The organism is Rhizorhabdus sp. GW822-FHT03C02 (assembly GCF_058801765.1).
This window is the reverse complement of the sequence record NZ_JBXANN010000001.1, coordinates 507917-622372: the sequence shown is the minus strand read 5'-3', so window position 1 is coordinate 622372 and position 114456 is coordinate 507917. Positions and strand designations below refer to the sequence as shown.

Annotated in this window: 98 protein-coding genes (2 of these 98 only partly in view); 48 read left to right on the top strand and 50 right to left on the bottom strand. The window is 66.9% G+C overall.

All coding sequences use genetic code 11. The annotated features are described in order from the left end of the window. Window positions 1–411: the 3' portion of an SDR family NAD(P)-dependent oxidoreductase gene (locus AC1RM6_RS02820; protein ID WP_493098075.1), read on the top strand. The gene continues 288 nt to the left of window position 1, outside the view; the window shows 411 of its 699 coding nt (coding positions 289–699); its start codon lies off the left edge, out of view; the stop codon is at window positions 409–411. Between the two features lie 93 nt (window positions 412–504). Here the strand turns inward: AC1RM6_RS02820 and AC1RM6_RS02815 are convergent, their stop codons facing one another. Continuing rightward, window positions 505–876, bottom strand: a complete 372-nt coding sequence (locus AC1RM6_RS02815) for a hypothetical protein (protein ID WP_493098074.1) — start codon at window positions 874–876, stop codon at window positions 505–507. Between the two features lie 109 nt (window positions 877–985). Between AC1RM6_RS02815 and AC1RM6_RS02810 the strand changes: the two genes are divergently transcribed. After that, window positions 986–3763: a M10 family metallopeptidase C-terminal domain-containing protein gene (locus tag AC1RM6_RS02810; protein WP_493098073.1), complete on the top strand. Its 2778-nt coding sequence runs from the start codon at window positions 986–988 to the stop codon at window positions 3761–3763. Window positions 3764–3916: 153 nt separating this feature from the next. Continuing rightward, on the top strand, window positions 3917–4525 hold the full coding sequence (locus tag AC1RM6_RS02805; protein WP_493098072.1) for a YdcF family protein: 609 nt from the start codon (window positions 3917–3919) through the stop codon (window positions 4523–4525). Between the two features lie 32 nt (window positions 4526–4557). Here AC1RM6_RS02805 and urtE read toward each other — a convergent pair whose 3' ends face one another. The 5 genes from urtE to urtA form a co-directional block, all read right to left on the bottom strand. Beyond that, window positions 4558–5274, bottom strand: coding sequence for an urea ABC transporter ATP-binding subunit UrtE (gene urtE, locus AC1RM6_RS02800; RefSeq protein ID WP_493098071.1), 717 nt, complete (start codon window positions 5272–5274; stop codon window positions 4558–4560). Next, window positions 5271–6020: an urea ABC transporter ATP-binding protein UrtD gene (urtD, locus tag AC1RM6_RS02795; protein WP_493098070.1), complete on the bottom strand. Its 750-nt coding sequence runs from the start codon at window positions 6018–6020 to the stop codon at window positions 5271–5273. The genes urtE and urtD overlap by 4 nt, the downstream gene beginning before the upstream one ends. Then, window positions 6017–7093: an urea ABC transporter permease subunit UrtC gene (gene urtC / locus AC1RM6_RS02790; protein WP_493098069.1), complete on the bottom strand. Its 1077-nt coding sequence runs from the start codon at window positions 7091–7093 to the stop codon at window positions 6017–6019. The genes urtD and urtC overlap by 4 nt, the downstream gene beginning before the upstream one ends. A gap of 12 nt (window positions 7094–7105) precedes the next feature. Then, window positions 7106–7999, bottom strand: coding sequence for an urea ABC transporter permease subunit UrtB (gene urtB / locus AC1RM6_RS02785; RefSeq protein WP_493098068.1), 894 nt, complete (start codon window positions 7997–7999; stop codon window positions 7106–7108). A 136-nt stretch (window positions 8000–8135) separates the two neighbouring features. Beyond that, window positions 8136–9359: an urea ABC transporter substrate-binding protein gene (gene urtA, locus AC1RM6_RS02780; protein WP_493098067.1), complete on the bottom strand. Its 1224-nt coding sequence runs from the start codon at window positions 9357–9359 to the stop codon at window positions 8136–8138. A gap of 207 nt (window positions 9360–9566) precedes the next feature. Between urtA and AC1RM6_RS02775 the strand changes: the two genes are divergently transcribed. From AC1RM6_RS02775 to AC1RM6_RS02740, 8 genes are all read left to right on the top strand, one after another. Then, window positions 9567–10505, top strand: coding sequence for an urease accessory protein UreD (locus AC1RM6_RS02775; protein WP_493098066.1), 939 nt, complete (start codon window positions 9567–9569; stop codon window positions 10503–10505). A gap of 1 nt (window position 10506) precedes the next feature. Continuing rightward, on the top strand, window positions 10507–10809 hold the full coding sequence (locus AC1RM6_RS02770) for an urease subunit gamma (RefSeq protein ID WP_493098065.1): 303 nt from the start codon (window positions 10507–10509) through the stop codon (window positions 10807–10809). A gap of 7 nt (window positions 10810–10816) precedes the next feature. Continuing rightward, window positions 10817–11122 carry an urease subunit beta gene (locus AC1RM6_RS02765; protein WP_493098064.1) on the top strand — a complete coding sequence of 102 codons (306 nt, stop codon included), beginning with the start codon at window positions 10817–10819 and terminating at the stop codon, window positions 11120–11122. A 274-nt stretch (window positions 11123–11396) separates the two neighbouring features. After that, window positions 11397–13106 (top strand): urease subunit alpha, encoded by a 1710-nt coding sequence (gene ureC, locus AC1RM6_RS02760; protein ID WP_493098063.1) that lies wholly within the window; start codon window positions 11397–11399, stop codon window positions 13104–13106. Window positions 13107–13114: 8 nt separating this feature from the next. Beyond that, window positions 13115–13633 carry an urease accessory protein UreE gene (locus AC1RM6_RS02755; protein ID WP_493098062.1) on the top strand — a complete coding sequence of 173 codons (519 nt, stop codon included), beginning with the start codon at window positions 13115–13117 and terminating at the stop codon, window positions 13631–13633. Continuing rightward, window positions 13569–14318: an urease accessory protein UreF gene (locus AC1RM6_RS02750; protein ID WP_493098061.1), complete on the top strand. Its 750-nt coding sequence runs from the start codon at window positions 13569–13571 to the stop codon at window positions 14316–14318. The genes AC1RM6_RS02755 and AC1RM6_RS02750 overlap by 65 nt, the downstream gene beginning before the upstream one ends. Further along, window positions 14315–14950, top strand: coding sequence for an urease accessory protein UreG (gene ureG, locus AC1RM6_RS02745; RefSeq protein WP_493098060.1), 636 nt, complete (start codon window positions 14315–14317; stop codon window positions 14948–14950). Before AC1RM6_RS02750 ends, ureG begins: the two co-directional genes overlap by 4 nt. Further along, window positions 14947–15522 carry a HupE/UreJ family protein gene (locus tag AC1RM6_RS02740; protein WP_493098059.1) on the top strand — a complete coding sequence of 192 codons (576 nt, stop codon included), beginning with the start codon at window positions 14947–14949 and terminating at the stop codon, window positions 15520–15522. Before ureG ends, AC1RM6_RS02740 begins: the two co-directional genes overlap by 4 nt. On the opposite strand, the gene AC1RM6_RS02735 is transcribed toward AC1RM6_RS02740, so the two are convergent. Continuing rightward, a complete protein-coding gene (locus tag AC1RM6_RS02735; RefSeq protein ID WP_493098058.1) occupies window positions 15479–16009 on the bottom strand; it encodes a nuclear transport factor 2 family protein in 531 nt (176 codons plus the stop codon). The two genes, AC1RM6_RS02740 and AC1RM6_RS02735, sit on opposite strands and share 44 nt — an antisense overlap. Window positions 16010–16231: 222 nt before the next feature. On the opposite strand from AC1RM6_RS02735, the gene AC1RM6_RS02730 reads away from it, so the two are divergent. Both AC1RM6_RS02730 and AC1RM6_RS02725 read left to right on the top strand, forming a co-directional pair. Further along, window positions 16232–17290, top strand: coding sequence for an aldo/keto reductase (locus AC1RM6_RS02730; protein ID WP_493098057.1), 1059 nt, complete (start codon window positions 16232–16234; stop codon window positions 17288–17290). 93 nt (window positions 17291–17383) lie between these two features. Continuing rightward, on the top strand, window positions 17384–18037 hold the full coding sequence (locus tag AC1RM6_RS02725) for a YjbE family putative metal transport protein (protein WP_493098056.1): 654 nt from the start codon (window positions 17384–17386) through the stop codon (window positions 18035–18037). Here the strand turns inward: AC1RM6_RS02725 and AC1RM6_RS02720 are convergent. The 4 genes from AC1RM6_RS02720 to AC1RM6_RS02705 are packed head-to-tail and all read right to left on the bottom strand — an operon-like array spanning window position 18021 to window position 23032. Further along, entirely contained in the window at window positions 18021–19064 is a 1044-nt protein-coding gene (locus AC1RM6_RS02720; RefSeq protein ID WP_493098055.1) for an AbrB family transcriptional regulator, read from the bottom strand. The genes AC1RM6_RS02725 and AC1RM6_RS02720 overlap by 17 nt on opposite strands. A 53-nt stretch (window positions 19065–19117) precedes the next feature. After that, complete coding sequence (locus AC1RM6_RS02715; protein ID WP_493098054.1) at window positions 19118–20419, bottom strand: CitMHS family transporter; 1302 nt, start codon at window positions 20417–20419, stop codon at window positions 19118–19120. A 46-nt stretch (window positions 20420–20465) separates the two neighbouring features. Further along, window positions 20466–21950, bottom strand: coding sequence for an OprO/OprP family phosphate-selective porin (locus tag AC1RM6_RS02710; protein WP_493098053.1), 1485 nt, complete (start codon window positions 21948–21950; stop codon window positions 20466–20468). Continuing rightward, window positions 21947–23032, bottom strand: a complete 1086-nt coding sequence (locus AC1RM6_RS02705) for an ABC transporter substrate-binding protein (protein ID WP_493098052.1) — start codon at window positions 23030–23032, stop codon at window positions 21947–21949. Before AC1RM6_RS02705 ends, AC1RM6_RS02710 begins: the two co-directional genes overlap by 4 nt. 110 nt (window positions 23033–23142) lie before the next feature. Here AC1RM6_RS02705 and AC1RM6_RS02700 point away from each other — a divergent pair, with 110 nt between their 5' ends. Together AC1RM6_RS02700 and AC1RM6_RS02695 are read left to right on the top strand one after the other, a co-directional pair. Next, window positions 23143–23796 (top strand): response regulator transcription factor, encoded by a 654-nt coding sequence (locus AC1RM6_RS02700; RefSeq protein ID WP_493098051.1) that lies wholly within the window; start codon window positions 23143–23145, stop codon window positions 23794–23796. Then, on the top strand, window positions 23786–25207 hold the full coding sequence (locus tag AC1RM6_RS02695; RefSeq protein WP_493098050.1) for a sensor histidine kinase: 1422 nt from the start codon (window positions 23786–23788) through the stop codon (window positions 25205–25207). The genes AC1RM6_RS02700 and AC1RM6_RS02695 overlap by 11 nt, the downstream gene beginning before the upstream one ends. Before the next feature lie 44 nt (window positions 25208–25251). Here AC1RM6_RS02695 and rsgA read toward each other — a convergent pair whose 3' ends face one another. Next, window positions 25252–26238 (bottom strand): ribosome small subunit-dependent GTPase A, encoded by a 987-nt coding sequence (rsgA, locus tag AC1RM6_RS02690; RefSeq protein WP_493098049.1) that lies wholly within the window; start codon window positions 26236–26238, stop codon window positions 25252–25254. A 123-nt stretch (window positions 26239–26361) separates the two neighbouring features. Further along, window positions 26362–26562, bottom strand: a complete 201-nt coding sequence (locus AC1RM6_RS02685) for a hypothetical protein (RefSeq protein WP_493098048.1) — start codon at window positions 26560–26562, stop codon at window positions 26362–26364. A gap of 120 nt (window positions 26563–26682) precedes the next feature. On the opposite strand from AC1RM6_RS02685, the gene AC1RM6_RS02680 reads away from it, so the two are divergent. After that, on the top strand, window positions 26683–27540 hold the full coding sequence (locus AC1RM6_RS02680; RefSeq protein WP_493098047.1) for a TauD/TfdA dioxygenase family protein: 858 nt from the start codon (window positions 26683–26685) through the stop codon (window positions 27538–27540). Between the two features lie 104 nt (window positions 27541–27644). Then, window positions 27645–28328, top strand: a complete 684-nt coding sequence (locus AC1RM6_RS02675; protein WP_493098046.1) for an SDR family NAD(P)-dependent oxidoreductase — start codon at window positions 27645–27647, stop codon at window positions 28326–28328. A 336-nt stretch (window positions 28329–28664) separates the two neighbouring features. Here AC1RM6_RS02675 and AC1RM6_RS02670 read toward each other — a convergent pair whose 3' ends face one another. The 4 genes from AC1RM6_RS02670 to AC1RM6_RS02655 all read right to left on the bottom strand — a co-directional run bounded on the left by AC1RM6_RS02670 (window position 28665) and on the right by AC1RM6_RS02655 (window position 31814). Next, window positions 28665–29780, bottom strand: a complete 1116-nt coding sequence (locus AC1RM6_RS02670) for an endonuclease/exonuclease/phosphatase family protein (RefSeq protein WP_493098045.1) — start codon at window positions 29778–29780, stop codon at window positions 28665–28667. Between the two features lie 162 nt (window positions 29781–29942). Next, window positions 29943–30884 carry an alpha/beta hydrolase family protein gene (locus AC1RM6_RS02665; RefSeq protein WP_493098044.1) on the bottom strand — a complete coding sequence of 314 codons (942 nt, stop codon included), beginning with the start codon at window positions 30882–30884 and terminating at the stop codon, window positions 29943–29945. A gap of 7 nt (window positions 30885–30891) precedes the next feature. Further along, on the bottom strand, window positions 30892–31341 hold the full coding sequence (locus AC1RM6_RS02660; protein ID WP_493098043.1) for an EF-hand domain-containing protein: 450 nt from the start codon (window positions 31339–31341) through the stop codon (window positions 30892–30894). A 59-nt stretch (window positions 31342–31400) separates the two neighbouring features. Then, window positions 31401–31814 carry a hypothetical protein gene (locus AC1RM6_RS02655; RefSeq protein WP_493098042.1) on the bottom strand — a complete coding sequence of 138 codons (414 nt, stop codon included), beginning with the start codon at window positions 31812–31814 and terminating at the stop codon, window positions 31401–31403. Between the two features lie 160 nt (window positions 31815–31974). Between AC1RM6_RS02655 and AC1RM6_RS02650 the strand changes: the two genes are divergently transcribed. The 4 genes from AC1RM6_RS02650 (at window position 31975) to AC1RM6_RS02635 (ending at window position 36489) form a co-directional block, all read left to right on the top strand. Next, on the top strand, window positions 31975–32691 hold the full coding sequence (locus tag AC1RM6_RS02650; RefSeq protein WP_493098041.1) for a response regulator: 717 nt from the start codon (window positions 31975–31977) through the stop codon (window positions 32689–32691). Then, window positions 32688–34043, top strand: coding sequence for an ATP-binding protein (locus AC1RM6_RS02645; protein WP_493098040.1), 1356 nt, complete (start codon window positions 32688–32690; stop codon window positions 34041–34043). The genes AC1RM6_RS02650 and AC1RM6_RS02645 overlap by 4 nt, the downstream gene beginning before the upstream one ends. A gap of 95 nt (window positions 34044–34138) precedes the next feature. After that, window positions 34139–35134 (top strand): aldo/keto reductase, encoded by a 996-nt coding sequence (locus tag AC1RM6_RS02640; protein ID WP_493098039.1) that lies wholly within the window; start codon window positions 34139–34141, stop codon window positions 35132–35134. Window positions 35135–35217: 83 nt separating this feature from the next. After that, window positions 35218–36489 (top strand): multidrug effflux MFS transporter, encoded by a 1272-nt coding sequence (locus AC1RM6_RS02635; protein WP_493098038.1) that lies wholly within the window; start codon window positions 35218–35220, stop codon window positions 36487–36489. Here the strand turns inward: AC1RM6_RS02635 and AC1RM6_RS02630 are convergent. From AC1RM6_RS02630 to AC1RM6_RS02610, 5 genes are all read right to left on the bottom strand, one after another. Next, on the bottom strand, window positions 36480–37085 hold the full coding sequence (locus AC1RM6_RS02630; RefSeq protein WP_493098037.1) for a cysteine hydrolase family protein: 606 nt from the start codon (window positions 37083–37085) through the stop codon (window positions 36480–36482). The two genes, AC1RM6_RS02635 and AC1RM6_RS02630, sit on opposite strands and share 10 nt — an antisense overlap. A gap of 25 nt (window positions 37086–37110) precedes the next feature. Continuing rightward, window positions 37111–39309, bottom strand: a complete 2199-nt coding sequence (gene paoC, locus AC1RM6_RS02625) for an aldehyde oxidoreductase molybdenum-binding subunit PaoC (RefSeq protein WP_493098036.1) — start codon at window positions 39307–39309, stop codon at window positions 37111–37113. A gap of 3 nt (window positions 39310–39312) precedes the next feature. Continuing rightward, window positions 39313–40263, bottom strand: a complete 951-nt coding sequence (locus tag AC1RM6_RS02620) for an FAD binding domain-containing protein (RefSeq protein WP_493098035.1) — start codon at window positions 40261–40263, stop codon at window positions 39313–39315. Further along, window positions 40260–40907, bottom strand: a complete 648-nt coding sequence (paoA, locus tag AC1RM6_RS02615; RefSeq protein WP_493098034.1) for an aldehyde dehydrogenase iron-sulfur subunit PaoA — start codon at window positions 40905–40907, stop codon at window positions 40260–40262. The genes AC1RM6_RS02620 and paoA overlap by 4 nt, the downstream gene beginning before the upstream one ends. Before the next feature lie 137 nt (window positions 40908–41044). Further along, a complete protein-coding gene (locus tag AC1RM6_RS02610) occupies window positions 41045–42256 on the bottom strand; it encodes a (R)-mandelonitrile lyase (RefSeq protein WP_493098033.1) in 1212 nt (403 codons plus the stop codon). A gap of 176 nt (window positions 42257–42432) precedes the next feature. Between AC1RM6_RS02610 and AC1RM6_RS02605 the strand changes: the two genes are divergently transcribed. The 6 genes from AC1RM6_RS02605 (at window position 42433) to AC1RM6_RS02580 (ending at window position 53905) form a co-directional block, all read left to right on the top strand. Beyond that, on the top strand, window positions 42433–43326 hold the full coding sequence (locus AC1RM6_RS02605) for a LysR family transcriptional regulator (protein WP_493098032.1): 894 nt from the start codon (window positions 42433–42435) through the stop codon (window positions 43324–43326). Window positions 43327–43459: 133 nt separating this feature from the next. Continuing rightward, entirely contained in the window at window positions 43460–44209 is a 750-nt protein-coding gene (locus AC1RM6_RS02600) for an SRPBCC family protein (protein ID WP_493099510.1), read from the top strand. Continuing rightward, window positions 44206–45075 (top strand): FAD binding domain-containing protein, encoded by an 870-nt coding sequence (locus AC1RM6_RS02595; protein WP_493098031.1) that lies wholly within the window; start codon window positions 44206–44208, stop codon window positions 45073–45075. The genes AC1RM6_RS02600 and AC1RM6_RS02595 overlap by 4 nt, the downstream gene beginning before the upstream one ends. After that, window positions 45072–45557, top strand: coding sequence for a (2Fe-2S)-binding protein (locus AC1RM6_RS02590; RefSeq protein ID WP_493098030.1), 486 nt, complete (start codon window positions 45072–45074; stop codon window positions 45555–45557). The genes AC1RM6_RS02595 and AC1RM6_RS02590 overlap by 4 nt, the downstream gene beginning before the upstream one ends. After that, window positions 45554–48340: a xanthine dehydrogenase family protein molybdopterin-binding subunit gene (locus tag AC1RM6_RS02585; protein WP_493098029.1), complete on the top strand. Its 2787-nt coding sequence runs from the start codon at window positions 45554–45556 to the stop codon at window positions 48338–48340. The genes AC1RM6_RS02590 and AC1RM6_RS02585 overlap by 4 nt, the downstream gene beginning before the upstream one ends. Window positions 48341–48469: 129 nt before the next feature. Beyond that, entirely contained in the window at window positions 48470–53905 is a 5436-nt protein-coding gene (locus AC1RM6_RS02580; RefSeq protein ID WP_493098028.1) for a hypothetical protein, read from the top strand. 125 nt (window positions 53906–54030) lie between these two features. On the opposite strand, the gene AC1RM6_RS02575 is transcribed toward AC1RM6_RS02580, so the two are convergent. Next, entirely contained in the window at window positions 54031–56844 is a 2814-nt protein-coding gene (locus AC1RM6_RS02575; protein ID WP_493098027.1) for a TonB-dependent receptor, read from the bottom strand. Between the two features lie 164 nt (window positions 56845–57008). Between AC1RM6_RS02575 and AC1RM6_RS02570 the strand changes: the two genes are divergently transcribed. Beyond that, window positions 57009–58091, top strand: coding sequence for a phytase (locus AC1RM6_RS02570; protein WP_493098026.1), 1083 nt, complete (start codon window positions 57009–57011; stop codon window positions 58089–58091). Between the two features lie 79 nt (window positions 58092–58170). On the opposite strand, the gene AC1RM6_RS02565 is transcribed toward AC1RM6_RS02570, so the two are convergent. The 6 genes from AC1RM6_RS02565 to AC1RM6_RS02540 are packed head-to-tail and all read right to left on the bottom strand — an operon-like array spanning window position 58171 to window position 62974. Further along, a complete protein-coding gene (locus AC1RM6_RS02565; protein WP_493098025.1) occupies window positions 58171–58578 on the bottom strand; it encodes a YybH family protein in 408 nt (135 codons plus the stop codon). Between the two features lie 24 nt (window positions 58579–58602). Continuing rightward, window positions 58603–59394: a MetQ/NlpA family ABC transporter substrate-binding protein gene (locus AC1RM6_RS02560; protein ID WP_493098024.1), complete on the bottom strand. Its 792-nt coding sequence runs from the start codon at window positions 59392–59394 to the stop codon at window positions 58603–58605. 7 nt (window positions 59395–59401) lie between these two features. Then, entirely contained in the window at window positions 59402–60064 is a 663-nt protein-coding gene (locus tag AC1RM6_RS02555; protein WP_493098023.1) for a methionine ABC transporter permease, read from the bottom strand. After that, window positions 60061–61041 (bottom strand): methionine ABC transporter ATP-binding protein, encoded by a 981-nt coding sequence (locus tag AC1RM6_RS02550; RefSeq protein ID WP_493098022.1) that lies wholly within the window; start codon window positions 61039–61041, stop codon window positions 60061–60063. Before AC1RM6_RS02550 ends, AC1RM6_RS02555 begins: the two co-directional genes overlap by 4 nt. After that, a complete protein-coding gene (locus AC1RM6_RS02545; RefSeq protein ID WP_493098021.1) occupies window positions 61038–62051 on the bottom strand; it encodes an LLM class flavin-dependent oxidoreductase in 1014 nt (337 codons plus the stop codon). The genes AC1RM6_RS02550 and AC1RM6_RS02545 overlap by 4 nt, the downstream gene beginning before the upstream one ends. Next, window positions 62048–62974, bottom strand: coding sequence for an ATP-grasp domain-containing protein (locus AC1RM6_RS02540; RefSeq protein ID WP_493098020.1), 927 nt, complete (start codon window positions 62972–62974; stop codon window positions 62048–62050). The genes AC1RM6_RS02545 and AC1RM6_RS02540 overlap by 4 nt, the downstream gene beginning before the upstream one ends. A gap of 139 nt (window positions 62975–63113) precedes the next feature. On the opposite strand from AC1RM6_RS02540, the gene AC1RM6_RS02535 reads away from it, so the two are divergent. The 3 genes from AC1RM6_RS02535 to AC1RM6_RS02525 are packed head-to-tail and all read left to right on the top strand — an operon-like array spanning window position 63114 to window position 66288. Further along, window positions 63114–65057: a TadE/TadG family type IV pilus assembly protein gene (locus tag AC1RM6_RS02535; protein ID WP_493098019.1), complete on the top strand. Its 1944-nt coding sequence runs from the start codon at window positions 63114–63116 to the stop codon at window positions 65055–65057. Window positions 65058–65059: 2 nt separating this feature from the next. Further along, a complete protein-coding gene (locus AC1RM6_RS02530) occupies window positions 65060–65644 on the top strand; it encodes a TadE/TadG family type IV pilus assembly protein (RefSeq protein WP_493098018.1) in 585 nt (194 codons plus the stop codon). Then, window positions 65644–66288 (top strand): TadE/TadG family type IV pilus assembly protein, encoded by a 645-nt coding sequence (locus AC1RM6_RS02525; protein WP_493098017.1) that lies wholly within the window; start codon window positions 65644–65646, stop codon window positions 66286–66288. The genes AC1RM6_RS02530 and AC1RM6_RS02525 overlap by 1 nt, the downstream gene beginning before the upstream one ends. 81 nt (window positions 66289–66369) lie before the next feature. Here AC1RM6_RS02525 and AC1RM6_RS02520 read toward each other — a convergent pair whose 3' ends face one another. After that, window positions 66370–69063: a TonB-dependent receptor gene (locus tag AC1RM6_RS02520; protein WP_493098016.1), complete on the bottom strand. Its 2694-nt coding sequence runs from the start codon at window positions 69061–69063 to the stop codon at window positions 66370–66372. Window positions 69064–69454: 391 nt separating this feature from the next. Between AC1RM6_RS02520 and AC1RM6_RS02515 the strand changes: the two genes are divergently transcribed. The 8 genes from AC1RM6_RS02515 to qhpE all read left to right on the top strand — a co-directional run bounded on the left by AC1RM6_RS02515 (window position 69455) and on the right by qhpE (window position 80355). Next, complete coding sequence (locus tag AC1RM6_RS02515; protein WP_493098015.1) at window positions 69455–71506, top strand: tetratricopeptide repeat-containing sulfotransferase family protein; 2052 nt, start codon at window positions 69455–69457, stop codon at window positions 71504–71506. Window positions 71507–71866: 360 nt separating this feature from the next. Then, a complete protein-coding gene (gene peaA / locus AC1RM6_RS02510) occupies window positions 71867–73603 on the top strand; it encodes a quinohemoprotein amine dehydrogenase subunit alpha (RefSeq protein WP_493098014.1) in 1737 nt (578 codons plus the stop codon). Next, a complete protein-coding gene (gene peaB / locus AC1RM6_RS02505; protein ID WP_493098013.1) occupies window positions 73600–75048 on the top strand; it encodes a quinohemoprotein amine dehydrogenase maturation protein in 1449 nt (482 codons plus the stop codon). Before peaA ends, peaB begins: the two co-directional genes overlap by 4 nt. Then, window positions 75045–75425: a quinohemoprotein amine dehydrogenase subunit gamma gene (gene qhpC, locus AC1RM6_RS02500; protein ID WP_493098012.1), complete on the top strand. Its 381-nt coding sequence runs from the start codon at window positions 75045–75047 to the stop codon at window positions 75423–75425. The genes peaB and qhpC overlap by 4 nt, the downstream gene beginning before the upstream one ends. Window positions 75426–75514: 89 nt before the next feature. Then, window positions 75515–76630: a YncE family protein gene (locus tag AC1RM6_RS02495; RefSeq protein ID WP_493098011.1), complete on the top strand. Its 1116-nt coding sequence runs from the start codon at window positions 75515–75517 to the stop codon at window positions 76628–76630. A 43-nt stretch (window positions 76631–76673) separates the two neighbouring features. Beyond that, window positions 76674–77711, top strand: a complete 1038-nt coding sequence (locus AC1RM6_RS02490) for a hypothetical protein (RefSeq protein ID WP_493098010.1) — start codon at window positions 76674–76676, stop codon at window positions 77709–77711. A gap of 49 nt (window positions 77712–77760) precedes the next feature. Beyond that, entirely contained in the window at window positions 77761–79470 is a 1710-nt protein-coding gene (locus AC1RM6_RS02485) for an ABC transporter ATP-binding protein (protein ID WP_493098009.1), read from the top strand. Between the two features lie 189 nt (window positions 79471–79659). Next, entirely contained in the window at window positions 79660–80355 is a 696-nt protein-coding gene (gene qhpE, locus AC1RM6_RS02480) for a subtilisin-like serine protease QhpE (protein ID WP_493098008.1), read from the top strand. Here qhpE and AC1RM6_RS02475 read toward each other — a convergent pair. The 7 genes from AC1RM6_RS02475 to AC1RM6_RS02445 form a co-directional block, all read right to left on the bottom strand. Beyond that, entirely contained in the window at window positions 80352–80885 is a 534-nt protein-coding gene (locus AC1RM6_RS02475; RefSeq protein WP_493098007.1) for a c-type cytochrome, read from the bottom strand. The genes qhpE and AC1RM6_RS02475 overlap by 4 nt on opposite strands. 31 nt (window positions 80886–80916) lie before the next feature. Continuing rightward, window positions 80917–81459, bottom strand: coding sequence for a methylamine dehydrogenase light chain (locus AC1RM6_RS02470; RefSeq protein WP_493098006.1), 543 nt, complete (start codon window positions 81457–81459; stop codon window positions 80917–80919). Window positions 81460–81483: 24 nt separating this feature from the next. Beyond that, the gene (locus AC1RM6_RS02465) at window positions 81484–82086 is read right to left on the bottom strand and encodes a thioredoxin-like domain-containing protein (protein ID WP_493098005.1); all 603 of its coding nucleotides are present in this window, start codon (window positions 82084–82086) and stop codon (window positions 81484–81486) included. 10 nt (window positions 82087–82096) lie between these two features. Beyond that, entirely contained in the window at window positions 82097–82633 is a 537-nt protein-coding gene (locus AC1RM6_RS02460; RefSeq protein ID WP_493098004.1) for a MauE/DoxX family redox-associated membrane protein, read from the bottom strand. Window positions 82634–82638: 5 nt separating this feature from the next. Continuing rightward, window positions 82639–83775, bottom strand: a complete 1137-nt coding sequence (locus tag AC1RM6_RS02455; protein WP_493098003.1) for an amine dehydrogenase large subunit — start codon at window positions 83773–83775, stop codon at window positions 82639–82641. A 161-nt stretch (window positions 83776–83936) separates the two neighbouring features. Continuing rightward, a complete protein-coding gene (locus tag AC1RM6_RS02450; RefSeq protein WP_493098002.1) occupies window positions 83937–85205 on the bottom strand; it encodes an MFS transporter in 1269 nt (422 codons plus the stop codon). Window positions 85206–85388: 183 nt separating this feature from the next. Beyond that, window positions 85389–86051: a TetR/AcrR family transcriptional regulator gene (locus tag AC1RM6_RS02445; protein ID WP_493098001.1), complete on the bottom strand. Its 663-nt coding sequence runs from the start codon at window positions 86049–86051 to the stop codon at window positions 85389–85391. Between the two features lie 270 nt (window positions 86052–86321). On the opposite strand from AC1RM6_RS02445, the gene AC1RM6_RS02440 reads away from it, so the two are divergent. From AC1RM6_RS02440 to AC1RM6_RS02430, 3 genes are all read left to right on the top strand, one after another. Beyond that, a complete protein-coding gene (locus tag AC1RM6_RS02440; protein ID WP_493098000.1) occupies window positions 86322–86792 on the top strand; it encodes a c-type cytochrome in 471 nt (156 codons plus the stop codon). Window positions 86793–86917: 125 nt separating this feature from the next. Beyond that, on the top strand, window positions 86918–87388 hold the full coding sequence (locus tag AC1RM6_RS02435) for a (2Fe-2S)-binding protein (protein WP_493097999.1): 471 nt from the start codon (window positions 86918–86920) through the stop codon (window positions 87386–87388). Then, complete coding sequence (locus tag AC1RM6_RS02430) at window positions 87385–89586, top strand: xanthine dehydrogenase family protein molybdopterin-binding subunit (protein ID WP_493097998.1); 2202 nt, start codon at window positions 87385–87387, stop codon at window positions 89584–89586. The genes AC1RM6_RS02435 and AC1RM6_RS02430 overlap by 4 nt, the downstream gene beginning before the upstream one ends. 145 nt (window positions 89587–89731) lie before the next feature. Here the strand turns inward: AC1RM6_RS02430 and AC1RM6_RS02425 are convergent, their stop codons facing one another. Beyond that, a complete protein-coding gene (locus AC1RM6_RS02425) occupies window positions 89732–92998 on the bottom strand; it encodes a glycosyl hydrolase family 28-related protein (RefSeq protein ID WP_493097997.1) in 3267 nt (1088 codons plus the stop codon). Between the two features lie 332 nt (window positions 92999–93330). Here AC1RM6_RS02425 and AC1RM6_RS02420 point away from each other — a divergent pair, with 332 nt between their 5' ends. Beyond that, on the top strand, window positions 93331–93639 hold the full coding sequence (locus AC1RM6_RS02420; protein ID WP_493097996.1) for a hypothetical protein: 309 nt from the start codon (window positions 93331–93333) through the stop codon (window positions 93637–93639). A 9-nt stretch (window positions 93640–93648) separates the two neighbouring features. Here the strand turns inward: AC1RM6_RS02420 and AC1RM6_RS02415 are convergent, their stop codons facing one another. From AC1RM6_RS02415 to AC1RM6_RS02380, 8 genes are all read right to left on the bottom strand, one after another. Then, window positions 93649–96444, bottom strand: coding sequence for a bifunctional diguanylate cyclase/phosphodiesterase (locus AC1RM6_RS02415; RefSeq protein WP_493097995.1), 2796 nt, complete (start codon window positions 96442–96444; stop codon window positions 93649–93651). A 163-nt stretch (window positions 96445–96607) separates the two neighbouring features. Next, window positions 96608–97480, bottom strand: a complete 873-nt coding sequence (locus tag AC1RM6_RS02410; protein WP_493097994.1) for an SDR family NAD(P)-dependent oxidoreductase — start codon at window positions 97478–97480, stop codon at window positions 96608–96610. A 103-nt stretch (window positions 97481–97583) separates the two neighbouring features. Continuing rightward, window positions 97584–98495, bottom strand: coding sequence for an SDR family NAD(P)-dependent oxidoreductase (locus AC1RM6_RS02405; RefSeq protein ID WP_493097993.1), 912 nt, complete (start codon window positions 98493–98495; stop codon window positions 97584–97586). Continuing rightward, a complete protein-coding gene (locus AC1RM6_RS02400; protein WP_493097992.1) occupies window positions 98492–99358 on the bottom strand; it encodes an SDR family NAD(P)-dependent oxidoreductase in 867 nt (288 codons plus the stop codon). The genes AC1RM6_RS02405 and AC1RM6_RS02400 overlap by 4 nt, the downstream gene beginning before the upstream one ends. A 39-nt stretch (window positions 99359–99397) precedes the next feature. Then, complete coding sequence (locus AC1RM6_RS02395) at window positions 99398–99946, bottom strand: nuclear transport factor 2 family protein (RefSeq protein WP_493097991.1); 549 nt, start codon at window positions 99944–99946, stop codon at window positions 99398–99400. After that, window positions 99943–100818 (bottom strand): SDR family NAD(P)-dependent oxidoreductase, encoded by an 876-nt coding sequence (locus AC1RM6_RS02390; protein WP_493097990.1) that lies wholly within the window; start codon window positions 100816–100818, stop codon window positions 99943–99945. Before AC1RM6_RS02390 ends, AC1RM6_RS02395 begins: the two co-directional genes overlap by 4 nt. Before the next feature lie 174 nt (window positions 100819–100992). Continuing rightward, entirely contained in the window at window positions 100993–102831 is a 1839-nt protein-coding gene (locus tag AC1RM6_RS02385) for a flavin-containing monooxygenase (protein WP_493097989.1), read from the bottom strand. After that, complete coding sequence (locus AC1RM6_RS02380; protein ID WP_493097988.1) at window positions 102828–103367, bottom strand: nuclear transport factor 2 family protein; 540 nt, start codon at window positions 103365–103367, stop codon at window positions 102828–102830. Before AC1RM6_RS02380 ends, AC1RM6_RS02385 begins: the two co-directional genes overlap by 4 nt. Before the next feature lie 120 nt (window positions 103368–103487). Here AC1RM6_RS02380 and AC1RM6_RS02375 point away from each other — a divergent pair, with 120 nt between their 5' ends. The 5 genes from AC1RM6_RS02375 to AC1RM6_RS02355 all read left to right on the top strand — a co-directional run bounded on the left by AC1RM6_RS02375 (window position 103488) and on the right by AC1RM6_RS02355 (window position 109784). Beyond that, window positions 103488–104555 (top strand): AraC family transcriptional regulator, encoded by a 1068-nt coding sequence (locus AC1RM6_RS02375; RefSeq protein WP_493097987.1) that lies wholly within the window; start codon window positions 103488–103490, stop codon window positions 104553–104555. A 124-nt stretch (window positions 104556–104679) separates the two neighbouring features. Further along, window positions 104680–105882 carry an FAS1-like dehydratase domain-containing protein gene (locus tag AC1RM6_RS02370; protein ID WP_493097986.1) on the top strand — a complete coding sequence of 401 codons (1203 nt, stop codon included), beginning with the start codon at window positions 104680–104682 and terminating at the stop codon, window positions 105880–105882. Window positions 105883–105927: 45 nt separating this feature from the next. Further along, window positions 105928–107640 carry a class I adenylate-forming enzyme family protein gene (locus tag AC1RM6_RS02365; protein WP_493097985.1) on the top strand — a complete coding sequence of 571 codons (1713 nt, stop codon included), beginning with the start codon at window positions 105928–105930 and terminating at the stop codon, window positions 107638–107640. Between the two features lie 16 nt (window positions 107641–107656). Continuing rightward, complete coding sequence (locus AC1RM6_RS02360; protein ID WP_493097984.1) at window positions 107657–108667, top strand: zinc-dependent alcohol dehydrogenase family protein; 1011 nt, start codon at window positions 107657–107659, stop codon at window positions 108665–108667. Window positions 108668–108806: 139 nt separating this feature from the next. Continuing rightward, on the top strand, window positions 108807–109784 hold the full coding sequence (locus tag AC1RM6_RS02355) for a phosphotriesterase family protein (RefSeq protein WP_493097983.1): 978 nt from the start codon (window positions 108807–108809) through the stop codon (window positions 109782–109784). A gap of 6 nt (window positions 109785–109790) precedes the next feature. Here the strand turns inward: AC1RM6_RS02355 and AC1RM6_RS02350 are convergent, their stop codons facing one another. The 4 genes from AC1RM6_RS02350 to AC1RM6_RS02335 all read right to left on the bottom strand — a co-directional run. Continuing rightward, entirely contained in the window at window positions 109791–111176 is a 1386-nt protein-coding gene (locus tag AC1RM6_RS02350; RefSeq protein WP_493097982.1) for a DUF1501 domain-containing protein, read from the bottom strand. Window positions 111177–111186: 10 nt separating this feature from the next. Further along, a complete protein-coding gene (locus AC1RM6_RS02345) occupies window positions 111187–112872 on the bottom strand; it encodes a DUF1800 domain-containing protein (protein ID WP_493097981.1) in 1686 nt (561 codons plus the stop codon). Between the two features lie 189 nt (window positions 112873–113061). Next, a complete protein-coding gene (locus AC1RM6_RS02340; RefSeq protein WP_493097980.1) occupies window positions 113062–113928 on the bottom strand; it encodes an LLM class F420-dependent oxidoreductase in 867 nt (288 codons plus the stop codon). A gap of 133 nt (window positions 113929–114061) precedes the next feature. Then, window positions 114062–114456, bottom strand: the 3' end of a protein-coding gene (locus tag AC1RM6_RS02335) for a LysR family transcriptional regulator (RefSeq protein ID WP_493097979.1). Its footprint extends 544 nt past the window's final position; 395 of the gene's 939 nt are visible here — the last part of the coding sequence; its start codon lies off the right edge, out of view; its stop codon occupies window positions 114062–114064.

Below are 114456 nucleotides of genomic sequence, written 5' to 3'. Positions count from 1 at the left end.
GCCATGATGTCGCGCGCACTGCTACCGGCGATGAAGACGCGGAACACCGGCCATATCGTCTCGGCCGGGGCCTGTTTCGACGATCGGCCGATCGGCGAATTCGGAATCTGGTCGGGCCAGAGCGCGGGCCACAAGGGGCTCACCAAGGCGCTGTCGAGCGAGGCCGGCGGCAGTTGCGTACGCGTCAGCTATGTCGACGTTCAGGCGGATGTTCATGACGACGATCATGTCGCCGACCGCATCTTCGCGGCGATCACCGATGTCGACCACCATCGCGTCGGTGCGGTGACCGTGACCAGCATGCCAGCGGTCTGGCAGCGGTCCCTGCCGGCGATGGCCACCAGCATCGACCCCCTGCCGTCCTCGGCCTTTGCCGATGCCGACGGGCGATATCAGCCGCATTATCATTAGGGCAGAGAACGCCGGGATCTGAGGCCGGCGCGACCTCGATCGAACATTCCCGCGCCGCCGGACGACCGTCCGCCGCGGCAACGGCGCGGTCGGCTATCGCGCGAAACCGAATCGCTCGAGCAGTTCGGCGCGCGTCGCGGTTTCGCGATCGCCCCCCCGACCCCGCTTCATATGCTCGTAGATGCCGGGGGATATCTGACGCCACCAGGGCAGGTCGATCGGGCCGGCGCGGCGCTCGAGATGGGCGAGATAGGCGTCGAGCGAATCGAACCGCTTGCCGAAAGCATAAGGAAGATTGGCCACCCCATCTTCCGTCCCTGGCTGCCGCGCCACGTCGGCGTCAGCCTGCTTGCCCGGCTCCTCGGCCGGCCGTTTTGCGGTACCGACCCCCTGCCCATCCGCGGGCAGCGGACGAAACGGGGTGCCCATCGCGAGCAGGACATAAGCCGAAGCCATCAAAATCATTGCAAGAATCTGCCAAAAAATGGATCAAATGTCTATTGCGACAAATACGCAAACGTGATCTGCTGACATCGTCTGAACTTTGGGGGGGGAACCCAACAGGGAGGACCATATGACTTCACCTTTCGTTCTGGTCGATGCGGACGGCCTGATCTCGAGCGGGCCCGGCGGCAAGATCAACGCCCATCTGGCGCGCGACCTCCACACCAGCGGCGGCCTGACGGCCGCCCCGCCCAGCGCGATCGCGTCGGAATCCGACACGCGGATCGTCGGCTATCTGGCGGACGACGAAGGCGCCGATGTCATCGCCGTCGATCTGCTGGCGGGTCACACTTATGCCTTCGCCTATCGCGGCACCGCGGTCGATGGCCTCTCGGACCCCTATCTCGGGCTGTTCGACGCCGATTTCGGTTATATCACCGAAGATGACGATGGCGGCCTCGGCCGCTCGTCGCTCATCACCTTCACCCCCGACGCCGACGGCACCTATCTGCTCTACGCATCCTCCTATGACGCGATTTCGAGCGGCGATCCGACGATCGACACCGGCAATTACACGATCGACATCTGGGAGGCCAAGGCGGCCAACGACGTGCCGGGCACGATCGGCGGCGCCGTCGCGATCGAAGAAGGCACGACCTTCGGCTTCCTGGAGGCCGCAGGCGATGCCGACGTCTACCGGATCGATACGGTCGCAGGGAACGTCTACGCGCTGACCTATGCCGGCGGCATTTCGAGCGACGCCGACTGGGACGACGAGCCGGGCGAGAATCTCGGCATCGTCAGCCTGTATGACGCGGGCGGCAATCTGATCGCCGACGCGCTGAACTACGAGACCGGGCTGAACTTCCTCGCGGACTATACCGGCAGCTATTATGTCAAGGTCGAGGCTTATGATCCGGCGATGACCGGCGGCTACACGCTCGACGTCGCCGAACTGAATCCGGCGGATTATGATCCGCTCGATTCGATCGACTGGCGGACCGCGGACAATGTCCCGTTCGTCGACGTCGCGGGAACGCCCACCGCCTATGTCTATTTCGCGCCGGCAGGCGAGAATTTCGGCGAACTGGCCGATGATGGCGTGACCCCGATGACGACCTATGGCTGGCAGCAGTTCCAGATCGACGGCGTCATGACCGCACTCCAGGAATATGAGAAGATCCTCGGCGTCCATTATGAGATCACCACCGATGTCGAGCAGGCCACCTTCCGGCTGCTGACGACCGAATCCGAGGATTATGGCGCCTATTTCTATCCGCAGGACGAGGCCGCCTATGGCGACGCGCAGGGTATCGGCGTGTTCAACCTGCTCAGCGGCGGCTTCACCCTGCCCGAGAGCCTCGAACAGGGCGGCTATTCCTTTGCGGTGATCCTCCACGAATTCGGCCATGCCCATGGCCTCGCTCATCCGCACGACAATGGCGGCGGTTCGGACGTCATGCTGGGGGTGACCGGCACCGATTCGCTGGGCATCTTCGACCTGAACCAAGGCGTCTACACCGTCATGTCCTATAATGACGGCTGGGCGACCGATCCGGACGGTGCCCAGCCCTTCACCCGCGCGACGATCGGCTATGGCTGGTCGGGCTCGCTGAGCGCGTTCGACATCGCCGAACTCCAGATCCGTTATGGCGTGCATGGGGAGAATGGCGGAAACACCGTCTATTCGCTTCCGGACGCCGAGGCGGCCGGCACCTATTTTCAGACGATCTGGGATAGCGGCGGCACCGACACCATCGCCTATGCCGGCACCCGCGACGCCCATATCGACCTGCTCGCCGCGACGCTCGATTATAGCCCGACCGGCGGCGGCGTGGTCTCCTATGCCGAAGGCATCCACGGCGGTTTCACGATCGCCAACGACGTGGTGATCGAAAATGCGACCGGCGGCAGCGGCAATGATCTGCTGCTGGGCAATGCCGCGGCCAACGTCCTGACCGGCGGCAGCGGCAACGACAGCCTGTTCGGCCGCGAAGGCAACGACACGCTGATCGGCGGCGACGGCAGCGACACGCTCGATGGCGGCGACGGCATCGACACCGTGACCTTCGCCGGCGCAACCGCCGCGGTGAAGGTCTCGCTGGAGATCACCACCCAGCAGCGGACCGGCATAACCGCCGATCGCGACACGATAACCGGTGTCGAGAATCTCGTCGGATCGGATTTTGGCGATTCGCTGACCGGCAACGGCGGCGCGAACCAGATCGAAGGCGGCGCCGGCAACGACCGGATCTATGGCCTGGACGGCAACGACCTGTTGTTGGGCGGCGCCGGCAGCGACATCCTCGAGGGCGGTGCCGGCGACGACATGCTGCGGGGCGGTCTCGGCAACGATATATTGATCGGCGGGGACGGCATCGACACCGCCAGCTACGCCGACGTCGCAACCTCGGTCCGCGTATCGCTGGCGATAACCGAGCGTCAATCGACCGGTGGCGGCGCTTTCGACACGCTGACCGGCATCGAAAATCTCGAGGGGTCCGCGGCGGGCGACTATCTCACCGGCAATGCCGGGGCGAACTTCATCAATGGCCGCAACGGCAACGACACGATCACCGGCGGCGGCGGCGCCGACCGGCTGATGGGCGGGGCCGGACACGATAATTTCATCTTCACCTCCGTGGCCGACAGCGCGATCGGTTTCGGGGATACGATCACCGACTTCCACAGCAGCGAGCGCGACCGCATCGACCTGAGCGCCGTCTATTCGGGCACTTTCGCTTTCATCGGCAGCGGCAGCTTCACCGGCCATGCCGGCGAACTCCGCTACCAGACGAGCGGCAGCAACAGCATCGTCAGCGGCGACATCGACGGCGACGGCCTCGCCGACTTCGAGATCAGCCTCCTCGGCGTTCAAAGCCTGCAGGTCGCCGACTTCGTCCTGTAGTCGGGATTGCCCGATGCCGGTCGTTCACAGCCATCGGGCGGAACGATCGGTATCGGGCGCGCGCGAAAACCAAATATGATGCAAGCGGACGCCCTTGTCGCCCGCGATCCGACCGATTAGCCGGGATCGTCCACATCATGGGGCTCGCTGCTCATGGCCAATATTATCGCCGGCCGCGCCGCACGTCTCGCCGGGCGCGGGCTGACATGGTCGATCGGGGCGTTCCTGCTGGCAGCCGGCCTGATCTGCGCCCGGGGTCTATGGGACGATCGGCGCCCGAGCGACGTGGCCGTCGTGCTGGGCAATAGCGTCACTCGCGAAGGCCAACCATCGCCCCGCCTGGCCGCCCGGCTCGACGAGGCGATCCGGGTGTGGAATGCGCACCTGGTCAAGGCGATCATCGTGAGCGGCGGCGTCGATCCCGCAGGCACCGACGAGGCCGCCGCGATGCGCCGCTATCTCTTAGCGCGGGGCGTGCCCGACGCCGCGATCGTCGCCGACCCGCTCGGCATCACAAGCTGGGCTACCGCTCGCAATGCGACGGCGATCATGAAGGCGCATGGCTGGGGTTCGGCGATGGTGATCAGCCAATATTTCCATATTGCCCGCACCCGTCTCGCCTTCGCAAAATGCGGCGTGCGGGAGATCAGATCGGTGCATCCGGCCTATGTCGAATGGCGCGATCTATATTCGATAACGCGGGAAGTCGCCGGATATCCGGTCTATTGGCTGCGATCCTGCAGCAGCGCGCCCCAAATCTGATCCACACCCGCCCTGGGACAGGCCCGCGTACGTCACACATGCACCAGATGCGCGACATCCGCCGCGCTGTCGGTCGCGGTCCGCCCTCCGCGCACGATCCGGCCGCGCTGCATGACGAAATAGCGGTCGGCGAACGACCAGGCGAAGTCGAGATTCTGCTCGACGATCAGGATAGCGACATTGAGTTCGGTGCGCACGCGCAGCAGCGCATCCTCGATCTGCTGGACGATGTTGGGCTGGATGCCTTCGGTCGGCTCGTCGAGGAGGAGCAGCGAGGGCTGGCCGGCAAGCGCGCGGCCGATCGCCAGTTGCTGCTGTTCGCCGCCCGACAGCACGCCCGCCTTGCGGTCGGCGATCTGGGTGAGCTTGGGGAACAGGTCGAACACCATGTCGGGGACTTTCTTCGGCCCGGTGAAGCCTTTGCGCGAAAGCGCCGACAGGCCGACCTCGAGATTTTCGGTGACGGTCAGATGCGGGAAAACGTGACGGCCCTGGGGGACGAAGCCGATGCCGGCACGGGCACGCTGGTGCGCCCCCATCGCGGTGACCTCGTCGCCATTGACGTAGATATGGCCCGACAGCACCGGCAGCTGGCCCATGATCGTCTTCATCAGCGTGGTCTTGCCGACGCCGTTGCGTCCCAGCACGGTCGCCGCCTCGCCCGCCTTCATGTCGAGCGCGACGTCCCACAGCACCTGGCCCTTGCCATAAGCGGCGCTGACGCTGCGCAGGTTGATGAGGTCGGTCATTTCGCCCTCCCCAGATAGATCGCGGCGACCTCCTCGTCCTGGCGGATCGCGTCGAGGGTGCCCTCGCGCAGCAGACGGCCCTGGTGGAGGACGACGACATGGCCGTTCAACTGCGCGACGAAGTCGATGTCGTGATCGATCACCAGCACTGCATGCTTGCCGACCAGCGCCCTGACGATCTCGGCGGTGCGGGTGCTCTCGGCGGCCCCCATCCCCGCGGTCGGCTCGTCGAGCAGCAGCAGTTCGGCGTCGGTGGCGACGACCATGCCGATTTCGAGCCATTGCTTCTCGCCATGCGAGAGATTGCCGGCGAGCGCATCGCGACGATCGTCGAGGCCGACCCGCGCGAGGATATCCTCGGCCTTTGCCCGCGCCTCGTCCTCGCCTGCCCTGGTGAAGCTCTTCCACCAGCGCCGGTCCGTCATCGCCGCGATCGCGAGATTGTCGATCACCGACAGGCCGACCAGCACGCCGGGGGTCTGGAACTTGCGGCAGATGCCCTTGCCGACGATGCGGTGCTCGGGCTCGCGCTGGATAGCCTCGCCGTGGAACAGGATGCGGCCGGCGGTCGGGCGGACCCGGCCGATGATCGTGTCGCACATCGTCGACTTGCCGGCGCCGTTGGGGCCGATCACCACGGTCATGCTGCCCGAGGCGATGGTCAGGCTGAGATCGTCGATCGCCTTGAAGCCGTCGAAATCGACGGTGACATTCTCCATCTGGAGCATGGGGGCGGCCGCAGTCACAGCGTCACCTTCGCCGCGCGGCGGCGGGCGATGATCTCGTCGAGGCGGCGCGGGCGGAAGCGGCTGTCGGCACCGAACTCGCCGGCGACGCCGCGCGGCAGGATCGTCACCGCGACGATGAACAGCGCACCGAGCGCATAGAGCCAGAGTTCGGGCAAAGCGGTCGACACCTTGTCCTTGGCGAAATTGACCAGCAGCGTGCCGACGATCCCGCCCATCAGTACGGTCCGTCCGCCGATCGCCACCCAGATCACCATCTCGATCGAGGGCACCACGCCGACGAAGGTCGGCGACACCACCCCGGCATGGAGGGTGAACATCGCCCCCGACACGCCGGTGAGCATCGCCGCGATCGTGAAGGCGACGACCTTGTAGGGCGCGGGGTCGTAGCCGAGGAAGCGCATCCGGTTCGATCCGTCGCGCGCCGCGCGCAGCAGCTTGCCGTAACGCGTGGCGAGCAGCCAGCGCAGCGCGAAGAAGCTGCCGGTCACCAGCGCGAGGGTGATCCAGTAGATGGCGGTGGTGACGCCCTCGTCGTTGAGATTGAAGCCGAACAGTTCATGATAATCGGTCAGGCCGTTGAAGCCGCCGGTGGTGCCCTGCTGGCTGATCAGCAGGGTCGCGAAGGCGAGCGCGAGCGCCTGGGTGATCAGCGCGAAATAGACCCCGCCGATCCGACGGCGGAACATCAGCCAGGCGAAGCCCGCGCCGATCGCCGCCGGGATCACGAAGACCCCGGCGATCGCCGCGACCGGGCTTTTGAAGATCGCCCACCACCAGGGAAGCGTGGTGACCCCGCTCCACATCATGAAATCGGGCAATTCGCCGCTGCCGAGGCCGTTCAGCTTGAGGTGCATCGCCAGCGCATAGCCGCCGAGCCCGAAGAACACCCCCTGCCCCAGGCTGAGCACCCCGCCCTCGCCCCACAGCAGCACCAGCCCCATCGCGGTCAGCGACAAGGCGAGGAACCGGCCGAGCAGGTTGAGGTCGTAGGAGGAGAGCAGCCAGGGCGCGGCGATGCCGAGCAGCAGGACGAGGTTGCCGGAGATGGTCTTGAGCGGGAGGTTGCGCATGTGCGGGCCTTCCTATTCGGCGTCGAGCGCGCGCGAGCGGATCGCGACGACGCCCTGCGGCCGGAACTGGAGGAAGAGGACGACGAACAGCAGGGTCAGCACCTGGGCGAAGCTGACGTCGACGAAGATCTGCGCCAGCGCCATGAACAGCCCGATCATCACCGCGGCGATGGTGGTGCCGACCATCGAGCCGAGCCCGCCGAGCACGACGACGAGGAAGGCGGTGACGATATAGCTCTGACCGACATTGGGTGTGACGGGTCCGAGCAGCGCGAGCACCACTCCGCCGATCCCGGCGACGCCGGCGCCGAGTGCGAAGATGAAGGCATCGACCTGCCGAACGTTGACCCCCATCGCCGCCGCGGTGGCGCGGTCCTGGTTGACCGCGCGGACCAGCAGCCCGATCCGGGTCAGGCGCAGGAAGAGCGCGAGCCCGCCGAGCACGCACAGGGCGACGAGCAGGATGAACAGCCGCGCCATCGGCAGTTCGATCGGCCCGAGCGCGAAGGCGCCGTCGAGCCAGGCCGGGGCGGTGACCGAAACCCCGGTCGCGCCGAACAGATCGCGCGCGCCCTGCTGGAGGATCAGGCTGACGCCCCAGGTGGCGAGCAGAGTGTCGAGCGGGCGCGCGGTGAGTTTGCTGACCAGGGTCACCTCGAGCAGCCCGCCGAGCAGCCCGGCGCCGACAAAGGCGACCGCCATCGCGGCGAGGATGCCGAGCGGGCCCGGCACGAAGATGATGGTGAGATAGGCGAGATAGCTGCCGACCATCAGGATTTCGCCATGCGCCATGTTGATCACCCGCATCAGCCCGAAGCTGAGCGCGAGACCGAGTGCTGCGAGGATATAGATCGACGCGACGCTGAAGCCGTTGAAGATCTGTCCGGTGAGGAAGACGAAATCCATGCTGTCGGTCCTCTGGCTCCGGTTGCGATGGTCGGTGCCCCCTCTCGTCATCCCGGCGGAGGCCGGGATCTCAGGCGGCAAGGGCGCGCTTCAATCTCCTGAGATCCCGGCCTCCGCCGGGATGACGCACGTTGCGTCAAATCGTGCAGGTCTTCCCCGGGAAGGCGAGCGCGTCATAGGGGTTGGGGTCGATCGTGCCCTTCGAGGTCCACAATATCTTGAACTGGCCCTTGGGATCGGCCTGGCCAATATAGCCGGTCTGGACGAGGCTGTTGTTGGCGGCGAACTTGACGGTGCCGAGCGGGGTCGGGATCGCGTCGAGGGTCACCGCCGCCGCGCGGACCTTGGCGGGGTCGAAGCTCTGCGCCTTCTCGACCGCGGCCTTCCAGATATAGACGTCGATATAGCCATGGACCATCGGATCGGTGACGACCGCGTCGGGGCCGAACTTGGCCTTGTAGGCGGCGACGAACTTGGCGTTCTCGGGATTGGCGACGGTCTGGAAATAGTTCCAGCCGGCATAGCTGCCCTCGACCAGCGCAGGGCCCATCGACTTGGCCTCCTGCTCGCCGATGCTGAACGACATCACCGGCAGCACGTCGGACTTCAGGCCGGCGGCGGCCATCTGCTTGAAGAAGGCGACGTTGCTGTCGCCGTTGAGGGTCGAATAGATGACGTCGGGCTTGGCGGCCTTGATCTTGGCGACGACGCCCGAGAAGTCGGTGCCGCCCATCGGCTGATATTCCTCGCCGCTCAGCGTCAGCTTGTCGCTTTCGATATGCTTTTTCAGGATCAGGTTCGCGGTGCGCGGGAAGACATAGTCCGATCCGACCAGGAAATATTTCCTGAAGCCCTTTTCCTTGCCCCAGTCATAGGCGGGCAGGATCTGCTGGTTGGGCTGCGCGCCCGAATACATGATGTTGGGCGAGCATTCATTGCCCTCGAACTGGACCGGGTACCAGAGCAGGTTCTTGGTCTTCTCGAACACCGGCAGCATCGCCTTGCGGCTCGACGAGGTCCAGCCGCCGAACACGGTGACGACGCCGTCGCTGTCGATCAGCTTCGACGCCTTCTGCGCGAAGGTCGCGGGATCGGACGCGCCGTCCTCGGTCACCGCGTCGACCTTCTTGCCCATCACCCCGCCGGCGGCGTTGATCTCGTCGATCGCCATCTGGGTGCTGTTCTTCACGGTGACTTCGCTGATCGCCATCGTGCCGCTGAGCGAATGGAGTACGCCGACCTTGACGCTGTCGCCGGAAGCCGCCGCGGCGCCCGCATCCTTCTTGTGGCAGCCGCTCACCAGCGCGACGCTCGCCAGCAAGGTGCCGATCAGGATTTTTGCGTGAAGCCGCTTGGCCATTATCGATATCTCCAGTGAAAAGCCCACCTGCCGGCTCCATGTCGATGGGTGTGTCGACAGGTCAGCCAGCGCCGATGAAAGGGTGCTTTGTGGCAGAAATGCACGATATGCGTCATTTGACGTAGGGGCCGGACAGCCGCGCAACCACTTTCCGGCGGTCGACGGCCAATACGTCAAACGCCCCACCCGCCGTCGGGCGGCGTGGCGTTGATCAAGCGGGCCGACTATGCGCTTATTATGGGGATGAAGCAGGCGAACGGACCCGAGATGGACGGCCATGGCGCGGCGCTGTCGGCCCCGATAATCGGCGCGCTTTCCGGCGCCGAAGCCATGCTCGCGACGATTCGCAGCCGCGGCGACCTGCGGCTGGGTTTTGCCGATCATGACGGCCGCACGACGATCGCCGAGGGCTATCAGGGCGGCTGCCTCAAGTTCCGGGTGCCGCGCGTCCATGGCGCCGAGCCGCCGTGCGCGATCCTGCTCAACACCAGCGGCGGGCTGGCGGGCGGCGACCGGCTCAGCCAGCAGATCGCGTGGCGGGCGGGCAGCGCGGCGACGGTGACGACCCAGGCCGCCGAGAAAATCTATCGCGCGATCGGTGGCGAGACCGCGACGCTCGACACGCGGATCGCGATCGACGCCGGGGCCGACGCCGAATGGCTGCCGCAGGAGACGATCCTGTTCGATCGCGCCCGGCTGCGCCGGACGATGGAGGTGCGGATGGCGGACGACGCGCATTTCCTGGGGGTCGAGGCGGTGATGTTCGGCCGCGCGGCGATGGGCGAGACGATGGCGTCGGGGCTGCTCGACGATCGCTGGCGGATCTGGCGCGACGGGCGGCTGGTCTATGCCGACGCGATGCGGCTCGACGGGCCGGTCGACGCACTGCTGCAGCGATCGGCGATCGGCGCGGGCGCACGGGCGATGGCGGTGGTGATCCATGTCTCGACCCGGGCGGCGGCGCTGCTCGGCGCGGTCCGCGAGGCGCTGGCGGATGCCGCGGGGATGGCGGCGGCGAGTTGCTGGAACGGCATGCTGGTCACCCGGCTGCTGGCGCGCGACGGCGCCGCGCTGCGCCACGATCTGCTGCGGGTGCTCGCCGTCCTGCGCGGCGGCCGGGCGATGCCGCGCACATGGAGTTGCTGAGATGAACCTGACCCCCCGCGAAAAGGACAAGCTGCTGATATCGATGGCGGCGATGGTGGCGCAGAGGCGGCTCGATCGCGGCGTCAAGCTCAACCACCCCGAGGTGATCGCGCTGATCTCCGACTTCGTGATCGAGGGCGCGCGCGACGGACGCAGCGTCGCCGATCTGATGGAGGCCGGCGCGCACGTCATCCGCCGCGACCAGGTGATGGACGGGATCGCCGAGATGATCCACGACGTCCAGGTCGAGGCGACCTTTCCCGACGGGACCAAGCTGGTCAGCGTCCACCACCCGATCCGATGAGGCCGCGATGATCCCGGGCGAAATCCTGACCGACGACGGCGAGCATGTGCTGAACGAGGGCCTCGCGGTCACCACGCTGACCGTGGCGAACAGCGGCGACCGGCCGATCCAGGTCGGCAGCCATTATCATTTCGCCGAGACCAACGACGCGCTGTTGTTCGACCGCGCCGCGGCGCAGGGGCAGCGGCTCGACATTCCGGCGGGGACCGCGGTGCGGTTCGAGCCCGGGCAGTCGCGCGAGGTGGCCCTGGTGCCGTTTCGCGGGAACCGGGTGGTGATCGGGTTCCAGGGCAAGGTGATGGGGACGTTGTGATGCGGCAGGATATGCAGCCAGCGGTGCCTGGCTTCTTCTCCCCTCCCTGCAAGGGAGGTTCGTCAGGTCGGGATTGCCCCCGGCAATCCCTAAACCATGCCGGGGGCATGGTTTACCTGACGAAGGGTGGGTGGCGAGCGCCAGCGAGCCTCCGCGCGCTCCGCAAGAGCGACCATCCGGGCATCGAGCCCGGCTGGTCGCAGACCCACCCCTTGCCCCTCCCTTTCAGGGAGGGGAACAAGAAGGCCCTTTCTTGCAGGGAGGGGAATAGATAATGCCCTACCGCATCGCCCGCTCGGCCTATGCCGACATGTTCGGCCCCACCACCGGCGACCGCGTCCGGCTCGGCGACACCGCGCTGATCGTCGAGGTCGAGCGCGATTGCACGATCCTCGGCGAGGAGGTGAAGTTCGGCGGCGGCAAGGTTATCCGCGACGGGATGGGGCAGAGCCAGGTCACCAACGCCGCCGGCGCCGCCGATACGGTGATCACCAATGCGCTGATCCTCGATCATAGCGGCATCTACAAGGCCGACATCGCGATCCGCAGCGGGCGGATCGCCGCGATCGGCAAGGCGGGCAATCCCGACATCCAGCCGGGGGTCGACATCGTCATCGGCCCGGGCACCGAGATCATCGCCGGCGAGGGCAAGATCGTCACCGCGGGCGGGGTCGACGCGCATATCCACTTCATCTGCCCGCAGCAGGTCGAGGAGGCGGTCGCCTCGGGGATCACGACGATGGTCGGGGGCGGCACCGGCCCGGCGACCGGCACCAACGCGACGACCTGCACCGCCGGGCCGTGGCATATCGCGCGGATGCTGCAGGCAGCCGAAGGACTGCCGGTCAACATCGCCTTTGCCGGCAAGGGCAATGCCAGCCGCCCCGACGCACTGGTCGAGCAGGTCCGCGCCGGGGTCGCCGCGCTCAAGCTGCACGAGGACTGGGGCACCACCCCGGCGGCGATCGACTGCTGCCTGGGGGTCGCCGACGCGCATGACGTCCAGGTGATGATCCACACCGACACGCTCAACGAGAGCGGCTTCGTCGAGGACACGATCGCCGCGTTCAAGGGCCGCACCATCCACGCCTTCCACACCGAGGGCGCGGGCGGCGGCCATGCCCCCGACATCATCCGGCTGGCGGGCTTCGCCAACGTCATCCCGTCGTCGACCAACCCGACCCGGCCGTTCACGGTCAACACGATCGACGAGCATCTCGACATGCTGATGGTGTGCCATCATCTCGATCCGTCGATCCCCGAGGACCTGGCCTTCGCCGAGAGCCGGATCCGCAAGGAGACGATCGCCGCCGAGGACATCCTCCACGACATCGGCGCACTGTCGATCATCTCGTCGGACAGCCAGGCGATGGGCCGGGTCGGCGAGGTCGTCACCCGCACCTGGCAGACCGCGCACAAGATGAAGGTCCAGCGCGGCCCCCTGCCCGGCGATCCGGAGCGCAACGACAATCTGCGCGCACGCCGCTATGTCGCCAAATATACGATCAACCCGGCGATCGCACAGGGCATGAGCCATGAGGTCGGATCGATCGAGGTCGGCAAGCTCGCCGACCTGGTGATCTGGAACCCGGCCTTTTTCGGCGCCAAGACCGACCTGGTGATCAAGGGCGGGATGATCGTCTACGCGATGATGGGCGACGCCAATGCCAGCATCCCGACCCCGCAGCCGGTCCATGCCCGGCCGATGTTCGGGATGTACGGGCGGGCGATCGCGGCCACCTGCATCAGCTTCGTGTCGCAGGCGGCGATCGCGGACGACGTCGCCGGGCGGCTGGGGCTGCAGCGGATGGTGCGACCGGTGATCGGCACCCGCGGCATCGGCAAGGCGCAGATGAAGCTCAACAATGCGCTGCCGCATATGGAGGTCGATCCCGAGACCTATGAGGTGCGCGCCGACGGCGAGTTGCTGACCTGCGAGCCGGCGACCGAACTGCCGCTCGCCCAACGCTATTTTCTCTATTGAGGCCGCCTATGCGCAGGATCGTCAGCATCATCACCAAGGGCGTCGAAGATGCCGCCGACACGCTGCTGATCGACCATGATCTGCGCAACCGGCGGCGAATGGTGTTCACCACCACGCGGAGCGAGGAGATCCTGCTCGACATGCCGCGCAGCGTCCATCTGCGCGACGGCGACGGGCTCGCGCTCGACGATGGCCGGGTGGTCCGGGTCGAGGCCGCGCCCGAGGCGCTGATCGAGATCCATGCCCACGACCTGCCGGCGCTGGTGCGGATCGCCTGGCATCTCGGCAACCGCCATCTGCCGACCCAGCTGCTCGGCGACCGGCTGCGCATCCGTGAGGATCATGTCATCGCCGACATGGTCGCGGGGCTCGGCGGCCACACCCACAGGATCATGGCCCCGTTCGATCCCGAGGGCGGCGCTTATGCCGAGGATGGCGGGGTGCCGCAGCTCGGCCATAAGCATGGCCACCATCACCATCATCACGATGACGACGAGCATGACCACGCGCATCACCACCATGGCTGAGGGCGCGCTCTACGACCTGATGTCGTGGCTCTCGCCTTCCTATCCGATCGGCGCCTTCGCCCATTCGAGCGGGCTCGAATGGGCGGTCGAAGCCGGCCATGCGACCGATCGCGCCTCGACCGAAGCGTGGATCGCCGACATCGTCGCGCATGGCGCGATCCGCAGCGATCTGGTGCTGTTCGTCCATGCCCATCGCGCGGCCACGACCCGCGACCAGGACCGGCTGGCCGATCTCGCCATGCTCGCCGCCGCGACGCTCACCAGCCATGAGCGGCGGGTCGAGGCGACCGCGCAGGGCGCCGCCTTCCGCCGGATCGCCGCCGCGACGGTGCCGGTCGCGGCGCTGGCGATGCTCGACGCAGTCGACGATGCCGATCTGAGCTATGTAATCGTCGTCGCCGCGGTCGCCGCCGGCCATGGCATCGCGATCAAGCCCGCGCTCACCGCCTATCTGCACGGGGTCGTCGCCAATCTCGTGTCGGCGGCGCAGCGGCTGATCCCGCTCGGCCAGACCGACGGGCAGATCGTGATGCGCCATCTGCGCGGCCCCATCCTCGCCGCGGTCGAGGCCGCGCTCGCCTTGCCCGACGGCGACCCGTTCGATCTGCTGGGGACCGCCAGTCTCTATGCCGACCTCGCCTGCATGGCGCACGAAACCCAATATACGAGGCTGTTCCGGACATGAGCACATCCATATCCCCCCTGCGCGTCGGCATCGGCGGCCCGGTCGGTTCGGGCAAGACCGCGCTGATGGATGCGCTGTGCAAATATTTCCGCGACGATTACGACATCGCCGCTATCACCAACGACATCTACACCCGCGAGGACGCCGAATTCCTGACCCGGGCGGGATCGCTGACGCCCGACCGGATCATCGGGGTCGAGACCGGCGGCTGCCCGCACACCGCGATCCGCGAAGATGCGTCGATCAACCTCGCTGCCGTCCACCAGCTCCACAAGAGCTTCCCGGGGCTCGACCTGATCCTGATCGAAAGCGGCGGCGACAATCTGGCGGCGACCTTCAGTCCCGAGCTCGCCGACCTGACGATCTATGTCATCGACGTGTCGGCCGGCGACAAGATCCCGCGCAAGGGCGGCCCGGGCATCACCCGGTCGGACATGCTGGTGATCAACAAGATCGACCTGGCGCCGTTCGTCGGCGCGAGCCTGGAGGTGATGGACCGCGACGCCAAGAAGATGCGCGGAGTCCGGCCGTTCGTGTTCGCCAATGTCCGCGCCGGCCAGGGCGTCACCGACATCGCCGAGTTCATCATCGCCAAGGGCGGGCTGCCGCCGCGCAAGGAGAAGCACGCATGACCCGCATCCGCCTGCCCCTTGTCGCCCTCCTGCCCGCCTTCGCGGCGCTGACGCTGGCCGCCTCGCCCGCGCTCGCCCATCCCGGCCATGGCGCCGATCTTGGCTTCGTCGCCGGGCTGCTCCACCCGTTGACCGGGCTCGATCATCTCGCGACGATGCTGATGGTCGGGTTGTGGGCGGGGATCGCCTTTCCGCGCCGCTGGTGGGTGTGCCCGGCCGCATTCGTCGGTTTCATGGCGCTGGGCTTCGTCCATGGCGCGAGCGGCGGCACGATGGCGATCGCCGAGACGCTGATCCTCGCTTCGCCGATCGCGCTGGGGCTGGCGCTGCTGCTGCGGATCGAGGCGCCGATCGCCGCCGCGACCGCGATCGTCGCGACCTTCGCGGTCGCGCACGGTTTCGCCCATGGCAGCGAGATGGCGCCGGGCACCGACCCGCGGCATTTCGCTACGGGCTTCATCGTCACCACGGTCGCGCTGCTCGCGATCGGGCTCGGCCTGTCACGCCTGGTCGGCCGCGTCCGGAAGATCAGTCGCGCGGGCGGCGCGGTACCGGCGGGCGGTGATAGCTGACGTCGTTACGGTCGCGGGTCGCGGGACAGGTTTCGTCGGGCGCATAGGCCGGCGGCATTTGCGCCGCGATCGCGGCGTCGGGCAGATCGAACGTGCCCTCGACGATCGTCACCCGGTTGGCGATCCGCCACTCGCCGTTCCGGCGCTGGAAATGGTCGACATAGCGGCCGGTCGACATGAAGTGCGGCGGCGTCGCGGCGACCCCGGTGAACTGATAATAGGTCTCGGCATAGGCGTCGTCGCCCTGCAGGTCGCAGACATGGTTCATCACCGCATGCTGGGTCGACTGGTACATCAAGGTGACCTGATCGGCCCAGGCGATGAACGGATCGGGCGCGCCGACGAAGCGGCCATGATCCTCGATCGCGTCGTCGAAATAGCAGGAGCGCGCGAGTTCGTTGTCCATCCGGTCGAGCCCGCGGCAATAGCGCAGCAGCACCTGCCAGATCTCGTGCCGGTCGATCAATTCGCGCAATTTCGCGTCCATAACGCGGTCTCTCCCCATTCTGTGATCTGATCGACGTCATGCCATGGACGCGCGCGTTCGGGCAAATGCATCGGTGGCCCCGGCGGATTTGGTCCGCCCGCCGACAGCATGGCGCGCGGGTGAAAGCGTCGGACGCCGCCGGGTCGCCCCGGCCGATTTGCCAGCCCGCGATTTTGCCGCAAAGCTCCGCCGCAACGACAAGCCGCAACCAGGAGACGAACCATGCCCGGCCAGCTCGACCATTATCGCCTGCTCGGCCGATCGGGGCTCAGGGTGTCGCCGCTGGCGCTCGGCACGATGACCTTCGGGCTCGGCATGGGATGGGGCAGCGACGACGACGAGGCGGCGCGCATGCTCGACCTTTATATCGATCGCGGCGGCAATTTCCTCGATACCGCCAATTTCTATGGCAAGGGCGGATCGGAGAGCCTGATAGGCAAGCTGCTCGAAGGGCGACGCGAGCCGATGGTGATCGCGACCAAATATTCGCTGGCGATGCGCCCGGGCGACGCGAACGCCGCCGGCAATCATCGCAGGAACATGGTGCGCGCGGTCGAGGACAGCCTCAAGCGGCTGCGCACCGACTATATCGACCTGCTCTACCTGCATGTCTGGGACTTCCACACCCCGGTCGAGGAGATATTGCGCGGGTTCGACGATCTCGTGCGCGCCGGCAAGATCGTCTATGCCGGGATATCGGACACCCCAGCGTGGCAGGTGTCGCGGATGCAGGCGATCGCCGAGTTGCGCGGCTGGGCGCCGCTGATCGCGCTGCAGATCCCGTACAGCCTCGCCGAACGCACGGTCGAGCGCGACCTGATCCCGATGGCGGCGACGATGGGACTGGGCGTGCTGCCCTGGTCGCCGCTCGCCGGCGGCGCGCTGTCGGGCAAATATAGCCGCGCCGATCTGACCGCGCCGATCGCGGGCAACCCCAACGACACGCGCAAGGGGGTCAACATAGCGTCGGGCCGGCTGAGCGAACGGACGATCGACATCGCCGAGGTGGTCAAGACCGTCGCGGGCGAGATCGACTGCACGCCGTCGCAGGTCGCGCTGGCGTGGACGCTCTTGAATCCGGCGGTGACGGCGCCACTGATCGGCGCACGGACCGCCGCGCAGCTCGAGGACAATCTCGGCGCGCTCGCAATAGGCTTCGACGATGGCCAGGTCGCACGGCTGGCGACTGCGAGCGCGATCGAGCCGGGCTTTCCGCATGGATTCCTGCAGGGCCCGGCCTATGGCCATATGCTGGGGAATGTGACGATAGAGCGCCGCTAAGCTCGTCCATCCTGCGGTGTGCCCCACGCCATGAAAGGTTCATGACAGGCTGTCCTTCTAGGCGGGCGGGGTTTCGCGCCGCTCGGAGGACCCATGAACGACATCTGGCAGCATATCGTCGCCGACTTTTCCGATCTCGGATCACCCGCCGCGCTGGCCGCCTTCGGCCAGGTCGTGCTGATCGACGTGATGCTGGCCGCCGACAACGCGATCGTCGTCGGTGCGCTCGCCGCCGGACTGCCGGCCGCGTCGCGGCGCAAGGTCATCGCGATCGGGGTCGTCGCCGCGCTGATCTTGCGGATCGCCTTCGCGCTGGTGGTGACCCAGTTGATGCAGCTGGTGGGCCTGGTCTTCGCCGGCGGGCTGCTGCTGGTCTGGGTCGCCTGGAAGATGTGGCGCGAACTGCGCGCCGGCGGCGGCGCCGAGGATGGCGAAGCCGTCGCCGGCAAGGCCGCGCCCAAGGGCTTCGCCCAGGCGGCCTGGGCGGTCGCGATCGCCGATGTCAGCATGAGCCTCGACAATGTGCTGGCGGTCGCCGGCGCGGCGCGCGCGCATCCCGGCATCCTGGTGATCGGCCTGGTGCTGTCGGTCGCACTGATGGGCCTCGCCGCCAACCTGCTCGCCCGCGTCATCGAGCGCTATCGCGCGATCGCCTATGTCGGCCTCGCGGTGATCCTCTACGTCGCCGGCAAGATGATCTACGAAGGTTTCGTCGACCCGCTCACCGGGCTCACGACGCTGATCTGAATTTCATCAGGCGGAAGCCGAACGGCGCGCCGATCAGCACCAGCACCACCCGGGTGAGGTGGTGGACGATGACGAAACCGGGTTCGAGCGCCAGGCTGAGCGCGACCATGCTCATCTCGGCGAGGCCGCCCGGCGAATAGGCGAGCGTCAGCAGCACCGGATCGAGGCCGGTCGCGGCACCGATCGTCGCCGCCCAAGCGAAAGTCATCGCCAGCAGGATCGCGGTCGAACCGGCCGCGAGCGCCAGCATCCGCAGCAGCGTCGCGAGCGTCAGCCCGACGAAGCGGCAACCGATCGTGGCGCCGAGGCCGACCTGCGCGGCCGACAGGACCCAGGCCGGGATGCGGAAATCGGCGAGGCCGGTGACATGGACGATCGCGCTCACCGCGAGCGGCCCCGTCAGATGCCAGGCGGGCAGCCGCAGCGCCCGGCCGAGGACGAGGCCGGTCAGCGCGCATCCGACCGCCCAGGCCAGCAGGGTCCATTGGGTCGCGGTGCCCGACACCGCCGATACCGTCGTCAGCGCCGCCGGCGGCAGGATCGCCGGCGAAAGGTCGAGCCGGATCAGGAAGGGCAGGATGAAGACGACCAGGAAGATCCGCGCGGCGTGGATCAGGCCGATCGCGCGCTCGTCGGCGCCGCGCTCGGCGCCCATCACCACCATCTCGGCGATGCCGCCCGGCATGCCCGCGAAATAGGCGGTGACGGGATCGAATTTCGCGACGCGGCGGAAATAGGTCACACAGAGCAACCCGGCTGCGGCGAGGAAGAACGGCAGCAGCGCGAGCGGGACGATCCACGCCTGCACCTCGCCGAGCAGCCCGGGCGCGAAGCTGCTGCCCAGCACCACCCCGATCACCGCCGACATCAGCCGCCGCGCGGCCGCCGAGGCCTGCAGCGGCGCGCCGGCGATGCTGGCGAGCGCGGTCGCCGCCATCGAGCCGAGCACCCAGGGCAACGGCGCATGGCTCCACCAGAACAGCGCGCCCCCGATCGCGCCGACGATCAGCGCGAGCAGGAAGCGCAAGGCCGGTCCCGACCGGGACCCCAGCGCCGCGGCCTCGATCCTCGCCCTCACCCTCAGGCGACGAAGGGAAAGGCTAGCGCGATCATCCCGACGATCGTCATGACCAGGCAGACCAAAGCCGCGGGGAGCAGGGTGAAGCGCTGATGATCGGCGAGGTCGATGCCGGCCAGGCTGACCAGCAGATAGGTCGACGGCACCAGCGGGCTGAGCAGATGGACCGGCTGCCCCATCAGCGATGCCCGCGCGATCGCGATCGGCTCGACCCCATAATGGGCGCCGGCCTCGGCCAGGATCGGCAGCATCCCGAAATAAAAGGCATCGTTCGAGATGAAGAAGGTGAAGGGCAGGCTGAGCAGCGCGGTGATCGGCGCCATATAAGGCCCGAGCGCCGGCGGGATGAAGCCGACCACTTCCTTGCTCATCGCCTCGACCATGCCGGTGCCCGAGAGGATGCCGGTGAAGATGCCCGCGGCGAAGATCAGCGAGACCACCGACAGGACGTTGCCGGCATGGGCCGCGATCCGTTCCTTCTGCGCGGCGACGCCGGGATAGTTGACGATCATCGCGATCGCGAAGGCGATCATCATCAGCACCGACAGCGGCAGCACGCCCCAGACCAGCAGGGTCAGCAGGGCGATGACCAGCGCGCCGTTGAACCAGATCAGGCGGGGCCGGCGCGCCTCGGGATATTGCGACACCGCCATGCCGGTGAAGTCGGTCGGCTGGTTGGCGCGGACATGGCCGAGCCGGCGGCGTTCCTTGCGGCCGAACCAGACCGCGAGCCCGAGCAGGAAGACCAGGCCGGCGATCATGCCGGGTATCAGCGGCAGGAACAGCGTCGCCGGATCGAGCTTCAGCGCGCTGGCCGCGCGCGCGGTCGGCCCGCCCCAGGGAGTGAGGTTCATGATGCCGCTGGTCGCCATCAGCAGGCAGACCAGGTACAGACGGTTCATCTCGAACCTTTTGTACAGCGGCAGCAACGCGGCGATGGTGATGATATAGGTCGTCGATCCGTCGCCATCGAGGCTGACCAGCGCGCACAGCACCACCGTGCCGAGCAGGATCCGCAGCGGATCGCCATGGACCATGCGGATCAGTCGCCCCGCCAGCGGATCGAACAGGCCGGTGTCGGTCATCGTCGAGAAGAACAGGATCGCGAACAGCAGCATCACCCCGGTCGGGGCGAGATTCTTGATCCCGTCGATCATCATGTCGCCGAGGCCGGCGGCCTGGCCGGCGATCACGCCGAACAGCGAGGGAATGACGATCAGCGCGACCAGCGGGGTCATCCGCTTCGTCATGATCAGCGTCATGAAAGTGGCGACCATCAGGAAGCCGAGCAGGGCAAGATTCATCGCTGCGTCCTTGAAACGACGGATGGGGACAAGATCGAAATATGCGTCAGAAGGTGACGCCGACCCGGGCGCTGACGGTGGTGCCGCCGTCGCCGCCGGTGAAGGCGCCGGTGCGGTTGTCGGTATGCCACTGGATGGTGTTGAGCTGGATGCGGGTGAAGCTGTTGAGATACCAGTTCACGCCAAGCGTCGCCGCCCAGCCGTCCCCGCCCAGCAGCAGGTCGGTATAGTCGAGATTCTCGTAGCGCGCGGTCAGTTCGATCGCGCCAGAGCCGCCGTCGAGCAGCGGGTCGAGCACCTTGGGCTGGCCGAAGCTGCCGAGGCGCGGATTATAGGGCGGCAGTTCGCCGGTGAGGAAGAGGCCCCCCGACATGCTCCACGCCTTGCTCTTGAAATCGCCGCGGCCGCCGTCGAGCCGGGCGATGCGCTGCCCGCCCTCGCCCATCAGCCAGAGCGAACCGACATAGCCGCCAAGTTCGACGCCATAGCCGGTGGTCGACTTGCCGCCGAGCAGCGGCCCGCTCGACACCCGCACCGCGCCGTTGAAGCGGCCGCCGATCACCGTGTTGCGGGTGAGCGTGGTCGCCGCCGAGGACAAGGCCTCGTCGAAGCCCCACAGCCCGACATGCAACATCGACCGGTCGGTCCTGATCGGGTTCCAGTGGGCGCGCGCCATCGCGGTGCGGCTGTCGTTGGTCGCCTGTTCACCGTCGACGCGGTCGCCGGTGACGCTGACCGAGGCATGCCAGTTCGGTCCGAAGGCGCGGCCCATGATGCCGATGCCGTAGAAACCGCGCTGGGGGATGATCGCGGTCGCGACCGCGGTGCGTTCGAGGAACGGCGTTGAATCCGATCCGGTGCTGCCTTCGAAGCCGCGATCGTTGAACAGATGGCCGACGCGCACGTCATAATCGAGCTTGCCGCCTAGGCGGTTGCGCCACCCCATGAAGGCGGTGACGATATCGACCTGGTTCTCCGAGAAATCGGTTTCGAACTGGTAGAAGAAATGCGGCCCCACCCCGCCTTCGAGACCCAGCCGCAGCGCGCGCATGCCGGTGGTGGTGGTATTGCGGCCGGCATAGCGCGATCCGAGCGTCGAACTGACGTCGACGAGGATGCGGCCGCGCGGCTTGTAGGTGAAGACGCCGTCGGCCGAGCGGAAGACGGGCAGCCCGGCGCCCCATTCGGTGGTCACGCCCGCCGGATTGGCGGCAACCGCGCGCGCCTGGGCGACGTCGATATCGGCGGGCCCCGGCGGCACGATCTGCGGCGCGAATGGGGCGACGACGAGCGGTGGCGGTACGGGTTGCTGCCGCTCGGCAATTTGCGGCGCCGATGAGGCCTGCGCGACGCCCTGCCCCTCCAGCCGCTCGATCCGGGCCTTCAGCGCGGCGATCTCGGCGGCCTGCGCGCGGACCAGACCGGCGAGTTCGGCATTGTCCGGGGTTTCGGCCAGCGCGGGCGTCGCCGCGATCAGCGCAAGGGTCGCCAGACCAGCATGAAGACTGGGGCGACGGCATCGAAAGATCATGGCTGCTGGGCTCCAAGGGTGAGCGCCGCGCTCCACTCGCGCAGGAAACGCTGGCGCTTGAGGCGGTCGAGATTGACGAGAAGCTGTGGCCCGACCCGGATCGGGCGGGCCTGCTCGGGCGGAAGCCGGCGGGCGCCGACATCGCCGCGCACCGGCCAGAGACTATGCTGCGCGAGCAGCGACTGGCCTTCGCGAGACAGCAGGAAGTCGAGGAACAGTCTGGCCGCGGCCGGGTGCCGCGCCTCGCGGGCGATGAAGGCGATCCGCGAGGTGACGATCGTATAGTCGCTGGGGAAGACCACCCCGATCCGCGGATCGCGCCGCGCCCGTTCGAGCGCATAGGAACCGATGACATTATAGGCGATCGCCTGGCGTCCCTCGGCGACGCCGCGCAGCATCGGTTCGGTGGTGATCGCGAGCACCGGCCGTGTCGCCGCGATCGCCTCGACCAGCGACCGGCTGTCGCGGGTGGTCGCGTAATCCTCCGACAGATAGAGATAGCCGACATTCGACCGCGCCGGATCGAAGGTCGTCACCCGGCCGGTCAGCGCCTTGCGGTCGGTGCGGAGCAGCGCCTCGAGCGCGGCATGGCTGCGCGGCACCCGGGCGGCGGGGATCGCCTTGCGGTTATAGGCGAAGCCGATCGGCTCGGCGGTGACCCCGAACCCCATATTCTTCCACACCGCCGATGCCGGCAGCGCGGGCTTTTCCGGGCTGGCATAGGCCTGGGCATAGCCGTCGTTGATCAGCTTGACCTGAAGGTCCATCGCCGACGACCAGACCAGGTCGGCCGACGGCGCCCGGCCGCGCGTTTCGGCGATGAAGCGGCGATACATCTCGGTCGATCCGAGATCGGAATAGACGACGCCGATGCCGGGATAGCGGCGGTGGAACGCCGCCACCAGCGGCGCCATCTCGGCGGCGTCGGCATTGGCGTAGATCCGCACCTGCCGCTCGCTGCGGGCATCGGCGATCAGCTGGTCATAGGATCGCGGATAGCCCGCCGGCCGCTCCGCGCCCAGCGCCGGCAAGGGTGCGCACAGCAGCGCCAGCCATCCCGTCCAATATCGAAAACACCGCATCGATCCCGCTCCTCGCTTTCCGTCTCTGTGTTCGGATAAGATGCAAGGGTGCGATACGAAGCAAAGCTGTCATCAACCTTTCACGACCGGGTGCCGCCATTCGTATCCTGATGATCGAGGACGACGCGGCGCTGGCCCGCAGCATTTCCGCGCTGCTGCGGGCGGGCGGCCATGCCGTCGACCATGTCGCGACCGGTGAAGACGCCCTCGCGGTGGTCGCGAGCGAACCTTATGCGCTGGTGATCCTCGACGTCGGACTGCCCGATATCGACGGCTTCGCGGTGCTCCAGCAGATGCGCCGCCGGGGCGATCGGGTGCCGGTGCTGATGCTGACCGCGCGCGATGCGCTCGACGACCGGGTGCGCGGACTCGACCTGGGCGCCGACGATTATCTGCGCAAGCCGTTCGAGCCGGTCGAGCTCGAGGCGCGAGTGCGCGCGCTGGGCCGGCGGCGCGGCGGCGATCCGACCCCGGTGATCGTCGTCGGGACGCTGTCGATCAACCGGTCGAGCGGCACCGCCGGGGTCGCCGGGCGCCTGCTCGATCTCAGGCGCCGCGAACTGACGGTGCTCGAGGTGCTCGCCACCCGCGCCGGCCAGATCGTGCCGCGCGAATTGCTGATCGGCGAGGTGTTCGGCTTCGACGAACCGGTCGGCGGCAATGCGATCGAGGTCCATATCACCCGGCTGCGCGGCAAGCTGATGCCCGACGGGCCCAATATCCGCACGATCCGCGGCGTGGGCTATATGCTCGATGCCGGCTGAACCGCGCGCGATCGCGCTGCGCACGAGGTTGCTCGCGGCGATGCTCGGGCCGCTGCTCGGCGCGGCGGCGATCATCGGCGTCGGCGGGGCGACCCTGATCGCCGACGTCGTCCGCCGGACCAACGACCGCGTGCTCGGAGGTGCGCTGGGCGCGATCGCCGAAACCGTGCAGGTCGAGCGCGGCGAGGTGACGCTGGACCTGCCGCCGGCCGCGTTCGGGATGCTGGAGAACAGCGAACGCGACAATGTCTATTATCGCATCGCGGTAGGGGGCGAATTGCTGACCGGCTATGCCGATCTGCCGCCCCCCGATCCCGCGACCCTGACCACCGACGTGCCGCGGTTCCGCTTCGCCCGCTATCGGGATCAGGACATCCGCATCGGCGAGGTCAAGCGGCTGCTGCCCCGGGTCGCGCAGCCCGTCATCGTGCAGGTCGCCGAGACGCTCGACAATCGCTCGGCGCTGACGATGCGGCTGATGGGCGGCCTCCTGCTCGGCGAGCTCGTGCTGGTCGGGATCGCGATCCTGCTGTTGCGCCCGGCGCTGGGGTGGAGCCTGCGTCCGCTGGCGCGGTTGCGCCGCGCGGTCGAAGCCCGCGATGCCCGCAGCCGCCCCGATTTCTCCCCGCTCGACACCACCCCGCTGCCGACCGAATTGCAACCGCTCGCCACCGCGTTCAACCATCTGCTGGCGCAGCTCGACACCGCGACCGGCGGCATGCGCCGCTTCACCGCCGACGCCTCGCACCAGATGCGCACACCGCTGTCGGTCCTGAAAGTGCAGGTCGCGCTCGCACGGCGGGGCTCGGCATCGGCGCTCGACGAGATATTCGAGGCGGTCCTCCGCCTCGAACGGCTGGTGACGCAGTTGCTCGCGCTCGCCCGCGCCGAGGAGGCCGGCGTGTCGGCCCCGCTCGAAGAGGTCGACCTGCGGGAGGTCGCCGCCGCGGTGATCGGCCGCCTCATCAACCAGGCGATCGAGGCCGGCGTCGAGCTCGATCTCGAGGCCGACGCGCATGACAGCCATATCGTCGCAGGGCACCGGACCCTGGTGTTCGAGATCATCGCCAATCTCGTCGACAACGGCATTCGCTACAACCGGGTCGGCGGCCGGGTGTCGATCGCGCTGCGCCATGCCCCCGGCCGGACGATATTGCGCGTAAGCGACGATGGTCCCGGCATCTCGCCGGCCTATCGCGACAAGATCTTCGACCGTTTCTTCAGACTGGCGGGCACCGACGGTCCCGAGGGCAGCGGCCTGGGCCTGGCGATCGTGCGATCGGCGGCCTCGCGCATGGGCGCCAGCGTCGAGATCGGCGATGCCGCCGCCGGAACCACGATCGACGTCGGTTTCGTGCCACACCCGCCCGCGCCGCAAGCGGGTGCAATCATCACGCGCCCTCCGGCTTGATCAGGACAAGCCGCGCCACTCGTCGTGCAGGATCGCGGCCGCCGTCATCGTCGCTCGCGAGCCCGCCACTTCGCGAGGTTGGCGCTGTTCGCGGTCTCCTCAGTTCCCAATTTGCGCCAGCGGTCGAAACGCTCCGGAGTCAGCACGCCTGTGGCGATCCCCGCCCGAACGGCGCAACCGGGTTCGGTGCCATGCGCGCAATTGGAGAAGCGGCAATCCTCGGCCGCCAGGACGAAGTCGTCGAAAACCTCGGCTATCCCGGTCGCGGCATCGGCCAGCTGCAATTCGCGCATGCCCGGCGTATCGAGCAGCCAACCGCCGCCCGCGAGACGGTGCATCTCGCGCACGGTCGTGGTGTGGCGGCCGGTATCGTCGCCCTTGCGGACCGCCTGGGTGGCGATGCTGTCGGAACCGCGCAGCGTGTTGACGAGGGTCGATTTGCCGACCCCCGACGATCCGAGCAGGGCAACCGTCTGTCCCTTGCCGCACCAGGACGCCAAGCCGGCGACACTCGCGGGATCGCGACCGTCGACCAGCTCGACTCGAAGCCCCGGTTCGAGCCCGCGCGCCGCCGCCGCGAAGGACTCGGGCGTATCGGTCAGGTCGATCTTGGTCAGAACGACGATCGGCCTCACCCCGACCTCGCGCGCCAGCACCAGATAGCGCTCGAGCCGGGCGACGCTGAAGTCCTGGTTGCACGAGGCGACGATGAACAAGGTGTCGACATTGGCGGCGATCAGCTGCGCCTTGCGGCCATGGCCCGGGGCGCGTCGCTTGAACAGATTTTCCCGGCCCAGGACGCGGACGGGCTGCATCGTCGCCTCGTCGATCAGCAACCAGTCGCCGACCGTGGGATGATCGTCGGCGGCATCGGCGCCGGGAATATGCGGCGGGATCATCGCGTCCGATCCGGCGCCCGCGATCGCGATCTTGCCACGATGGACCGCCATCACCCGGACCGGATGACAATAGGCCGCTTCATCGTCCGAGAGCTGATCGCTGAAATAGGGTCGCCAGCCCAGATCGTCCAAAGTCTGTATGATCGATACCATATGTTCGGCGGATATTTTCGATATCCGCATCCTGATGCCAGAGTGCCGTAGTGACCGCATGCCTGCGATGCCATGCAAATGGGCCGCTACCGAATCAGATGCTCAGCCCTCGATATAGTCGAGATAGGACACGACGTCGTTGCTGGTCTGCAGGAACAGCCCCGCCTGTACGTCCTCGGGCTGTGCGTCCGCCATCGCGAGCGCCTCGGCAAGGGTTCCATATAACAGCGTCGAGGCCGCGCCCCCCTCGCCATCGTCGAGATGGTAGAGTCTGACCGAACTGTCCTGGGAAATCGTGCGCATGATGCGACCATGGTGCACCGACGAGGGCGCATCAACTCCGTTCGGAATAAGACCAGCCGAATTGACAGGCCATGGCCGAAGCGACACCCTCCTCCACTATCGGCAAAGGGATAAGCCGCCATGACGATCGAGGGGATGGTGCCAGCGAACGGGGACATCGGTCTGTCGTGGCGACCGCTCGCGCCGTTCGGGGTCGAGATCGACCATGATCTGTCGGCACCGCTCTCGACCGCGCAGGAGCGGCAGTTCGTCGATCTTCTGTGGACGCACGGGCTGATCCTCGCGCGCGGCCAGACGCTGTCGATGGCGCGGCAACAGCAATTGTGCGCGCTGGCCGGACCGATCCTGATCCGCCCGGGCGAGGACGGCTATCTGTCGACCGAGGGCGGCAGCGAGATCGCGCTGACCGAACTGAGCTGGCACGCCGACGCCGCCTATACCGACGCCCCGTTCGACGCGCTGGCGCTGCATGCGATCGACGTGGTCGACGATGCCTCCTCGACCTTCTTCACCAGCGCCGAGCAGGGCTGGGCGACGTTGCCGGCGACGCTGCGCGACCGGATGGAGGGGCGGCGGGTCGAAATGATATCGCCGTCGTTCGAGACGCTGGCGGGACGCTGCTGCGACCGGCCCGATCCGGTCGCGCACAAGCGCAGCGAACAGCCGGCGATCCAGATCAACCCGCACAATGCGCGGCCCTGCCTGTGGACCAGCGAGCTCCAGACCGCACGCATCACCGGCATGGACTGGGTGGCGAGCCGCGACCTGCTGCACGCGCTCTTCGATCATCTCTACCGCGACGCGTATGTGCTCGAGCATCGCTGGCGCCGGGGAGACCTGGTGATCTGGGACAATATCGCGCTCCAGCACCGGCGCGGGTCGCTCAAGGGGTGCGGCCGGCGGATCCTGCAACGGGTGATCGTCGGCACCGCGGGAGTGGCGCCGCATCTGGCGCAGGCGGCGGCCCTCGCCTCATAGCGCCGAGAAGATCGCGTCGACGATGGCTTGGCGGCGGACGCCTTGAGCCCCGCCCGCACTTCGATTACCCCCTCCACCATATCATAGGGATGAGGGGTTACAGCATGGCCGACGGCGGGATCATCGTAACGGGAGCTTATGGCGCGCTCGGTCGCGTCGTGGCGGCGGCGTTCGCCGCGCAGGGCCACAAGGTCGCCCGCGTCGACTTTGCAGCCGAAGCTCCCGAGCCGCTCGACGGTGCTCTCGACCTGGGCGGGGTCGACCTGACCGACGGCGATGCCGCGGCCAGGGTCGTCGCGCAGGTGACCGAAGCGTTCGGCGGGGTGCGGGTGGTGGTCAACATCGCCGGCGGCTTCGCCTGGGAAACCGTCGAGGGCGGCAGCATCGCGACATGGCAGCGGCTCTATGCGATGAACGTGATCACCGCGACGACGATCACCAAGGCCGCCCTGCCCGCGCTGATCGCGGCCAAGGATGCGCGGGTGATCAACATCGGCGCGGGGGCTGCGATCAGCGCCGACACCGGCATGGGCGCCTATGCCGCATCGAAGGCGGGCGTCCACCGCTTCACCGAGAGCCTGGCGCGCGAGCTGTCGGGCAAGGACGTCACCGTCAATGCGATCCTGCCGAGCATCATCGACACCCCGACCAACCGCGCCGACATGCCCGATGCCGACACCTCGACCTGGGTCCAGCCGCAGGCGATCGCCGACCTGATCCTGTTCCTCGCCTCCCCGGCGGCGCGCGCGGTGACCGGCGGGCTGATCCCGGTCACCGGCGGCAATTGAACGAGGTGGCGAGGACCGATAACCCACCTCCCGATGAGCCCATCGCGGTGCCGCCATTAGTCGCGGGCGGAGCGATCTCCGATGTCTTCAACCTGTTGAAGCGGGATAGATCGGAGCCGCTTTCGATCGAGGTAATGACCGATATTGCGGCCGAGAGCTGGGCCGGCAAAAGATAATTGCCTTCGGAGGATGGGTTGGCGTACCCAATCCGCCGCTAGAGCATTTTCAAGTCAGGTGGAATCACCTGACGGCTCGGAAAATGCGGAAAACAAAGACAATTTAGAGCATGTCCTGATCAATCTGATCAGGACATGCTCTAGTGCAGTCCGGCCTGGTTCAATCCAGGAGTGCGATGGGCTCGTCAGCGCGGGAATGGGCGATGGCCGCCTTCGGCTGCATCCGATAGGACACCGTATAGCCGATATGGTCGGACAGCATCCGGCCGTCGGCGTCATGACCGAACGGGGTCGCGATCGCCTCGGCGTGGAGTTCGGCGTTCGGCCCGGCCCGCAGGAACTGCCAGTCCTTCGCATGGCGCAGCGAGCGATGCGCGTCGGCGGACATATTGTCGATGCAGTCGGGCGCGACCAGGCACTGACCGAAGGCGTTACGGTGGCCGCTACCCAGCCAGGGGCCGAGCCGGGCCTCGGCATAGGCGCGGCGCTCGGGATAGCGGCCGATGTTGAAATCGCCGCCGAGCAGGACCGGCATGTCGCGGGGCGCCTCGCGCCGCAGGAAGGCCGCGACCAGGTCGATCTGGTCGCGAAAGGCGAGATAGGCCCGACGCCGCGACACGCCGGAGGCCGGTCCCGAATTGAGATGCACGTCGACGATCGCGATCGGGGTCGACGCCGTCGCCGCGGCCGAAGCCGACGGGACCGGCACATCGGCGATTGCCATGACCATGCCCTTGTTGGCGATGCAGTCGTACCCCGCACAGACCTCCGCCGGGAACGCCGCGCGCTTCACGTCGCGGAGCGGATAGTCGGACAGGATCTGGAGCCCGCTGCCGACCAGCTTGCCGCTCGCCTCGCCCTTCCAGAAGCTGCGGCGGGCGTCGAGTTCGGGATCGGGCGATCGCACCGGCGCCATCGCCCGCGTCGCGGCATCGGGGCCATCGACGACATAGCGATAGCCCGCCGCCGCGCCGATCGCGCGGGCATCGTCGACGAACGCCTCCTGCAGCAGCACGACGTGCGGCTGCCGCCCCTGATCGCGGAGGTCGCGCAGGCCCGCGGCGATCGCATCGAACGCCGCGTCGCGGCCGAAGCGCACCGGCCAGGGCAGGCCTTCGATATTATAGGTCATCACCGACAAGGGCGACCGGCCCAGATCGGCGCCGGTTTCGGCGGGTTCCGATCCCCGGGCGGGGCGATGCAGGTCGGGCAACGCGAGCGCGGTCGTCGCCGCCACCAGCACCGCCATCACCTTCCAGCCGCCGATAAGCGCCATTGCCGATCATCCCTCGCTCGTAACCAACTGTCGAGAGAAAGACGCCGCCGGATCGCCGGAGCCGCAAAGACAAAGACGAAAAGCGCGCAAAATACGGCGGAACGGTCGCATGCGGCTGTGACGGACGATTCGCGGCCGGGTGTCGGGCGACGAGGATATAACTTACCGGCTGTTCCATCGATCGCCCGCGGCGAGCCCGAATTCATGGCGATCGAGCCGGCGCCTGGCGTCGGCATCGTCCATCAGGGTCGCGCGCCAGAAAGCGATCGTCGCGGCTTCGACCACCTGTTCGATATGCGGGGTCAGCGCCGTGCCGCCAAAGGCGCGGTCGCCCCGGCCATTGAACGCCATATGGGTCGCGCCGTCGAGCACGAGCAGATATTTGTCGCCCGGGGGCAGCGCCGCGAACGGCTTCACCCGATCCTCGGCCTTGACCCCGGGGGTGAGCGGCACGGTATCGGCGGTCCCCGTGATCGACAGGAACGGTATGTGGACGGTGCCGAACGCCGCCTCGACCGATCCGATCGCCGGCGGCGCCGGGCTGAACGCGATCGCCGCCTTCACCCGCGGATCGGCGACCTTGTCGGCGAGCGCCACCGGATAATGCTGGCCGGCGATCGCCTGGGTGGTGTGGGCACCGAAGCTATGGCCCGACATGCCGATCCGCGACAGGTCCGCGCGTGACAGATCGCATTGCCCTTCGGCCCGTTGGCGGCCAAGCTGGTCGATCACGAAATGGACGTCGGCGACCCGCGCGAACAATTGCTCGGCCGACATCGCGTCGCGCAGATGCCCGCTCATGATGATCGCCCGGTCGCTGCCGGGATGCTGGATGTTGACGACGATCAGCCCGGCCTCCGCCCAGGCCTCGGCCCAGGCGCGGCCGCTGTCGATCGATCCACCGAGGCCATGGCTGAACAGTATCACCGGCGCCTTGGCCACGCCGTCGGGCATGCGGATCCGCACCGGCACGCCGCGCCCTGCGCGCGCCGTATCGGTCCAGGTCGCGTCGCAGACGGGACCAGCGGCAGCGGCCATGGTTGCCGTCAGGCCGAGCACGACCGCCACCGACAGCAACAGCCCGCGCAGGCCGCGTTCGACCATGCCCATCTCAGTCGGCCCCGCTCTTGTCGGCCTTCATCGCCGCGAGCATCTCGCGGCCTTTGGCCAGTTCGGCCTTGTCGACCTTGCCGTCGCCATTGGCGTCGATCCGGTCGAAGACCGGCATCGGCGCCGCCGTCCATTCGGCCTTGCTGACCCGTCCGTCATGATCGGTGTCGGCGCGGGCGATCAACTCCGCCAGCCGGTCGGCGGCCTGCGGGCGGAATTTGGCGAGCCGGCCGAAATCATCCCTGGCGATCGCCCCGTCATGGTTGCGGTCGAGCTGCGCGAAGCGCGCGTTGCGGGCATCGGCATATTCGGAACGGCTGACGACGCCGTCCCTGTTGGCGTCGGCATTGTCGAAGGTCGACAGCGGATCGGCACCGCCGAACATCTGGGCCTGGCCGGGAACGGCAAGCCCGATCGCCAGCGCCGCCGCGAGAAAATGGGTGAACGTCATGATCGTCTCCGAAAAGGGGTTGGCCGCGCCCGGAGGGTCGCATGGACGCGGCCACAAGCTCATTGCGGCGGCCGGCTCACCGTACCGCTCACGCTGCTGCCGTTGCCGTTCAGGCCGGTGCGCGTGGTCGTGAAACTCGCTGTGCCGTCGCCATTGTTGGTGGCGGTGGTGCTGCGGCCGAAGCTGCGGCCGTTGTTGAGGGTGGTGGTGCGGCCGCCCGAATAGCCGCCGTCGGCCCAGCTGGCGCCGCGGCTGCTGGTATAGCCGCGGCCGCTATTGGTCTGGAGGCCGCGGCTGGCGCTGACATTGCCGGGACCGCGCGTGATCGAGCGCGACTGGGTGAAGCCCCGCCCGCCCGAACCCTGAGCGCTGAGCACATGGCCGCGCGTGCGCGCCTGGCCCGGGGCAGCAGCAATCGTGGCGACGACGATCGATCCGATCATCAGGCCGATGGAAACACGGTGAAGGGACATGGATACGCTCCTTGACTATCCGGCGGCTCCTGACCGCCTGCCCTCGATATGCCGTCATAGCGTAAGCCGGGTGCTGCGGCAGGGTGACGAACGGTGACGAAGTGTAACAGTCGTCCCCTGCCCGCTTTTCGCGCGCGCCGGCCCGGTCCATCATGGCCCCATGGACAAGAGCTTCATCGCGGTGGTCGAGGACGATGCCGAAATCCGGTCGCTGATGATCGGGCTGCTCGCCCGCGAGGGGTTCGACGCCGCCGGCTGCCGCACCGCGGGCGAGTTCGACCGGCTGCTCGAACGCCAGCGGATCGATCTCGCCATCCTCGACGTGATGCTGCCGGGCGAGGACGGGCTGTCGCTATGCCGCCGGCTGCGCGCGCGCGGCGACGTGCCGGTGCTGATGGTCACCGCCAAGGGCGATGACGTCGACCGGATCGTCGGGCTCGAGATCGGCGCCGACGATTATCTGCCCAAGCCGTTCAACCCGCGTGAGCTGCTCGCGCGGATCCGCGCGATCCTGCGCCGCACCCGCGACCGCCATCGGGTCGCGATCGACAGCCCGGCCGAGCGCTACGGCTTTGCCGGCTGGACGCTCGACGCCGGCGCGCATGCGCTGACCGACCCCGATGGCGGCGCGATCGACCTGACCGGCGGCGAGTTCGACATGCTGCTGAGCTTCGTCACCCATGCCCAGCGCGTGCTCAACCGCGACCAGTTGCTCGACTGGACCCGCGGTCGCAGCAGCGGACCGTTCGACCGCGCGGTCGACGTCCAGCTCAGCCGGCTGCGCCGCAAGCTGGCCGAGCATCCATCGGGCGCCGATCTGATCAAGACGGTGCGCGGCGGTGGTTATCTGTTCAGCGCGGCGGTGACCCGGCTATGACCGTCGGCGGCAATTTGTCGTTCCGGATCGCGACGATCCTGCTCGGCGGCTTCGTGCTGCTCCAGGCGCTGGTGTGGGCAGCCACCACCCTGCCCGGTCGCGGCAGCGAGCGGCGGCCCTATAATCTGCCGCAGCCCGCGCAGCTCGCGGCGATGGTCGACACGATCGAGGCCGCACCACCGGCACGGCGGGCGACGCTGGTCGAGATGTTCAACGGATCGCTCTACACGGTACGGCTCCTCGCACAGCCGCCCGCCGCCCCGCCCTCGCGCCGCGCCGGGCTCGACGCGCTCGAGCATCGTTATGCGGTCGCACTGGCGGGCCATGGCGTGCGGGTGACCGGACGTCGGCCGCTGCTCGGCGCCATCGCGGGCACGCCCGCCTCGCCCGGCCGCACCCTGTTCGCGCCGGTGACGATCAGCGTGGCGTTGCGCGACGGCCACATTCTCGCCGTCGACGGCCGGCCGTCGCCGCTGATACGCGGCTATCTGCGCCACCGATCCTTCCTCGGCGCGGTCAGCGGGTTGATCATCATCGCGATCCTGCTGCTGGCGGTCCGCCAGACCACCCGGCCGCTGGCGCGGCTGTCGGCCGGCGTCCGGCGCTTCTCGACCGATCTCGACACCCCCGACCTGGCGGTCGGCGGATCGCGCGAACTGCGCGAACTGGCGCTGGCGTTCAACGACATGAAGATGCGGATCAACGAACTGATCGGCGAGCGCAGCCGCACGCTGGCGGGGATTGCCCATGACATGCGCACCTATCTGACCCGGCTGCGGCTGCGCGCCGAGTTCATCGACGATCCCGACCAGCGGGCACGCGCCGGCGCCGACCTCGACGAGATGACCCTGCTGCTCGACGACACCCTGCTCTTCGCGCGGCGCGATGCCGGGGCATCGGCACCGCCGCGACCGATCGCCCTGCCGGTCGAGATCGCGGCGATGGTCGCGGTGCGGGCCGAGATGGGCGAGGCGGTGCGCTGCGGCGTCGTTCCCGACCTGACGATCCGCGCCGATCCGGTCGCATTCCGGCGGATGCTCGCCAATCTGGTCGACAATGGCGTGCGGCATGGCGGCGATGTCGCGATCATGGTCGGCGCCCGGAACAATTGGGTCGATATCGCCGTGCTCGACAATGGCCCGGGCGTGCCCGCCCGCGCGATCGCCCGGCTCGGCGAGCCGTTCGGCCGGATCGACCCGTCGCGCGACCGCGAGACCGGCGGCGCCGGCCTCGGCCTCGCGATCGTCCGCGCACTCGCCGAACGCGAGGGCGGCGCGGTGCAGTTCGCCAACCGGCCCGAGGGCGGGTTCGCAGCGACGCTGAGTTTCCCAATTCATGAATCTAGAATATAAGTCCATGCCATATAGCATGGCTAATCCGTGGGAATGGATCGGCCTATCTGAGACTCATCCGAAACCAGCGCGCCGATGGCGCCAGGAGATGAGCAATGCAGAAACGAACTCTCGGCAAGAGCGGCCTCCAGGTCTCGGCGATCGGCTTCGGCTGCATGGGTCTGAACTTCGGCTATGCCTCGGCGCTGGGCCGCTCTGAATCGATCGACCTGATCCGCGCCGCCGCCGAACGCGGGGTGACCTTCTTCGACACCGCCGAGGTCTATGGCCCGTTCACCAACGAGGAAATCGTCGGCGAGGCGCTGCGGCCGATCCGCGACGAGGTGGTGATCGCCACCAAGTTCGGCTTCGCGATCGATCAGGCGACCGGCGAGAACAAGGGGCTGGACAGCCGGCCAGCGAATATCCGCGCGGTCGCCGAGGCCTCGCTCAAGCGGCTCGGCATCGACGTGATCGACCTGTTCTACCAGCATCGGGTCGATCCGAACGTGCCGATCGAGGATGTCGCCGGCGCGGTCGGCGACCTGATCCGCGAAGGCAAGGTCCGCCATTTCGGCCTGTCCGAGCCCGGCGCCCAGACCGTCCGCCGCGCCCATGCGGTGCAGCCGGTCGCCGCGCTCCAGAACGAATATTCGCTGTGGACGCGCGGGCCCGAGACCAACGGCATCCTCGAGGCGTGCGAGGAACTGGGGATCGGCTTCGTCCCCTATAGCCCGCTCGGCAAGGGCTTCCTGACCGGCGCGATGACCGCCGACACGAAAATCCCCGGCAACGATTTCCGCGCCAACCTGCCGCGCTTCACCCCGGGGGCGATGGCCGCCAACCAGGCGCTGGTCGACCTGCTCAAGCGGGTCGCCGAGCGCAAGCAGTCGACCCCGGCACAGATTGCGATCGCCTGGCTGCTCGCGCAGAAGCCCTGGATCGTTCCGATCCCGGGCACCACCAAGCTGCACCGGCTCGAGGAGAATCTCGGCGCCGCCGATGTCGTGCTCGGTGCCGACGATCTTGCCGAGATCGAGCGCGCCGCCGCCGCGATCAGCGTCGAGGGCGAGCGCTATCCGGCGCATCTGCTGGCGACGGTCGGCCGCTGAGCCCGCCCAGGCGCACCAACAATGGCAGGGGCGATGCGCCGAAAGCGGCGCATCGCCCCTGCCCGTTTCAGGATGACCGGCCGATGTTCATGCCGCACAAGATCGACGACGCCACCGTCCCCTCCGGCGCGGCTATCGTCGAGGCCGCCCCCGCAGTGCAGGCCGAGGCCGCCCGCCACGGCCTGCGGGTGCTGGCGATCCTGAGCGCGCTGATGGGGTTCGCCTCGATCTCGACCGACCTCTATCTGCCGGCGCTGCCGACGATGGCGCGCGATTTCCACAGCGATCCGGGGACGATGGCGCTGACGATATCGGGCTATCTGATCGGGTTCAGCCTGGGGCAGCTGCTGTGGGGACCGATCGGCGATCGCCATGGCCGGCGCGGGCCGGTCGCGGTCGGGCTGCTGCTGTTCGCGATCGGATCGGCGGGCTGCGCGCTGTCGGGCAGCGCCTGGGAAATGATCGGCTGGCGGGTGGTGCAGGCGGTCGGCGCCTGTGCCGGCGTCGTGCTCGCCCGGGCGATGGTGCGCGATCTCTATGCCGGCGAGCGCGCCGCGCAGATGATGTCGACGCTGATGACGGTGATGGCGATCGCGCCGCTGCTCGGCCCGATCGTCGGCGGCCAGATCCTCGGCCATGGCTCGTGGCACGCAATCTTCTGGACGCTGGTCGGGGTCGGCGTCGCGACGCTCGCGGCGCTGCTGACCCTGCCCGAGACGCTGCCCGCCGACCGCCGCAATGCCGAGCCGCTCGCCCGGGCGATCGGGCGCTATGGCGATCTGATCCGCCAGCGCCGGCTGATCGGCTATGCCGCGGCGGGCGGCTTCTTCTATGGCGGCTCCTACGCCTATATCGCCGGCACGCCCTTCGCCTATATCGACTATTATCATGTGCCTCCGCAGCTCTACGGGCTGTTGTTCGGGGTCGGCATCGTCGGGATCATGGTCACCAACCTGATCAACGCGCGGCTGGTGATGCGCATCGGCAGCGTCCGGCTGCTGCGATGGGGCACCGCCGGCGCGGCGCTGGCCGGGCTGCTGCTGGCGATCGCCACCGCGACCGGCTGGGGCGGCCTGGCCGGCCTCGCCATTCCGCTGTTCCTGTTCGTGGCGATGACCGGCTTCATCGTCGCCAATTCGATCGCCGGCGCCATGGCGAATTTCCCCGATCGCGCGGGCGCGGTCTCGGCGCTGGTCGGCGCGATCCATTATGGCAGCGGCATCGCCGGATCGGCGCTGGTGGGCGCGTTCGCCGACGGCACCCCCTGGCCGCTCGGCTGGGTGGTCGCCTTGGCGGGCCTGGGCGGTGCCGCCGCGGCCTGGCTGGTGGTGCCGACGCCGGCCGCTCAGGCCTGACCGAGTTCCGCGAGGAAGGCGTCGTGGGTCATCGGCCGCGAGAACATCGCGAAATCCTTGCCGGTCGCGACCCGCTGTTCCTCTTCGGACAGGGTGGCGGTGCAGTCGGTCAGGGTCACCACCCGATAGCCACGCTCATAGGCCGAGCGCATCGTCGATTCGACGCAGCAGTTGGTCAGGAAGCCGGCGATCGCGACGGTGGTGACCCCGCGGGCGCGCAGGATGAAATCGAGGTTGGTGCTCGCGAAACAATCGAGCCCGCGCTTGCCCTCAATGACGATGTCGCCCGCGACCGGCGCCAGTTCCTCGACGATCTCCGCGCCCCAGCTGCCCTTGCGGAAGGATTGCGAGGCGACGATCCCGGCGAGGATGCCATAAGGCTCGGCCGGGATTTCGGGATAGCCCTCGGCGAAAGCGATCGGCGCATGCATGATCGTCGCCCCCTTCGATCGCGCGGCCTCGACCAGAGCGAGGCTGTTGGCGAACATATCGCTGCTCTCCATCACCGCCTTCACCCCGTCGTGCAGCCCACCGCCGGGCTTCACGAACTCGTTCTGATATTCGATCAGGACGAGGGCTGTCGTTTTCGGGTCCATATCGGCTCCTTGGCAGCGCCTGCCGTCACACCATCTCGGGCAGGCGATCGAGATATTTGTCGAGCGTAACCGGATAATCGCGCACGCGCACCCCGGTCGCGTTGTAAACCGCATTGGCGACGGCGGCCGCGACCCCGCACAGGCCGAGTTCGCCGACCCCCTTGGCCTTCATCGGCGAGGAGATCGGATCGGTCTCGTCGAGGAAGACCACCTCCTGATACGGAATGTCGGCATGAACCGGCACTTCGTAGCCGGCAAGGTCGTGGTTGACGAAGAAACCGAAGCGCCTGTCGACCGCCAGTTCCTCCATCAGCGCGGCGCCGACGCCCATCGTCATCGCGCCGATCACCTGGCTGCGCGCCGATTTGGGATTGAGGATGCGCCCCGCGGCACAGACCGCGAGCATCCGGCGGATGCGGATCTCGCCGGTCGCGGCATCGACCGCGGTTTCGACGAAATGCGCACCGAAGGTCGACTGCTGATATTGCTTGTCGAGGTCGCCATATTCGATGAAGTCCTCGGCGACGATCTCCCCGTCGCGCGCGGCGTCGCCGAGGCGGATGCGCCGGCTGCCCGACACCACCCGCCCGCCGACGAAGTCGACCCCGGCCGGATCGAGGCCGAGCTTCGCGACGACCGCCTCGCGCAGCTTGATGCAGGCGGCATAGACGCCAGCGGTCGAGTTGTTCGCGCCCCATTGCCCGCCCGAACCCGCCGAAGCCGGAAAGGCCGAGTCGCCGAGGCGCACGACGACGTCGTCGATAGACAGTCCCATCATTTCGGCCGCGGTCTGGGCGATGATCGTGTAGGTACCGGTGCCGATGTCGGTCATATCGGTCTCGACGGTGACGGTGCCGCTGCGATCGAGCCGAACCCGCGCCGCCGATTTGGTGAGCTGGTTGTTGCGGAACGCCGCGGCGACCCCCATCCCGACCAGCCAGCGCCCGTCGCGCACCGAGGCCGGCTTCGCGACCCGTTTGGCCCAGCCGAACCGGTCGGCGCCCTGCTCGAGGCATTTGACGAGCTGGCGCATCGAGAAGGGACGTTTCGGATCCTCGGGATCGACCTGGGTGTCGTTGAGGATGCGAAAGGCGACAGGATCCATGCCCAGCAGCTCGGCGGCCTCGTCCATCGCGATCTCGAGCGCCATCAACCCCGGTGCCTCGCCGGGCGCGCGCATCGCGTTGCCCTCCGGCAGATCGAGAACCGCGAGCCGGGTCCGGGTCATGCGGTCGGCACCGGCATAGAGGAGCCGGGTCTGCTGCACCGCATTTTCGGGCTTGCCGCCGGCGAGGTCGCCCGACCAGCTCTCATGCCCGATCGCGGTGATCCGACCGTCCTTCGCCGCGCCGATGCGGATGCGCTGGATCGTCGCGGGCCGATGGGTGGTGTTGTTCGCCATCATCGGCCGGGTGAGCGCGACCTTGACCGGCCGACCGACCGCGCGTGCGCCGAGTGCTGCGAGCACCGCCTCGGCGCGGATGAACAATTTCCCGCCGAAGCCGCCGCCAATATAGGGCGAGACCAGCCGGACATTCTCCTTGGGGATGCCGAGCGTCGCCGCCATGTCGCGGACACCCCATTCGATCATCTGGTTCGATGTCCAGAGGGTGAGCTTCTCCCCCTCCCACGCCGCGATCGAGGCATGGGGTTCCATCATCGCGTGGCTGTGATCGGGGGTCGTATAGGTCGCATCGAGCTTCACCGCGGCCTTCGCGAAGGCACCGTCGAAATCGCCGACTGCGGTGTCGGCCTTGCCCCTGGCGGGCTTGGTCGCCGCGTCCTTCGACGCGTGCAGGTCGAAATTGCCCTTGGTCCGGACATAATCGACCCGGACGAGCTGGGCAGCGGCGCGCGCCTGCTCGAAGCTCTCGGCGATCACGATCGCGATCGCCTGGTGATAATGCTGGATGTCGGGACCACCGAGGAACTCGGCCGTGTTCATCTGCCCCTTGCCGAGCTTTCCGGCATCGGCGGCGGTGACGATGCCGATCACCCCCGGCGCCGCACGCGCCTCGTCGAGCCTCATCGCGGCGATGCGGCCCTTGGCGATGGCCGATCCGACGACATAGCCATAGGCTTGGTTCGGCACGACATCGTGGCGCTCATAGGCGTAGGCGGCGGTGCCGCTGGTCTTGAGCGGCCCATCGATACGGTCGAGCGGCTTGCCGACCACGGCCATCCGGTCGATCGGATTGGTACCGGCGGGAGTCTCGAATTTCATCGTTCAGCCCCTCGCTTCGGCCATCGCCGCGCCGAGCGTGCGCTCGACCAGCGTCAGTTTGAATCCATTGTCGCGGGTCGGCTTTGCCCCGGCCAGCAACCCGGCGGCGACCGCCTTGGCGCCGCGCGGCATCGCCGCCTCGGCCGCTTCGACCCGCCACGGTTTGTGGGCGATGCCCCCGACCGCGACGCGGCCGGAGCCGTCGCGCCGGACGATCGCGCCGACCGAGACCAAAGCGAAGGCATAGGACGCCCGATCGCGCACCTTGCGGTAGATGTGGGTACCGCCGACCGGCCTGGGCAGGGTAACCGCGCTGATCAGTTCGCCGGGCGCCAGCGCGGTCTCGATATGGGGGGTGTCGCCTGGCAGGCGGTGAAAGTCCGCGATCGGGATCGCACGGTTGGTGCCGTCGGCGGCGATCGTCTCGACCACCGCGTCGAGCGCGCGCATCGCCACCGCCATGTCGCTCGGATGGGTGGCGATGCAGGCATCGCTGACCCCGATCACGGCCAATTGCCGGCTGACGCCGCCGATCGCCGCACAGCCGCTGCCGGGCTTGCGCTTGTTGCAGGCCTGGTTGGTGTCGTAGAAATAGGGACAGCGGGTGCGCTGGAGCAGATTCCCCGCGGTCGTCGCCTTGTTGCGCAACTGACCCGAAGCCCCAGCGAGCAGCGCGCGCGACAACAGACCATAGTCGCGCCGCACCCGGCCGTCGGCCGCGAGATCGGTGTTGCGAACCAGCGCACCGATGCGCAGCCCGCCATCGTCGCTTTTCTCGATCCGGTCGAAGCCAAGCCCGCCCACGTCGATCAGATGCGCTGGCGTTTCGATCTGCAGCTTCATCAGGTCGAGCAGGTTGGTGCCGCCGGCGATGAATTTCGCCCCCGGCATCCGCAGCGCGCTGGCGGCGGCCTCGGCCGGCGTCGACGGCCGCTCATAGGTGAAGGGTTTCATGCGCGAGTCCCCATGCTTTCGGCCGCGACCTCGGCCATCGCCTCGGCAATGTTGGAATAGGCGCCGCAGCGGCAGATATTGCCGCTCATCCGCTCGCGCATCTCGACATTGGTCGCACGCGGCCTCTCGATCAGGCTTTCGCTCGCGTGGCTCGGAATGCCGGCCCTGATCTCGTCGAGCACCGCAACCGCCGAGCAGATCTGGCCGGGGGTGCAATAGCCGCACTGAAAGCCGTCATGCTTGATGAAGGCCGCCTGCATCGGATGGAGATCGCCCGGCTTGCCCAGTCCCTCGATCGTGGTGATCGCATCGCCCTGATGCATCACCGCCAAGGTCAGGCAACTGTTGATGCGCCTGCCCTCGACGATCACCGTACAGGCGCCGCATTGACCATGATCGCAGCCCTTCTTGGTACCCGTCAGGCGCAGATGCTCGCGCAATGCATCGAGCAGGGTCGTCCGTGTATCGACCTCGAGCGTCCGCCTGGTGCCATTGACGGTAAGCGCCACCGTCGCGGTCATAGGCATAGCGCCGGGATGGGGCGTCTGCGCCTCGACCGGCGGGACCGCAGCGATGGCGACCCCCGCTGCGCCGACGGCGAGCAGTCCTCGCCGCGACATCTCGAGTTCGGTGGCGCGCGTCATGATGGTCGCTCCTTCGGATCGGACCGAGCGGCCCGGACATTGCGTATTTTGCGCGAGATCAACGTTCGGCCGCCCGGACGGTTACAATCCGCAGATGGCATGGCCCTATGAATGTCATTCATGAATGACGCGGGCGGCTACCGCGCAATTGTGGGTTCACGGGCATAATCCGCATCACCGACCTGCTCCATCCACATGACCGAGGCACCATCCTGCGCCTCCGCGATCGCGACATGGGTCATTGCCGCCTTCGGGCTGGCGCCATGCCAATGTTTGACGCCGGGTGGGATGAAGACGACATCGCCGGTCCGGATCTCCTCGACCGGGCTGCCTTCGGTCTGGACCCGGCCGACGCCGGCGGTCACCACCAGCGTCTGACCGAGCGGATGGCTGTGCCAGGCAGTACGAGCGCCCGGGTCGAAGGTCACGGTCGCTCCGCCGACCCGCGCGGGAGCGGTGCCGGCAAACGGCGTTTCGACACGCACCTTGCCGGTGAAATTCTCGGGCGGGCCGGCCCGCGATGGCCCGGTGCCGCGACGGAACATGCCGACCGCTCCGGATTTTCCGGCCGGCCCCACGGCAGCCTGTCCGCGTTCGGCAATGAGCTTGCGGCTGACCTGGACCGCCGCCATCGCCCGCGGCCAGCCAACATAGAACGCCAGATGGGTGATCGCCTCGGCAATTTCTTCCTGGGTCAGGCCATTGTCGAGACCGCGCCCGATGTGGAACGGCAATTGTTCGCTGTCGCCAATGGCGATCAATGCGGCGATCGTCACCAGGCTACGGTCTCGCGGCACCAGATCGGGACGTCGCCATAGATCGGCGAACAGCACATCATCGGTGTAGCGTGCGAGTGCGGGGGCAAAGGGCGCAATCGTGGCATCGACGACCGCCCTGCGCTTCGCGTCGCTCGCCGCATCGATCGGCAGCAGGGCAGCCGCATCGGCCGGGGCGAGGTCGATATGGCGGCCGGCGAAGACCTCGCGCACGACACCGGTCGCGGACACGGCATTCGGCCAATCGCTGTAGAAGGCGAGATGGGTGACGAGGCCGGAGATTTCGTCGGGCTTGACGCCATTGTCGAGCGCGCGACCGAGATGGCCCGGCAATTGCGCGGCCCGGCCGCCGGCGACCAGCGCGGCGAGCGTGACGAGGCTGCGGTCGCGCTTGGTGAGACCCGGCCGCTCCCAATTGTCGCCGAACAGCACATCGTCGGTATAGCGGGCGAGCGCCGGCGCGACCGCGTGCATATCGGCGGGCGCGACCGAGGGCTTGCGCAGTTCGGGCAGTTGCGCCTCGGCCACCGTCGCGACCGACATCAGCCCGAGCATCCTGGCGAACAATCGCATCGTCTTTCCCTTGTTGCGGCCCAACGGGGGCAGAAGGATCGGAAGCCATCCGTCATAACCGATGCATGCTCATGGGATTAGACAGCGCCAGTGGCATGGACCTATGATTGTCATTCATGAATATATCCGTCGTCGCACGCCTATTGGCGCGTTGCGCTCAATCGTGGGGATGATCGATGCGCCGCGAGGAACTGGTCGACCTGAACGCCTTCCTGACCGTAGCCGAGGAGCAGAGCTTCACCCGCGCCGCGGCCAAGCTTGGCACCTCGCAATCGGCGCTCAGCCATACGATCCGCCGGCTCGAGGCGCGGCTCGGGGTGCGGCTGCTCACCCGCACCACCCGTAGCGTCGCCCCGACCGAGGCCGGCGAACGGCTGCTCGGCACGCTGCGCCCGGCGCTCGACGATATCGGCGCGCAACTGGCGTCGATCGGCGAGCTGCGCGAGAAGCCGGCGGGCACGATCCGGATTACCACCTCGCGCCACGCCGCCGAGAGCCTGTTGTGGCCGGCGCTCGAAAGGCTGCTGCCCGACTATCCCGACATCAAGGTCGAGGTCAGCATCGACAGCGGGCTGACCGACATCGTCGCCGAGCGTTTCGACGCCGGCATCCGGCTGGGCGAGCAGGTCGCCAAGGACATGATCGCGGTGCGGATCAGCCCCGAACTGCGCATGGCGGTGGTCGGATCGCCCGCCTATTTCGAACGCCATCCCCGACCGCTGACCCCGCAGGATCTCGCCGATCACGACTGCATCAACCTGCGGCTGCGCAGCTTCGGCGGGCTCTACGCCTGGGAGCTCGAGCAGAATGGCCGCGAACTGCGGGTGCGGGTCGAAGGGCAATTGACGTTCAACGACGCGGCGATGGTCGTGCGCGCTGCCGAGAGCGGGCTTGGCCTCGCCAGCACATTGGAGGACTATGTCGCGCCGATGCTGGCGGAGGGCCGTCTGATCCGTGTTCTCGAGGACTGGTGCCCGCCCTTTGCGGGCTATCATCTCTATTATCCGAGCCGGCGCCAGCCATCGGCGGCCTTCACCCTGATCGTCGACGCGCTGCGCTATCGGGGCTGATCGGCTCGATCGCGGGCGTCAGATCCCGGCGACAATCGCCGGGGCGGTCCGATCGGGGCTTGCCCATGATCCATCCTATATCATATCGCTGGAGCAAAGACGGCATCGGCAGGGGGAGGCTCGCACCGTGAGAATGACAGGGGAACAGCGGATCGCCGCGCCGCGCCGGAAGGTATGGGACGCGCTCAACGATCCCGAGGTGCTGCGCCAGTCGATTCCCGGCTGCCAGTCGCTCGAAAAGGAGGCCGATGGTCGGCTGCGGGCGACGGTCGAGATCAAGATCGGCCCGATCGGCGCGCGCTTCGCCGGGGTGGTGAGCTTCTCCGACGTCGATGCCCCCAATGGCTACACGATCAGCGGCGAGGGCCAGGGCGGCACGGTCGGATCGGCCAAGGGCGGCGCGACGGTGAAGCTGAGCGACGATGCCGGCGGCACGCTGCTGTCCTATGAGGTCGACGCCCAGGTCGGCGGGCGGCTGGCCCAGCTCGGCGGCCCGATCATCGATGCGACCGCCAAGCAGCTCGCCGCCAAATTCTTCGACAGGTTCGGCGCGGTGGTGACCGGGACGAGCACACCGGGTGCCAAGCCGGCGGCGACGACGCCCACCGGGGCGACGCCGACGATCGGCGTGTCGTCCCCCGCCCCTGCCTCGCGCGGCCTGCCGATGGCGTGGATCCTCGCCGTGGTGGTCGCGGTCCTCGCCGGCTTCCTGCTCGGCCGCGGCCAGGGCGGCGGCGGATCGGACTATGCGGGTCTCTCGATCGGGCTGCTGGTGGTGATCGTCGCAGCGGCCGGATTCGAATATGGCCGGCGCGCGGCCGCGCCTACTCTCATACTCGATGCCGATCTGCTCGCGCGGCTCGCCGAAGGCGCGAAACGATGAAGGCGGCGCCGTTCGACTATGTCGCGCCGACGACGATCGACGAGGCGTGTGCGTTGCTTGCCGAGGCCGGTGGCGGCGCCACCCTGCTCGCCGGCGGCCAGACGCTGATGCCGCTGCTCGCGCTGCGGATGAGCCAGCCCTTCATCCTGATCGACCTCAACCGGATCGACGCGCTGCGCGGCGTGACGCGCACCGCCGCCGGCATCCGGATCGGCCCCGTCACCCGCCAGAACGACGCGCTCGCCGATCCGCTGCTCGGCGAGGCGCTGCCGATCTTCGTCACCGCGCTCAGCCATGTCGGCCACCACCAGACCCGCAACCGCGGCACGATCGGCGGATCGGTCGCGCTCGGCGAACCCGCTGCCGAGATGCCGGCGACCGCGGTCGCGCTCGGCGCGACGATCGAACTGCAATCGGTGCGCGGCACCCGCCGGGTCGCGGCGCAGGATTATTATTTCGGCCCCTATGCGACCGCGATCGAGCCCGACGAGCTCGTCGTTGCGATCGACTATCCGGCATGGCCCGCCGACACGGTGCCGCTGTTCCGCGAGGTGGCGATGCGGCCGGGCGACTTCGCGCTGGTCGGGCTGGTCGGTGCGCTGACCGTCGCAGGCGGCAAGGTCGCCCGCGCCGGGATCGCCTGGTTCGGGATGGGCCCGACCCCGATCAAGGCGCGCCAGGCCGAGGCGGCGCTGGTCGGCCAGCCGATCGCCGGGCTCGACGTCGACCGGATCGCCGAACTCGCGGTCGCCGACACCGCGCCGTTCGACGATCATCATGCCACCGCCGATTATCGGCGGACGGTGGGCAGGCGCATCTTCGCGCGGACTTTGAGCGACGCCCTGGGCGTGAGGCAGGCGGCATGAGCGAACATAAGATCGAGGTCGAGATCAACGGCAGCCGCCACCGCGCGACGGTCGAGAGCCGGCTGACCCTCGCCGATTATCTGCGCGGCGACGCCGGTTACACCGGGGTCCATGTCGGCTGCGAACATGGCGTGTGCGGCGCCTGCACGGTGATCGTCGACGGGCGTGCGGTGCGATCCTGCCTGATGCTCGCGGTGCAGACCGACGGCAGCACGATCCGCACGATCGAAGGGCTTGCCGCGCCCGACGGCAGCTTCAACCCGGTGCAGCAAGCCTTACGTGATTGCCATGGCCTGCAGTGCGGCTTCTGCACGCCCGGCGTTGCGATGACGCTAACCGCGCTGACCGAAGGCCGCGCCCGACCCGATGCCGAGACGCTCACCAAGGCGATGTCGGGACATATCTGCCGCTGCACCGGCTATCAGGGCATCCGCCGTGCGATCCGCCAGCTTACCAGCGAAACCGCCGGAGAAGAGGCATGAACGCGCCCGAAACCCTGGGCAAGGGCTCGGGCGCGGCGCGCTTCATCGGCGAGCGCATGCCGCGCAAGGAGGACGGCCGGCTGCTGACCGGGCGCGGCACCTTCGTCGACGATGTCGTGCTGCCCGGCATGCTCCATGTCGCCTTCGCGCGCAGCCCGATCGCCCGCGGGCGCATCCGATCGATCGACCTGTCGGTCGCGCGCGACATGCCGGGGGTCCATGCGGTGCTGACCGCGGCCGATCTCACCCGGTTCGACGTGACTATGCTGAGCTTCTTCCTCGGCCCGATGGAGGTGACCACCACCCCGCTCGCCACCGACCGGGTCGCCTATGTCGGCGATCCGGTGGTGATGATCGTCGCCGAGGATCGCTATCTCGCCGAGGACGCCGCCAGCCTCGTCGTCATCGATTATGACGAGGAGGACGCCGTCGTCACGATCGCCGATGCCCGTCACGGGCCGCCGGTCCACCCCGGCACCGACGACAATGTCGCCGCGGCGATGGGCGACGAGGATGGCGACGAGGCGCTCGAAGCCTTGCTCAACGGCGCGCCGCATCTGATCGAGCGGACGATCGTCCATCAGCGCATCTCGCAATCGCCGATGGAGACCCGCGGGGTGGTCGCGTCGATGCAGGGCGACCAGGAATTGCTGGTCCATATCACCTGCCAGAGCCCGCACATGGTGGCGCGCTATCTGACACTCGCGCTCGGCATGCCCGACATGAGCATCAGGGTGATCGCCAAGGATGTCGGCGGATCGTTCGGGCTCAAGAACCATCCCTGGCGCGAGGAAATGGCGGCGATCGTCGCCGCGATGCTGCTGCGACGGCCGGTCAAATGGATCGAGGACCGGCTCGAAAATCTGACCGGTGCCAACCAGGCGCGCGAGCAGGAGATGCGGCTGCGCATGGCGTTCGACGCCGATGGCCGGCTGCTGGCGTCGCACGCCGACTACAGCCTCAACAACGGCGCCTATCCGCAGGGCGCCGATGCCAATATCGCGGTGCACATGTTCCTGTGGGCGGCGTACAAGATGCCAGCCTTCAGCTTCGTCAGCCGCGGCTGGTACAGCAACACGCTCGGGCTTGCCGCCTATCGCGGGCCCTGGGCGATGGAGACGCTGGCGCGCGAGACCGTCCTCGACATCGCCGCGCGGCAGATCGGGATCGACCCGATCGAGATCAGGCGCCGCAACCTGGTGACCAGCGCCGACCAGCCGATGGTCACCGGGCTCGGCATCCCGCTCGAGGACATCACCCCCGCGGACTGCCTCGAGAAATTGCTGGCCTTCGTCGATGTCGCCGCCTTCCGCACCGAGCAGGCCGCGGCGCGCGCCGAGGGCCGCTATCTCGGCATCGGCTTCGCCGCCTATGTCGAGCCGACCGGATCGGCGGGCAGTATCGGGGTGATGACCGGCGAGCTCGCCCAGCTTCGGATCGAGCCGACCGGCAAGGTGACCGCGATGCTCAGCACCCATTCGCAGGGCCATGGCACCGCGACCACCATGGCGCAGATCATCGCCGAGGGGCTGGGCGTGCGCTACGAGGACGTCACCGTGTTCGAGGGCGACAGCTCACGCGGCGGCTTCAGCCCGGGTGCCGCCGGCAGCCGCCAGGGCGTGATCGGCGGCGGCGCGTCGATGAAGGCGGCGGCGCTGCTGTCGGAGAAGGTCAAGCGGGTCGCCGCGCATCTGCTCAACGCCAATCCCGACGATATCAGCGTCGAGGGCGGGACGGTGCGCGTCGCCGGCGCCGAGGAAATGACCCGGAGTCTGCGCGAGATCGCCGAGATCGCCTATGGCGAGCCGTCGCGGCTGCCGCCCGGGGTCGAGACCGGGCTGGAAGCACAATATCGCTATGATCCGCCACCGATGACCTTCACCAGCGCCGCACATGCCTGCATCGTCGAGGTCGATGCCGAAACCGGCTTCGTCAAGATCCAACGCTGGGTGTCGAGCGAGGATTGCGGGGTGATCATCAACCCGGCGGTGGTCGAGGGCCAGATCGCCGGCGGCCTCGCCCAGGCGATCGGCACCGTATTGCTCGAGGATGCGAGCTATGACGCACGCGGCAATCCGCAGGCGGTGACCTTCAAGGATTATATGCTGCCGACGATCTTCGACGTTCCCGACTTCGAATATGTCCATGCCTCGACCCCGTCCAAGTCGGTCGGCGGCTTCCGCGGGGTCGGCGAAGGCGGGGCGATCATCGGCCCGCCGACGCTGGTCAACGCGATCGCCGATGCGCTGTCGCCGTTCGGCGAGGTACCGGTCGATCTGCCGCTGACCCCGGCGAAACTGCTCGCCGTCATCGACGGCAAGCCGCAGGCGCCGAAACACCCGAGCCGCTTCGCGCCGGGTTCGCGCACCATCGAAGATGAAGCGCCGACGGATGGCGACATCGCCGACGTGCCGCCGGGCGCGACGATCCTGCCGGGCGGCACCATCGCCGCGCTCGACGAGGCCGCCGCCGAAGCGCCGCAGGGCAGCGGCATCGACGGCCGCTGGAAGATGATCCTCGCCACCCCGATGGGCCCGCAGCCGATGGTCGGCGTGTTCGAGACCGACGGCGCCCGGCTGATCGGCCAGCTCGAAAGCGACCAGGGCACCCAGGACTTCGAGGGCAGCGTCGACGGAAACCGGTTGAAATGGGACATGAAGGTTACCAAGCCGATGTCGATCACCCTCAAATATGATCTGGCGATCGACGGCGACACGATCAGCGGCAAGGTGAAGATGGGCCTGTTCGGAACATCGAAGGTGACGGGCGAGCGACAGGTCTGAATTTGTCGGGCTACTGATATGTGACAATTTGGCGATTGGTCCATAATGGGCAGTAATCCGCCAAATCTCGCTTGCCGACAGGCTGCTCTCAATAGATGCTCTCCCGGACAGAATGGCGGGAGCGAGATCATGGGCACGATCAATGGAACCGCCGGCAACGACATATTGATAAGTACGGCGGGCGACGACGTCCTGGACGGCGGCGGCGGTCTCGACACGGTGAGCTATGTCGATGCCGTCGGCGGCATCACCCTGTCGCTCGCGCTGACCGAGCCGCAATATACGGGCGGCGCCGGCTGGGACGCGCTGATCTCGATCGAGAACGTCACCGGTTCGGCCTTCGGCGACTTGCTGAGCGGTGACGCCGGGGACAATATCCTCGCCGGCGGAGCCGGCAACGACGTGCTCGACGGCGGCGCGGGCGACGATCTGATCATCGGCGGCGCCGGCAACGACATGCTGATCGGCGGCGACGGCAACGATACCGCCTCTTATGCCGATGCGGTCAGCGGCGTGAGGCTTTCGCTGGCAGTGGCCACCCCGCAGGCCACCATCGGCGGCGGTACCGATACGCTGTCGGGCTTCGAGAATCTGATCGGGTCGGACTTCGGCGACACGCTGACCGGCAACGCCAATGCCAACATCCTGCGCGGCGGTGCAGGAAACGACACTCTCGACGGCGGCGACGGTAACGACGTGCTGATGGGCGGCGCAGGCAGCGACAAGCTGGTCGGCGGGGGCGGCTTCGATACCGCCAGCTATGCCGAGGCGACGGCCGGGGTCACCGTATCGCTGGACCTGGTCACGGTACAGAATACCCGCGGGGCCGGTAATGATCTGCTGGACGGGATCGAGTTTCTGGTCGGATCGGGCTTCGACGACACGCTGACCGGTGACGACAACTATAATGAGATCTTCGGCGGCGAGGGTAACGACATCATCATCGCCGGGATGGGCCACGACATACTCGATGGCGGCGCCGGCATCGACACGGTCAGCTTTGCCAGCGCATATGTGGGCGTCACCATCTCGCTGGCGTTGACGTGGCAGAACACGCCCGCGCCCCAAGACGCCAAACTGACCGGCTTTGAAAATCTGATCGGATCGCGCTTTGCCGACATCTTGTCCGGCGACGGCGGCGACAACCGGATCGACGGCGGCGCGGGGATCGACACGCTGAGCTATGCCGCAGCCACCGGCGGGGTAAAAGTGTCGCTGGGTATCACGAAGGCCCAGAACACGCTCGGCGCGGGGATCGACACGATCCTGGGCTTCGAGAATCTGACCGGGTCGGACTTCGGCGACACGCTGACCGGCGATGCCGGCGACAACATCCTCAAGAGCGGCGCCGGCAACGATAATCTCGACGGTGGCGACGGCAACGATCTATTGCTCGGCGGCGCGGGCAGCAACACGCTGATCGGCGGCGCCGGGATCGACACCGCCTCCTATGCGGATGCGACCGCCGGGGTGTCGGTGTCGCTGGCGCTGACCGCGGCGCAGGATACCGGTGGCGGCAGCGACACGCTGTCGGAGATCGAGAATCTCACCGGCTCGGCGTTCAACGACATGCTCAGCGGCGATGACGGGACGAACGTCATCGACGGCGGCGCAGGCGACGATCTGATCCTCGGCGGGGCGGGCGACGACCTGCTGACCGGCGGAACCGGCAACGACACCGCCTCCTATGCCGATGCGGTCAGCGGCGTGAAGATCTCGCTGACGATCGCCGGCGCGCAGGCGACTGGCGGCGGCGACACCGACACGCTGTCCGGCTTCGAGAATCTGATCGGTTCGGGGTTCGGCGACACGCTGACCGGCGACGCCGGCGCCAACATCCTCAAGGGCGGCGACGGCAACGACAATCTCGCCGGCGGCGACGGAAACGACCTGCTGGTCGGCGGCGCCGGCAGCGACAAGCTGGTCGGCGGCAGTGGGATCGACACCGCCAGCTATGAGGATGCGACCGCGGGGGTCACCGTGTCGCTGGCGGTCACCACCGTCCAGGCCACCGGTGGCGGCGGCAACGACACGCTGTCGACGATCGAGAATCTCGCCGGCTCGGCGTTCGCCGACATACTCAGCGGCGACGCCGGGGCGAACGTCATCGACGGCGGCACGGGTGACGACCTGATCATCGGCGGGGCGGGCGACGACCTGCTGATCGGCGGCGACGGCAACGACACCGCCTCTTATGCCGATGCGGTCAGCGGGGTGAAGCTCTCGCTCGCGGTCGACCGGTCGCAGGCCACGGTCGGCGGCGGTACCGACACCCTGTCGGGCTTCGAGAATCTGATCGGTTCGGGCTTCGGCGACACGCTGACCGGTGACGAATACAACAATGTCCTGAACGGCGGCGCCGGCAACGACAATCTCTTCGGCGGTGAGGGCGACGACACGCTCATCGGCGGCACGGGCAGCGACAAGCTCAACGGCGAGCTCGGCCTCGACACCGTCAGCTACGAGGATGCGACCGCGGGGGTAACCGTGTCGCTCGCGATCGCGACGATGCAGATCACCGGCGGCGGTGGCAACGACACGCTATCGGGCATCGAAAACCTCACCGGCTCGGCGTTCAACGACATGTTGAGCGGCGATGCCGGCAACAATGTCATCGATGGCGGCGACGGCGACGACTTGATCATCGGCGGGGCCGGCAACGACCATCTGGTCGGCGGCGACGGCAACGACACCGCTTCCTATGCCGATGCGATCAGCGGGGTGAAGCTCTCGCTCGCGGTCGACCAGTCGCAGGCCACGGTCGGCGGCGGCACGGACACATTGTCGGGCTTCGAAAATCTGATCGGTTCGGGCTTCGGCGACACGCTGACCGGTGACGGCAATGCCAATATTCTCAGGGGCGGTGCCGGCAACGACAATCTCGACGGCGGTGCCGGCGACGATCTGCTGATCGGTGGCACGGGCAGCGACAAGCTGATCGGCGGCAGCGGGATCGACGCCGCGAGCTATGAGGATGCGACCGCGGGCGTCACGGTGTCGCTGGCGGTGACGACGGTCCAGATCACCGGCGGAGGCGGCAATGACACGCTGTCGGGGATCGAGAAACTCGTCGGATCGGGCTTCGACGACCGTCTGACCGGCGATGCCGGCGACAATGACATCAAGGGCGGTGCGGGCAACGACATCGTCGTCGGCGGGCTCGGCGACGACCTGCTCGACGGCGGTGCCGGCATCGACACGGTCAGCTATGCCGGCACGTCGGCGGGAGTCACCGTCTCGCTGGCGCTGACCGGATCGCAGAACACCGTTTCGGCCGGCAGCGACCGGCTGACCGGCTTCGAGAATCTGATCGGATCGAGCTTCGCCGACATGCTGACCGGCGACGGCGGCGCGAACCGGATCGAAGGCCGGAACGGCAACGACCGGTTGAACGGCGCCGGTGGCGACGACGTCATCCTCGGCGGTGGCGGTAACGACATTCTCGATGGCGGCACCGGAATCGACACGCTGTCCTATGCCGATGAAGCCGCGGGCATTACCATATCGCTCGCGATCGCGACGGCCCAGATAACCGGCGGTGCCGGCACCGACACGGTCTCGGGATTCGAGAATCTCACCGGATCGGCCTTTGCCGACAGGCTGACCGGCGATGCCGGTGCCAATGTCATCGATGGTGGCGACGGCGACGATCTGATCGCCGGCGGCGCGGGCAATGACGTGCTGATCGGCGGCGACGGCAACGACACCGCCTCCTATGCCGATGCCACCAACGGGGTGCGGGTGTCACTGCTGCTTGCGGCCGCGCAGAACACGGGAGGTGGCGGGGTCGACACGCTGGCCGGGATCGAAAATCTGATCGGCACGAACTTCGGCGACACGCTGACCGGCGACGCCGCCGCCAACATCCTCAAGGGCGGCGCCGGCAACGACAATCTCGATGGCGGCGATGGCGACGACTATCTGGTCGGCGGCGCGGGCAGCGACAGCCTGATCGGCGGGCTCGGCATCGACACGGTCAGCTATGAGGATGCCGGCCTCGGCGTCACCGTGTCGCTCGCCTCGACCGCGCTCCAGAACACCGGCGGTAGCGGCAACGACACGCTGTCGGGCTTCGAGCGGCTGATCGGGTCCTTCTTCGACGACCGGCTGACCGGCGACGATGGCGACAATCTCCTGGCGGGCGGCTGGGGTAACGACATCCTCGCCGGCGGGCTCGGCAACAATGTCCTCGACGGCGGCGACGGTATCGACATCGCCTCCTATGCCACCGCCACCCAGGGGATCCGGGTCACTCTCGGCACCACCAGCCTGCAGGTCGTCCAAGGGGTCGGCAAGGACCAACTCATCGCCATCGAGGGGATCGAAGGATCGGCATTCGGCGACATCGTCAACGGCAGCGCCGCCGACGAGCGTTTTTACGGCCGCGACGGCAACGACACGATCCATGCCGGCGACGGCAACGACTTGCTCGTCGGCGGCGCGGGCAGCGACATCCTCGATGGCGGTGCCGGCATCGACACCGCCAGCTATGAGGACGCCACTGCGGCGGTGAAGGTCGATCTGTCGATCACCACCGTCCAGAACACCGGCGGTGGCGGCAATGACATGTTGTCGGGGATCGAGAACCTGACCGGGTCCAACTATAAGGACGTGCTGACCGGCGACGCCGGCAACAACAGCATCGTCGGCGGGGCTGGCGACGACTTCATCAGCGGCGGCCTGGGCGACGACAATCTCTATGGCGGCGAAGGCATCGATACGCTGAGCTATGCCGACGCGTCGGGTGGGATCACCCTGTCGCTGCCATATGTCTTCGGGCAGAACACCGGCTCGGCCGGCTTCGATATCACGATCGGCTTCGAGAATCTGATCGGCTCGGCCTTTGCCGACATACTCGCCGGCGACAATGGCGCGAACCGGATCGAGGGCGGCGCGGGCGACGATCAGTTGAGCGCGGCCGGCGGCGACGATATCGTGCTTGGCGGATTGGGCGACGACCTGCTCGACGGCGGCGCGGGGATCGACACCCTGTCCTATGAGGATGCGACCGCAGGCGTCACCGTCTCGCTCGCGCTATCCGGCGCCCAGGCCACCGGCGCCGCCGGCACCGACAGCGTCACCGGCTTCGAGAATCTCACCGGCTCGGCCTTTGCCGACCTGCTGTCGGGCGACCAGCTTGCCAACACCCTGTCGGGCGGCGCCGGCAACGACACGCTCTCGGGCGGCGATGGCAACGATCTGCTGCTCGGCGGCAACGGCATCGACATATTGGTCGGCGGGGCCGGTATCGACACGCTGACCGGCGGCGCCAGCGGCGACCGTTTCGTCTTCGCCGTCGCCGGCGACAGCGCGTTCGGCCAGGCCGACATCATCACCGATTTCAGCCATGCGCAGAAGGACAGGATCGACCTCGGCGCGCTGTTCGACGGCCAGTTCGGCTTTATCGGGGCGAGCGCCTTCACCGGTCATGCCGGCGAACTCCGCTTCGAGACGAGCGGGACCGATCTGCTGGTCAGCGGCGACATCGACGGCAACGGCCTGGCCGATTTCGCGATCAGGCTCGTCGGCGTCGCCACGGTCGACGCCACCGACTTCATCCTCTGAGCCCACCCCACCCTTCACGGAGGTGACGGGCAAACAAAAAGGACGGGCGACCGCGATGCGGCGCCCGTCCGGGGGATTTGGCTGCGCCACGATACGCCCCGTTCGGGGCGCATCGTGCGCGAGGATCAGAAGTTGAAGCGGAAACCACCCGAATAGCGGCGGCCGAAGCGCTCCCATTCGATCGTCTGGCTGGTGATGCTCTTGGTCGGGGTACCGGTCGCGGTCAGCAGGCCGGAGGGGTCGGAGAAGCGGCGGCCCGGATGGTTGAGCAGGTTCGACGCATCGAAATAGACCTCGATATTCCGGGTGATCGCATAGCGCGCCGAGAAATCGAGTTCGTCGTCCGAGTCCCAATAGGTATCGCCGGCATCCACAAGCGTATCGGCGATGGTGTCGAGCCACTTGCTGCGGTTCTGATATTGCAGGCGCAGCGACAGGCCATATTTCTCGTAATAGGCACCGATATTATAAACATAGTCCGAGGTTCCGGGGAGCCGGACCTTGCGCGCCGGGATGGCGCCCGACAGCGGCTTGGTGACCTTGCTGTCGTTGAGCGTCAGGTTCGCCGAGATGCCGAAGCCACCCATGAATTCGGGCAGGCCGAGATTTTCGGTCCAGGGCTCGAGCTGCAGCTGGGCCGCCGCCTCCATACCGAAGACGCGGCCGTCGCCGCCATTGGTGATACCGGTGAAGATATAGGTCGAGCGATCGACCCCGCCATAATTGAGCGCATCGGAATTGAAGGTGCGCGACTGGTTGTACAGCACGTCCTTCACCTTCTTGTAGAAGACGCCAACCATCAGATAGCCCTGCGGGCGCATATACCATTCGAAATAGCCGTCGAGGCCATACGCACGTTCGGGCTTCACCTGGGGATTGCCGCCGGAGATGGTGCCTTCGCCAAGATCGCTGACCAGAAAATTCGGGCGAAGCTGGTCATAATCCGCGCGCGCCGCGCCGCTGTTGAACGACAGTCGTAGCTTCTTGGTGTCGTCGAGATTATAGTTGATGTGCAGGCTGGGAAAGGCGAGCGTCTGTTCGGCCTTGGCGGTGACCGGTGCCGCCAACGAGGTGCCCGCATTCACTACCGCAGTGCCTCGGTTCTTGAGATGTTCGACACGCACGCCGCCGATCACCGAGCCCCAGTCGTAACGCAGCGTACCCATCGCGAAACCGGCAAAGACCTGTTCACGCACATCATAATTATTGCCCGGGATGGACGCGAAGGCGAAGTTCGCCTTGGCGGCATCTGAGGCCGCGCGCATTTTGGCGATGTCGAAATAACGGAAGCTGTACCCCAGCGGAATTTTTCCGAGAAACTTCTGGTCGGTCGAGAATGCGTTATAATCGCTCGGGAGCCCGACCGCCGCAAACTGCGCCGCGGTATTCAGGACGATATTCTTCTCGTCGGCGATCTTGGTGCGCTGGTCGAACTGCAACCCGACCTTGAAGGTGGCTTCGCCGCCCAGCATCTCGGCCTTGTGGGCCAGCACCAGCTTGCCGGTATAGGCCTTGGTGGTGTCGACGGCATCGAGCACGGTGAAGGACGACAGCGGCTTGGTGAAGCTGTCGACCGCGGTGACCGCATCGCCGGCCTGGAAACGGGTCGGGCTGGCGAGCTGGAGCGTGCGGAACAGGGTCAGGCTCGACCGGTTCGGATCGGAGAAGTCATAGGTGACGGTCGGGCGCAGGTTGCGGGTCGACGGGCTGTCCCAGGTCGCCTCGCCGACCACCGAGCGGTCGTCCTTCGATTCGGTATAGTTGCCCACCCACGACAATTTCCAGGCGCCGTCGCCGAAGCTGTGATCGCCGGCCAGCGTGTTGGTGAAGACCGACTGGCGGAAGGCGCGCAAGGTCGAGCGCTGGCGGATGTCGATGCCGTAGACCGTCCCCTTTTGCGGCGTATTGCCGATGCAGACATCGGCATAGCCCGAATTGGTCGGCGTCGGATTGGGCGCGATCGTGCAGGCGGCGCTGTTGGCGACCTGATCATTCTGACGATCGTCGAGGTCGAAGCGATAATTGTCGCGCGCCTCGTCGTCGGTGAAGATGGTGTAGATCGAGCGCAGCGAGATCGTGTTGTCGTCGTCGGGCTTCCAGTCGAGCCGGCCGGAGACCGACCAGTTCTTGCGGGTCAGCCGATAGAGCTTGTTTTCGGCCTCATGCGCCCAGAAGCGGGTGGCGTTGCCGGGGCGGGCGTCCTGCGGAATCACCGGTTCATAGTCGGTCTCGAAATTGTCGGTGACCATGTTGCGTTCGTAATAGCTGCCCGACAGCAGCACGCCGATCTCACCCTCGCCCGCCTTGAAGCGGTCGGCGACGATGAGGTTGCCCTCATATTCCTTGCGGTCGCCGAGTTCGGCGAAGCCCAGGCCGCCCTTGCCGGCGATATGGAAGCCTTTGTAGTCGAACGCCGAGCGGGTGATGACGTTGACGTTGCCGGCAACGGTCTCGCCCGGCATGTCGGGGGTCACCGCCTTCGACACCAGGATCTGGCCGGCAATCGCCGACGGAATCGAATCGAAGCGGGCATCGCGGCCTTCGGGGCTCACCACGTTGATGCCGTCGAACGACAGGGTGGTCCAGGTCTTGGGCGCGCCGCGCAGGTTGATGTAGCGTGCCTGCCCCTGGTCGCGCTCGACGCTGACGCCCGGCAGCCGGCTGGTGGCCTGGGCGATGTTCTGATCGGGCAGACGACCGACCGCATCCGACGCGGCGACCGCGACCAACGAATCCGAGTTGCGCTGGATCTGAAGTGCGGCAGCCTCGGACTCGGCGATCGGGCGGGTCCCCGAAACGACGATCTCGCCGTCGTCGGCTCCGGCATCGGCGGGCGCGAGTTGCTGGGCCTGCGCACTGGCGGCCGCCATCGCGGTCGTCGCAAGCAACGCGCCGACGGCACGCGCCACGGCATTCCGCCGCGCGGATGGACTGGTCATATCGATTTTCCCCTTTTTCTGCCGCTTATCGCGGCGATCCGGGGCGAGTATCGACCGTGCGCGAATGTTAGATGACTCCAAACTTACAATAAGGTTACATCCCGAACCGTCACATAACTGTCATCGGTTCACCCCAAAGGCAGCGCCACAACAGGGGGAATCACATGACGATCATCCGCGCGACCGCAGTGTCGCTGACCATTTCGGCGGCGCTCCTGACGCTGCCGGGTTGCGCGGCGCGCGAGTCGACCGCCGAGCAACGCATCGCCGCCTCCGCTGCCGCCGTCGCCCTGACCGCGCGCGGACAGACCGAGCCGGTCGGCACCGCCAATGCCGATGCGGCCGACGATCCCGCGATCTGGCGCAATCGCGCCGATCCCGCCGCGAGCCTGATCGTCGGCACCGACAAGAAGGCCGGGCTCTATGTCTATGGCCTCGACGGCAGGATCCGCGATTTTCACGATGCCGGTCGCGTCAACAATGTCGACCTGGTCGACGATGTGACGATCGCTGGCCGGCCGGGCCTGCTGGTGGTCGCGAGCGACCGCAACGATGTCGCCAACGCCAAGCTCGCGCTGTTCCGCCTCGATACGACAACCGCCAGGCTGATCTCGCTCGGCACGGTCGGTGCGGGAAGCGGCGAAGCTTATGGCATCTGCCTCTATCGCGACGCGACCGGTCTCTATGCCTTTGCGGTGCTCAAGGATGGCACGATCAACCAGGTGGCGCTCGACGTTACGGGCGCCACCCCCAACGGCAGGATCGTGCGAACGATGAAACTCGCCACCCAGTCCGAAGGCTGTGCCGCCGACAGCCGGACGGGACGCCTCTATGTCGCCGAGGAGGATGTCGGCCTGTGGCGCTTCGACGCCCGCGCCGATGCCCCGGTCACCGCGACGAAGGTCGGCGCGGCCGACGGCAAGACGCTGGTCGCCGATGCCGAGGGGGTCGCGATCGCCCCGATCGGCGCGCGCGGCGGCTATGTGCTGGTGTCGAGCCAGGGCGACAATGCCTATAGCGTCTACGGCATCGCCGACGACCGCTATGTCGGCCGCTTCCGTGTCGCCGCCGGCAAGGTCGGCGCGACCGAGGAGACCGACGGCATCGACCTGGTGCTGGGCGATTTCGGTCCTGATTATCCGGGCGGGCTGTTCGTGGCGCAGGACGGCCAGAACGGCGCCGGCGCCCAGAATTTCAAACTGGTCGCATGGGGGGATATCGCGAAGGCGCTCGGCCTGCCCGACTGACGGCCGAACCACTGGTATCAGCCCGTGCGGCGCTTGAGCAAATCGATCGAGGATGCGTCAGCATCTTCGAGATCGCCTATTATGCGCCTTCGTCGAGGAATAGTGTATAGTCGCGCCGGGCGAACAGCCATGTGCCATCGGCGCGCACCAGTTCGTCGTCATAGATGCCGACAAACTTGCGGATCGACCCATCGGTGAACTTCACGATCTCGCGGCAATAGCAGCGCGCGGTCGCATGGTCGCCGTCGACCGCGATCGCGCCCGGCTCGGCGAAGAAGGCCATCCGCTCGATCCGGCGCCACAGCGCCTCCCATTGCGCGCGCAACGCCGGCTTGCCGCGGCACTCGGTGCCTGCCCAGATCCGCAGCCCGTCATTGGTCCAGCAGCCGAGATAGGCGTCGACATCGCCGCGAAAGGTCGCATCGGCGTAGATGTCCATGCGTTCGCGGATCAGCAGGCGATCCTCGATCGATCCGGTGAAGCCCATGACAGCGCCTCCCCCCGGCTACGCTCAAAAAGCCGGGATCACCGCACCCTTATATTTTGTCTCGATGAACGCCTTGGTCTCGGGACTGCGCAGCGCGGCGATCAGTTTCTGGACCTTGGGGTCGGCCGCGGCGCTTTCGGGGCCGACGACATAATTGACATAGGGGCTGTCCTTGCCTTCGATCACCAGCGCGTCCTTGGCCGGGTCGAGCTTCGCCTCGAGCGCATAGTTGGTGTTGATCATCGCCATGTCGACCTGGTCGACGACCCGCGGCAGGGTGGCGGCCTCAAGCTGCTTGAACTGATAACCGTGCGGGTTGGAGACGATGTCCTTGGGCGTGCCGAGGATCCCGGCACCGGGCGCCAGCCGGATCAGCCCGGCCTTTTCGAGCAGGATCAGCGAGCGGCCGCTGGTGCTGCCGTCATTGGGGATCGCGATCGTCGCCCCCTGCGGCAGTTGCGCCAATGTCTTCCACTTGCGCGAATAGCCGCCGAGCGGCTCGACATGGATTCCGGCGAGGGTCACCAGCTTGGTCCCGCGCGCCTTGTTGAACTCGTCGAGATAGGAGCTGGTCTGGAAATAATTGACGTCGATCTTGCCCTCGGCGACCTGGACGTCGGGCTGGACATAGTCGTTGAACACCCGGATATCGAGGTCGACCCCCTGCTTGGCGAGGATCGGCTTCACCTCCTCCAATATCTCGGCATGGGGCACCGCGGTCGCGGCGACGCTCAGGCTGGTGGCGGAGCGCTCCTCCGCCTTGTGGCAGCCGCCGAGCACGAGCAGCGCGGCGATGATCAGACCGGTCGAACGCATCTTCACCTCAACGTCGGGAAAAATGAAGGACAAGGCGGTCACCCGCCATCTGGAGAAACTGTACGAGGATCAGCAGCAACACGACCGTGACGATCATGACATCGGTCTGGAAGCGCTGATAGCCGAAACGTATCGCGAGGTCGCCCAGGCCCCCTGCCCCGACCACCCCGGCCATCGCGGTGAACGAGACCAGCGCGACCGCGGTCACCGTGGTCGCAGCGATGATCCCGGGCAATGCCTCGGGGATCAGCGCGCGCAGGATCAGGTCGCGGTTCGACGCGCCCATCGCCTGCACCGCCTCGATCGTGTCGCGGCTGACCTCGCGCAACGCGGTCTCGACCAGCCGCGCGAAGAAGGGCGCGGCGGCGACCACCAGCGGCGGAATCGCGCCGATCACCCCGAGCGAGGTGCCGACCAAAGCCACCGTCACCGGGATCATCACGATCAGCAGGATGATGAATGGCACCGAGCGCAACAGGTTGACGAGCAGCGCCAACACCCCGCTGACCGCGCGATTGGCCCAGAGCTGGCCGGGCGAGGTCAGGAACAGCAGGATGCCGAGCGGCAGGCCGAGCAGGATCGTCAGCAGCAGCGAGCCGCCGAGCATCGCCAGCGTGTCGAGCGTCGCCGCGCCGATATCGCTCCAGTCGATCGTCGAAAAATCGATCATGGCTTCACCAGCCCCATCCGCGTCAGTTCGGCGACCGCGCCATCGACGTCGCCGCCGGTCAGCCCCAGCGTGAACTGGCCGTAGCGACCCGCCTTGAGCGAGCCGACATAGCCGTCGAGCAGGATGATGTCGGTGCCGGTGGCGCGGCCGATCGCGGTAAGGAAGGGCAGCTCGCCGGTCGCACCGGTCCAGGCGATCTCGACCACCCGGCCGTCGAACCCCGCCAGCCGCGCCGCCTCGAGCCCGTCCCAGCTTTCGGCGAGCATCGCCCGGGTCTCGGCCGCCTTCGGAGCGAGGAAAATGTCGGCGACTGGCCCGGTCTCGACCACCCGGCCCTGGTGCAACACCGCGACCCGGTCGCAGACCTGGCGCACCACATCCATCTCATGGGTGATCAGCACCACCGTCAGCCCGATCTCGCGGTTGAGCCGGGCGATCAGCGCGAGGATGTCGCGGGTGGTCTCTGGGTCGAGCGCGCTGGTCGCCTCGTCGCACAGCAAGATCTTCGCGTCGCCGGCGAGCGCGCGGGCGATGCCGACCCGCTGTTTCTGACCACCCGAAAGCTGGGCGGGATATTTATGGCCATGCTCGCTCAGCCCGACCAGCGCGAGCAGTTCGGCGACCCGGGCGTCGCGCGCGGCGCGGCCGATCCCGGCGATGCGCAGCGGAAAGGCGATATTGTCGGCGACGCTCCGCGACCCGAGCAGCCCGAACTGCTGGAAGATCATGCCGATCCGCCGGCGCAGCGCGCGCAGCCGGTCGGCCGATGCCTGGCCGACATCCTCGCCGTCGACGACGACCCGGCCGCGGCTCGGCTTTTCGAGCCCGTTGATCAGCCGGATCAGGGTCGACTTGCCCGCGCCCGACCGGCCGATAATCCCGAAGATCTCGCCGGCGGCGATGGTGAGGCTCACCTCCTCGAGCGCGGCGCGGTCGGCCGACTTGTAGGATTTGCCGACATGTTCGATCGCGATCATGCGGCGATCACCTGGGCGGCGAAGCGCTCCATCTCTTCGGCCTGCGGGCTCATCTGGAGCAGCAGCAGGTCGAGGCCCACCGCCTCATATTCGGCGATTCGCTCGCGCAGCTGCTCGGGGGTGCCGACCAGATTGGGGCGCAGGCCGCGGTTCGACACCGAATATTCCTGGATCTTGAACTCGCGCTCGAGCTGGGTGCCCGACAGCCACTGGTCGAAATTGGCATAGCCCGCGGGCAGTTCGTGGACCTCGGTGATCCGCGCCAGCTCGCGCCGCGCCTCGGCCTCGCTGTCGCGGACGATCGCATAGGCCGCCATGCCGAAGCGGAGCGGCGGTCGGCCCGCGGCCTCGCGGCGCGCGCGCATGTCGGCGATCTTGGGAGCGATCGCCGAAACCGGGTCGCCATGCATGACATAGGCATCGCACTGGCGCGCGATCATCGTCTTGGCGGTGTCGCTCTCGCCGCCAGCATAGAGCAAGGGCTTGGTCGCCGGCTTTGGCGAGCAGATCGCGGCCGCGGTGCGGTAGAAACTGCCTTCGAAGCTGAACCGCTCCTCGCGCCACAACCCCTCGACGACCTCGATCCACTCGGCGGTGCGCGCATAGCGATCGTCATGCTGGTCGAAGGTCAGCCCATATTGACGGGCCTCGTCGGCCCACCAGGACGACACGACGTTGAGCGACAGCCGCCCGCCCGATATCCGGTCGATATTGGCGGCGGCCTTGGCGAACAAGGCCGGCTGATGGAAGTTCGGCCGGACCGCGACCATCAGTTCCTGGGTCCTGGTGACCGCGGCGATCGCGGCGGCGGTCGACCAGGCATCGAGCGCGGGCGCATCGACCCCCTTGATGTCGTTGAGGTTGAGCTCGGCGATCAGGGTCAGGTCGTAGCCGATCTGCTCGGCGCGGATCGCGAGGTCACGGGCATAATCCCAGCTCGCCTCCATCGCCTCGTCGGCGACGTTGCGCAGCCAGCCGCCGAACACCGGCATCCAATAGCCATATCTCATGCCCGTGATCCCACGGCACGGGCGCCCGCGATCTGCGCGACCAGCCAGTCGACCAGTTGCCCATGTGGATCGAAGCCCAGCATGTCGAGCGGGTTGGCGACGAAGTTCGACAGGCCGTTGATGTCGTAGAAGCGCGCGGTGCCGTCGCGGTCGTCGATCATATATTCGACGCCGCCGACATCGAGCCCGGCGGCCTGCGCGATCGCCTCGACCGCGGCGATCAGGTCCGGCGCGGGATCGGCCTTGCGGATCGTCACCGCCGCCTTGCCGGGCTGAACCAGGCAGGCATCGGCCGGACACAGGTCGAAGCCGCCGCCGCCATCGACCTCGATCGCATAGAGATAGCGCCCGGCGAGCGTTTCGACCCGGGTGATCGCACCACCGCGCACCGGCACATATTCCTGGACCAGAAGCACCCGGTCGATGCTGCGCGGGAGCAGATTCTCGGCCACCGCATAGGCCAGCGCCTCGCGATCGTCATAGCGGGCGATGCCGGCGCCCGATCCGCCGAGATTGGCCTTGACCACCAGCGGGAAGCGCAGCCCCTCGGCGGCCGCCGGCACGTCGGCGGCGCGGTGCACCACCCGCGTCGCCGGGGTGGCGAGACCCAGACCGTGGACCAGCGACATCTGCCGCGCCTTCGAGGCGTCGATCGCCAGCGTGTCGTTGAGGATGCGCGCGCCGCCCCGGCGCCAATGGTCGAACAGCGCGGCGGCATAGTCGATCGGATGCTCGTCGCCACGCAGGAAGCTCGACATCGCGATGCGGTTGAACACCAAAGGCGCCGGCACGCCGCGATCGGCGGGATCGAAGCTATGGCCGTCGGCGGCGATCGGCGCATAAGCGACGCCGCGCCGATCGAGTTCGGCGAACAGCGGGCGGAACCAGTCGGGATGTTCGTAGAGGATCGCAAGATCGGTCATCGCCCTGCTCTAGGCGAGGCGGCAGGGCCAGACAATCTAAGAACATCTATCCGGTAGACAAGCGCGAGCCGCCCCTCTCTGCGGCGCGATCCACCCATCCTTAACCCTTCGCCGTTAAGCGGCAGGCGAGGAGTTTTCTATGTCGCGGTCGCTGTCCACCGTCCTGCAATCGATCGGCGCGCGGCTGCGCGACGGCTGCGCACGGCTGCGGCGGGATCAGCGCGGATCGGCGATGTGGCTGATGGTGGCGGGACTGATCCCGTCGATCGGGCTGATCGGATCGGGGATCGACGCCGGCCGCATCTACATGGTCAGGACCCAGCTCCAGGCCGGGGTCGACGCCGCCGCACTCGCCGGCGCGCGCGCCTTCTCGATCTCGGGCACCGAACCCAATTCGCGCGAGAGCCAGGCGGCGGCCTATTTCAACGGCAATTTTCCGACCGGCTTCATGGGCAGCGCGACCGTCGATCTCGACCCCGAATTCCAGGTGGTGAACGGGGTCAACGTCACCACCGTCACCGCGACGACGACGATCCCGATGTCGTTCATGAAGGTCTTCGGTTTCCTGTCGCAGCCGGTGACCGCGGTCGCCAAGGCACAGCTCCAGCCGCGCCCGCTCGAGGTCATGGTGGTGCTCGACAACACCGGATCGATGAAGACCAACCTGCCCGCCGACAAATATGGCGTGGTCAAGACCCGGATGACCGCGCTCAAGGACGCGGCGAAGAGCTTCGTCGACATCCTCTATCAGGGCGGCAGCACCCGCAGCGACCTGGGCATGGGGTTCGTGATGTACGATATCACCGCCAATGTCGGAAAACTGCTGACCGCATGGAAACCGTCATCGGTGCGCCAGCTCTATGGGTTCAACGACAGCTATACCAGCGTCTATGGCGGCGGCAGCTGGCCGGCCAACCATCTGGCATGGAAGGGCTGCGTACTCGCCGACGACACCGTCAAGGACGTCAACGCGACCGCGAGCTATCATGAGACCGGCGCCTGGGACATCGACCGCACCTTGCCGGGCGAAGGGCTGCACCCGCCGGTGACACCCTATTTCGTCCCGCCGATGTGGGTTCCCAAGACCGCGGCGGGCACCACCGCGACCGCGCAGATGCCGACCCCGTCGAGCAACTATTATACGATCGCGACCAACGTCGAGCCGAACTTCAACCTCTACAAGCTCGACGCGACCTATTACGACAACATGCTCAACTACGATGCCTATAACAATAACCATGCCAGCAACCCTTATCGGCGCTGGTTCTACCAATATTATATCGGGCTCAACAATGGGGCGGCCAACGCGTCGGACGATGTGATCACCCGCACCGACGGCAGCTATTACGATCCGACCTCGAATCCGTGGAACTTCACCACGCGGACCGGAACCCCGTTCAAGATCAACTATGCGCGGATCCCGCAATTCGCGCAGTGGGCAGCCGCGCAGGAATATAGCGTCAATCCGGCCGGCGGCAGCACCAACAGCGGCAGCGCCAACCAGACGCTGCGCCCTTCGCCCAACTGGCAATGCCCCGAAGAAGCGGTGCCGGTCGCCTATGGCCGGGCGAAGAGCGCCTATTACGACGTCATCAACAACGACAATGGCGCGATCTACCCGGCGAACGGCACGCTGCACCATGCCGGGCTGCTATGGGGCTATCGGCTGCTGGTGCGCGACGATGTCTTCACCCGCACCAACCCGACCAACGAGCAGCCCAAGCGCGCGCTGGTGTTCATGACCGACGGCGAGACCGCGCTGGGGACGACCCAGAACGGCTATACCGACCGCACCTCGACCTTCTACGGCAATTATGACGATGCGCCGATCTCGGCGAGCAAGGCCAATCTGCTGACCCAGTCGATGCGCCGCTTCGCCAAGACCTGCGCCTCGCTCCAGGCCGAGGCCAATCCGCCGTCGGTCTATATCATCGCGCTGAGCAGCGACGTCGACAGCACCACGCTGAGCATGTTCGAGCAGTGCGCACCGGGCCATGTCTATCGCACCGCCGACACCGCCTCGCTCAAGGAGGCGTTCGACGCGGTCGCGACCGAACTGGTCGACCTGCACCTCGTCAAATGAGGATGGGCCTCCCTTCCCTGGCCCGCGACCTTCGCGGCGTGACGATCGTCGAATTCGCGCTGGTCGCACCCGTGGTGCTGTTCCTGATCTGCGGATCGATGGAAATCGGCCATATGATGTTCGCGCGGATGATGCTCGACGGCGCGGTGGTCGAGGCCTCGCGCCAGGCGACCGCCTCGCTCGAGACGGGGGAGGCACAGCGCACCCAGATCATGCGCGACGCGATCACCAAGGCGATGGCCCCCTTCCCGCTCGCCACCGGCCAGACGATCCAGATCACGACGACGGTCTACAAGGATTTCAACAGCGCCTCGCCCGAGACCTACACCGATTCCAACGGCAATGGCCGCTACGATCTCGGAGAGCCCTATGTCGACCGCAACCAGAACGGCCAGTGGGACGATGCGGTCGCGATCTCGGGCAGCACGCTGGGCGGGCCAGGCGACGTCGTCGGCTATACCGCGCGTTTCCCCAAGCGGATATTGTTCACCCCGATCGCGCGGATCATGGGCTTCACCACCTCGATCCCGCTGTCGGCGACCACGGTCGTGCGCAACGAGGCGGTCGTGCAGAAGGCGAGCAGTTGATGCGGCGTTCCCTTTGCGCGCTGGCTGACGATAGGAGCGGCCTCGCGCTGCTCGAATTCGCGCTGATGCTGCCCTTGTTCCTCGGCTTCGTGCTCACCGGCATCGAGTTCACCAACTATGTGTTCGCCAACAACCGGGTGCAGCGGCTGGCGACGATGACCGCCGACCTCGTCGCCCAGAGCGGCGAAGGCAGTATCGGGGTCAGCGAGGCGCAGATCTACGACCTGTTCAGCGCGATCGACCTCACCGCCAAGCCATTCAACCTGCGCAATTATGGCCGGGTGGTGATCACCGCGATCAAGGGCGTCGACACCAACAATGACGGCACGGTCGAAAACGGCATGCTGTGGCAGCGCTTCGACGGCAGCTATGTCGTGACGCCGTTGGTCGGCTGCGCGCGCACCACGACCACCGCAACCCTGCCCAACAGCCGCAAGGTGCTGCTCGGCGAGATCCTGTTCCACGTCCAGGTGACGTATAAATATCAGCCGATCTTCACCAGCGTGCCGTTCAAATGGCTGTCGCTGCCGACCGATTTCTCGCGCACCGCGATGTTCGCGGCACGCAGCAAGGACTTCCAGTCGCCGACCACCGACAGTCGCTTCCCACCGAAGAGCAACTGCACCAGCGCGACCGGCCTGTAGAGCAGAGAGCGCAAAACCAAACCGGTCACGGCCGGCGCGCACATGCGCCGGACGTGACCGGTCCTGTTTCAAACCGTCAGATCAATCGAAACGCTGGCTGAAGCGCACGCCGAAGAATTGCGGCTTGATCGTGAAGGTCCGCGACGATCCCGAACAGAAGGCGATCGAGCAGAAGGTGTTCTTGGTCAGCTCGCCGCGCTTGTCGAAGGCGTTCTGCAGGAACAGGGTGATGTTCCAGTTGTCCTTCTTGACGCCGGCCGAGAAATCGAAGCTGACGAAGCCCTTGGTGTTGCCCAGCAACGCGTTGTTCGCAACGTTGAGATCCTGGGTGGCGCCGGTCTGGTAGAGCGCCGCGCCCTGGATATAGGCATTGTAGCTGCCCATCTCGGTGTCGTAGCGGATCGAGGTCGTGCCCTTGAACTTGGGCTGGCGCGGCAGGCGGGTGCCGTCGGCGGCGGCGACCTGCGGGGTCGGCGGATTGACGTTGGCGACGAACGCACCGGCGGTGCAGCTCTTCAGCTGCGAGATTGACGACGTCGCCGCATCGAACGCGAAGTTGCAGAAGTTCCCCTTGAGTGCGGCATCGTTATAGGCGCCCGTCGTCGCGATGGTGACCTTGCCGAGCTTCAGTTCGGCATCATATTCGATGCCCTTGACTTCGGCCTTGCCGGCATTGCCGGTGATGCCCGCGCCCTGTGCGCCTGCGACCACCACGCTATACTGGATATTGTCCCACTTCTCGAGATAGATCGAGGCGTTGAAACGGAAGATGTTATTCCAGGTGGTCTTCACGCCGATTTCGAAATTGGTGAGCTTTTCGGAATCATACGCCGGAACCGTCGCGACCTTGGACACCGCGACGCCGTTGACGACGCTACGGATACGCAGCGGCCGATTGAAGCCGCCTGGCCGGAAGCCGGTCGAATAGTTGGCATAGATGTTCTTCGACGGATCGAACTGCCAGCTGAGCACGACCTTGTGGGTCTCGCCATTTTCCTTGTAGCGCCCGACCTCGTCGGCCGCGGCGAAGTTGGTGTTGAGGCACTGGAGGCGCTTGGCCGGCAGCGGCAGCGGACAGCCATAGGTCCCGGTCGGCACATAGAGCGAGGTAACGGTGTTCGCCGCCGAACCGGCGACGCCGGCGAAGCCCTTGACCGCGAAATCGGTCCAGAAATAGCGGATACCGCCGGTGAGCTTCAGGCTCGGCGTGATGTTGTAATGGCCTTCGGCGAAGATCGCCTCGTCATGATAGAGCTGATCCTGCTCGGTGATATAGAAGCCGTCCTGCTTCACCGCCGGCGAACCGACGATCATCGTACCGCCCTGCGACACCGGAATGCCGAAGCCCGCCGGATTGCTGTCGCCGCCGCCCGACATGGTGTAGCCGGCGATCTGATCGAGGCCGTGGATCGCGTAGTAGGTGTTGCTCTCCTGCTTCTGCCGCTGGTAGAATCCGCCGAGCGTAACGTCGAACGGCCAGTCCTTCGGGGTAGTCAGGCGAAGTTCCTGGGTGAACTTCTTGCGATATTGGGTCGCGTGATAATATTGAGTCGGATCGATCAGCTTGCTGCACTTCAGCGTGGCGCCCGATCCGGTGCATCCGCTCTTGTCGAAGAACTGCAGATAATTTTCATAGCCCGCGCCAAAACCGTCATAGGTGACGGTGTAATAGGTATAGTCGTTACGCAGATTGGTCTTGCGGCTGAAATAGCCGGTCGCCGACGCGATATCCCAGTCGCCGATATGGCCATGGACGCTCAGCGCCGCCTGATACCATTTGTCGTCCTGACGGGTCTTGTCATAGTCGTGGACCTCGAGGTCGCCGACCCGGGGATCATAGCCGAAATAGCCATTGGAGATCTGCCGCTGCGCGGTAATCTCCGGGGTGACCGTCCAGTCGTCGAACGGTTCCCACAGCGCCTGGAAGCGTCCGCCATATTCCTTGATCGTGTTATAGTCGTCCTTGGCGATCGCCGCGTTGTTGAGCGTATAGGAGGTCGCCGGATTATTGTCGCCGAGATTGAGGGTCGACGAGCTGCCGTCGTTGAACTTGCCGTTGTTCGGGGTGTTGTCGATATAGCCGCCGTCGCGCCGGTAATAGCCCATGGCGCGGACCGCGAGCGTCTCGCCTACCGGGATATTGGCGAAAGACTGGAACTGGCCGCCGAAATCGCCGTCGCCATATTTATTGCCCTCGAGGTCATAGCCGAATTCGGTCTTGTCGAGCTTGGGCTTGTTGCTGATGAAGCGGATCGTGCCCGCCAGCGACCCGGCACCGTACAGCGTGCCCTGCGGCCCCGCCAGCGCCTCGACGCGCTCGACGTCATAGACATGGATATCGGGAACGCCGGTGCCGGTGATCGGGATATCGTCGAGATAGTAGCCGACCGAGGCATAGTTGCCGCCGGCGGGGACGATACCGCGGAAATAGGCGGTGCTGCGGCCCGGGCCGATGCCGGCGATCGACACCGACGGCAGCAGCGCGGCGAAGTCGGACAAGCCCTTGACCTGGCGCTGCTCGAGCTTGGTCATGTCGAGCGCCTGCATCGAGATCGGCACCTTCTGGATGCTCTGTGCGCTGCGGGTCGCGGTGACGACGATTTCGCCGAGGCCGGAATCTTCGGCGGGCTGGGTCGTGGCCACGGTGTCCGCGGCAGCGGCAGGCGCCGCCGTCTGCGCGAAGGCCGGTGCGGCGAGAATCAGCGGAGTAAGGAATGTGCTCGCCCCGAGCGCGCAGATCTTGCGGGCTCCTCGCGAACGAAGATGAAAGGCCATCGGTATACCCCCTTACGCTTGTGCGCGTTGCGTCGTTGTCCTCTCCCGCGAAATCGCCCGGCTGCCGGGTCTCATGCCTTGTCGGTCATATTGTCGTCGCTCGTATCGCCCGCACGCCGTCCTCCCTGGATCGACGACAGACGAAACCCCCTGCCCGAAGGACACGTCCTTCAGGGTCACCGCCGGCTAAGGCGGGCTGAACATGATTATTTTTATGGTCCGGTTCGCTTACGCAGCAATCAGAACGACCGTCCTAGATTGGATAGTGCCATCCATGGCGGCGGAGTCAAGCGTATCATTACGGGTTTTTTTATCTTTTGTGACGGGCCGCCCTCGACGGGGACCGATATTCGACATAGCTTTGTGAGCAGTCGCACAAGAAAGAGGGCTTATGGGTATCGGCTCCGCCACCGCGGCAAGGGGTGCCGTCGAAACCGCGCTGGCGCAGGCCACCGCCATGCTCGATTCACATCCCGATCGGGCGCTGGCCCAGGCCGAGGCCATTCTCGGACAGCTGCGCGGACTGCCGCCCGCGGAACTGCTCGCCTGCCAGGCGCTGCGGCGGCTGGGCAAACCCAAAGCTGCACTGCAGCGCCTTTCCGCCCTTGCTCGCCACCAGCCGCGTGTCCCCGCCGTGCTGTGGGAACTGGCGCAGGCCGCAAGTGAATCGGACGACGGAAGACGGGCGATCGCCGCGCTCGAAAACTTGACGCAGCAGCAGCCCGCGGTGGCCGGCGGCTGGTTCCTGCTCGCCAGCGAATTGCGTAAGGCCCGCCGCAACCAGGACGCGTGGCGCGCCGACCTGTCCGGCGTGCATGCCTCGTCACGCGACCGCGACCTGCTCGAGGCGGCGGTGGCGATGAACGAAGGCCGGCTCGACGACAGCGAGGCGATGCTCGAGGCGCGGCTGCTGCGGCTCGCCGACGATCCGCCGACCTTGCGGATGCTCGGCGAGATCGCCTGGCGCCGCGGCGACATGACCGAGGCGCTGGCGCTGGTCGAGCGCGCGGTCGAACGCGCACCCGGCTTCGACCTGGCGCGCGACTTCCTGATCCGCCTGCTGCTCCAGGGGAATCGGCTGCCCGAGGCGCTCGACCATGCCGAGACGCTGGGCGCGTCGCCGCTGAAAAGTCCCGGCCACGACCTGATCAAGGCGTCGGTGCTGGTGCGGCTGGGCGAGCAGGAGCGCGCGCGGGCCATCTATGAAAGGCTGCTGACGGACCAGCCCGACCAGCCGCAGCTCTGGCAGAATCTCGGCCATGTGCTGAAGACGCTGGGCCGACAGGCCGATGCTATCCACGCCTATCGCCGGGCGGTGGCGCTGCAGCCGGCGATGGGCGAAGCCTGGTGGAGCCTCGCCAACCTCAAGACGGTCAGGCTCGGTACCGACGATATTGCCGCTATGGAACAGGCACTTGCATCGCTCGCCCCCGATGCGGCGAACCGGCAGGAGGACATCTTCCACCTCCATTTCTCGCTGGGCAAAGCGCATGAGGACGCGAAGGACCATGACGCGTCCTTCGACCATTATGACCAGGGCAACCGCCTGCGCCGGACGATGGTGCGGCACGATGCCGACGATTTCTCCGCCGAGGCCGCAGCCACCGCGCGCTGCTTCACCGCCGCCTTCATCGCCGAACGCGGCGAAGGCGGCTGCCCGGCGCCCGATCCGATCTTCATCGTCGGCCTGCCGCGATCGGGCTCGACCCTGGTCGAGCAGATCCTCTCGAGCCACAGCCGGGTCGAAGGGACAATGGAACTGCCGGAGATGATGATGATCGCCAGCCGCCTGCAATCGCGGGTCGACGAGGGCGAATTCACCGATTTCCGCACGATGATAACCTCGCTGACCCCTGCCGACCGGCTGAGGCTGGGCGAGGAATATATCGAGCGCACCCGCGTCCATCGCCGCACCGACCGGCCGCTGTTCATCGACAAGATGCCCAACAACTGGCAGCATGTCGGCCTGATCCGGCTGATCCTGCCGAACGCCAGGATCGTCGATGCCCGACGCCATCCGCTGTCCTGCTGCTTCTCGGGCTGGAAGCAGCATTTCGCGCGCGGGCAGACCTTCTCCTACGACCTGACCGACATCGGCCGCTATTACCGCGATTATACCGCATTGATGGCCGGCTATGACGCCGCTGACCCGGGCGCGGTCCACCGCGTGTTCTATGAGGACATGGTCGGTAACACCGAAGCCGAGATTCGCCGACTGCTCGCCCATCTCGGCCTGCCGTTCGAGCAGGCCTGCCTCGAGTTCCACAAGAACGACCGCGCGGTGCGCACCGCCAGTTCCGAACAGGTCCGCCGGCCGATCTTCGCCGACGGGATCGATCAATGGCGGCATTACGAGTCGCAGCTCGGGCCGCTGGTCGAGGCGCTGGGCCCGGTTCTTGCCGCTTATCCGGGCATTCCGGCGGATCTTGTGCACGCCGATTGAGCAACTGCAAAAGCCCGAAGCACGGCGATGCGACAATACGTCATATACCCCCTCCCCGCTGCGCGAAAAAAATGAAAATCTGAAAATGATGGCTTGATTCAAACTTGACGCATGTCCAAGATCACAAGTGTCGGACGGGGCGAGCCGCACAGCGGCCCACAGCCCTTTCGGCCCGTAGGTCGCGTCAATTTAGCAAAATCCAGAAAAGTCATCGGGAGCGGATGTGGCAGTCGTCGATCAGAGCGCGCGTGCGCCTGATCGCCCGCTGTACGAAGCTTTGGCGTGAACGGGGTGCGAGCCGCGGCTCGACGATTATTGGGGAGTTGGCAGGTGATACGAGTTCCTGTCCGGTGGGTTTCAATGTCGGTCGTCGCATCCGCTTCGATCCTTCTCGCGCAAGCCGTCGCCAGCCAGGTCGGCGAACAGAAGACCGGCCTCGAGGAGACCGAAGCCGGTATCCCCGTCACCGACGATCTGGTGATCGCCAAGTGCGGCGCCTGTCACACGCCCGACGCCAAGGGCAATCTGTCGCGCATCTCGTGGATCCGCACCACGCCCGAGGGCTGGTCGCAGGCGATCAAGCGGATGGTCCGCCAGAACGGGCTCGAGATCACCCCGACCGAAGCGAAGTCGGTCGTCAAATATCTCGCGACCTGGCATGGTCTCGCCCCCGAGGAGGCGAAGCCGGTGATGTACCTGCCCGAGCATCGCATCATCGACGAGACCAATATTCCCAATGACTCGATCCGCGGCGGCTGCGCGGCGTGCCATGCCTTCGCCCAGCCCCTGTCGTGGCGGCGCTCGAAGGCCGACTGGAAGCTGCTCCAGAATCTCCATGTCGCACTCTATTCGCAGGCCGACGTCCAGTTCCGCCGTCCGGCGGCAACCGCCGACCTGCCCGGCGGCGTCGCGCCGGCGGCCGCACCCGGCGGCCGCGAGGCCCCACCGGTCACCCAGGGCCAGCTCGCGCTCGACTATATCAGCAAGACCGCACCGCTCCACACCGCCGAATGGGCGGCCTGGCAGTCGCGCATCCGCGCGCCGCGCCTCGCCGGCAAATGGCTGGTGTCGGCGGCGATGCCGGGCAAGGGCAAATATGTCGGCGAGATGGTCGTCGAACGCGGCGGCGCCGACGACGAGTTCAAGACCAGCATCACCCTCGAATCGCTCGCCGACGGCAGCACGCTCAAGCGCAGCGGGTCGGGGCTGGTCTATGCCGGCTATGCCTGGCGCGGCCGTTCGGCCGGCGGCGCGGGCAAGGATGCGAAGCCCGACGATCTGCGCCGCGAGGCGCGCGAGGTGATGTGGTTCGCGCCCGATCAGCGCACCGCCGAAGGCCGCTGGTTCTGGGGCGAATATCAGGAATTCGGCTTCGATGTGAAGCTGACCCGCGCGTCGGCCGCGCCGACGATCCTGAGCGCGATGCCCTATGCGGTGAAGGCCGGATCGAAGGATGTCGCGCTGAAGATCTATGGCGACAATCTGCCGTCCGCGATCGCTCCCGCCGATCTCGATCTCGGCACCGGCGTGACGGTGACGAAGATCGTCTCGCACAATGCGCATGAGGTGGTCGCGTCGATCGACGTCGCCCCGACCGCCAGCTCGGGTCCGCACGATATCGGCATCCAGGGCGCGGTGCTCGAAAACGCCTTCCCGGTCTATCACAAGGCCGATTTCATCAAGGTGACCCCCGAGACCTCGCTGACCCGGCTCGGCAGCCCGACCCATCCGAAGGGCTTCGGCCAGTTCGAGGCGATCGGCTATGAATTCGGTCCCGACGGCAAGGCCAACACCCCGGACGATGTCCGCATCGGGCCGATGGACGTGACCTGGAACATCGAAGAGTTCATGTCGGTCTATAATGACGACGACAAGAAGTTCGTCGGTACGCTGAGCCCGACCGCCTTGTTCACGCCGGCTTCGGACGGTCCCAACCCCGCCCGCCGCTTCGGCCGCAACAATTATGGCGAGGTCTGGGTGGTCGCCACGTCGAAAACCGAAAAGGACAAGTTCGGCAAGCCGCTCTCGGGTCGCTCCTATCTTGTCGTCACCGTGCCCACCTATCTCCGGTGGGACCAGCCGGAGGTCGGCCAATGACCGCGATGATCCCGCATAAATATCGGCTGGGCGAGTTTCACGCCTTCGAGTCCGCCGAGCGCCGCTTCATCTATCTGGTGCCCGCCGGCGCGGTGTTCGAGCTCGACGAGATTTCGTGGCGGCTGATCGACCGGCTCGGCACCGGCGAAATGGGCCAGACCGATCTGGTCCAGGAGCTGGTCATAGGGGGCTATAGCCCCGAAGAGGCCAAGACGCTGTTCGACGAACTGCGCAACGCCAAGGTGCTCGTCACCGGCAAGGCGCTGCCTGCACCGATCGAGAACCCGCCGGCCGACTTCCCGCTCAGTTCGCTGGTGCTCAACATCACCAACCAGTGCAACCTGTCGTGCACCTATTGCTACGAATTCGGCGCCGACAAGATCGCCACCCCGGCCGGCAAGCCCAAATATATGGACATCGACACGGCGAAGGCCTCGGTCGATTTCCTGCTCGAGCAGTCGCGCGGCCGCAAGTCGGTGCACATCACCTTCTTCGGCGGCGAGACGCTGATGAACTTCAAGCTGCTGCGCGAAGTGGTGATCTATGCCCGCGCGCAGGTCGCCGAGCAGGGCCGGTCGATCGATTTCAGCCTGACCACCAACGCCACGCTGCTGACCACCGAGATCATCAGCTTCCTCTCCGACAATGCGATCGGCGTCACCGTCAGCATGGACGGCCCGGCCGAGCTGCAGGACAAGCGCCGCGTCTACAAGAGTGGCAAGGGCAGCTATGCGGTGATCGAACCGCGGCTGCGCGCGCTGATCGCCAACCACAAGACCCGCGCGATCACCGCGCGGGTGACGCTGACCGACGGCGTCACCGACGTGATCCGCATCTACCGCCATCTCAAGGATGATCTCGGCTTCGCGGAGGTCGGCTTCGCGCCGGTCACCAGCGAGGGCACCCATGATTATTCCATCGACGATGCCGGCATGGACTCGGTGCTCGGCCAGTTCCACCTGCTCGCCAAGGAGTGGCTCGCTTATGCGCTGCGCGGCGAGATGCACGGCTTCTCGAACGTCAGCGAGACGATCAGCGAGCTGATCCAGGGGGTCAACAAGTCGCATCCGTGCGGCGCCGGGATCGGCCTGGTCGGGGTCGGTCCGGCCGGCGACATCTCGCCCTGCCACCGCTTCACCGATGCCGACACCCATACGCTCGGCCATATCTCGACCGGGATCGATCTGGAGAAGCAGAGCGACTTCCTGACCCGCGGCCATGTCGAATCCAAATATGAATGCTCGACCTGCTGGGCGCGCCCGCTGTGCGCCGGCGGTTGCCATCATGAGGCGTTCGTCCGCTATGGCGACACTGGCCATGCAAACCTTCATTATTGCGACTGGATCCGCGAGTGGACCGACACCTGCCTGAAGATCTACGGCGCGATCAGCGCGCATAATCCCGAATTTCTCGAACGATTTGCCGAACGGAAGGGGCTGGCATGAAACATCTTCGGCCTATCAACAAGAAAGCGCGGCGGATCGAGACGATCGTCGCCGCCATGGACGAAGCCGTCGCCGCGCTCGAGGCGAACCCCGATGCGACCGAGGATGACGTCGTCGCCCTTCAGCAGGCACCGTCGGGCCCGCGCCCGCATGTGCCGATGGGCTGCACTTTGTCCTTCTCGCCCGGCTGGGAAGTCGATGCGGGCGGCGGTACGGCGGGGCTGTGCCAGCCGGTCGAGCGCGACATCTACGACTGCTATGTGACCTGTTTCTGGCCCGCGCAGGTGCCCGACCATGTCAACAACTCGCCCGACTGGGCGAGCAACTGCGCCACCGCCACCAAGGACTGGCGCAGCCTCGACATCATCTTCCCCTGATCCTGCCGTCGGGTCCCGGCCCGGCAAAAGACCGATGCTCGCGGGCCGGCTCGGCCGGTCCGCACCACGCTCCGAACGGAAACCGCCTCATGACGAAGCCTCGCCTGGGTCTCCTCGCCTTCCTCGCCGCCACCGTCGCCAGCACGGCCGGCGGCCTTGCCCCCGCGCAGGGATCGACCTTGTTCATGGGTGCCTATCCCAATTCGCTGATCCTGTTCAACGAAGCCCGCAGCGCGATCACCGAGCGGATCCCGCTCGACGGCCTGCCGACCAGCATGCGGCTGTCGACCGACAAGAAGAAGCTCTACGTCACCACCATCACCCATGGCGGGATCGAGGTGATCGACGTCGCGACCCGCAAGGTGCTCAATTCGATCACCCTCAACACCGCGACGACGCGCTATCGCTTCAACGGCGGCGTGCCCGACCCGACCGGCCGCTATTTCTACACGGTGCTGATGCAGATCGACAAGGAAGCCGACCGCTACCAGATCAGCAAGCCCAAATATGCGGTGATCGACCTTCAGGAAAAGAAGATCGCCAAGCTGGTCGACATCGATCCCGAGGACGAGAATGCCAATTCGGCCGGCGGCGGCTATCGCAGCCTGCTGATGGTGTCGGAGGACGGCAAGTTCCTCTACCAGTTCCGCGACAAGGTCGTCGTGCTCGACACCACCGACTTCAAGGTCGTCCAGCGGATGGACCTGGCCAAGCCCGAGGGCACCGGCATGGAGAATGTCGGCTTCGGCGGCACCCTCGATTCGATCGGCGAGCCCGGCCGCTACGTCTCGCTGTTCAACGCCGCCGATCCCTACATCCACAACAAGGTGTTCGGGGTCGCCCGCTTCGATCTCGCCACCCGCCAGTTCGCCTTCACCCCGATCGGCCCGGCGCCGGCGTCGATGGCGGGGCTGCAGGTCACCCCCGACGGCAAGGACGCCTACACCGTCGTCACCAACGGGACGCTCGGCAACAAGCGCTGCGAATTCTGGCATTTCGACATGGTCAAGAGCGTCGTCGTCGACAAGGCCGAGTTCTCTTGCAAGACGCGCTTCTCTTTCGGCATGTCGGGCAACGGCAAGAAGCTCTATATCTATGGCGCCAGCTTCGACATGGAATCCTATGACGCCAAGACGCTCAAGTTCGAGAAGAAATGGGATCTGAACAACGACGTCACCGGCGCGGGCCTGATCGTCGCCGAGTGAACCGCGGCCGCGGCGACGCCGCGCGTGCCCGGACGGCCGCGCGGTGAACGCCATCCACTATCATGGCGAAGCACGGTCCCACGCGGCGGCACAGCCCCGCGTGCGGATCCGCGGCGGCGGCATCGCCACCGCCTGCTGCCTCCACCTGCTGCGCGCCGCCGGGATCGACGCGACGGTCGATCCGGTCGGCCGCGCCCCGCTGCCGGCGATCCTGCTCAGCGACCCCGCGCTGGCGCTGATCCGCGACCTGTTCGGCCGCCCCGACCTGCTCGCCGACCTGCCCCGCGTCACCCATCGCCAGGTCGCCTGGGGTCCCGGCGGCGACATCGCCGCGGTCGAGCATCGCGCGATCACCGTCTCGGAGACCGAACTGCTCGCACGGATCGGCCAGGAGACCGGCAGCGATGACGATGGTCCCGCCGATTTCGTCATCCACAGCGCCCCGCCGCTGCCCGAAGGCGAGCTCCGGCGCTTCGGCAGCCGTCCGGCGATCACCGTGCCGGTGCGGCTGCGCGATCCCGCCGACCGCGTGAGCTGCTGGATCGAGGCGCTGCCTGCCGGCTGGCTGTTCCTGATCCCGGTCGGCGCCGATCAAGCCTGGCTGATCGCGGTCGGCGGCACCGTCGAGGCCCTGCTCACCGCGAGCCGCCATCTCGCGTCGCGCATCGCCTTGACCGATGCGCCACATGCCGGTTTCGATGCCTGCCCGCGGCTCCAGATCCCGATCCGCGGCGACGCCTGGCTCGCCTGCGGCAGCGCCGCGATCGGCTTCGATCCGATCTGCGGCGACGGCACCGCCCAGGCGGTGCGCGAGGCGATCCTCGCCGCGGCGGTGATCGTCGCGATCGCCCGCGGCGGCGATGCCCAGGCGCTGCTCGTCCATTATGAATCGATGCTGCTCGCGGCGATGCGACGCCACCTGATGCTCTGTGCGCAATTTTACGCCACCGGCGGCGATGCCCCCTGGTGGCGCGACGCGCATGCCGCCCTGGTCGACGGCCATCGCTGGTGCACCGACCGGCTCGGCGCGATGCCCGAACCCCGCTACCGCCTCGTCGGCTTCGATCTGGTGGCGATATGAGCGCCGCCGTCGAAATCCTCCCCATCGCAGATGGGGAGGATCTAAGGCCATGAACGCCCCGCCCGCCTCCGCCGAGATCGCCGAATGGCGTACCTATCGCCGGCTCGGCGCCTATCTGCGGCCCTATCTCGGCGGCCTCGTGCTCGTGCTGGCGATCAGCCTGGTGTCGACCGCGGTCGGGCTGGCGCAACCTTACCTGTCGAAGCTGATGATCGACGAGGCGCTGCTGCGTCACGACATGACCAAGCTGGTCTGGGTCGCGGTCGCGATGGTGGTGGCGACGGTCGCGGGCTTCGCGCTCAACATCCTCGCCAGCTATCGCTATGTGTCGCTGTCGGCGGCAATGCTGTTCGACATCCGGGTCGCGCTGCTGCGTCATCTCCAGACACTGTCGCCGCGCTTCTACGCCAGCTTCCGGCTCGGCGACCTGATGTCGCGGCTCAACAACGACGTCAGCGAGGTCCAGCGGGTCACCGCGGATTCGCTGCTGTCGGTGCTGAGCAACGTCCTGTTCTTCCTCGGCAGCGTCGCGATGATGGTGTGGCTCAACTGGCGGCTGTTCCTGGTCAGCGTCGTGCTGGTGCCTGCCTGCCTGCTGACCTTCAGCCATTATCAGCGCAAGCTCACCTTGCTGACCCGCGAGATGCGCGAGCGCGGCGCCGACATGGGCAGCCTGCTGGTCGACACCGTGCTCGGCATGCGGGTGGTGACCTCGCTCGGTGCGGGCGAACATGAGGTCGAACGCTTCCGCGCGCGCAATGACGGCTTCATCGGATCGATGCTGCGGATGCAGATCGCCTCGTTCATGACCGGCGCGATCCCCGGATCGATCATGGCGGCTGCGACCGCCGCAGTGATGCTCTACGGCGGATCGATGATCATCGACGGCGGCATGACGATCGGCACGCTGGTAGCCTTCATGGCCTATCATATGCGGCTGCTCGGACCGATCCAGACGTTGCTCGGGCTGACCTCGGGGCTGACCTCGGCACGGGTGTCGCTCGGCCGGATCTTCGAACTGTTCGACACACCCGCCGAGGTGACCGACCGCGCCGATGCGGTCGCGGTCGACCGGGTCGGCGGCACGATCCGCTTCGAGGGCGTGTCGCTGCGCCACGATCGCGACGCGGTGCTGATCGATGTCGACCTCGAGATCGAACAGGGCATGTTCTGCGCGATCCTGGGGCCGAGCGGGGTCGGCAAGTCGACGATGGCCGACCTGATGGTCCGCTATTTCGACCCCGACCAGGGCCGGGTGCTGGTCGACGGCCGCGATATCCGCATGCTGCGCCTGGCCGAACTGCGGCGCGACATGATCCTGGTCGACCAGTCACCCTTCCTGTTCAACGACAGCATCGCCGCCAACATCGCCTTCGCCATGCCCGAAGCCGACCAGGCGCAGATCGAGGCCGCCGCGCACGCCGCCGGGCTCGACGCGCTGATCACGCGGCTGCCGGCGGGCTATGCGACCCGCGCCGGCGAGCGCGGGCTGCAATTGTCGGCCGGCGAACGCCAGCGGATCGCGCTCGCGCGCGCCTTCCTGCGCCGGCCCAGCGTGCTGATCCTCGACGAGCCGACCTCGGCGCTCGACGGCGCCACCGAACAGCTGATCGCGACCCGTCTGCGCCAGACGCTCCCGCAATCGACGATCATCGTCATCACCCACAAGCCCGCGCTCGCCGAACTCGCCGACGCGATCGTGACGATCGAGCAGGGCCGAGCGACGATGACAAAGCGGGCGGAGCCCGTGCATGGCTGAGAGCGGCTCCCCATATCCGTCGCCCCGGCGGAGGCCGGGGCCGCCCAAGATGGCGCGCCAACAGTTAAGCGCGATAATGTCTCGTCCGCGGAAATGTCGCGCCTCTTCCTTGGGCGGCCCCGGACGATGCCCGTCCTCGGACGGGGCAAAGCCCCGATCCGGGGGCCGGGGCGACGGCTAGTTTCCCCGATGTCGGCCTCCCTCCTCAACGCCACCGGCCGCGGGGTCCGTATCGGCGTCATCGACAGCGGCGCCTATCCCGGTCACCCGCATATCCGCGGGGTCGCCGGTGGGATCGCGATCGACCGCGAAGGGCGTCCGGATGCAGGTGACGAGACGACGATCGACCGGCTCGGCCATGGCACTGCAGTGATGGCGGCGATCCAGGAAAAGGCGCCCGAAGCCGCCTGCTTCGCGGTGCGCGTCTTCCACGATGCGCTCAAGACCAGCGCCGCCGCCCTCGTCGCGGCGATCGACTGGTGCGTCGAGCAGCGCATGGACATCGTCAATATGAGCCTGGGATCGGTCAACGCCGCGCATCGCGACCGGTTCGCCGAGGCCGCGGACCGCGCCCGGCGCGCCGGCACCCTGCTGGTCGCCGCGCGCGAGGCGAACGAGATGCCCTGCTATCCGGGCGCGCTCGACACCGTGCTGGGGGTCGGTCTCGACTGGGATTGTCCGCGCGAGACATGGCGGGTCGAATCCGGGCCAATTTTTTACGCCTCGGGCTATCCGCGCCCGATCCCCGGCGTCGCCCCGCAGCGCAACCTCTATGGGATCAGCTTCGCAGTCGCCAACATGACCGGCTTCGTAGCACAGGCGTGGGAAAGCGCGGGAAGCGCGGAAGAAGCGCTGCGGGCAATGGCGGCGACGGCACCAGCCTAACGCGCTTTCGGCTGCCCCACATAGAATTGCCGCAGCGACGCCGGCGCATGGCATTTGCGGATCGCCTCGTCGGCATGGCGGGCGCGTTCGGCGACCAGAGAGGCCGATGTCAGCGCATGGACGCGCTCGCGCGCGACCTCGTCGGCGGTGAAGGGCTGCGCCCCCGCCGGGACGCTCGCCCCGCCCAGCCCGAACACCATGAAATTGACCAGGTCGGCGAGCTCCTGATTATCGGTGATCCGGCTGTGGGCGATATTGGGGAGGTGGAGCAGATAGGCGCGCGATTGCGGCGTGCACATGAAATAGCCGACCCGGTCGCGAAGCTCGGGCAGCGCCGCCGGCGCCGACAGGCCCTGCACGCCGTGGCAGCCGGCGCAATGTTCGACATAATCCGACCGCGCCAGCTCGACATCGCTGATCGCGGCGGGCAGCACCGGCCGCTCGGCGGCCGCGCCCACCCGCTGGAGGGCGAGCAGGGCGAAGCCCATGACCAGCAGCGTCCCTGCCGATCGGCGCATCGACGCGGTCATCGCCCGGCCCTGCCCTGGTCCGTCCGTCCGATCAGACCGCGCCGACCATCACCGCGGTCGAGCAATGATATTCCATGCTGTCGGTACCGAAGCACCAGATCACATTATTGTTGAGCTGCGGCACATACAGCTGGGTCTCGCGATCGGTGTTGTCGCACTCGCACTGGCCGCAATAGGGTTTGCCGCAGCAATCGCGATAGGCGATCATATAGGCCTTGCCGTCGTCGGGATTGATGCAGGTGCCGACCCACGACACCGGCGAGGGCTGTGCGCCCGCCGGGCAGCTATGCACGCCGCCGCCGCAGCAGCCGCACAGCGCCCCGTCGATCGCGCAATAGCGCCAGTAATTGCACTTGGTGTCGTCCTTGGTCTGCGCGGTCCGCGCGAAGGCGGTCTTGGCCTCGGGCGAGCGATCGGGCTTCGACGCCTCGGCGCGGCTGACCGGCAGCAGCGGGAAGGCGGGCGCGGCGACCAACGCCACCCCGAGCCGCGACAACAGGCTGCGCCGCGACGTCCGGCCTGCAAATTTGCGGAGCAGCGTTTCGCCGATGGCGTCCGCGTTGAAAGTCTTCATGGTCTGGCCCCTTCCCTGCGCCGTTCAGGCGGCTTCGGCGTTCAGCTTGGTGATGTAATCCTGGACCGACCGCATCCCCATTTCATGGGCGACGATCAGGCTTTCGAGATGCTCGCGGCTGTTGACCAGCCCCTTGGAGAGCACCACGCCCTCGGGATCGAGCAGCATCGCATAAGGCAGCTTGCCGACCTCGAACGCCTGGCCGACCTCGGGCCCGTTGACGAACGGATAGGCCTCGAGCCCGTGGCGCGCGACCATCGCCCGCTGCTCGGCGGGATCGTCGTCGCCGACGAAGATCAGTTCGACCCGCTCGTCCTTGGCGAAGGAACGCGCGACCGGGATCAGCCCCTTGCACAGCGGGCATTGCGCCGACACGAACATCAGCAGCCGCAGCACGCCATGGGTGCCATGGCCGCCGATCGTGATCGTCTTGCCGGCCAGCGTGGTCGCCTTGATTTCATCGGCCTTGGCGCCGACCGCGGGTCCACCGGCGGTGGTCAGCGCGCCGGCGGGGGCAACCCGCATGTGGAGCACCCCGACCTGCCGCGCGATCGCCAGCAGCGCCACGCCCAGCGCGGCGATGACGATCCAGGAGATAATCTGGGAGATGATCAACGATGTCAGCATGGCGGTACCCCTATCTGCGCGGTGCTATGGCGGGCGAGGCGATCAGCGCCCCGATATTGTTGGCGAGAAGGTAGAGCAAATAGAGGCTCAGTCCCCCGGCGGCGGCGGTGAACGGGTCGGCCGCCGCGCGATCGAGTGTTGGTAGCAACCGCGGCAGCACGAGCAGCGACAGCAGCAGGTTGCGCACGACCAGCATCCCGCTGAGCGGCTGGCGAAGCTGCGACCGGCCGCAGCCGCAATCGATATGGGCTCGGCCGCGCCGGATGTTGATCGCCATCGCCGCGGCAAAGCTCCACAACATCATCGCCGCGACGCCCGCCGCGACCGGCGATGCGAAGAGGATCAGTGCGCCGCCGACGGCGACTTCGACGAACGGCAGCGCGATCGCCACCGGCAGCACCGCCGCATCGGGCAGCAGCCGGTAATTGGCGACAACCCCCGGCAACAGCGCACGGTGGCGCAGCTTGGCGACGCCGGCGAACAGGAAGATCAGGCCGACCCCGACCGCCCCCGCCCAGGACAAGGTCGCCAGCAGCGAGACGAGCATCGCGGTCAGGCGGGATCGGCAGTGACGACATTGCCGCCGCCTGCCTTCTCGATCTTGAACTTCTGCTCATAGGTGGCGGTGTCGAGAATGAAGCCGGTACCTTCCTCGTCATTGACGAACAGCATCGGCTCGGGCCCCTGGGTCACCGCGATATTCTGCGCCGGCTTTTCGAGCGGGTGGCGCTTCACCAGCTTGTGCGCGGCGACGTCGATCTCCCAGATCTCCGTCCCCGCCGCCTTGTGCGACCAATATTCGCCGGCATGCATAAGCACGAACAAATGCCCCGATGCCCGGTGCAGCGCCATCGGCTGGTTGCCGCCGGGCAGCCAGTTGACGTCGAGCGGCTTGCTGTCGCCGACGCGGACCCCGGCCAGTTCCTGGATCGAGAAGGGCTTGGAAACCTCGGGAGTCGGGCCGATCTTCGCGGTGTAGATCAGCCCGGTATAGGTCAGGAACACCGCCTCCTGCTTCGCCTTGTCATAGGCGAAGTTGGAGAAGATCGGATCGTTGGTCGCCGAGAAGAACGGCGCGGTCCGGGTGATCTGCGGCTTGGCGCTGGCAACGGTGACGGTCGCCAGCGACCCGTCGGAGCACAGCGCCGAGAAGCCGACCGGATTGGGGATCAGGCTCGCACAGCCGGGCAGTTCGATCGCGCGCACGAATTTGCGCTTCACCAGATCGATCATGTTGACCGACGAGGCCGGGCTGAAATTATAGACGAAGCCGAGCTTGCCGTCGGTGCTGGTGATGAAATTGGTGAGGAGGCCGCCGATCAGGATCCGGCCCGGCATCGCGATCTCGGACTGGAGCTTCATCTCGGTGGTGTCGTAGATTGACACGAGATCCTGGCGGGTGCCGCGATTGCCCTTCGACCAGATCGTCTCCGAGACATAATAATAGCGGTTGGCCGGATCGAGCGCGAGGTCGGAATCGCGGCTGGTCGAGACCAGTCCACGCATCTTGCCGGTCTTCGCGTCGAAGATGCGGGTGCCGCCGCTGCCCCAACTGCCGCGGACATAGAACCATTCGGGCCGGGGCGGATCGATCTTGAGCACATCGGCCTGCTCGGCTTCGGCGATTGGCGGAGCCGCGGGCGCCTGGGCCCGAGACTGCGCCTGCGCGGTCGCGGAAGCCGCGAGCATCAGGGCGAGCACGGTCCGAAGCGAAGGCGCAAGTCGAACGGTCGGCATGACGTATGATCCCCCTGTCTTCACCTGCGGTCGCGATCGAACGCTCGCCTTGGCGGCGCGCGGTTCATATCGCATCTGCAACATAAGAAGACTGGACGGACGTCAAAAATTGGTCAAGCGATTCTTTCGAGCGCGATCATATCAGCCGGCGCCGGCAGCGGTTGGCCTCCGGTCGCGGAGATTTCCACCCGATCGTCCGCCGCCTCAGGCATGGCGAGCACGAAGGTCGGCAAGGCGTCGCGCCGCGACCGCCGCCGATCGACCGCGGCGACGACCAGCGCCAGGCACCCCGCCGCAAGTGCGAACATCGCCGCGACGCGCAACCCCTGCCCGCCCGCGGTCATCGCCGCGAACGAGCCGATCGATGGCCCGGCGATCATGCCGAGCGGATGGGTGCCGGCGACGAGTCGCGCGAACAGCGGGCTGCCGCCGATCGCGGTGGCGAGACCCGAGCAACGGACGATCATCGCGGTCGAGGCGATGTTGAGCAGCAGGAAGGCGAGCAGGAACAGGTCGTTGCGCCCCTCGACGATCAGGAACAAGGGCGACAGCAGCGCTACCGCCGACACCAGCCCGGTGAGCAGCAGCGGCACCACCGGGCGCTCGCGCATCACCAGCATCGCGGTCAGCGCGCCGGCGACCGATCCGATCGCGACTCCGGTGCCGATGATCTCGTCGCTGAACCCGGCGGCCACCGCGAGCGCGCCGGAGAAGCTCCACACCATCATCGTGCCGCAGATGAAGAAGAAGGTCGCAGCCGCCATCGCCCAGCCGGCGAGCGGGGTCGGCCGCCGCTCCGCCCGTTCCGCGTCGGACACCATCGCGGCGATGGCCCCGGGCCGCCGCGCCGACCGTCGCGCGATCAGGAACACCGACACGGGAACCAGGGCGAGCAGCGCGAGCGCCGGCCCCGCCCCGCCCCGGGCGGCAACCGCCGGCAGCAGCATCGACATCAGCGTCGCGAGCACCAGCTGGATCAGCAGCACCGCGGCGTAGGCACCGGTCGGCCGCAGGATCGCGGCCTCGCTCATCGCCCTGGTGTAGATCGTCCCCATCGCCAGGCCGAAGGCGCCGCGCGCGGCGATCAGCGTCGCCGGATCGGGCGCGGCAAGCGTCGCGAGACAGGCGAGAAGCGCGCCGACCGCCGCGACCAAGGTCGCGCCCGCCGGCAGCCGTGCTCCCCAACGCCACACCAGCAGCGATCCGAGCGCCGCGCCGGCCTGGGTCGCGCCGACGATCCAGCCATGCCAGTCGGAGGACAGCCCGTCATGGTCGCTGAGCAATGTCAGGAAAACCGGATCGATCGCCGGCTGAAGACAGCCGAGCGCCGCGATCGCAAGACAAGGGGCTTCGATGGCGAGGGTGCCGCGCAGACGCGGCATGGCGGCGGCACCGATACCGCGTGAATCGTTTCGGCCCAGATCGTTCCGGCCAAAATTGTTCCGGTAAGCGCTTCGCCCCAAAGCCCGGCCCTCCATCGATCCGATGCACTGCCCGTGCATCAGCCGATCAGACCATCTCCCCCCGGAGGCGCCGCGACCGCGGCCTATTGGTTTCTGGTTGCGTTACGTTCTGGTTACACCGTCAATGTCGCGCGGCTCGATCGTTTTGGCAAGCTCGACGAGATATTTGGCGGCGATGTTGGTATATTGGGGCATCCTGTGCGCCCAGGGCTTGCCATAACCGGTGAACGGCGTCGAACCCTCCATCGACGAACTGATGAAGATCGACACCGTCTGGACCTGCTCGGGCGACAGCGCCGGGTTGAGCTCGGTCACATATTCGCCAATCACATCATGAACATGCTGGTAGAAGGTGCGCACCCGATCGGCGACGAAGGCGTTGTGATTGGCCAGCGCCCATAATTCGGTGAACAGATGCGAGGTCCGCTTGGTGCAGATATCGTCGAGGCAAATGGTGATGACGATGCGCAGCCGCTCCTCGGTGCTCAGCCGCGGCTGGCGCACATTCTGTTCGAGCGTCTTGCCGTAGGAATCGAGAAGATCGTCGAGCAGTACCTGGATCAGCACTTCCTTGCGCGGAAAATGATAGCTGACATTGCCGACCTTCATGCCGCATTTGGCGGCGATCCGCCTTATCGTGAAGGCGTTGGCGCCCTCGTCGAGCAGCACGTCGAGCGCAGCCTTGAGGATCGCATCGACCGTCTCGGTGCCGCGCGCATAAACGCCCGGGCGAAGCGGCTTGTCGTTCTGGATCACGGTAGCCATGCGCGCGCTCCTAGCATCGCCCCCCTCTTCCTGCCAGCCGCACTTGATCCAAATTCGATGTTGCGGCGCGACAATCTGGGTTGACGAAAGCTTGATGCCTGTCCAGTATTAAAAGCATAAATTCGTGAGCCGGTTGCGTCCGGAGTGAAATTTTTCGTTGCTCGGGGCGAACGGACGGCATCGACCGGCCGGCCACCCCGGATAGCGGGCTTTCGCCGATGGGGGATCGGCTCTTCTATCATCGTCAGCCTTGGAGAATCTTCGGTGCGAATGCGTGACTGGCTTGCGGCTCCCACCATCCTCGCCGTGCCGCTGTTGCTCGCCGCTCCGGCCCGCGCCGCCACCGGTCCGCAGAATTTCGCGAGCCATTGCTCGATGTGCCATCAGGCCGACGGCGCCGGCCTGCCCGGCCAGTTCCCGCGGCTCGCCGGTCGGATCGGGCCGATCGCGGCGAGCCCCGAGGGGCGCCACTATCTGATATCGGTGGTGCTGACCGGCATGTACGGCAAGATCGTCGTCGACGGCCAGCCGATCAGCGGCCTCATGCCATCGATGGGGATGATGTCCGACAAGGATGTCGCCGATGTGCTCAACCATGTCGTCGCGCTGAAGAAGCCGGCCAAGCCGGTGGCCGCCTTCACCGCTGCCGAGGTCGCCAAGATACGCGCCGAGGGCAAGCGGACCAGCAGCGATGTCGGCGCCGAACGTGTCCGAATCGACGCAAAGAAGCTGATCCCCTGACTCCCGATCGGGTCAAGGGGGCAGATGACGACTTGAAATAGCCTGTAAGGCGCAAGAATGGCGTAAACGTCGATCCGGCGCCTTCGGGATCGCAGGGTCGGATATCGCAGGGAACGGGGAAACGCATGGCCATCAGCCTGACCGTCAATCAGTCGAAGCGGATCGTCGCCGGCGATCTCGACAAGCCGCTGCTGTGGATCCTGCGCGAGGATCTCAACCTGCCCGGGACCAAGTTCGGTTGCGGCGCGGGCCTGTGCGGCGCCTGCACGGTCCATCTCGACGGCGAGGCGGTGCGCGCCTGCCAGACCCCGCTCGGCGACGCCGCCGGCAAGAGCATCACCACGATCGAGCATGTCGCGACCACCCCGATCGGCAAGAAGATCGCCGACGCATGGATCGCGCTCGACGTGCCCCAGTGCGGCTATTGCCAGGCGGGACAGATCATGTCGGCGACCGCGCTGCTCAAGCAGACGCCGAAGCCGAGCATCGACGATATCGACGCGATGATGAGCGGCAATATCTGCCGCTGCTCGACCTATGTGCGGATTCGTGCCGCCATTCAAAAGGCCGCTGGAATCGTGGAGCAGGCGGCATGAACGCCCCCGCCCGGCTCAGCCGCCGCTCCTTCCTCGCCGCCTCGCTGGTCGGCGGCACCGCGATCGCCTTCGACGCGCGGGTGGTGCTCGCCGCCGAACCCGGGGCGCCGGCGGGGGCGGACGTCCTCAACGCCTTCGTTCGGATCGGCGCCGACAATATGGTGACGATCGGCGCGAAGAATCCCGAGATCGGCCAGGGCATCCGGACGATGCTGCCGATGCTGATCGCTGACGAACTCGACGTCGACTGGGCGCAGGTCCGCATCGAACAGACGCTGGCCAACGACAAGATCTACGGGCCGCAGTCGGCCGGCGGCAGCCGCGCGACCCCGGTCAACTGGCTGCCGATGCGCCAGGTCGGGGCCGGCGCCCGCCAGATGCTGCTCGCCGCCGCCGCACAGCGCTGGGGCGTCGATGCCGCCAGCCTGACCACCCGCAGCGGCGTCGTGACCCACAAGCCGAGCGGCCGCTCGGCGCCCTATGCCGCCTTCGCGAAGGACGCGGCGGCGGTGCCGGCGCCCGACCTCGCCAAGGTCGCGCTCAAGGCGCCCGCCGACTTCCGGATCATCGGCCAGCCGATTCCCGGGGTCGATACGCCGCGGATCGTCAAGGGCGTGCCCCTGTTCGGGATCGATACCAACCTGCCCGGCCAGCTTTATGCCGCGCTCGAAATCTGCCCGGTGTTCGGCGGCACCGTCGCCACCCTCGACGATAGCGCCGCCAGGGCGATCAAGGGCGTGGTCGCGGTCGTGCAGATCAACAGCAGCATCAACCCGACCGGCCCCGCCGATGCGGTGGCGATCGTCGCCGACAGCTGGTGGACCGCGCAGAAGGCACGCCAGAAGCTCGCCATAAAATGGGCCGACGAAGCGCAGAAGCACAACTCGACCGAAGCCTATGAAAAGACCGCTACGGCACTGCTCGACCAGGCGCCGCAGGCCGATCTCGCGCGGATCGGCGATGCCGACAAGGCGCTGGCGGGCGCCGCGAAGCGGGTGAGCGCCCGTTACAGCTATCCCTTCCTCGCCCATTGCACGCTCGAGCCGCAGAACTGCACCGCACGCTTCGCCGACGGCAAGCTCGAACTGTGGGCGCCGAGCCAGTCGCCCGGCAACGGCCGCAAGCTGGTCGCCCAGATGCTGGCGATCGATCCCGACGCGATCACCATCCACATGCCCCGGATCGGCGGCGGCTTCGGCCGGCGGCTGATGAGCGACTATATGGCGCAGGCGGCGCAGATCGCGAAGGCGGTGCCGGGCCGGCCGGTCAAGCTGCTCTACACCCGCACCGACGACATCAGGCATGATTATTATCGACCGGCGGGCTGGCATGCCTTTTCGGCCGGGCTGAATGCCGAGGGCGCGATCGTCGCGTTCAAGGATCATTTCGTCAGCTTCGGCGCCGACGGCAAGCCGATCCGCGCCGCCGAGATGCCCGCGACCGAATTCCCGGCGCAGATCGTGCCCGACGTCCATCTCGGCGTGTCGTACATGACCACCAACATGCCGACCGGCTGGCTGCGCGCGCCGACCTCGAACGCGATGGCGTTCGTGTTCCAGGGTTTCCTCGACGAGGTCGCCGAGGCCGCCGGGCTCGACCTGCCCGAACTGCTCCGCCGCACCCTCGGCGATCCGCGCGCGCTGCCCGTCACCGGCAATGCCGCCCCGTTCCACACCGGCCGCGCCCGCGGGGTGATCGACAAGGTCTGCGCGATGGCCGGCTGGAAGGGCCGCGCCAAGGGCGGCGGCGGGAAAGACGGCGAGAGCGGCCGGGGCTTCGGCTTCTATTTCAGCCATGCCGGCTATTTCGCCGAGATCGTCGACCTGACCGTCGGCGAGGGCGGCGCGATCAGGATCGACAAGATCTGGATCGCCGGCGACGTCGGCAGCCAGGTGATCAACCCTTTGAACGCGCTCCACCAGGCGCAGGGATCGGTGATCGAGGGCATCGCCCAGTCGCTCGCCGGGCAGAAGATCGATCTGGTCGACGGCGCGGTGGTCCAGGAGAATTTCCACGACTTCCCGCTGCTGCGGATCGACGCGGCGCCCCGTGACATCGTCGTCGAGTTCGTCACCACCGCTTTCCCGCCGACCGGCATGGGCGAACCAGCCTTGCCGCCGGTGATCCCGGCGATCGCCAATGCGATCTACGCCGCGACCGGCAAGCGGCTGCGGAGCCTGCCGCTGAGCCTGACCTGACGCAATCCAGGGGTTCCGATAGCCGCGCGCCGGAAACGACGAGAGCGGGCGATCCGACGGCATCGGATCGCCCGCTTCGTGCATCGGACCTCTGCAATTCGGGCCTGTCAGACGATCCCGCCCGACCCTGCCCGCACCGCGCCGATCAGTTGGCCTGACAGGACATCTGGATGATGTCGCCGGCAGCCCAGGCCGCAGCCGCGCCGGCCGTGTTGAAATTGCCGATGGTGATGCTGCTGGCGCTCGTCGCCGTCTGCTTGGTGAATAACACCGTCGACGAGGTCGTCGTCTTGTTGTTGCCATGGCAGATCCAGCCATTGCCGAGTGGGCTCGCCGGCATGCCGATGACGCCCGCGCTGGCCGTACCGCCGGTGCCGACATTGACGTTGAACGATCCGGTCCCCGCCGGGGTGACGATGCTCGGCGACGTGCCGAAGCCGCTCGAGATGGTCGGCGCGGTCGTCGATCCGACGAACACCTTGCCGATATTCACCTGGTTCGACGCGTTGGCCGCGGACGCATCCACCGCGCTCGACGTGCCGATCAGGATGTTGCTCGATCCGGTGGTCAGCGTCGTCGAACCGACATTGGCGCCCATGATCAGGTTCGATAGGCCGGTCGTCAGGCTGCTTCCGGCATTATAGCCGAAGATGCTGTTGCCATGGCCCGACATCAGCGCGCCGGTGCGATAGCCGACCAGCGTGTTATAGCTCGGCGTGGCAGCCGAGCCGTTCGACATCGCATAGTCGCCGATCACGACATTCTGGATCGGGTTGGTGACGGCGGCGCCATTGAGGACATTATAGCCGATCAGCGTATTATGCTGCGGGCTGACCACGGCCTCGCCGGACAGGACGTTGGATCCGAGCGCGACATTGTACGAGGCCGAGGTCACCGCATTGCCCTTGAGGATCAGGCTCCCGACCAGCACATCGTCGCTGACCGTGCCGACCGCGCTTCCCCGCAGCACGTTGAAACCGACCGCGACCACATCGGTCGCGCTGGTCGCCGCCTGACCGTTGAGGGTGGAATGACCGATCGCGATCGATCGTGTCGCCGTCCCCGTCTTGAGCGTATTGACCCCCAATGCGGTCGAGAAGTTGGAGCCGACCGACAGTCCCATAGCGTCGGCGCCGACCGCGACATTGTTGGCGCCGGTGGTTTCGTTGCGCATCGCGCCGACGCCGAACGCGCTGTTATAGTTACCGGTGGTGAGCTTCGACGCTGCCGACCATCCGAACGCGCTGTTCTCGCCATTGGCGCCCGTGCCGGGAACCATGCCCGTTCCGGCACCGCCGCAGCTCTGGAAACCGAAACAGCCGTACATCGTCTTGTCGGGGGTGACGAGGTCGGCCCCGGCACCGGCGCCGGTTCCGACGAACAGGCTTTCATAGCCGTTGGTATCGGTGGCGGCACGCAGCTTGAAGTTCGTCTGCAACGTGTAGAGCGGCGCCCAGTCCACCCCCGCGACATGCGCGGTCCCCGTCGTCAGACGGCTCCATCCCAACAGGGTGAGGCCGTTGCTGCCCGCGACCGGCGCGTTGTTCCGGACGAGATGCCCCGCGACATAGGTGCCCGTGGTCGGCATGCTCGCCGCCGCCATCAGCTGCGGCGAAGCGATCTGGCCATAGGTCGCGCTGGCCGGATTGCTGTCCTCGATGACGAAGCCATAGTCCGGCCCGTCGTTCGGTACCGTTCCGATCCCCTTGTTGCTGGTCGAGCTGCCTGTGGCGACCGGCTGGCCGTAGAGAATGTTGCCGCTGACATGATCGGTCTGCGCCGTCGTGAACAGCGCGCCGACATTGCGGAACATATTATCGAGCCAGACCACCCCCGAAATATCGGTAGCGGCGCCCACCGGCCCCGCAAAGCTCGACCAGGTGCCGTTCGTCCCGCGGTTCGGCGACGCGAAGCGCGGGTCGCCGTCGAACTCGTTCCCCTTCACCACGATCCGATGCTTGGTCCCGCCCATCGCGAAATTCAGCCCGGCGCCGCTATAATCGACGAACTTGTTGCCTTCGATCATCAGCCCGTCGAGATCGCCATTGGTCCAGCTGATACCGTTGTTGAAATCGATCGCCGACGGACCGCTGGTCTGGATGATATTCCCGGCAATGCGGCTGTTTCGCAGCGACGGCCCGATCACGATGCCGCGGACGTTGAGCGCGGATTCGGGGATCGGCCCGCTATAGTCGCCGGTACCGCCGCCATTATTGCCGACGAACAGCGAGGCCCCATAGCCCCAGTTGGCGAAGGCGGTGACCGCGGGGAGTGTGCGGATCAGCTGGTTGTTGGTGATGTCGACCCAATAGCCCCCGGCGCCCGGCACCGATCCGCCAGTCAATATGCCGTTCTGGTAAAAATTGCCGACACCGTCGCCGCCATAGAGCGACGTTACCGCACCGGTTCCCGACACCGGAGTTCCCGGCGGCGACGCGCCGGTGCCCGCCACGCGAGGGCCGCCGGCGACCTTGATATAATATTTCTCCTGGTTCCTGGGCGGCGATTCCTGGCGCAGGAACACGTCCGAGATGATGTTGTCGCTGATCTTGACCCCGAACACCGGCGTGTCGCCCTGCGCGAACAATGGGCTCACCGAGACATAGACGCCGTAAGCCATCATCCGGCGCATGACATTGCCGGAAATCGTCACATTCTTGGCGCCCAACACCGCAATGCCCTGGCTCTCGGTGATGCGGTTGTTGCTGATCACGATCCCCGACCGCACCGGCGCGGCGATATTATCGGCGCTGTGGGCCGAAATCGCATCGTCATTGGCGTTGACGATGTCGTTGTCGGTGATCAGCGCGTCACTGCTGTCCCATACCGCGATACCGTCGCCATTGGTGCGATAGACCCGGTTGCCGCGCACCGTGACATGGTTCGAGGTCAGGATGACCATCCCGAAGTTCCTCGCCTGGGTGAACTCGCAATCCTCGATGACGATATTGTCGCCATTGCCGATCCGGACGAGCTGGGCGCCAGGGGCCATGATCGATGCCCGCATGCCGCTGACGGTGAGCGAGCGCATTCCGAAATCGGACAGGCTGGTGAAGGTGCCGCCGGAGCTGTTGCCGATGCCGTCGCCGCCGGCCGTTCCGGCGCTGTCGTCGATCATGATCGTCGCCCGCCCCTTGCCCGTGCCGAGCAGGGTGACGTGCGATTTCGGCACGATATGCCCGATATTGTCGTCGACGCGATATGTGCCGTCGGGAAAGAAGACCGTGCCTTTCCCCGCGGCATTGGCGGCGGTGATCGCCGCATTGATCGCCGCCCGATCATCGGCGACGCCATTGCCGAGCGCGCCATAGTCCTTGACGTTGAACATGTCGGCCGCCCACGCCGACTGCGCCCCCAGCAGCGCCATCGTGTAGATCGGAAGATGGGCAAAAAACCTGATACGGCGCTTCATTTCATATCTCCTGCATCGCAACCGATCTCATGATGAGATGCGTCAAATGCACGGCGATCATCATGATCATACCGCAGGCGATATCCACCAAGGCCTCTAAACGATGAACAGATCCAATCTCATTCAGCCCATTACGAAGTTATTTAATGTTCACAAATTTGACACCGCGATCGCATATACTAATTTTTTCGATGACATCTGGCACGCATAGCTTCGGGTTTGACCATCATGCGGATTTTTATTTCGAATATCCATATGATCGACGAACGCCCTCGACCGCGCATCGCGATCCGTTCAAGGCCCATTCAACCGCGGTTCGCCAACAGGTTCGCATGAAACGATATCGCCTCGTCCTTTGGCCAGCGGTGATGGCGATCGCGGTCGTCGTCGCACCGTTTGCCGCACAGGCGAGTCCCGAATATTCCGAGCAGCGCCAGGCCTATGACCTGACCCGCGACGGCAGGATCATGTCGCTGCGCGATATCGAGAATCGGGTGGTGCCGCGGATGAGCGGGGCCGAATATCTGGGACCCGAACTCCATGACGATTATTACCGGCTCAAATTTATCCGCAACCGCGCGGTGATCTGGGTCGATGTCGATCGCCGCACCGGCGCGATCCTGCGCATGGCGGGGAACTGAACCGACCTTTCAGGCGACGGCGATCGCCTGTCGCGGTTCGGGCTGATCACCCACCATCGGCTGCGGACGACCGAAATAATAGCCCTGTGCTTCGTCGCAGCCTTCGGCCCTGAGCAGTTGCAGCTGCTCCTCGGTTTCGAGCCCCTCGGCGAGCACCGGCACCCCCAGGCTGCGGCCGAGCGCCAGCACCGCGCGGATGATCGCGCGCGCCTGCTCGCTGCCACTCGAATCGATCAGGAAGGAACGGTCGATCTTGATCTTGTCGAACGGGAAGGAATGGAGCGTGTCGAGCGACGAATAGCCCGTGCCGAAATCGTCGATCGAGATCGATACCCCGAGCGCCTTGATCTGGCGCAGCGTGTGGAGCGCGCGCAGCTTGTCGCCGACCACCGCGGTCTCGGTGATCTCGAGTTCGAGCCGGCGCGGCGACAGCCCGGTTTCGAACAGGATCCCGGTGATCATCCCGACCAGGTCGGCGTGCAGCAACTGCACCGGCGACAGGTTCACCGCGACCTTCCACGGCTGTTTCCAGCCCGCCGCCTCGGTACAGGCGCGGCGCAGCACCCATTCGCCGATCTTCAATATCTCGCCATTCTCCTCGGCGACCGGAATGAAGTCGGCGGGCGAGATCCAGCCGTCGCGCGGGTGCTGCCAGCGCAGCAGCGCCTCATAGCCGGTGACCTCGCCGGTGCCGACCGACCGCTGGACCTGGTAGGCCAGGCTAAATTCGTCGCGGTCGATCGCCTCGCGCATGTCGTTCGAAATCTGCCGGCGCATCCGGGCGGTCTCGTCCATCGCCGGCTGATAATAGCAGACCTGCTGGCCGACGGTCCCCTTCGCGCGATACATGGCGAGATCGGCGTTGTTGAACAGTTGCTCGCGTGCGCCGCCATCGGCCGGGAACACCGCCACGCCGATGCTCGCCCCCGGCGCCAGCATGGCGTCCTCGAAGACGACCGGCGCCGACATGCACGCTTCGACCCGGGCGACGAACTCTTCGAGTTCGGCGGCATCGCGATAGGTCTTGCAGGCTGCGAACTCGTCGCCCCCCAGCCGCGCGACCATTTCGCCGTCGCGCAATGCCTCGCCGATCCGCCGGCCGAGCGATGCGAGCACCTCGTCGCCCGCGGCATGGCCATGATTGTCATTGATGTCCTGGAAGCGGTCGAGATCGACCGCGACCACGCCGAGGCGCAGCCCGCCGCGGACAGCGGCCTGCAGATCGGCGTCGAGCCGCCGGTTGAAATGGAGACGGTTGGGCAGCCCGGTCAATTCGTCATGGAGCGCCATATGCGCGATCCGTTCCTCGGCGCGGCGTCGCTCGGTGATGTCCTCGAGCGTCATCACCCAGCCGCCTTCGTCGGTCGGGCGATGCGAGATCGCCAGGACGCAATCCTCGGTGAAATCGACGATGAGGGTACCGCCATCGGGCCGCGCCACGCAGGCGCGGTGCCGCGCGTGGACCTCGTCGAGTATCGCAACCGCCACCGCGCCCTTCGCCCGCGCCTCGAGCCCGAGGCGCAGCACGTCGCGGAAGGTCGTGCCCGGCGGGCAGTCGCCATGGCTGATCCCGAAGATCACCCCGACCCGGTCGTTCGAGATCACCAGCCGTTCGTCGGCATCGAACAGGCACAGCCCCTGATGCATGTTGGTCAGCGCCGCATCGAGATTGCTGGCGAGAGCCGCGAGTGCGTCCTGATGCTCCTTGAAACGGGTCATGTCGCGGGTGACCTTGGCGAAGCCGCGAAAGGCGCCGTGATCGTCGAACAGCTTCTCGATCGTCACATGCGCCCAGAAACGGCTGCCGTCCTTGCGTATCCGCCAGCCCTCGCCGGTGAAGATGCCGGCGGTGCCCGCGGTCGCCAGCGCCCGGTCGGGCACCCCGGCGGCCCTGTCCTCGGGGGTGTAGAAGCTCGCCAGCGGCAACCCGATCGCCTCGCCGGCGTCGTAGCCCTTCAGGCGCTGCGCGCCCGCGTTCCAGTTGGCGACGATGCCCTGCTGGTCGAGCATGTAGATCGCGGTCTCGCTGATGCTCTGCACCAGGATGCGGAATTCCTGCTCGCTGGCGCGGATCGTGGCGCGCGCCTGCCGGCTGATCAGCGCCGCGGCGATGCACAGCGCGAGCACGCACAGCGCACCGCCACCGATCGCGATGCCCATGCTGAGCGGCGACAGCAGCGGCCCGCTTTCGGCGCCGAACGCTTCGGGCACGATGCTGACCGCCGCCATGCCGGTGAAATGGAGCAGCAGGATCGCGAGGGTCAGCAACAGGCAGGCGGCGATCGCGCTACGCGTGCCCGTAAAACCGGTCGCAAGCCTGAGCGCGACGGTCGTCGGCACTACCGCAAAGCCGATCGACGCGAAGACATAGGACGTGGTCCAATCGAACTCGCCCGGGAATTCGACCGCGCTCATGCCGGTATAGTGCATCAGCGCGATGCCGCTGCCGACCAGCAGGCCCGCGATCGCGACGCCGGGTCGCCCCGGCAGGCGAAAGATCGCGGCAAAACCCAGCGTCGTCGTCAGCACCGCGATCGCCAGCGACAGCACGGTCAGGCCAATCCGATAACCGACGACGATCCCCGGATCATAGCCGAGCATCGCGACGAAATGGGTCGCCCAGATGCCGAAGCCGGTGGCGATGCCCGCGGCGACGATCCAGCGTATCCGGTCTATGAGGGTGGTGCCGCGCGCCTGGCGCAGCAGCAGCACCGCCGCGGCGGTCCCGGTGAAGCAGATCAGGCCGGCGAGGAGAACCAGCCGCCAATCATGCTGATCGCGTAAGCAGAAGAAAAGCCGGAACACAATGACTCCCAGTGCCGTCCGCCCTCTGGGGTCATGTGCCGGGAAGCAATCGTTAGCATGAAATGGTTAACGAAGCACCAATATCCGGCGGAAATCCGCCATGTCCGGGCGTGACGCCGGATGCGGCGGGACGGCCCCGACGCCCTCCCGCCGGAATCCGGCGCTACAATGCGACCGTCTTCGCGATCAGCTTCTCGCTCTCGGTCCACAGCCGGTCGACCGAGGCGTCGTCGAGCGCGATCGGGTTGGGCGGCATCCGCTTGCGCTGGTGGTAATAGCCGCCGCTGCTCTCGCCCGGCTCGTCGCCGATCGCGAGCCAGGTCAAGGCGTCGGCGCCCTGTTCGGGGCTCATCGATTCGAGGCCGCGGATATGCGCCTGGGTGGTCGCGTCGGCATGGCTGATGAAGTTCGAATCGATCGTGCCGGGGTGGAGCGCATGCGCGACGATGCCGTCATCGGCGAGCCGCTTCGCCAGTCCGCGGGCGAACAGGACATTGGCGAGCTTGCCCTGGCAATAGGCATGGCCCGCGCGGTAGCTTTCGAACAGCTGGAGATCGTCCCATTTGAGCCCCGGGATCATCTCGCTCGCGTCCGACGAGGTGTTGACGATGCGCACCGCGCCCTTCGGCGCATCGGTTGCCGCTGCCCGGAGCAGCGGCAGCAGCCGGTTCGTCAACAGGAATGGCCCGAGATGGTTGCCCGCGAAATTCTCCTCATAGCCCTCTTCGGTCAGGACGAAATCCTTCGCCATGCCGCCGGCATTGTTGATCAGCACGTCGACCCGATCGGTAAGCCCGGCGATTTCGCCGGCCACCCGCTCCGCCTCGGCCATCCGCGACAGGTCGGCGCGGATCACCGTCACCGTGCCGCCTTGCGCGGCGGCCTGGATTTCCTCGCCGGCCGCGACGGTGCGGCCCGGATCGCGGCCGATCGCGATCACGTCCCAGCCCTGCCCCGCCAGCGATTTCGCGCTTTCCTTGCCGATGCCCGAGCTCGCCCCGGTCACCACCGCGACCCGTCGTTTATCCGCCGCCATCGTCCATCCTCTCAGCCATTGCTGTGGGACAGCCTATCAGCGACGCCGCGCCGCTGTCAGCGGCACAGCCCCTCAGACGGCGGATATCGCCGACGCGGTTGGTTCAGCCGTTGCGCGCCATCTCGAAGCTGCGGGTCAGATGGTCGACATAGCCCGACGGCACCGGCGGCAGGATCCACTGGCGATCGGTGTCGCGGATCGCGTCGAGATTGTCGGCGACCTCGTCGATCGTCCAGCTCGGCCGATAGGCGCCTTCGGTCTCGGCGATGAAGGCGCGGGCGACGCGGCCCGCCATCGACACCAGCATCTCGCCCGACACCGAGCAGCTTTCATGCGCCAGCCAGCCGACGATCGGCGCGACCAGATCGGGGCCCATCGGCGGATATTGCGAGATATCGAGCCCTTCCGCCATGCGGGTGACCGCGCCCGGCAGGATGATGTTCGACTTCACGCCATGATCGGCGCCCTCGATCGCGACGATGTTGTTGAGGCCGATCATCCCGGCCTTCGACACGCCATAGTTGACGACGCTGCTGGTGCCGTAGATCCCGCCGATCGAGCCGGTCAGCACGACGCGGCCATAGCCCGCCGTCTTCATCACCGGGAAGGCCGGCCGCACGACATGGAAGGCGCCCATCAGATGGACGTCGACCACCGCCTTGAAATCCTCATAGCTGATCTCGTCGAGCGCGCCGTAGCGGACATTGCCGGCATTGTGGATCAGGATGTCGATCCGGCCGAAATGGTCGAGCGCGGCCTCGACGATCGCCTTGCCGCCCTCGGGGGTCGCGACGCTCTCGGTGCAGGCGATCGCCTCGCCGCCCGCCGCGGCGATCGCGGCGACGACCTCTTCGGCGGGGCCGGCATCGCTGCCGGCGCCGACCATCGCCGAGCCATTGTCGTTAACGACGATCTTCGCGCCCTTCGACGCGAGCAGTTCGGCATAGGCGCGGCCGAGCCCGCGACCCGATCCGGTGATCACCGCGACGCGGCCGTCGAACCTGCGTTCGGTCATACTGTCTCTCCTATCGGCATCCAGATCGGCGCGCCGCGCTCGGCGCGGAGCGAGGGGATGACCCGCCCGTCGACATCGGTGAGGCCATAAGCTTCGGCCAGTTCGGCGTTGATGAAGGTGCCGCCGCTGCGCGCCATGATGTCGGGATCGGCGGCGAGCGCGGCGATGACCCGGCCGGGAAATTCGGGCGAGCTGCCGACCGCGCTGTTGAGCTGCGATGCCATGCCGGGAACGGTCTTCAGATTTTCCTGGGCGCGCTCGGTATAGGTGAAGCCCTGCCACAGCGAGACCGAGGCGACGTCGTGCGGCTTCAGTTCGATCGCCATGTCGCGCGCCATCCGGTCGGTCGCCGCCTTGGCGGTGCCGAAGATCGTGTCATAGGTGTAGGTGACCCCGACATAGCCCGAGATCGCGACGATCAGCCCCGACCGCTGCGGCACCATGATCCGCGCCGCCGCGCGCGATGCGACGAACGCCGCGCGCACGCCGATGTCGAACATCTCCCATGCCGAGATCGGCTTTTCCCAGAAGCCGCCACGCTGGGTCAGCGCCGGCGGAATCGCGATCGCATTGTTGACGAGCAGGTCGAGCCGCCCCTGCTCGCCGGCGACCCGATCGAACAGCGCGGCGATCTCGTCATCACTGGCATGGTCGACCTGGACGGCGATCCCCTTGCCGCCGCGGGCATCGACCTCGGCCGCGGTCTCGCCGACCGTGCCGGGCAGCGGCGACGTGCCCTGCCCCACCGTGCGGCCGGTGACATAAACGGTCGCCCCCTGATCGGCGAGCGCCAGCGCAATCCCCTTGCCGATCCCGCGGCTGGCGCCGGTAACGACCGCGATCTTGCCGCTTAACGAAGCCATGCCGATGCCCTTCCTGCGCCCAATATCCCGAGGGCGGATTTATCCCGGAACATTCGCCGTCCGCACATTGACCAGCGGCCGCCGATAGGAGGGATCCTCGGTTCCCCGCCCCGGCACGCCATTGCCATGGATGTCGGGCACGTCGGCAAACGGGATCGGCATGGTCGGCACCACCCCCGACCATTCGATCGCATTGGTGCGCAGCGCGATCTTCCATGCGCCGTCGCGCCGCTCGAGCCGGTCGATATAGCGGCCGCCGGCGATCCAGTTGCTGTCGTCGCGGTTGCGGCCGACGAACAGATAATAGGTCTCGGTGTGCGCGGTATCGCCGTCGATGTCGTAGGTGACGTTGAGCAGATTATGGTGGGTCGCCGCCTGGCCGGCATCGTGGAGCGCGGTCGACCAGTCGTAGAGGTCGACCGGCCCGCCGACGAAGGCGCCGGCCGCGATCGTCGCGTCGGGGTGGAAGGCCGACAGGAAGCTGTCGCGGTCGAACCGGTCCATGCCGCGGCTGAACCGGGTGAGACAGTCGAGGATGTCCTGCTGGTCGATCAGTTTTTCGAGACGCGCCGCGCGTTCGGGGGTCATTTCACCGCCTCCGCGATCGGCTTCCAGATCGGGCTGCCACGCTTCTCGCGCAGCGACGGGATCGTCCGCCCGTCGATGTCGGTCACGCCATAGTCGGCGGCGACCTCGGCGGTGATGAAGGTGCCGCCCGACCGCTTCATGATCTCGGGATCCTTGGCGAGCGCGGCGATCACGCGGCCGGGATGCTCGGGGGTGCTGCCATCGGCATAGGTCGTCGCCGCGGCGTTCTGGAGGTGCGGGATGTTGGCGAGATTGCGCTGGGCGCGCTCGGTCAGGGTCAGCCCCTGCCACAGCGACAGCGAGGCGACATTGTGCGGCTGAAGCTCGATCGCCATGTCGCGCGCCATCCGGTCGACCGCCGACTTGGCGGTGCCGAACAGCGTGCCATAGGTGAAGCTGACCCCGGTATAGCCCGAGATCGCGACGATCAGCCCCGATTTCTGCGGCACCATGATCTGCGCGGCATGCCAGGCGGCGACGAAGTTCGACCGCACCCCGACATCGAACATCTCGAGGTTCGACAGCGGCTTTTCCCAGAAACCGAGCTGATCGGTCAGATCCTCGGGCAGCGAGAAGGCATTGTTGACGAGGATGTCGAGCCGGCCCTGCTCGGCCTTGACCCGATCGAACAGCGCCGCGACCTGGGCATCGTCGCCATGGTCGACCCCGACCGCGATCCCCTTGCCGCCCCTTTTGTCGATCTCGAGCGCGGTCTCGCCGACCGTGCCCGGCAGCGGATAGCTGTCGGGGGTGACCGTCCGCCCGGTGACATAGACGGTCGCGCCCTCGGCACCGAGCACCAGCGCGATGCCCTTGCCGATGCCGCGGCTCGATCCGGTCACCACCGCGACCTTGCCTGTCAGTGCGCCCATTTCAGTGCTCCTTCCAAAGATCCTCCCCAGACCGCAGGTCTGGGGAGGGGGACCAGCGAAGCTGGTGGAGGGGTCTTCCAACCGCGACGGCAGCGCAGGCCTCACGCTTCTGCCCTACCCCTCCACCACCTTCGGTGGTCCCCCTCCCCATCTGCGATGGGGAGGATCGAAACATCAGACCGGTCCCGACAGTTCGAGGCCGGCCATATCGCCCTTGTCGCGCCACTCGCTCAGCAGCGCCATGAACTTGTCCCAGCCCGGACCATAAGGCTCGCCCGCGTAGAAGCGCTTCTTCTCCGAGCTTTCGCCGTTGAAATAGCTGGGCGTGCACTCGTTCTGGAACTGCCAGATGTCGATCGCGGTCGCACGGACATGGTCGACCCAGTCGCGCTCGGCGGCCTCCGACGGCTCGACGAGGGTCACCCCGCGATCGAGCAGTTGCGCGACCATCCAGGCGACGTGCCGGCAATGGCCGTTCATCTGCTCGGTGGTGCTGGCGTTGAGCGCGCTCTGGACATAGCCGGTGAAGAACATGTTGGGAAAACCGCGCGCGGTCATGCCGTGGAACGACGAATAGCCGTCGCGCCAATGATCGTAGAGCGACACGCCGTCGCGCCCGGTGATCCGGTCGATCCCCCAGCGCTTGTCGAGATCGCTGGTGACCTCGAAGCCGCTGGCGAAGATGATGCAGTCGACCTCATATTCGATGCCGTTGGCGACGAAGCCCTTTTCGGTGATCCGCTCGACCCCGTGGGTGCCCGAGACGTCGATCAGCTCGACATTGGGCCGGTTGAAGGTCGGGTAATAATCGTCGTTCGATGCCGGCCGCTTGCACAGATAGCGATACCAGGGCTTGAGCTTGGCGGCGGTGGCCTCGTCCTCGACCAGGTCCTCGACGCGCGCGCGCAGCCGCTCCATCACCTGATAGTCGACGACCTCGCGCCGCTTGACGAACTCGGCGGGGGTCAGCGCCGGCCAGCCCTCGGCCTCGAACTCGGCGGCCAGGTTGCGGCTGATCTCGGTCCAGATGTCGCAGATCAGGTCGCCCTCGCCGGGCTTGAACATCTCCATCGCCGCGCGGTGGAAATTGGCCTGGCGTTCCTTCTGCCAGCCGGGCTGGAGCGTCTTCGCCCATTCGGGGTCGGTCGACGGATTGTCGCGCTTGTCGACGGTCGAGGGCGTCCGCTGCACGACATAAAGCTGCTTGGCATATCGGCCGAGGAACGGCACCGCCTGCACCGAGGTGGCGCCGGTGCCGATGATCGCGACCCGCTTGTCGGCCAGGCCGTCGAGCACCGGATCCTGCTGGGTGCCGCCGGTATAGCCATAGTCCCAGCGCGCGGTGTGGAACATCTTGCCCTTGAAGCCATGGATGCCGGGCACCCCCGGCAGCTTGGGGATGTTGAGCAGCCCGCCGGCCATCACCACGAAGCGTGCGCGGATGTCGTCGCCGCGGTCGGTCGCGATCCGCCAGCGGCCGATCGCTTCGTCCCAGGTCAGCGAGGTGATCAGGGTGTGGAACAGCCCCTTGTCGGCATAGCCGTAGCGCTTGGGGATGCTCTGCGCATATTCGCGGATCTCATAGCCATGCGCGAACTTCTTCGACGGCAGGAAGCCGGTTTCCTCGAGCAGCGGCAGATAGCAATAGGCGTCGTTGTCGCACTGGAGGCCGGGATAGCGGTTCCAGTACCAGACCCCGCCGAAATCGCCGGCATGCTCGATGATCCGGAAGGTCGAGACCCCGGCGTTGGCCAGATGATAGCCGGCGAGGATCCCGGTCCAGCCGCCGCCGAGCACCGCGACGTCGAGATCCTCCGAGATCGGATCGCGCGGTGCGATCGCCATGTGCGGATCGCCCTCATAGACCTCGGCGAACTCGCCATGGCCGGTCGTCACATATTGGTCAGTCGCGGCGCGGATCAGGCGCTTGTCGCGCTCCTCGATATATTTCGCGCGCAGCCCGGGAATGTCGACCTGGTCGGCGGGCGGGACGGCACTGGGTCCACAGCTCATGCCTGCGCACTCCCGAAGAAGGTTTCGCTATGATCGCCGACCGCGCGGCCGCCGAAATGCGGGCCGCTGAACGGCAGCCCCATCACCCCCTGCGACCAGTCGATCGACTGCCCCCAGTCCTGATACCAGTCGTAGAGCATCAGCCGGTGGGCGATCCGCCATTCGCCGTCGCGCTTCTCGAAGCGGTCGAGATAGCGCCCGCCGATGCAGGTATCGCGCTCGCCCGCGCCCATGTCGACGCGGTGATAGGAGACGACCTGGGTCTCGACCTTGGCCGCTTGGCCGTCGAGGACGATGAAGCTCTGGCCGATCACATGCTGGGTGTTGGTGATGGCATCGGCACCCGGCACGACCCAGGCGAGATATTCGTCGAAGCTGCCCTCGAACACGCCATAGTCGCTGCGCGAATCCGGCCAGTAGGACGCGCTGATCAAGGTCGCGTCGCGGCGGTCCTCGCCGCGCGCGAGCCGGACGATGCACGCCGTGATCCGGTCGCGATCGAGCAGCGCCCGCAGCTCTTCGGTGACGCCATCCATCCACACTCTCCCACCCGCATGATTCGTCATTGCTTGGCAGCAGACTAGCGGCCCCCGCGCGACAATCGCTTGACCAATTCGGACAGGAGCGCAGATAGGAGCCGCGGAGGAGAGACGATCGTGGACCATGTTGCAGAGGCCGGGGAGACCGGCAGCGGCGAGATGTTCGATGTCGTCCACGCCCGCGTGCTGCGCTTTTTCCCCGATCTGGTGGTCCAGCTGGGCGGCGATCCGCGGGCCCTGCTCGCCGAGGTCGGGATCGATCCGGCCTGCCTCGACGACCATGGCCCCGAACCGACCTATCGCCAGCTCGTCAACCTGATCGAACGCGCCGCCGGGGCGCTTGCCTGTCCCGATTTCGGCATGCGGCTGGGCAAGCTGCAGAGCGGCGGCCAGATGTTCGGACCGCTGGGCCTCGCGATGCGCCATTCGCGCAGCTTCGGCGAGGCGCTCGACTATGTCAGCCGGCATATTTCGGCGCACAGCCTCGCTGCGCGCGTCTGGCTCAAGCCGCTGCCGGCCGAAAAGGCGCTGTTCAGCGGGCATGACATCCTGCTCGACCGGATGCCGAACCGCAGCCAGGCGATGGAGCAGATATTGCTGGTCGGCCATATCGGCGCGATGGAGCTGACCGGCGGGCGGGCGCGGGTGCGCCGGGTGCATTTCCGCCACCAGGCGATCTCGCCGCCTGCGGTCTATCGCCGCTATTTCGGCTGCGAGGTCCGGTTCGGCCAGAATGCCGACGGGGTCGTGTTCTTCGAACGCGACCTCGCCTGCGCGATCGTCGAGCCCGACGCCCAGGCCTTCACGGTCGTCAACGCGTTCATCGAAAGCCATTTCGCCCAGCAGCGGCCGCCGCTCCACGCCCAGGTCCGCGGCCTCGTCATGCAGCTGATCTGGACGAGCCATTGCACCAACGAGCGGGTTTCGGCCGAACTCAACCTCCACCCGCGCACGCTGCACCGCCGGCTGACCGGCGAGAACACCTCGTTCCAGAAGATCAAGGACGAGGTCCGCCGCGACATCCTGCTCTATTATCTCCAGCAGACCGATCTCGACTTCATGCGGATCTCCGAAAAGCTCGGCTTCTCCGAACAGTCGGTGATGACGCGGAGCTGCCATCGCTGGTTCGGGGCTTCGCCGACCCGGCTGCGCGCCCGGCGGCGGACGGCGGACGCACGCGGCTGAGCCCCGCGCATTTTGTCGGAATCCGTCAAGCCGGAACCGCGCCGACTGCCCCACATCGAAGGCCGAAGAGCATGGACCGCGGCGCGACCGCTTCGCCATGCCGGACCGATGATGGAGAGCGCGCATGGCTGAAGGCGATCGGACGGCCCCGGACCCCGAGGTGAAACTCGACCTCAGCGACATCGAATGGCGGCTCGGCCAGCGGGTCGGTGGCGGCCAGCTCTGGGAACCCTGCAACAAGACCGACATCCGTCGCTGGGTGATGGCGATGGACTATGTGAACCCGCTCCACTGGGACCAGCGCTTCGCCCGCGAGACGAAATTCGGCGACATCATCGCGCCGCAGTCGATGGCGGTCGCGCTCGATTATGGCCATGGCAACAACCAGGCCTGTGTCGGCCGCATCGACGGCCAGCACATGATCTTCGGCGGCGAGGAATGGTGGTGGTACGGCACCCATGTCCGCCCCGGCGACCAGCTGTTCCAGGAACGGATCTTCACCGGCTACAAGGTCGCCGACACCAAATTCGCCGGCCCCACCCTGTTCCAGCGCGGCGACACCATCCATCGCAACCAGCGCGGCGACCTGATCGCCAAATCCTGCCCCACCGTGATCCGCTATCTCGCCAGGGAGGCCGAGAAGCGCGGCATGCACGCTTCGACCGCGGGCGAGCCGCGCCGCTGGACCCGCGCCGAACTGGCCGAGATCGATGCGATCCGCCGCGCCTGGTTCCTGTCGAACCGCGAGGGCAAATCGCCGCATTTCGAGGAGGTGAAGGTCGGCGACAAGCTGCCGCGCCGGGTGATCGGCCCGCACAGCATCGCCAGCTTCACCACCGAATATCGCGCCTTCATCTTCAACATCTGGGGCAGTTTCTACTGGACCGCGCCCGAGGGCGTCGAAGACCCCTGGGTCCATCAGGACATGGGCTGGATCGAGGGTTTCAGCTTCGACGAGGAAGGCGCGTTCATCGATCCGCGCCTGCGCGACGGCCTCTATGTCGGCCCGTCACGCGGCCATATCGACGACAGCCGCGCCAGCGAGATCGGCATGCACCGCGCTTATGGCTATGGCGCGACGATGGCCGCCTGGAACACCGACTATCTCGCTTTGTGGGCCGGACATGACGGGCTGGTCCGCCACGCCAAGTCGGAATTTCGCGGCCCCGCCTTCGAAGGCGACGTCACCTATATCGAAGGCGAGGTGATCGAGAAGATCGCGGATTCCGACTGGGGCTTCCCGGTGGTGCGCATCAAGGTGCGGATGACCAACCAGGAGGGCAAGACGGTGGTCACCTCGGTCAACGAAATCCAGTTGCCCTACTGACATGCGACACGACGAAGAGGAACAGATGGCAAAGGGGCAAGGGCGATGAACGAGCATCGTTTCGTCGAGGATGAAGCCGTGTCGATCGTTCGCGGGCGTCCTCTGTCCGAGGAAGCGGGCCTCGGCGAGCTGACCCTGGCGGGGTTCATCCGCCAGGTCTGCGATCGCTTCGCCGATCGCGAGGCGATCGTGCAGACCCGGCCCGACGGATCGGTCGAGCGCTGGTCCTATGCCGATCTCTGGGACCGGTCGTTCGCGGTCGCGCGCGCGCTGGTCGGCTGCGGGCTGGGCAAGGGCGAACGGGTCGGCGTGCTGATGACCAACCGTGCCGAGTTCCTGGCCGCGACCTTCGGCACCGCGCTGGCCGGCGGCGTCGCAGCCCCGCTCAGCACCTTTTCGACCCCCGCCGAACTCGAACATCTGCTGCGGATCTCGGCCTGTTCGGTGCTGCTGCTCGAACCGCGGGTGCTCAAGAAGGATTTCGCGCAGATGCTGTGCGCGATCGAACCCGCGGTCGCCGCCCCGCCGGGCGATCGGCTCGATGCGCCCGGCCTCCCCTTCCTCCAGCATATCGCGATGCTCGACGCGGCCGAACCGAACGGGGCGATCGCGACCTGGGACAGCTTCCTCGCGCGCGGCGCCGGCGTCGCCCCGGCGCTGGTCGAGGCGCGCGCCGCCGCGGTCCAGCCGGCCGATCCGGGGGTGCTGTTCTTCTCGTCGGGATCGACGAGCAAGCCCAAGGGGATATTGAGCGCGCATCGTGGGGTCGCGCTGCAGATGTGGCGGATGCGTGGCCAGCAGGGCCTCGACGACGGCGTGCGCACCTGGACCGCGAACGGCTTCTTCTGGTCGGGCAATTTCGCGATGGCGCTCGGCGCGACGCTGGCCGCCGGCGGGTCGCTGGTGCTCCAGCGGGTGTTCAAGCCCGACGAGGCGCTCGACCTGATGGCCGCGGAGAAAGTGAGCTTCCTGTTCGCCTGGCCGCACCAATGGGCGCAGCTGCTCGAGGCGCCCAACTGGCCGACCACCGATCTGTCGGCGCTGGTCCATATCGATGTCGACTGCCCGATCGCCCAGCATCCGACGGTCGACACCGGCTGGATCGAGCCGCGCCATTGCTATGGCAATACCGAGACCTTCACGCTGAGCACCGGCTATCCCGCCAACAGCACCCGTGAGACCGCCGGGGGCAGCCACGGCCTGCCGCTGCCCGGCAACAGCCTCAAGATCGTCGATCCGCTTAGCGGCAAGGTGGTGCCGGTCGGCGCACGCGGCGAGGTCGCGATCAAGGGGCCGACGCTGATGCTCGGCTATATCGGCACCCCGCTCGACGAGACGCTCGACGAGGACGGCTATTTCCGCACCGGTGACGGCGGCTATGTCGATGCCGCGGGCCGGCTGTTCTGGGAAGGCCGGCTCAACGACATCATCAAGACCGGCGGCGCCAATGTCTCGCCAGTCGAGATCGACGAGGTCATCCGCCTGAGCCCCGGGGTCAAGGTCGCGCAGACCGTCGGCGTACCGCATGAGACGCTCGGCGAGCTGGTGGTGAGCTGCATCGTCCCGCACGATGGCGCCGCACTCGACGAGGCGGCGATCCGCGATTTCGCGAAGGAGCGGCTGGCCAGCTACAAGGTGCCGCGCCGGGTGCTGTTCTTCACCGAGGCCGACCTGCAGATGACCGGCAGCGCCAAGGTCAAGACAGCGGACCTGCGCGCGCTGGTGGCGCGCACGCTCGACGCCGAAACCACCGCCTGAACAGGATAGGACGACGATGACGCGAGCGATGCGGATCATGCAGCCGGCGAGCCTCGATACGCTGGTCGAAGCGAGTGCCGACGCCCCGACGCCGGGGCCGGGCGAGATCCGGGTGCGGATCCGCGCCGCATCGCTCAACTTTCGCGACGGTCTGGTCGCCAATGGCTTCTTCCCGGTTCGCGACGGGCTGATCCCGCTGTCCGACGGCGCGGGCGAGGTGGTCGAGACCGGCGAAGGCGTGACCATGTTCAAGCCGGGCGATGCGGTGGTCAGCGTCTTCCATCCGACCTGGGCCGACGGCCATATCGAAAAGGCGCAGCTCACCAGCAGCCCGGGCGGCCCCGCCGACGGCTTCGCCTGCGATTTCGCGACCCGCCCGGCGGGCCATTTCACCCATGCGCCCAAGGGCCTCAGCCATGCCGAAAGCGCGACGCTGACCTGCGCGGGGGTGACCGCGTGGCGCGCGCTGGTCACCGACGGCCAGGTCAAGCCCGGCGCGACCGTGCTCGTGCTCGGCACCGGCGGCGTCTCGCTGTTCGCGCTGCAATTCGCCAAGGCGGTCGGCGCCACCGTGATCGCCACCTCGTCGAGCCCCGACAAGCTCGAACGATTGACGGCGCTCGGCGCCGACCACGTCATCAACCACCGCGAAGTCGAGACATGGGGCCAGGCGGTGCTCGACCTCACCGGCGGCCTCGGCGTCGACCATGTCGTCGAGGTCGGCGGCCCGCACACCCTGCCCCAGTCGCTGATCGCGGCGCGCACCGGCGGCCATCTCGCGATCATCGGTGCGGTCGGCGGATTCGACATCGACACGATGCCGTTCGCGATCGTCCAGGCGAAGCGGCTGCGGGTCCAAGGGGTGACCGTCGGCAGCCGGCGCGACCAGACCGACATGGTGCGCGGCATCGACGCGAGCGGCATCCGCCCGGTGATCGACCGCAGCTTCGCGTTCGACGACCTCGCCGACGCCTATCGCCACATGGCGAGCGGTGGACATTTCGGGAAGATCTGCATCACCATCTGATCGCCGGGAGCAGTATTACCGGCGACCGAAAGCACTGACTTGTCTCTCCGTTCGTGTCGAGCGCAGTCGAGACACGCTCCACCAGCGCTAGGTGTCTCGACTACGCTCGACACGAACGGATTTAGAAGGGATAGACGCCATGGCCCAGGTCGAAACGCTGCGCGGCCCGATCGACAGCAGCGCGCTCGGGCGCGTGCTGGTCCACGAACATATCTTCCTGATGGATGCCGAATATACGCTCAACTACCGCCCCGATTTCTTCGAGGACGCGACCGTCGCCCAGGCCGCGGTCCGGCTCGACGCGCTCAAGGCCGCCGGGATCGACACCATCATCGACCTGACCGTGCTCGGGCTCGGCCGCCATGTCCCGAGCCTGGCGAAGGTGGGGCAGCTGACCGACCTCAACATCATCGTCTCGACCGGGCTCTACACCTTCGACGCGGTGCCCGGCCCGTTCGCCTTCTACGGCCCCGGCCTGCTCCACGACGCCCCCATCGATCCGATGATCGACCATTTCGTGCGCGATATCGTCGAGGGGATCGGCGGCACCGGCATCAAGGCGGGCGAGCTCAAATGCGCGATCGACAAGCCGGGGCTGACCCCGGGGGTCGAACGGGTGATGCGCGCGATCGCACAGACGCACCGGATCACCGGCACCCCGATCACCGTCCACACCGATCCAGGATCGCGCTCGGGGCTCGAGGTCCAGCGGGTGCTCGCCGAGGAAGGCGTCGACCTCGCTCATGTCATCGTCGGCCATTGCGGCGACACCGCCGATATCGACTATCTGATGATGCTCGCCGACCGCGGATCGATCCTGGGCATGGACCGGTTCGGGATCAATTTCAGCATCACCGAGGAACAGCGGATCGCGACGATCGCGGCGATGGTCGGGCGCGGCTATGCCAACCGGCTGACGCTGTCGCACGACTGCGCCTGCTGGTCGGACTTCTTCCCGACGGTCGAGGCCTATAACCGGGCGATGCCCGACCACCACCTGCTCCACATCGGCGAGAAGGTGGTGCCGGCGCTTCTCGCCGCCGGGGTCGGCCAGCGCGACATCGACCGGATGTTCGTCGACAATCCGCGCCGCCATTTCGAGGGCACGGCGCCGTAGCGCCGTTTACACGAAGCCGAGATTCCAGTTCGAACCATAGTTGCCGATATTGGGCAGCACCGTCGCCATGTCGCCATTGGCGACCCCGAACCAGCTCGCCAGGGTCGCGGCATATTGATCGACCGAGATCGTCGGCAGCAGCCGGCCCTGGCCGACATCGTCGGCGGTGTTGTTGCCGATCGCGGGCGGGGTGCCGTAGAATTTCTGGCCCCTGACCGCGCCGCCGAGCACGAAATGATGGCTGCCCCAGCCATGGTCGGACCCGTCGTCGTTCGACTGCAGAGTGCGGCCGAAATCGGAGGCGGTGAAGGTCGTGACCTTGTCCGCCACCCCCATCGCGACGGTGGTGTCGTAGAAGGCGCGCAGCGCATTGGCGACCAGGCCGATCTGCACCGGATGCTGGGCGACCAGCGCGTCGTGCATGTCGAAGCCGCCGATCGAAACGAAGAACACCTGCCGCTTGGTCCCCAGTTCCTGCGAGACCGAGATCATCCGCGCGACCATCTTGAGCTGGTCGGCGAGCGCGTTGTTCCCCGGGAACAGGGTGAAGTTGGTCGCCGGCGATCCCGCCAGCGCGCCCGAAAGCTGGGCATAAGTGTCGAGCGCGCGCTTCGAGACGCGGGCATGTTCGTTGGCGAAGACATGGCTGCCGCCGCTGCTGGTCATCAGGTTGCGCAGCGTCGCCATCGCCGTGCTCGATCCGTACATCGAACTGTTGTTGCCGAGCAGCGCGATCGGCCCGCCGGTGCCGACGCTATACTGGATCGCGCTCTTGCCGGTCAGGAAGACCGCATTGCCCGAGGCGTTGATGCAGGTCAGCGCCGCGGTGCCGTTGCCCGCCTGGAGCAGGTCGCCGATCCGCCCGCCCCAGCCCGAGGTCGCGCCCTCGGGGTTGGACGCCTGGAAATAGCTCTGCTGGTCGTTGTGCGAGAACAGCTTGGGCGGCAGCTTGACCGAATTGGCATTATATTGCGCCTTGGTGGTCGGCTGGACGAGGGTGCCGACATTGAGCGCCACCGCCAGCTTGCCCGCCGCGAACAGCGGCGACAGCGACGACATCGCCGGCGCCAGCGCATATTGCCGGCCGCCGGCCAGCGCGACCGACGGGGTCAGCAGCGTCCCGGCGAGCGAATCCCGGCTCAGCGCGATGTTCGACCGCGCGGCGTTGTAGAGATTGTAGCTCGCCTGATCATAGGGCGGCAGCGTATTGGCATAGTCGTTGCCGCCATAGAGGAACACGCACACCAGCGCCTTGTAGTCCGATGCGGTCGCCGCCGATGCCGCGGCCTCGCCGATCCCGGCCAGGCTGGTCACGAACGGGGCCGCGAGCCCGGCCGCACCGAGCGCCGCCGTGCGCTTCAGGAAAGCGCGGCGGGATTGATCCATGGTCATCATGCTTGTCCTATTTGAACGCCAGATAGTCGGGCGACGCCATCGTCAGCAGGATCGCGGTGTAGACGCGATTGGTCGGCCCGGTGGCGGTGGTGGCGGAGATGCTGTCGACCGCGGTGCGGATCATGCCGATCGTGGCGGCGCTGAGCTGGCCCGCGGCCAGCACGAGGTTGAGCTCCTCGAGCAGCGCCGCGCTGTCGGTCGCGAGCGGTAGGATCGCGCTGTAATCGGCCTTGAAGTCGCCGACGCCGGTGACGATCAGCGTGTTCATATAATTGATATAGGCGACCACCGACTGTTCGTTGGTGATCTGGAATTCGGGGGCGACCAGGTCCATCGACGCGATCGCGGTGCTCGGCGGCTTGTAGCCCGGGCGGAAAAAGTTGAACACGGTCGGGCTGTGCCCCATGCCCTGGCCGAGTCGGTTCGACTGGGCGCTGGTGTCGCCGATCGCCCAGGCGTTCGACGGCGAGGTCGCCCCGAAGGCGCGGGCCCAGCCGGTCGCCCGCATCACCGGTTCGCGCAGCTTGCCCGCGCTCGAGCTGAGCAGCGCATTGTCCGACCGCGCCTCGGGATCGAGCAGGATCGCCCGGATCACCGCCTTCATGTCGCCGCGCACGCCCCCCGTATCGGCGAAGGCCGCCGCGACCCGCCCGACATAGGCCGGGGTGGGATTGCTCGTCACCAGCCGCTGGATGAGCTGCTTCGACACGAACGGCGGCAGATTGGGATGCGCGAAGATGATGTCGAGCGCGGCGCCGATCGCCGCCGTACCGCCACCGCTCACCGTCTGGCCGAGAAAGGTCGACGATCCGGTCTCGTTGAGCGACGCGGTCATCACCATCCGGTCGCGATAGCGATTGGGGGTGGTGCTGTCGGTGGTCGAGAAGCCGAGCCCGGTGAACACCCGCGCGAGCTGCGAGACGTCGGCCAGGCCATAGGTGTCGATCGTGGTGGTGCCGTCGGAGGTCTTGGGCGTTCCGTCCATGTTGAGCTGCGACACGCCGAGCGTGAACAGCTGCATCAGCTCGCGCGCATAATTCTCGTCGGGCACGGTGCCGCGCGCGGGGTTCGCCTTGCGGTTCCCCAGGAAGCTGAGGAACGAACCCATCGCGGCATTATAGGTGATCCCGTCGAGGATCGCCCGATAATTGCCGAACGCATTGTCGAGCAGCACGTCGACATAGGCGGCGGTGGCGAACTGGCGCCAATTGCCATTGAACGCGGTGATTCCGACCACGAGCATGTTCAGAAGCGCCATGCCGACCCGCTGGCGCAGCTGATCGGGCTCGGCGATCAGCTGGCGCCACATCGTCTGGTCGAAGCTGGCGGTCGCGTTGATATTGGCCGCCGCCGAATAGCCGTTGGCGACGAGCCAGTCCCAATGGCTGGTCGCGCGCGCCATCCCGAACTGCGCGGTCAGCCAGCCGTCATAGCCGTTCGACACGACATCGGCGATCATCGGCTTGGTCGCGCCCATCGTCGCCTGCGCGAGGAAGCGGCTCGCCTGCGCCGAGCTTATCGCCGGCGCGGTGACGACCGGTGCGGGCGCCGCCGATGTCGTGCTTCCGCCGCCGCCACCGCCGCCACCACAAGCCGACAATGAAAGTGCGGCGGCGATCGCCGCCACGGGCGCGACGATGTCACCGACATCGGGCGCAACCTGAGAGTCCGGCGCGAACGCCGCTCCCGTCATGTTCGATTCCACTTTGCCCCGTCCTATTACGCAACCCACAGCAATATTCGGGGCAGATATCAAAAACATGGTTAACAAGGTGTAAACAAGTACACGGATTCATGTACTGATTTCACAACATGATCGTTACGCTCGCAGTTTATTATTATGCATAAAAGTAACGATATCACGTTCTACAAATTTTCTATATTATACGTTCCCAATCAACTCTCTGACCCTAGCTATATAATCGATGTGCGCAGCAATTTCGCTGCCGAGTCCCTTGCCCATCGACGATATGCAGCCATGGCTTCCGCCATCATCACGCCAGATTTTCAGATGATCGGCGGTTTCCTGCGGATTTCGGGCGAACAGGGTGAGAAGTTCGCGCCCATATCCGGCCCGATCGCGACCGAGAGCTTCGAGATGGAACCGAACCCGCGCCCATTGCTCGAGCGCCGCGCCGCCGGGGGCGGCGAAGACGAAGCCGTCGCCCAGCCGCGCGCCACGTTCATAGGCGGCTTCCGAATGACCGCCAAGCCAGAGCGGGATCGCGCGCCGCGGCCGGGGATTGATGCCCGCACGGTCGATCCGGTCGAAGCGCCCCTCGAAACTGACGAGCGGGCTCGCCCAGAGTTGCCGCAACAGATCGATCTGCTCGTCGATCCGCTTGCCGCGAGTGCGGAAGTCCTGGCCGAGCGCCTGATATTCGACATGGTTCCAGCCGATCCCGACCCCGAGCCGCAGCCGTTCGCGCGAGAGCAGGTCGACATCGGCCGCCTGCTGCGCGACCAGCGCGGTCTGGCGCTGCGGCAGCACCAGCACCCCGGTGACGAACTCGAGCGTGTCGCTGACCGCCGCCGCGAAACCGAACAGCACGAACGGATCGTGGAACATGTCCTTCTCGGTATAGGGGCCGGTCAATGGCGGATCGCGCCCCTCGTGCGGCGCCTTGACGACATGGTCATAGGCCATGAGATGGCTGTAGCCGAGTTCCTCGGCAGCGCGGATGAAGCGACGGACCGCGTCGGGATCGCCGGCGACCTCGGTCGTCGGGTAGGCAACGCCGATCTTCATCTTCCCGTCTCTCCGCCTGCGGTCCGGCGTCGGCGCGGGACCTGTCGTCGCCGCCTAGCAAAGCCGGCGCGCGTCCGGCCAAGACAAAAAATGTCACCGGGCTATGCCTCCAGGCTATGGCTCGACGCGAGGATCAGGAATCGCCGACCGCCATCGGCCGGGCCGCCTGCCATGTCCCCTGCTGGACCAGCGCCGCGGTCTCCTGGCGGACGAACTGCTCGACCTGCAGCACCGCGCGCGGCGATTCCGACGCCGGCTGCAGGGCGAGGAACAGCTGGCGGGCGAGATCGGGATTGCGGATGCGGGTGAAGGCCAGCCGCCCCGCCGCCGCCTCGCGCGCGAAGGCCGAATGGGGCAGCACCGTATAGCCCATTCCCGCCTCGACCAATTCCTTCATCAACGGCAGCGAATCCGCCTCGAACTGGATGTTGAGCGTCTTGCGCGCCCTGGTGGCCGCGGTTTCGAGCGCGATCCGCAGCCCGTGCGCGGCGCCTGGGACGATCAGCGGCCATTCGGCGAGCCGCCTGA

Bases quoted from the DNA above. Each gene is read 5' to 3' on its own strand.
- AC1RM6_RS02425 (WP_493097997.1), bottom strand. From the start codon at position 92,998: ATGAAGCGCCGTATCAGGTTTTTTGCCCATCTTCCGATCTACACGATG.
- AC1RM6_RS02675 (WP_493098046.1), top strand. From the start codon at position 27,645: ATGGCCGACGGCGGGATCATCGTAACGGGAGCTTATGGCGCGCTCGGT.
- AC1RM6_RS02765 (WP_493098064.1), top strand. From the start codon at position 10,817: ATGATCCCGGGCGAAATCCTGACCGACGACGGCGAGCATGTGCTGAAC.
- urtB (WP_493098068.1), bottom strand. From the start codon at position 7,999: ATGGATTTCGTCTTCCTCACCGGACAGATCTTCAACGGCTTCAGCGTC.
- AC1RM6_RS02385 (WP_493097989.1), bottom strand. From the start codon at position 102,831: ATGAGCTGTGGACCCAGTGCCGTCCCGCCCGCCGACCAGGTCGACATT.
- AC1RM6_RS02440 (WP_493098000.1), top strand. From the start codon at position 86,322: ATGCGTGACTGGCTTGCGGCTCCCACCATCCTCGCCGTGCCGCTGTTG.
- urtE (WP_493098071.1), bottom strand. From the start codon at position 5,274: ATGACCGACCTCATCAACCTGCGCAGCGTCAGCGCCGCTTATGGCAAG.
- AC1RM6_RS02365 (WP_493097985.1), top strand. From the start codon at position 105,928: ATGAACGAGCATCGTTTCGTCGAGGATGAAGCCGTGTCGATCGTTCGC.
- AC1RM6_RS02815 (WP_493098074.1), bottom strand. From the start codon at position 876: ATGATTTTGATGGCTTCGGCTTATGTCCTGCTCGCGATGGGCACCCCG.
- AC1RM6_RS02475 (WP_493098007.1), bottom strand. From the start codon at position 80,885: ATGACCGCGTCGATGCGCCGATCGGCAGGGACGCTGCTGGTCATGGGC.
- AC1RM6_RS02610 (WP_493098033.1), bottom strand. From the start codon at position 42,256: ATGCGATTGTTCGCCAGGATGCTCGGGCTGATGTCGGTCGCGACGGTG.
- AC1RM6_RS02430 (WP_493097998.1), top strand. From the start codon at position 87,385: ATGAACGCCCCCGCCCGGCTCAGCCGCCGCTCCTTCCTCGCCGCCTCG.
- AC1RM6_RS02420 (WP_493097996.1), top strand. From the start codon at position 93,331: ATGAAACGATATCGCCTCGTCCTTTGGCCAGCGGTGATGGCGATCGCG.
- paoC (WP_493098036.1), bottom strand. From the start codon at position 39,309: ATGAAATTCGAGACTCCCGCCGGTACCAATCCGATCGACCGGATGGCC.
- AC1RM6_RS02355 (WP_493097983.1), top strand. From the start codon at position 108,807: ATGGCCCAGGTCGAAACGCTGCGCGGCCCGATCGACAGCAGCGCGCTC.
- AC1RM6_RS02695 (WP_493098050.1), top strand. From the start codon at position 23,786: ATGCCGGCTGAACCGCGCGCGATCGCGCTGCGCACGAGGTTGCTCGCG.
- AC1RM6_RS02620 (WP_493098035.1), bottom strand. From the start codon at position 40,263: ATGAAACCCTTCACCTATGAGCGGCCGTCGACGCCGGCCGAGGCCGCC.
- AC1RM6_RS02470 (WP_493098006.1), bottom strand. From the start codon at position 81,459: ATGAAGACTTTCAACGCGGACGCCATCGGCGAAACGCTGCTCCGCAAA.
- AC1RM6_RS02410 (WP_493097994.1), bottom strand. From the start codon at position 97,480: ATGGCGGCGGATAAACGACGGGTCGCGGTGGTGACCGGGGCGAGCTCG.
- AC1RM6_RS02710 (WP_493098053.1), bottom strand. From the start codon at position 21,950: ATGATCTTTCGATGCCGTCGCCCCAGTCTTCATGCTGGTCTGGCGACC.
- AC1RM6_RS02455 (WP_493098003.1), bottom strand. From the start codon at position 83,775: ATGCTCGCGGCTTCCGCGACCGCGCAGGCGCAGTCTCGGGCCCAGGCG.
- AC1RM6_RS02405 (WP_493097993.1), bottom strand. From the start codon at position 98,495: ATGACCGAACGCAGGTTCGACGGCCGCGTCGCGGTGATCACCGGATCG.
- AC1RM6_RS02555 (WP_493098023.1), bottom strand. From the start codon at position 60,064: ATGATCGATTTTTCGACGATCGACTGGAGCGATATCGGCGCGGCGACG.
- AC1RM6_RS02565 (WP_493098025.1), bottom strand. From the start codon at position 58,578: ATGGGCTTCACCGGATCGATCGAGGATCGCCTGCTGATCCGCGAACGC.
- AC1RM6_RS02460 (WP_493098004.1), bottom strand. From the start codon at position 82,633: ATGCTCGTCTCGCTGCTGGCGACCTTGTCCTGGGCGGGGGCGGTCGGG.
- AC1RM6_RS02640 (WP_493098039.1), top strand. From the start codon at position 34,139: ATGCAGAAACGAACTCTCGGCAAGAGCGGCCTCCAGGTCTCGGCGATC.
- AC1RM6_RS02390 (WP_493097990.1), bottom strand. From the start codon at position 100,818: ATGGGCGCACTGACAGGCAAGGTCGCGGTGGTGACCGGATCGAGCCGC.
- AC1RM6_RS02585 (WP_493098029.1), top strand. From the start codon at position 45,554: ATGAACGCGCCCGAAACCCTGGGCAAGGGCTCGGGCGCGGCGCGCTTC.
- AC1RM6_RS02630 (WP_493098037.1), bottom strand. From the start codon at position 37,085: ATGGACCCGAAAACGACAGCCCTCGTCCTGATCGAATATCAGAACGAG.
- AC1RM6_RS02360 (WP_493097984.1), top strand. From the start codon at position 107,657: ATGACGCGAGCGATGCGGATCATGCAGCCGGCGAGCCTCGATACGCTG.
- AC1RM6_RS02575 (WP_493098027.1), bottom strand. From the start codon at position 56,844: ATGACCAGTCCATCCGCGCGGCGGAATGCCGTGGCGCGTGCCGTCGGC.
- AC1RM6_RS02600 (WP_493099510.1), top strand. From the start codon at position 43,460: ATGACAGGGGAACAGCGGATCGCCGCGCCGCGCCGGAAGGTATGGGAC.
- AC1RM6_RS02660 (WP_493098043.1), bottom strand. From the start codon at position 31,341: ATGACGTTCACCCATTTTCTCGCGGCGGCGCTGGCGATCGGGCTTGCC.
- AC1RM6_RS02590 (WP_493098030.1), top strand. From the start codon at position 45,072: ATGAGCGAACATAAGATCGAGGTCGAGATCAACGGCAGCCGCCACCGC.
- AC1RM6_RS02635 (WP_493098038.1), top strand. From the start codon at position 35,218: ATGTTCATGCCGCACAAGATCGACGACGCCACCGTCCCCTCCGGCGCG.
- AC1RM6_RS02580 (WP_493098028.1), top strand. From the start codon at position 48,470: ATGGGCACGATCAATGGAACCGCCGGCAACGACATATTGATAAGTACG.
- AC1RM6_RS02755 (WP_493098062.1), top strand. From the start codon at position 13,115: ATGCGCAGGATCGTCAGCATCATCACCAAGGGCGTCGAAGATGCCGCC.
- AC1RM6_RS02725 (WP_493098056.1), top strand. From the start codon at position 17,384: ATGAACGACATCTGGCAGCATATCGTCGCCGACTTTTCCGATCTCGGA.
- AC1RM6_RS02715 (WP_493098054.1), bottom strand. From the start codon at position 20,419: ATGAATCTTGCCCTGCTCGGCTTCCTGATGGTCGCCACTTTCATGACG.
- AC1RM6_RS02805 (WP_493098072.1), top strand. From the start codon at position 3,917: ATGGCCAATATTATCGCCGGCCGCGCCGCACGTCTCGCCGGGCGCGGG.
- AC1RM6_RS02525 (WP_493098017.1), top strand. From the start codon at position 65,644: ATGCGGCGTTCCCTTTGCGCGCTGGCTGACGATAGGAGCGGCCTCGCG.
- AC1RM6_RS02645 (WP_493098040.1), top strand. From the start codon at position 32,688: ATGACCGTCGGCGGCAATTTGTCGTTCCGGATCGCGACGATCCTGCTC.
- AC1RM6_RS02530 (WP_493098018.1), top strand. From the start codon at position 65,060: ATGGGCCTCCCTTCCCTGGCCCGCGACCTTCGCGGCGTGACGATCGTC.
- qhpE (WP_493098008.1), top strand. From the start codon at position 79,660: ATGTCGGCCTCCCTCCTCAACGCCACCGGCCGCGGGGTCCGTATCGGC.
- AC1RM6_RS02670 (WP_493098045.1), bottom strand. From the start codon at position 29,780: ATGGCGCTTATCGGCGGCTGGAAGGTGATGGCGGTGCTGGTGGCGGCG.
- AC1RM6_RS02345 (WP_493097981.1), bottom strand. From the start codon at position 112,872: ATGACGGGAGCGGCGTTCGCGCCGGACTCTCAGGTTGCGCCCGATGTC.
- AC1RM6_RS02570 (WP_493098026.1), top strand. From the start codon at position 57,009: ATGACGATCATCCGCGCGACCGCAGTGTCGCTGACCATTTCGGCGGCG.
- AC1RM6_RS02680 (WP_493098047.1), top strand. From the start codon at position 26,683: ATGACGATCGAGGGGATGGTGCCAGCGAACGGGGACATCGGTCTGTCG.
- AC1RM6_RS02380 (WP_493097988.1), bottom strand. From the start codon at position 103,367: ATGGATGGCGTCACCGAAGAGCTGCGGGCGCTGCTCGATCGCGACCGG.
- peaB (WP_493098013.1), top strand. From the start codon at position 73,600: ATGACCGCGATGATCCCGCATAAATATCGGCTGGGCGAGTTTCACGCC.
- AC1RM6_RS02740 (WP_493098059.1), top strand. From the start codon at position 14,947: ATGACCCGCATCCGCCTGCCCCTTGTCGCCCTCCTGCCCGCCTTCGCG.
- AC1RM6_RS02465 (WP_493098005.1), bottom strand. From the start codon at position 82,086: ATGCTGACATCGTTGATCATCTCCCAGATTATCTCCTGGATCGTCATC.
- AC1RM6_RS02450 (WP_493098002.1), bottom strand. From the start codon at position 85,205: ATGCCGCGTCTGCGCGGCACCCTCGCCATCGAAGCCCCTTGTCTTGCG.
- AC1RM6_RS02750 (WP_493098061.1), top strand. From the start codon at position 13,569: ATGGCCACCATCACCATCATCACGATGACGACGAGCATGACCACGCGC.
- AC1RM6_RS02445 (WP_493098001.1), bottom strand. From the start codon at position 86,051: ATGGCTACCGTGATCCAGAACGACAAGCCGCTTCGCCCGGGCGTTTAT.
- AC1RM6_RS02595 (WP_493098031.1), top strand. From the start codon at position 44,206: ATGAAGGCGGCGCCGTTCGACTATGTCGCGCCGACGACGATCGACGAG.
- AC1RM6_RS02705 (WP_493098052.1), bottom strand. From the start codon at position 23,032: ATGCGGTGTTTTCGATATTGGACGGGATGGCTGGCGCTGCTGTGCGCA.
- AC1RM6_RS02395 (WP_493097991.1), bottom strand. From the start codon at position 99,946: ATGACCCCCGAACGCGCGGCGCGTCTCGAAAAACTGATCGACCAGCAG.
- AC1RM6_RS02605 (WP_493098032.1), top strand. From the start codon at position 42,433: ATGCGCCGCGAGGAACTGGTCGACCTGAACGCCTTCCTGACCGTAGCC.
- AC1RM6_RS02340 (WP_493097980.1), bottom strand. From the start codon at position 113,928: ATGAAGATCGGCGTTGCCTACCCGACGACCGAGGTCGCCGGCGATCCC.
- AC1RM6_RS02350 (WP_493097982.1), bottom strand. From the start codon at position 111,176: ATGACCATGGATCAATCCCGCCGCGCTTTCCTGAAGCGCACGGCGGCG.
- AC1RM6_RS02435 (WP_493097999.1), top strand. From the start codon at position 86,918: ATGGCCATCAGCCTGACCGTCAATCAGTCGAAGCGGATCGTCGCCGGC.
- AC1RM6_RS02810 (WP_493098073.1), top strand. From the start codon at position 986: ATGACTTCACCTTTCGTTCTGGTCGATGCGGACGGCCTGATCTCGAGC.
- AC1RM6_RS02545 (WP_493098021.1), bottom strand. From the start codon at position 62,051: ATGAGATATGGCTATTGGATGCCGGTGTTCGGCGGCTGGCTGCGCAAC.
- AC1RM6_RS02700 (WP_493098051.1), top strand. From the start codon at position 23,143: ATGATCGAGGACGACGCGGCGCTGGCCCGCAGCATTTCCGCGCTGCTG.
- AC1RM6_RS02730 (WP_493098057.1), top strand. From the start codon at position 16,232: ATGCCCGGCCAGCTCGACCATTATCGCCTGCTCGGCCGATCGGGGCTC.
- AC1RM6_RS02540 (WP_493098020.1), bottom strand. From the start codon at position 62,974: ATGACCGATCTTGCGATCCTCTACGAACATCCCGACTGGTTCCGCCCG.
- urtA (WP_493098067.1), bottom strand. From the start codon at position 9,359: ATGGCCAAGCGGCTTCACGCAAAAATCCTGATCGGCACCTTGCTGGCG.
- AC1RM6_RS02520 (WP_493098016.1), bottom strand. From the start codon at position 69,063: ATGGCCTTTCATCTTCGTTCGCGAGGAGCCCGCAAGATCTGCGCGCTC.
- ureG (WP_493098060.1), top strand. From the start codon at position 14,315: ATGAGCACATCCATATCCCCCCTGCGCGTCGGCATCGGCGGCCCGGTC.
- AC1RM6_RS02370 (WP_493097986.1), top strand. From the start codon at position 104,680: ATGGCTGAAGGCGATCGGACGGCCCCGGACCCCGAGGTGAAACTCGAC.
- AC1RM6_RS02515 (WP_493098015.1), top strand. From the start codon at position 69,455: ATGGGTATCGGCTCCGCCACCGCGGCAAGGGGTGCCGTCGAAACCGCG.
- AC1RM6_RS02560 (WP_493098024.1), bottom strand. From the start codon at position 59,394: ATGCGTTCGACCGGTCTGATCATCGCCGCGCTGCTCGTGCTCGGCGGC.
- AC1RM6_RS02685 (WP_493098048.1), bottom strand. From the start codon at position 26,562: ATGCGCACGATTTCCCAGGACAGTTCGGTCAGACTCTACCATCTCGAC.
- AC1RM6_RS02770 (WP_493098065.1), top strand. From the start codon at position 10,507: ATGAACCTGACCCCCCGCGAAAAGGACAAGCTGCTGATATCGATGGCG.
- AC1RM6_RS02550 (WP_493098022.1), bottom strand. From the start codon at position 61,041: ATGATCGCGATCGAACATGTCGGCAAATCCTACAAGTCGGCCGACCGC.
- peaA (WP_493098014.1), top strand. From the start codon at position 71,867: ATGTCGGTCGTCGCATCCGCTTCGATCCTTCTCGCGCAAGCCGTCGCC.
- AC1RM6_RS02485 (WP_493098009.1), top strand. From the start codon at position 77,761: ATGAACGCCCCGCCCGCCTCCGCCGAGATCGCCGAATGGCGTACCTAT.
- AC1RM6_RS02650 (WP_493098041.1), top strand. From the start codon at position 31,975: ATGGACAAGAGCTTCATCGCGGTGGTCGAGGACGATGCCGAAATCCGG.
- AC1RM6_RS02535 (WP_493098019.1), top strand. From the start codon at position 63,114: ATGTCGCGGTCGCTGTCCACCGTCCTGCAATCGATCGGCGCGCGGCTG.
- AC1RM6_RS02400 (WP_493097992.1), bottom strand. From the start codon at position 99,358: ATGGCTTCGTTAAGCGGCAAGATCGCGGTCGTTACCGGCGCCAGCCGC.
- urtC (WP_493098069.1), bottom strand. From the start codon at position 7,093: ATGCGCAACCTCCCGCTCAAGACCATCTCCGGCAACCTCGTCCTGCTG.
- qhpC (WP_493098012.1), top strand. From the start codon at position 75,045: ATGAAACATCTTCGGCCTATCAACAAGAAAGCGCGGCGGATCGAGACG.
- paoA (WP_493098034.1), bottom strand. From the start codon at position 40,907: ATGACGCGCGCCACCGAACTCGAGATGTCGCGGCGAGGACTGCTCGCC.
- AC1RM6_RS02655 (WP_493098042.1), bottom strand. From the start codon at position 31,814: ATGTCCCTTCACCGTGTTTCCATCGGCCTGATGATCGGATCGATCGTC.
- ureC (WP_493098063.1), top strand. From the start codon at position 11,397: ATGCCCTACCGCATCGCCCGCTCGGCCTATGCCGACATGTTCGGCCCC.
- AC1RM6_RS02665 (WP_493098044.1), bottom strand. From the start codon at position 30,884: ATGGTCGAACGCGGCCTGCGCGGGCTGTTGCTGTCGGTGGCGGTCGTG.
- AC1RM6_RS02735 (WP_493098058.1), bottom strand. From the start codon at position 16,009: ATGGACGCGAAATTGCGCGAATTGATCGACCGGCACGAGATCTGGCAG.
- AC1RM6_RS02495 (WP_493098011.1), top strand. From the start codon at position 75,515: ATGACGAAGCCTCGCCTGGGTCTCCTCGCCTTCCTCGCCGCCACCGTC.